This is a genomic window from Embleya sp. NPDC127516 (assembly GCF_044765325.1).
In the GTDB taxonomy this organism is placed as follows: Bacteria; Actinomycetota; Actinomycetes; order Streptomycetales; family Streptomycetaceae; genus Embleya.
In genome coordinates, this window is record NZ_JBIWJT010000031.1 from 1 (window position 1) to 113,880 (window position 113,880).

At 69.1% G+C, this 113,880-nt stretch carries 99 protein-coding genes and 11 pseudogenes; 49 read left to right on the forward strand and 61 right to left on the reverse strand.

Annotation, left to right across the window (positions count from 1 at the left end; all coding sequences use genetic code 11):
• A pseudogene (locus ACIRL2_RS40025) lies at positions 1-522 on the forward strand (IS5 family transposase); the annotation flags it as partial.
• A gap of 12 nt (positions 523-534) precedes the next feature.
• Here the strand turns inward: ACIRL2_RS40025 and ACIRL2_RS40030 are convergent.
• Positions 535-666: pseudogene (locus ACIRL2_RS40030) on the reverse strand (transposase); the annotation flags it as partial.
• A 253-nt stretch (positions 667-919) separates the two neighbouring features.
• Here ACIRL2_RS40030 and ACIRL2_RS40035 point away from each other — a divergent pair.
• A pseudogene (locus ACIRL2_RS40035) lies at positions 920-1,633 on the forward strand (IS701 family transposase); the annotation flags it as partial.
• Positions 1,634-1,990: 357 nt separating this feature from the next.
• On the opposite strand, the gene ACIRL2_RS40040 reads toward ACIRL2_RS40035, so the two are convergent.
• Together ACIRL2_RS40040 and ACIRL2_RS40045 are read right to left on the reverse strand one after the other, a co-directional pair.
• The gene (locus ACIRL2_RS40040; protein WP_402239023.1) at positions 1,991-4,270 is read right to left on the reverse strand and encodes a protein kinase; all 2,280 of its coding nucleotides are present in this window, start codon (positions 4,268-4,270) and stop codon (positions 1,991-1,993) included.
• 30 nt (positions 4,271-4,300) lie between these two features.
• On the reverse strand, positions 4,301-6,880 hold the full coding sequence (locus ACIRL2_RS40045; RefSeq protein WP_402239026.1) for a protein kinase: 2,580 nt from the start codon (positions 6,878-6,880) through the stop codon (positions 4,301-4,303).
• Between the two features lie 8 nt (positions 6,881-6,888).
• Between ACIRL2_RS40045 and ACIRL2_RS40050 the strand changes: the two genes are divergently transcribed.
• Positions 6,889-8,481, forward strand: coding sequence for an ISL3 family transposase (locus ACIRL2_RS40050; RefSeq protein WP_395779205.1), 1,593 nt, complete (start codon positions 6,889-6,891; stop codon positions 8,479-8,481).
• A 121-nt stretch (positions 8,482-8,602) separates the two neighbouring features.
• Here ACIRL2_RS40050 and ACIRL2_RS40055 read toward each other — a convergent pair whose 3' ends face one another.
• Positions 8,603-8,944: a hypothetical protein gene (locus ACIRL2_RS40055; protein ID WP_402239028.1), complete on the reverse strand. Its 342-nt coding sequence runs from the start codon at positions 8,942-8,944 to the stop codon at positions 8,603-8,605.
• A gap of 44 nt (positions 8,945-8,988) precedes the next feature.
• Positions 8,989-9,126 carry a hypothetical protein gene (locus ACIRL2_RS40060; protein WP_402239030.1) on the reverse strand — a complete coding sequence of 46 codons (138 nt, stop codon included), beginning with the start codon at positions 9,124-9,126 and terminating at the stop codon, positions 8,989-8,991.
• Between the two features lie 102 nt (positions 9,127-9,228).
• Between ACIRL2_RS40060 and ACIRL2_RS40065 the strand changes: the two are divergent.
• A pseudogene (locus tag ACIRL2_RS40065) lies at positions 9,229-9,485 on the forward strand (IS5/IS1182 family transposase); the annotation flags it as partial.
• 574 nt (positions 9,486-10,059) lie between these two features.
• On the opposite strand, the gene ACIRL2_RS40070 reads toward ACIRL2_RS40065, so the two are convergent.
• The 12 genes from ACIRL2_RS40070 to ACIRL2_RS40125 all read right to left on the reverse strand — a co-directional run bounded on the left by ACIRL2_RS40070 (position 10,060) and on the right by ACIRL2_RS40125 (position 21,439).
• Positions 10,060-10,872: an IclR family transcriptional regulator gene (locus tag ACIRL2_RS40070; protein ID WP_395872883.1), complete on the reverse strand. Its 813-nt coding sequence runs from the start codon at positions 10,870-10,872 to the stop codon at positions 10,060-10,062.
• Between the two features lie 335 nt (positions 10,873-11,207).
• Positions 11,208-12,215, reverse strand: coding sequence for a 4-hydroxy-2-oxovalerate aldolase (dmpG, locus tag ACIRL2_RS40075; protein WP_395872882.1), 1,008 nt, complete (start codon positions 12,213-12,215; stop codon positions 11,208-11,210).
• The gene (locus ACIRL2_RS40080; protein ID WP_402239033.1) at positions 12,212-13,153 is read right to left on the reverse strand and encodes an acetaldehyde dehydrogenase (acetylating); all 942 of its coding nucleotides are present in this window, start codon (positions 13,151-13,153) and stop codon (positions 12,212-12,214) included. The genes dmpG and ACIRL2_RS40080 overlap by 4 nt, the downstream gene beginning before the upstream one ends.
• 117 nt (positions 13,154-13,270) lie before the next feature.
• Complete coding sequence (locus ACIRL2_RS40085; protein WP_395872880.1) at positions 13,271-13,924, reverse strand: TetR/AcrR family transcriptional regulator; 654 nt, start codon at positions 13,922-13,924, stop codon at positions 13,271-13,273.
• A gap of 121 nt (positions 13,925-14,045) precedes the next feature.
• Entirely contained in the window at positions 14,046-16,289 is a 2,244-nt protein-coding gene (locus ACIRL2_RS40090; RefSeq protein WP_402239036.1) for an LLM class F420-dependent oxidoreductase, read from the reverse strand.
• The gene (gene hcaB, locus ACIRL2_RS40095; RefSeq protein WP_402239039.1) at positions 16,286-17,137 is read right to left on the reverse strand and encodes a 3-(cis-5,6-dihydroxycyclohexa-1,3-dien-1-yl)propanoate dehydrogenase; all 852 of its coding nucleotides are present in this window, start codon (positions 17,135-17,137) and stop codon (positions 16,286-16,288) included. The genes ACIRL2_RS40090 and hcaB overlap by 4 nt, the downstream gene beginning before the upstream one ends.
• 18 nt (positions 17,138-17,155) lie before the next feature.
• Positions 17,156-17,698, reverse strand: a complete 543-nt coding sequence (locus ACIRL2_RS40100; protein ID WP_395872877.1) for a 3-phenylpropionate/cinnamic acid dioxygenase subunit beta — start codon at positions 17,696-17,698, stop codon at positions 17,156-17,158.
• The gene (locus tag ACIRL2_RS40105) at positions 17,695-19,032 is read right to left on the reverse strand and encodes an SRPBCC family protein (protein WP_395872876.1); all 1,338 of its coding nucleotides are present in this window, start codon (positions 19,030-19,032) and stop codon (positions 17,695-17,697) included. Before ACIRL2_RS40105 ends, ACIRL2_RS40100 begins: the two co-directional genes overlap by 4 nt.
• Positions 19,029-19,424, reverse strand: a complete 396-nt coding sequence (locus tag ACIRL2_RS40110) for a non-heme iron oxygenase ferredoxin subunit (RefSeq protein WP_395872875.1) — start codon at positions 19,422-19,424, stop codon at positions 19,029-19,031. The genes ACIRL2_RS40105 and ACIRL2_RS40110 overlap by 4 nt, the downstream gene beginning before the upstream one ends.
• Position 19,425: 1 nt before the next feature.
• On the reverse strand, positions 19,426-20,283 hold the full coding sequence (locus ACIRL2_RS40115) for a hypothetical protein (protein ID WP_402239043.1): 858 nt from the start codon (positions 20,281-20,283) through the stop codon (positions 19,426-19,428).
• Complete coding sequence (locus ACIRL2_RS40120; protein ID WP_402239044.1) at positions 20,271-20,603, reverse strand: hypothetical protein; 333 nt, start codon at positions 20,601-20,603, stop codon at positions 20,271-20,273. Before ACIRL2_RS40120 ends, ACIRL2_RS40115 begins: the two co-directional genes overlap by 13 nt.
• Positions 20,600-21,439: an alpha/beta fold hydrolase gene (locus tag ACIRL2_RS40125; RefSeq protein ID WP_395872872.1), complete on the reverse strand. Its 840-nt coding sequence runs from the start codon at positions 21,437-21,439 to the stop codon at positions 20,600-20,602. The genes ACIRL2_RS40120 and ACIRL2_RS40125 overlap by 4 nt, the downstream gene beginning before the upstream one ends.
• Before the next feature lie 180 nt (positions 21,440-21,619).
• Between ACIRL2_RS40125 and ACIRL2_RS40130 the strand changes: the two genes are divergently transcribed.
• On the forward strand, positions 21,620-23,200 hold the full coding sequence (locus tag ACIRL2_RS40130; protein WP_402239046.1) for a class I adenylate-forming enzyme family protein: 1,581 nt from the start codon (positions 21,620-21,622) through the stop codon (positions 23,198-23,200).
• Positions 23,187-23,978, forward strand: coding sequence for a 2-keto-4-pentenoate hydratase (locus ACIRL2_RS40135; protein WP_402239047.1), 792 nt, complete (start codon positions 23,187-23,189; stop codon positions 23,976-23,978). Before ACIRL2_RS40130 ends, ACIRL2_RS40135 begins: the two co-directional genes overlap by 14 nt.
• 178 nt (positions 23,979-24,156) lie before the next feature.
• On the opposite strand, the gene ACIRL2_RS40140 is transcribed toward ACIRL2_RS40135, so the two are convergent.
• The 8 genes and pseudogenes from ACIRL2_RS40140 to ACIRL2_RS40175 all read right to left on the reverse strand — a co-directional run bounded on the left by ACIRL2_RS40140 (position 24,157) and on the right by ACIRL2_RS40175 (position 32,741).
• Positions 24,157-25,416, reverse strand: coding sequence for an ABC transporter substrate-binding protein (locus ACIRL2_RS40140; protein ID WP_402239048.1), 1,260 nt, complete (start codon positions 25,414-25,416; stop codon positions 24,157-24,159).
• 100 nt (positions 25,417-25,516) lie between these two features.
• The gene (locus ACIRL2_RS40145) at positions 25,517-26,653 is read right to left on the reverse strand and encodes a branched-chain amino acid ABC transporter permease (RefSeq protein ID WP_395872868.1); all 1,137 of its coding nucleotides are present in this window, start codon (positions 26,651-26,653) and stop codon (positions 25,517-25,519) included.
• A complete protein-coding gene (locus tag ACIRL2_RS40150; protein WP_395872867.1) occupies positions 26,646-27,530 on the reverse strand; it encodes a branched-chain amino acid ABC transporter permease in 885 nt (294 codons plus the stop codon). Before ACIRL2_RS40150 ends, ACIRL2_RS40145 begins: the two co-directional genes overlap by 8 nt.
• Positions 27,527-28,345: an ABC transporter ATP-binding protein gene (locus tag ACIRL2_RS40155; RefSeq protein ID WP_402239049.1), complete on the reverse strand. Its 819-nt coding sequence runs from the start codon at positions 28,343-28,345 to the stop codon at positions 27,527-27,529. Before ACIRL2_RS40155 ends, ACIRL2_RS40150 begins: the two co-directional genes overlap by 4 nt.
• Complete coding sequence (locus ACIRL2_RS40160; protein WP_395872865.1) at positions 28,342-29,121, reverse strand: ABC transporter ATP-binding protein; 780 nt, start codon at positions 29,119-29,121, stop codon at positions 28,342-28,344. Before ACIRL2_RS40160 ends, ACIRL2_RS40155 begins: the two co-directional genes overlap by 4 nt.
• 216 nt (positions 29,122-29,337) lie before the next feature.
• Positions 29,338-29,964, reverse strand: a pseudogene (locus ACIRL2_RS40165) (GTP-binding protein).
• Between the two features lie 314 nt (positions 29,965-30,278).
• The gene (locus ACIRL2_RS40170) at positions 30,279-31,103 is read right to left on the reverse strand and encodes an aminotransferase class IV family protein (protein WP_402239051.1); all 825 of its coding nucleotides are present in this window, start codon (positions 31,101-31,103) and stop codon (positions 30,279-30,281) included.
• Positions 31,104-31,235: 132 nt separating this feature from the next.
• The gene (locus ACIRL2_RS40175) at positions 31,236-32,741 is read right to left on the reverse strand and encodes an aldehyde dehydrogenase family protein (RefSeq protein WP_395872863.1); all 1,506 of its coding nucleotides are present in this window, start codon (positions 32,739-32,741) and stop codon (positions 31,236-31,238) included.
• Positions 32,742-33,385: 644 nt separating this feature from the next.
• On the opposite strand from ACIRL2_RS40175, the gene ACIRL2_RS40180 reads away from it, so the two are divergent.
• The 3 genes and pseudogenes from ACIRL2_RS40180 (at position 33,386) to ACIRL2_RS40190 (ending at position 35,299) form a co-directional block, all read left to right on the forward strand.
• Entirely contained in the window at positions 33,386-34,306 is a 921-nt protein-coding gene (locus tag ACIRL2_RS40180; protein ID WP_402239054.1) for an AraC family transcriptional regulator, read from the forward strand.
• 273 nt (positions 34,307-34,579) lie between these two features.
• Positions 34,580-34,903 (forward strand): annotated as a pseudogene (locus ACIRL2_RS40185) (type III effector protein); the annotation flags it as partial.
• Between the two features lie 129 nt (positions 34,904-35,032).
• Positions 35,033-35,299, forward strand: coding sequence for a hypothetical protein (locus ACIRL2_RS40190; RefSeq protein ID WP_402239056.1), 267 nt, complete (start codon positions 35,033-35,035; stop codon positions 35,297-35,299).
• Positions 35,300-35,508: 209 nt separating this feature from the next.
• On the opposite strand, the gene ACIRL2_RS40195 is transcribed toward ACIRL2_RS40190, so the two are convergent.
• Positions 35,509-36,033, reverse strand: coding sequence for a MarR family winged helix-turn-helix transcriptional regulator (locus tag ACIRL2_RS40195; RefSeq protein WP_402239059.1), 525 nt, complete (start codon positions 36,031-36,033; stop codon positions 35,509-35,511).
• A 91-nt stretch (positions 36,034-36,124) separates the two neighbouring features.
• Between ACIRL2_RS40195 and ACIRL2_RS40200 the strand changes: the two genes are divergently transcribed.
• Together ACIRL2_RS40200 and ACIRL2_RS40205 are read left to right on the forward strand one after the other, a co-directional pair.
• On the forward strand, positions 36,125-36,583 hold the full coding sequence (locus ACIRL2_RS40200; protein ID WP_395872859.1) for an SgcJ/EcaC family oxidoreductase: 459 nt from the start codon (positions 36,125-36,127) through the stop codon (positions 36,581-36,583).
• A 451-nt stretch (positions 36,584-37,034) separates the two neighbouring features.
• Positions 37,035-37,331 carry a hypothetical protein gene (locus ACIRL2_RS40205; RefSeq protein ID WP_402239062.1) on the forward strand — a complete coding sequence of 99 codons (297 nt, stop codon included), beginning with the start codon at positions 37,035-37,037 and terminating at the stop codon, positions 37,329-37,331.
• 146 nt (positions 37,332-37,477) lie between these two features.
• Here ACIRL2_RS40205 and ACIRL2_RS40210 read toward each other — a convergent pair whose 3' ends face one another.
• Positions 37,478-38,275 (reverse strand): hypothetical protein, encoded by a 798-nt coding sequence (locus ACIRL2_RS40210; RefSeq protein WP_402239064.1) that lies wholly within the window; start codon positions 38,273-38,275, stop codon positions 37,478-37,480.
• A gap of 551 nt (positions 38,276-38,826) precedes the next feature.
• Between ACIRL2_RS40210 and ACIRL2_RS40215 the strand changes: the two genes are divergently transcribed.
• Entirely contained in the window at positions 38,827-39,678 is an 852-nt protein-coding gene (locus ACIRL2_RS40215) for an NAD(P)H-binding protein (protein WP_402239066.1), read from the forward strand.
• A 975-nt stretch (positions 39,679-40,653) separates the two neighbouring features.
• On the opposite strand, the gene ACIRL2_RS40220 is transcribed toward ACIRL2_RS40215, so the two are convergent.
• Positions 40,654-41,187, reverse strand: a complete 534-nt coding sequence (locus ACIRL2_RS40220; RefSeq protein WP_402239069.1) for a CGNR zinc finger domain-containing protein — start codon at positions 41,185-41,187, stop codon at positions 40,654-40,656.
• A 139-nt stretch (positions 41,188-41,326) separates the two neighbouring features.
• Between ACIRL2_RS40220 and ACIRL2_RS40225 the strand changes: the two genes are divergently transcribed.
• The 3 genes and pseudogenes from ACIRL2_RS40225 to ACIRL2_RS40235 form a co-directional block, all read left to right on the forward strand.
• Positions 41,327-42,547 (forward strand): MFS transporter, encoded by a 1,221-nt coding sequence (locus ACIRL2_RS40225; protein WP_402239071.1) that lies wholly within the window; start codon positions 41,327-41,329, stop codon positions 42,545-42,547.
• 20 nt (positions 42,548-42,567) lie between these two features.
• A complete protein-coding gene (locus tag ACIRL2_RS40230; protein WP_402239073.1) occupies positions 42,568-43,482 on the forward strand; it encodes an alpha/beta fold hydrolase in 915 nt (304 codons plus the stop codon).
• A 134-nt stretch (positions 43,483-43,616) separates the two neighbouring features.
• Positions 43,617-43,835 (forward strand): annotated as a pseudogene (locus ACIRL2_RS40235) (Helicase associated domain protein); the annotation flags it as partial.
• Between the two features lie 211 nt (positions 43,836-44,046).
• Here the strand turns inward: ACIRL2_RS40235 and ACIRL2_RS40240 are convergent.
• Together ACIRL2_RS40240 and ACIRL2_RS40245 are read right to left on the reverse strand one after the other, a co-directional pair.
• Complete coding sequence (locus ACIRL2_RS40240) at positions 44,047-45,225, reverse strand: alpha/beta fold hydrolase (protein WP_395872852.1); 1,179 nt, start codon at positions 45,223-45,225, stop codon at positions 44,047-44,049.
• Between the two features lie 364 nt (positions 45,226-45,589).
• A complete protein-coding gene (locus ACIRL2_RS40245; RefSeq protein WP_402239076.1) occupies positions 45,590-46,153 on the reverse strand; it encodes a TetR/AcrR family transcriptional regulator in 564 nt (187 codons plus the stop codon).
• Between the two features lie 87 nt (positions 46,154-46,240).
• Here ACIRL2_RS40245 and ACIRL2_RS40250 point away from each other — a divergent pair, with 87 nt between their 5' ends.
• Together ACIRL2_RS40250 and ACIRL2_RS40255 are read left to right on the forward strand one after the other, a co-directional pair.
• A complete protein-coding gene (locus tag ACIRL2_RS40250) occupies positions 46,241-47,656 on the forward strand; it encodes an MFS transporter (protein ID WP_402239078.1) in 1,416 nt (471 codons plus the stop codon).
• Between the two features lie 39 nt (positions 47,657-47,695).
• A complete protein-coding gene (locus ACIRL2_RS40255; protein ID WP_395872849.1) occupies positions 47,696-48,064 on the forward strand; it encodes a nuclear transport factor 2 family protein in 369 nt (122 codons plus the stop codon).
• A gap of 612 nt (positions 48,065-48,676) precedes the next feature.
• On the opposite strand, the pseudogene ACIRL2_RS40260 reads toward ACIRL2_RS40255, so the two are convergent.
• The 3 genes and pseudogenes from ACIRL2_RS40260 to ACIRL2_RS40270 all read right to left on the reverse strand — a co-directional run bounded on the left by ACIRL2_RS40260 (position 48,677) and on the right by ACIRL2_RS40270 (position 52,287).
• A pseudogene (locus ACIRL2_RS40260) lies at positions 48,677-49,988 on the reverse strand (GNAT family N-acetyltransferase).
• On the reverse strand, positions 49,985-51,040 hold the full coding sequence (rsgA, locus tag ACIRL2_RS40265; protein ID WP_402239080.1) for a ribosome small subunit-dependent GTPase A: 1,056 nt from the start codon (positions 51,038-51,040) through the stop codon (positions 49,985-49,987). The pseudogene ACIRL2_RS40260 and the gene rsgA overlap by 4 nt, the downstream one beginning before the upstream one ends.
• A gap of 908 nt (positions 51,041-51,948) precedes the next feature.
• Positions 51,949-52,287: a hypothetical protein gene (locus ACIRL2_RS40270; protein WP_402239082.1), complete on the reverse strand. Its 339-nt coding sequence runs from the start codon at positions 52,285-52,287 to the stop codon at positions 51,949-51,951.
• 44 nt (positions 52,288-52,331) lie between these two features.
• On the opposite strand from ACIRL2_RS40270, the pseudogene ACIRL2_RS40275 reads away from it, so the two are divergent.
• Positions 52,332-52,764 (forward strand): annotated as a pseudogene (locus ACIRL2_RS40275) (Tn3 family transposase); the annotation flags it as partial.
• 31 nt (positions 52,765-52,795) lie between these two features.
• Here the strand turns inward: ACIRL2_RS40275 and ACIRL2_RS40280 are convergent.
• Complete coding sequence (locus ACIRL2_RS40280; protein ID WP_402239085.1) at positions 52,796-53,545, reverse strand: AraC family transcriptional regulator; 750 nt, start codon at positions 53,543-53,545, stop codon at positions 52,796-52,798.
• A gap of 62 nt (positions 53,546-53,607) precedes the next feature.
• Here ACIRL2_RS40280 and ACIRL2_RS40285 point away from each other — a divergent pair, with 62 nt between their 5' ends.
• On the forward strand, positions 53,608-54,975 hold the full coding sequence (locus tag ACIRL2_RS40285) for an MFS transporter (protein WP_402239087.1): 1,368 nt from the start codon (positions 53,608-53,610) through the stop codon (positions 54,973-54,975).
• Between the two features lie 643 nt (positions 54,976-55,618).
• Positions 55,619-55,807 (forward strand): annotated as a pseudogene (locus ACIRL2_RS40290) (DUF664 domain-containing protein); the annotation flags it as partial.
• Positions 55,808-55,831: 24 nt separating this feature from the next.
• Here the strand turns inward: ACIRL2_RS40290 and ACIRL2_RS40295 are convergent.
• Positions 55,832-56,341 (reverse strand): NUDIX domain-containing protein, encoded by a 510-nt coding sequence (locus ACIRL2_RS40295; protein ID WP_402239090.1) that lies wholly within the window; start codon positions 56,339-56,341, stop codon positions 55,832-55,834.
• Positions 56,342-56,974: 633 nt separating this feature from the next.
• On the opposite strand from ACIRL2_RS40295, the pseudogene ACIRL2_RS40300 reads away from it, so the two are divergent.
• A pseudogene (locus ACIRL2_RS40300) lies at positions 56,975-57,178 on the forward strand (helix-turn-helix domain-containing protein); the annotation flags it as partial.
• Between the two features lie 161 nt (positions 57,179-57,339).
• On the opposite strand, the gene ACIRL2_RS40305 reads toward ACIRL2_RS40300, so the two are convergent.
• Positions 57,340-58,812 carry a SulP family inorganic anion transporter gene (locus tag ACIRL2_RS40305; RefSeq protein WP_402239091.1) on the reverse strand — a complete coding sequence of 491 codons (1,473 nt, stop codon included), beginning with the start codon at positions 58,810-58,812 and terminating at the stop codon, positions 57,340-57,342.
• Between the two features lie 47 nt (positions 58,813-58,859).
• Positions 58,860-59,453: a carbonic anhydrase gene (locus tag ACIRL2_RS40310; protein WP_402239094.1), complete on the reverse strand. Its 594-nt coding sequence runs from the start codon at positions 59,451-59,453 to the stop codon at positions 58,860-58,862.
• 1,275 nt (positions 59,454-60,728) lie between these two features.
• On the opposite strand from ACIRL2_RS40310, the gene ACIRL2_RS40315 reads away from it, so the two are divergent.
• Positions 60,729-61,304, forward strand: a complete 576-nt coding sequence (locus tag ACIRL2_RS40315; protein ID WP_402239096.1) for a transposase — start codon at positions 60,729-60,731, stop codon at positions 61,302-61,304.
• Between the two features lie 452 nt (positions 61,305-61,756).
• A complete protein-coding gene (locus tag ACIRL2_RS40320; RefSeq protein WP_402239098.1) occupies positions 61,757-62,200 on the forward strand; it encodes a transposase in 444 nt (147 codons plus the stop codon).
• A gap of 539 nt (positions 62,201-62,739) precedes the next feature.
• Here the strand turns inward: ACIRL2_RS40320 and ACIRL2_RS40325 are convergent.
• Entirely contained in the window at positions 62,740-63,309 is a 570-nt protein-coding gene (locus tag ACIRL2_RS40325) for an NADPH-dependent FMN reductase (protein WP_402239100.1), read from the reverse strand.
• Positions 63,310-64,073: 764 nt separating this feature from the next.
• Here ACIRL2_RS40325 and ACIRL2_RS40330 point away from each other — a divergent pair.
• The 6 genes from ACIRL2_RS40330 to ACIRL2_RS40355 all read left to right on the forward strand — a co-directional run bounded on the left by ACIRL2_RS40330 (position 64,074) and on the right by ACIRL2_RS40355 (position 71,281).
• Complete coding sequence (locus ACIRL2_RS40330; protein ID WP_395872839.1) at positions 64,074-64,946, forward strand: fumarylacetoacetate hydrolase family protein; 873 nt, start codon at positions 64,074-64,076, stop codon at positions 64,944-64,946.
• A gap of 4 nt (positions 64,947-64,950) precedes the next feature.
• The gene (locus tag ACIRL2_RS40335; protein WP_402239102.1) at positions 64,951-66,180 is read left to right on the forward strand and encodes a CaiB/BaiF CoA transferase family protein; all 1,230 of its coding nucleotides are present in this window, start codon (positions 64,951-64,953) and stop codon (positions 66,178-66,180) included.
• Complete coding sequence (locus tag ACIRL2_RS40340) at positions 66,177-67,655, forward strand: carboxyl transferase domain-containing protein (RefSeq protein ID WP_402239104.1); 1,479 nt, start codon at positions 66,177-66,179, stop codon at positions 67,653-67,655. The genes ACIRL2_RS40335 and ACIRL2_RS40340 overlap by 4 nt, the downstream gene beginning before the upstream one ends.
• Before the next feature lie 553 nt (positions 67,656-68,208).
• A complete protein-coding gene (locus tag ACIRL2_RS40345) occupies positions 68,209-68,955 on the forward strand; it encodes a hypothetical protein (RefSeq protein WP_395872836.1) in 747 nt (248 codons plus the stop codon).
• A 70-nt stretch (positions 68,956-69,025) separates the two neighbouring features.
• The gene (locus tag ACIRL2_RS40350; protein ID WP_402239106.1) at positions 69,026-69,436 is read left to right on the forward strand and encodes a RidA family protein; all 411 of its coding nucleotides are present in this window, start codon (positions 69,026-69,028) and stop codon (positions 69,434-69,436) included.
• A 375-nt stretch (positions 69,437-69,811) separates the two neighbouring features.
• Positions 69,812-71,281, forward strand: a complete 1,470-nt coding sequence (locus ACIRL2_RS40355) for an amidase (protein ID WP_395872834.1) — start codon at positions 69,812-69,814, stop codon at positions 71,279-71,281.
• An 866-nt stretch (positions 71,282-72,147) separates the two neighbouring features.
• Here ACIRL2_RS40355 and ACIRL2_RS40360 read toward each other — a convergent pair.
• On the reverse strand, positions 72,148-72,876 hold the full coding sequence (locus ACIRL2_RS40360) for a GntR family transcriptional regulator (RefSeq protein WP_395874015.1): 729 nt from the start codon (positions 72,874-72,876) through the stop codon (positions 72,148-72,150).
• A gap of 108 nt (positions 72,877-72,984) precedes the next feature.
• The gene (locus ACIRL2_RS40365) at positions 72,985-74,442 is read right to left on the reverse strand and encodes a purine-cytosine permease family protein (protein ID WP_402239110.1); all 1,458 of its coding nucleotides are present in this window, start codon (positions 74,440-74,442) and stop codon (positions 72,985-72,987) included.
• A gap of 202 nt (positions 74,443-74,644) precedes the next feature.
• Here ACIRL2_RS40365 and ACIRL2_RS40370 point away from each other — a divergent pair, with 202 nt between their 5' ends.
• Complete coding sequence (locus ACIRL2_RS40370) at positions 74,645-75,109, forward strand: cupin domain-containing protein (RefSeq protein ID WP_402239112.1); 465 nt, start codon at positions 74,645-74,647, stop codon at positions 75,107-75,109.
• Between the two features lie 574 nt (positions 75,110-75,683).
• Here the strand turns inward: ACIRL2_RS40370 and ACIRL2_RS40375 are convergent.
• On the reverse strand, positions 75,684-76,733 hold the full coding sequence (locus tag ACIRL2_RS40375) for an integrase core domain-containing protein (protein ID WP_402239114.1): 1,050 nt from the start codon (positions 76,731-76,733) through the stop codon (positions 75,684-75,686).
• Between the two features lie 32 nt (positions 76,734-76,765).
• Here ACIRL2_RS40375 and ACIRL2_RS40380 point away from each other — a divergent pair, with 32 nt between their 5' ends.
• Together ACIRL2_RS40380 and ACIRL2_RS40385 are read left to right on the forward strand one after the other, a co-directional pair.
• Entirely contained in the window at positions 76,766-77,212 is a 447-nt protein-coding gene (locus tag ACIRL2_RS40380; protein WP_402239117.1) for a hypothetical protein, read from the forward strand.
• A gap of 143 nt (positions 77,213-77,355) precedes the next feature.
• Positions 77,356-77,862 (forward strand): hypothetical protein, encoded by a 507-nt coding sequence (locus ACIRL2_RS40385; protein WP_402239119.1) that lies wholly within the window; start codon positions 77,356-77,358, stop codon positions 77,860-77,862.
• A 288-nt stretch (positions 77,863-78,150) separates the two neighbouring features.
• On the opposite strand, the gene ACIRL2_RS40390 is transcribed toward ACIRL2_RS40385, so the two are convergent.
• Positions 78,151-78,408, reverse strand: a complete 258-nt coding sequence (locus tag ACIRL2_RS40390; protein WP_395874026.1) for a hypothetical protein — start codon at positions 78,406-78,408, stop codon at positions 78,151-78,153.
• A gap of 130 nt (positions 78,409-78,538) precedes the next feature.
• Here ACIRL2_RS40390 and ACIRL2_RS40395 point away from each other — a divergent pair, with 130 nt between their 5' ends.
• From ACIRL2_RS40395 to ACIRL2_RS40405, 3 genes are all read left to right on the forward strand, one after another.
• Complete coding sequence (locus ACIRL2_RS40395) at positions 78,539-78,760, forward strand: hypothetical protein (RefSeq protein ID WP_402239122.1); 222 nt, start codon at positions 78,539-78,541, stop codon at positions 78,758-78,760.
• A gap of 271 nt (positions 78,761-79,031) precedes the next feature.
• Complete coding sequence (locus ACIRL2_RS40400) at positions 79,032-80,759, forward strand: SPFH domain-containing protein (RefSeq protein ID WP_402239124.1); 1,728 nt, start codon at positions 79,032-79,034, stop codon at positions 80,757-80,759.
• 6 nt (positions 80,760-80,765) lie between these two features.
• Positions 80,766-81,065, forward strand: a complete 300-nt coding sequence (locus tag ACIRL2_RS40405; RefSeq protein ID WP_402239126.1) for a DUF3040 domain-containing protein — start codon at positions 80,766-80,768, stop codon at positions 81,063-81,065.
• 160 nt (positions 81,066-81,225) lie between these two features.
• On the opposite strand, the gene ACIRL2_RS40410 is transcribed toward ACIRL2_RS40405, so the two are convergent.
• The 4 genes from ACIRL2_RS40410 to ACIRL2_RS40425 all read right to left on the reverse strand — a co-directional run bounded on the left by ACIRL2_RS40410 (position 81,226) and on the right by ACIRL2_RS40425 (position 84,741).
• Positions 81,226-81,363: a hypothetical protein gene (locus ACIRL2_RS40410; protein WP_402239128.1), complete on the reverse strand. Its 138-nt coding sequence runs from the start codon at positions 81,361-81,363 to the stop codon at positions 81,226-81,228.
• Positions 81,364-81,379: 16 nt separating this feature from the next.
• Complete coding sequence (locus ACIRL2_RS40415; RefSeq protein ID WP_402239130.1) at positions 81,380-81,736, reverse strand: hypothetical protein; 357 nt, start codon at positions 81,734-81,736, stop codon at positions 81,380-81,382.
• A 285-nt stretch (positions 81,737-82,021) separates the two neighbouring features.
• Entirely contained in the window at positions 82,022-83,176 is a 1,155-nt protein-coding gene (locus ACIRL2_RS40420; protein WP_395873973.1) for a TerC family protein, read from the reverse strand.
• A 608-nt stretch (positions 83,177-83,784) separates the two neighbouring features.
• Positions 83,785-84,741, reverse strand: a complete 957-nt coding sequence (locus ACIRL2_RS40425; protein ID WP_395873971.1) for a TIGR03557 family F420-dependent LLM class oxidoreductase — start codon at positions 84,739-84,741, stop codon at positions 83,785-83,787.
• 831 nt (positions 84,742-85,572) lie between these two features.
• Here ACIRL2_RS40425 and ACIRL2_RS40430 point away from each other — a divergent pair.
• A complete protein-coding gene (locus ACIRL2_RS40430) occupies positions 85,573-86,982 on the forward strand; it encodes an FAD-dependent oxidoreductase (RefSeq protein WP_402239134.1) in 1,410 nt (469 codons plus the stop codon).
• A gap of 64 nt (positions 86,983-87,046) precedes the next feature.
• Positions 87,047-88,588, forward strand: coding sequence for a pyridoxal phosphate-dependent decarboxylase family protein (locus ACIRL2_RS40435; protein ID WP_402239135.1), 1,542 nt, complete (start codon positions 87,047-87,049; stop codon positions 88,586-88,588).
• Positions 88,589-89,002: 414 nt separating this feature from the next.
• Here ACIRL2_RS40435 and ACIRL2_RS40440 read toward each other — a convergent pair whose 3' ends face one another.
• The 7 genes from ACIRL2_RS40440 to ACIRL2_RS40470 form a co-directional block, all read right to left on the reverse strand.
• Positions 89,003-89,347 (reverse strand): hypothetical protein, encoded by a 345-nt coding sequence (locus tag ACIRL2_RS40440; RefSeq protein ID WP_402239137.1) that lies wholly within the window; start codon positions 89,345-89,347, stop codon positions 89,003-89,005.
• A 177-nt stretch (positions 89,348-89,524) separates the two neighbouring features.
• Entirely contained in the window at positions 89,525-90,781 is a 1,257-nt protein-coding gene (locus tag ACIRL2_RS40445) for a cytochrome P450 (RefSeq protein ID WP_402239140.1), read from the reverse strand.
• Positions 90,778-91,401 (reverse strand): GTP-binding protein, encoded by a 624-nt coding sequence (locus ACIRL2_RS40450; RefSeq protein ID WP_395873961.1) that lies wholly within the window; start codon positions 91,399-91,401, stop codon positions 90,778-90,780. The genes ACIRL2_RS40445 and ACIRL2_RS40450 overlap by 4 nt, the downstream gene beginning before the upstream one ends.
• Positions 91,361-91,726, reverse strand: a complete 366-nt coding sequence (locus ACIRL2_RS40455; protein WP_395873959.1) for a DUF742 domain-containing protein — start codon at positions 91,724-91,726, stop codon at positions 91,361-91,363. Before ACIRL2_RS40455 ends, ACIRL2_RS40450 begins: the two co-directional genes overlap by 41 nt.
• On the reverse strand, positions 91,723-92,157 hold the full coding sequence (locus tag ACIRL2_RS40460) for a roadblock/LC7 domain-containing protein (RefSeq protein ID WP_395873957.1): 435 nt from the start codon (positions 92,155-92,157) through the stop codon (positions 91,723-91,725). Before ACIRL2_RS40460 ends, ACIRL2_RS40455 begins: the two co-directional genes overlap by 4 nt.
• The gene (locus ACIRL2_RS40465) at positions 92,154-93,521 is read right to left on the reverse strand and encodes a sensor histidine kinase (RefSeq protein WP_395873955.1); all 1,368 of its coding nucleotides are present in this window, start codon (positions 93,519-93,521) and stop codon (positions 92,154-92,156) included. The genes ACIRL2_RS40460 and ACIRL2_RS40465 overlap by 4 nt, the downstream gene beginning before the upstream one ends.
• A 501-nt stretch (positions 93,522-94,022) precedes the next feature.
• Positions 94,023-95,171 (reverse strand): helix-turn-helix domain-containing protein, encoded by a 1,149-nt coding sequence (locus ACIRL2_RS40470; protein ID WP_402239144.1) that lies wholly within the window; start codon positions 95,169-95,171, stop codon positions 94,023-94,025.
• 134 nt (positions 95,172-95,305) lie between these two features.
• Between ACIRL2_RS40470 and ACIRL2_RS40475 the strand changes: the two genes are divergently transcribed.
• Positions 95,306-97,300, forward strand: a complete 1,995-nt coding sequence (locus tag ACIRL2_RS40475; RefSeq protein ID WP_402239146.1) for a hypothetical protein — start codon at positions 95,306-95,308, stop codon at positions 97,298-97,300.
• 194 nt (positions 97,301-97,494) lie between these two features.
• A complete protein-coding gene (locus tag ACIRL2_RS40480) occupies positions 97,495-97,803 on the forward strand; it encodes an ANTAR domain-containing protein (RefSeq protein ID WP_402239195.1) in 309 nt (102 codons plus the stop codon).
• A gap of 704 nt (positions 97,804-98,507) precedes the next feature.
• On the opposite strand, the gene ACIRL2_RS40485 is transcribed toward ACIRL2_RS40480, so the two are convergent.
• On the reverse strand, positions 98,508-98,978 hold the full coding sequence (locus ACIRL2_RS40485) for a hypothetical protein (RefSeq protein ID WP_402239149.1): 471 nt from the start codon (positions 98,976-98,978) through the stop codon (positions 98,508-98,510).
• A gap of 436 nt (positions 98,979-99,414) precedes the next feature.
• On the opposite strand from ACIRL2_RS40485, the gene ACIRL2_RS40490 reads away from it, so the two are divergent.
• The gene (locus tag ACIRL2_RS40490) at positions 99,415-99,669 is read left to right on the forward strand and encodes a hypothetical protein (protein ID WP_402239152.1); all 255 of its coding nucleotides are present in this window, start codon (positions 99,415-99,417) and stop codon (positions 99,667-99,669) included.
• Between the two features lie 509 nt (positions 99,670-100,178).
• Positions 100,179-100,625 carry a hypothetical protein gene (locus ACIRL2_RS40495; protein WP_402239154.1) on the forward strand — a complete coding sequence of 149 codons (447 nt, stop codon included), beginning with the start codon at positions 100,179-100,181 and terminating at the stop codon, positions 100,623-100,625.
• A gap of 74 nt (positions 100,626-100,699) precedes the next feature.
• On the opposite strand, the gene ACIRL2_RS40500 is transcribed toward ACIRL2_RS40495, so the two are convergent.
• Together ACIRL2_RS40500 and ACIRL2_RS40505 are read right to left on the reverse strand one after the other, a co-directional pair.
• Complete coding sequence (locus tag ACIRL2_RS40500; protein WP_402239155.1) at positions 100,700-101,266, reverse strand: TetR/AcrR family transcriptional regulator; 567 nt, start codon at positions 101,264-101,266, stop codon at positions 100,700-100,702.
• Positions 101,267-101,309: 43 nt separating this feature from the next.
• On the reverse strand, positions 101,310-102,818 hold the full coding sequence (locus ACIRL2_RS40505) for an MFS transporter (RefSeq protein ID WP_402239158.1): 1,509 nt from the start codon (positions 102,816-102,818) through the stop codon (positions 101,310-101,312).
• A 460-nt stretch (positions 102,819-103,278) separates the two neighbouring features.
• Between ACIRL2_RS40505 and ACIRL2_RS40510 the strand changes: the two genes are divergently transcribed.
• Together ACIRL2_RS40510 and ACIRL2_RS40515 are read left to right on the forward strand one after the other, a co-directional pair.
• Positions 103,279-104,823, forward strand: a complete 1,545-nt coding sequence (locus tag ACIRL2_RS40510) for an FAD-dependent oxidoreductase (protein WP_402239160.1) — start codon at positions 103,279-103,281, stop codon at positions 104,821-104,823.
• A gap of 448 nt (positions 104,824-105,271) precedes the next feature.
• Positions 105,272-106,096: a hypothetical protein gene (locus ACIRL2_RS40515; protein ID WP_402239162.1), complete on the forward strand. Its 825-nt coding sequence runs from the start codon at positions 105,272-105,274 to the stop codon at positions 106,094-106,096.
• 287 nt (positions 106,097-106,383) lie between these two features.
• On the opposite strand, the gene ACIRL2_RS40520 is transcribed toward ACIRL2_RS40515, so the two are convergent.
• Entirely contained in the window at positions 106,384-106,632 is a 249-nt protein-coding gene (locus ACIRL2_RS40520) for a hypothetical protein (RefSeq protein ID WP_402239165.1), read from the reverse strand.
• A gap of 265 nt (positions 106,633-106,897) precedes the next feature.
• On the opposite strand from ACIRL2_RS40520, the gene ACIRL2_RS40525 reads away from it, so the two are divergent.
• The 3 genes from ACIRL2_RS40525 to ACIRL2_RS40535 all read left to right on the forward strand — a co-directional run bounded on the left by ACIRL2_RS40525 (position 106,898) and on the right by ACIRL2_RS40535 (position 109,851).
• Positions 106,898-107,212 carry a hypothetical protein gene (locus ACIRL2_RS40525; RefSeq protein ID WP_402239167.1) on the forward strand — a complete coding sequence of 105 codons (315 nt, stop codon included), beginning with the start codon at positions 106,898-106,900 and terminating at the stop codon, positions 107,210-107,212.
• An 11-nt stretch (positions 107,213-107,223) separates the two neighbouring features.
• A complete protein-coding gene (locus ACIRL2_RS40530) occupies positions 107,224-108,204 on the forward strand; it encodes a hypothetical protein (protein WP_402239169.1) in 981 nt (326 codons plus the stop codon).
• A 1,266-nt stretch (positions 108,205-109,470) separates the two neighbouring features.
• Positions 109,471-109,851, forward strand: coding sequence for a hypothetical protein (locus ACIRL2_RS40535; protein ID WP_402239172.1), 381 nt, complete (start codon positions 109,471-109,473; stop codon positions 109,849-109,851).
• A 303-nt stretch (positions 109,852-110,154) separates the two neighbouring features.
• Here the strand turns inward: ACIRL2_RS40535 and ACIRL2_RS40540 are convergent, their stop codons facing one another.
• Entirely contained in the window at positions 110,155-110,544 is a 390-nt protein-coding gene (locus ACIRL2_RS40540; RefSeq protein WP_402239173.1) for a hypothetical protein, read from the reverse strand.
• Positions 110,541-111,008: a hypothetical protein gene (locus ACIRL2_RS40545; protein WP_402239175.1), complete on the reverse strand. Its 468-nt coding sequence runs from the start codon at positions 111,006-111,008 to the stop codon at positions 110,541-110,543. Before ACIRL2_RS40545 ends, ACIRL2_RS40540 begins: the two co-directional genes overlap by 4 nt.
• A 55-nt stretch (positions 111,009-111,063) precedes the next feature.
• On the opposite strand from ACIRL2_RS40545, the gene ACIRL2_RS40550 reads away from it, so the two are divergent.
• The gene (locus ACIRL2_RS40550) at positions 111,064-111,942 is read left to right on the forward strand and encodes an AAA family ATPase (protein ID WP_402239178.1); all 879 of its coding nucleotides are present in this window, start codon (positions 111,064-111,066) and stop codon (positions 111,940-111,942) included.
• Positions 111,943-112,459: 517 nt separating this feature from the next.
• Here ACIRL2_RS40550 and ACIRL2_RS40555 read toward each other — a convergent pair.
• Entirely contained in the window at positions 112,460-112,891 is a 432-nt protein-coding gene (locus ACIRL2_RS40555) for a hypothetical protein (RefSeq protein ID WP_402239180.1), read from the reverse strand.
• A 73-nt stretch (positions 112,892-112,964) separates the two neighbouring features.
• Entirely contained in the window at positions 112,965-113,180 is a 216-nt protein-coding gene (locus tag ACIRL2_RS40560; protein WP_402239182.1) for a hypothetical protein, read from the reverse strand.
• Between the two features lie 58 nt (positions 113,181-113,238).
• On the opposite strand from ACIRL2_RS40560, the gene ACIRL2_RS40565 reads away from it, so the two are divergent.
• Entirely contained in the window at positions 113,239-113,502 is a 264-nt protein-coding gene (locus tag ACIRL2_RS40565) for a hypothetical protein (RefSeq protein WP_402239183.1), read from the forward strand.
• The gene (locus ACIRL2_RS40570; protein WP_395870977.1) at positions 113,499-113,864 is read left to right on the forward strand and encodes a hypothetical protein; all 366 of its coding nucleotides are present in this window, start codon (positions 113,499-113,501) and stop codon (positions 113,862-113,864) included. Before ACIRL2_RS40565 ends, ACIRL2_RS40570 begins: the two co-directional genes overlap by 4 nt.
• The last annotated feature ends 16 nt before the right edge of the window (positions 113,865-113,880 follow it).

Here is a 113,880-nt window from a genome sequence, read left to right on the forward strand (position 1 = left end):
GCGAGGCGCGCTGGACTGGTCGCGATGCGCGGTGGACTCCGTGAACATGCGGGCCCTCAAAAAGGGGATCTGACGGGTCCGAATCCTGTGGATCGTGGGAAGTACGGGTCGAAGATCCACCTGCTGACCGAACGCACCGGTCTGCCCCTGTCGATCGGGATCTCGGGAGCCAATACTCACGACAGCCAGGCCCTGATACCCCTGGTCGAGGGCATCCCGCCGATCCGCTCCCGCCGCGGACCACGCCGCCGAAGGCCTGCCAAACTCCACGGCGACAAGGCCTACGACCACCGATTCATCCGCGCTTTCCTACGGAAACGACGCATCACCCACCGCATCGCCCGCCGCGGCATCGACTCCTCGACGCGCCTCGGTCGACACCGATGGGTCATAGAGCGAACAGTGTCCTGGCTCAACGCGTTCCGCCGCCTCCACCGCCGATACGAGGTCAAGGCCTCGCACTTTGGAGCGTTCGTCAGCATCGCCGCCGCATTCATCTGCTACCGCCGATACGCCAAATGAAACGACCTCTTAATGCAGCCGCCGCCACAGCCCCGCTTCAGTCCATGGCGCGAACCGGCGGTGCGCGGTCGCCGGCACCCCGAACGTCGGGGGGAGATGCCGCCACGCGCAGCCGCTGGTCAACACGTACACCACGGCGGTGAAGCGTCAGTTGCTCTCTCGTCACAACAGACGATCTACCAGACCAGGACTGCCTTGACGACGAATCCCGCAGATTGATCACGACCCGATACACGCCCAAGTACTGCAACCGCACGGGCCGTGACTGTTGGTCAGGATGTTCGTTGGGCCGTTCGTGGATGGTGTCGTCGGGGTTGGGTTGGCTCGGTCGTGGGCTGCGGGGTTGAACGGGTTGCATGATCGGTTCGTGTCGAGGTTCGCTCATGCGGGGCCGCAGGCGGCGGCGGTCGTGGACGACACCGGGTTCCTGAAGAAGGGCACCGCCTCGGCCGGTGTCCAGCGGCAGTACACCGGCACCGCGGGGAGGATCGAGAACTGCCAGGTCGGCACGTTCCTCGCCTACGCGGCGCCGGCCGGGCACACGTTGATCGACCGCGAGCTGTATCTGCCGAGGTCGTGGACGGACGACCGGGACCGCTGTCGGGCGGCGGCGATCCCCGACGATGTCGCGTTCGCGACGAGGATCGAGCACGCCAAGGCCATGATCACCCGCGCCCTGGCCGCGCGGGTGCCGTTCGCGTGGCTGACCGCCGACGAGGCGTACGGGCAGGTCAAGGGCCTGAGGTACTGGTTGGAGCAACGCGGGGTGTTCCACGTGCTCGCGACCGGGTGCAACGACACCGTGGTGACCGGGATGTTCCTCGAGCGTCCGGTGGACGCGCTGGTCGCCTCTCTGCCCCGGCAGGCGTGGAAGCGCCGCTCGTGCGGCAGGGGCGCGCACGGCGAACGCGTCCACGACTGGGCACGCGCGCCGATCCGTCCGTGGCGGGAGGAAGGTGTCGAGCACTGGGTGCTCGCCCGCCGCAGCCTCGCGGACCGCACCGAGATCGCCAACTACGTGTGCTTCGCGCCCGAGGGCACCACCCTCGACACGTTGATCCGCGTCGCCGGGACCCGTTGGACGGTCGAGGAGTGCTTCCAGACCGCGAAGACGCGTACGACACGTCCCAGAAGCGCTGCATCAGCCTCTACGCCCACGCGTACGCCCCGGACCGCATCCGCGTTTGCCTGACGGCTCGCTACGATCCCGGGACCGGCCCGGCCCGGCCGAGCCCTGGCCCCCGCGCGAGGGGCACTTGGAGATCCGGCTCATGCCGCACGGTGGGCTGGTCCATCGAAATCTCGAGCCGGGCAACATCATCATGGCCGAGGGCGGTCCGCGTGTCCTGGACCTCGGGGTCGCCCGGGCGGTCGCGCCGACCCGGCTCACCTCCACCGGAGCGGCCTTCGGCAGGCGACGCGCGCCGTCGCCGGGCTGCGGCCGCCGAACGGTAGGCGCTTGCCGCGGTCAACCGGGCGTGACGTCGTAGCCCACCAGGCCCGGTCGGCTGCGGCTGTCGATCGCGATCACGAGGGTTCCGGCGGCCACCACCCGCTCGGCCGAGCCGATGACGAATTCCTGCGGGAGTGTGCCGGTCGCGGCGACCGATCCGTCACGGAGTCGACGCTCCTGCACTCGAACGTCCGGCCGGTCGAAAGCGGTCGATGTGCGCTCGATCGTGAATACGGACCCGTCGCGGATCGCCAACACCGCAAATTCCTCTCGGGTGACCAGCGGAAGGTGCCAGCGGACCGTCCCGGAAGCGGCATCCAAGGCCACGATCTCGGTCGCCTCCATGCCGCCGCTCGTGTCGCGCTTGTCGGCCGTTGTGACATAGGTGTCCGCGTCGCCGAAACCCAGCGTGGAAATTGTGCCGAACGGCTGCTTCAAAGGCAGTTCGCGGGTTTTGCCGCCATCGGGCCGCACAAAGACGACACCATCGGGCTCCGTCTCGTAGGCGAATGTCTCCGCCTTCAGGGTGGAATTCGCCGCGGGCAGGTCGATCCGGCCGCGGACCCTGCCGGTGGCCGGGTCGATGTCGAGTACCCGGTAGGCGAGTGTCAGACGGGGATCCTCACAGCGCTCGCGAACGCGCAACGCGGATCGGGAGAGGGTGACGTCCAGCCGTTCGCAGCCCGCCTCGCGCCACGGGAGTCGCCAGCGTTCGACGCCGCCCGAACGATCGAAGCCGCGGATGCCGTCCTCTGCCGCGACGGTGGCCACATCACCGTGCATGGCCGCCAGATTGGGGCCATCCGGTCGGCCGACCGTGTGGTGCCACAACAGGCGACCTGTCGCCATCTCGTAGGCGGCCGCCTCCTCGCACGTGGTCGGGCTCTCGAACGGCTTGCCGAACACGATCACGCCAACCCCATCGCTGGTGGCCGTATTTCCGTCCGACGCGTGGCACGGGACCAGATCGGGTGCCGGCGGTGCGGCGATCCACAACTGCCGTCCGGTCCTCGCCTCGTACCCGCGCACTCCCGCGGCATCGATCCGCACGATCACGTTGTCGTCGCTCCACACTCCCCACAAACGCGTGTCCACGCTCTTGTCGACGTTGTACGCGGTCCAGACCCGGCGCCGGTCGCCCGCCGCAATCACTCCCTCGACGCGCGCGCCGGACGGCTTGCCCGCTTGGGCACCCGTGCGCGGCTGCGACCGCTCCTCGTTGTCCGGCCTGATCAGCCACATGCCGGCCAACACGCACAGGATCAACGCGACCACGCCGAAGGCGAGCACACCGGAACGCGATATCCGGGCGGCCCTCTTCTCGTCCGAACCCTCGCGTACCGCGAGTCGCCGGGTACGCGCAGGCGGGAACGGGGCCGACGTGTCGCGATCGTCCGCAACGGGTGTCACCCGCTCGTCGACCGGGGGCACCGCGTCCGCGCCGCCGTTCGACCGCGGTGGCTTCCCCAACCGCGATTGCGCGGCGCGCGCCGCGGCGATGACCTCCCTCGGCGTCGGACGCCGGCCGGGATCCTTGGCGAGACAGGACGCCACGAGATCCCGCAGGGGTAAGGGAACACCGGTCAGATCAGGTGCCTGATGTACCGTCCGGAACACCACCGCGGCCTGCGGACCGTCCCCGAACGGTTCGCGGCCGGTGGCCGCGAACAGCAACACGCCGCCCAGCGCGAACACGTCACCGGGCGCGCCCACCGGCTCGTCCCCGGTCAACTGCTCGGGCGAGGCATACCCCAGGGTGCCCAACGCGGCGCCGGTGCGCGTGAGTTCGTCGTCGTCGGCCGCGCGCGCGATCCCGAAGTCGATCACCCGTGGACCGTCGTCGGCCATCAGTACATTCGACGGCTTGAGGTCACGGTGCACGATGCCGGCGGCGTGGATGACGATCAACGCCTCGCCGAGCGCGGCGGCCAGGGTACACAGCCTCCCGATCGGCAGCGGTCCGTCTCGGCGCACGGACGCGCCCAGGGCCGGTCCATCGACGAACTGCGTCGCCAACCAGGGTGTTTCGGCTTCGGGACCGGAGTCGACGAGTGGCACGGTGAAGTAACTGAGGACCTGCTCCGCCGCGTTCACCTCGCGCCGAAAGCGGGTGCGGAAATCAGGATCCGCCGCGAACTCGGCGTGCACCACCTTGACCGCGACCCGGTGGCCCTCGTCGTCCTCGGCGAGGAACACGCGCCCCATGCCGCCGTGTCCGAGCCGCGCCACCAGCCGATACCCGCCGATCCTTTCGGGATCGCCGGGCTCCAACGGCTGCGCACCGTCGCGCGTCATGGTCGCTCCTCACATCGCCGCACCAGGCACCTACCCCTGCGGTTTCCACATCGTGACCACTCCCGGGTCCGCTGTCCGGCCGGTGACCAACATCAGATTGTTCCCCGCCAGTCGGGCCGCGGCGTAGTTGTACGAGGCCAGGGAACCGCCTTCGAGCAGCGTGCCCGCAGGGCGGGGCGCGCCGTCTGCCAGGGCGTATCGGGTCAGCCCACGAGGCTCGTCCGCAGCGAGCGCCAGGACACCTTGGTCATCGACACCCAACACGAACGTCATGCCGCCCTCGGGCCTGCTCCGATGCCAGCGCACCCGGCCGGTGTCGGCGTCGACGGCGGCGATCCCCCTCGGCATGTTCCAGCCGCCCTCGGTGACCAGGACCACGACGGTGTTCTTCCAGCCGAAGACGGCCGGGGCGAGTTGGAGGTTGTTGCGCTTGTCGGGCGCCAGCGCGCCGAAGTCCTGGGAGGTCTGCAGGCGCGGACCGGGCCTGCCGTTCGCGTCGAACACGACGAGCGGTCCCGGATCGCCGCCGCCGGGTCCGGGAAGGCTCACGGTCACCGGTTCCGCGATCTCGATCCGATCGATCGGTACCCCGCCGGGCAGCGAACCGGTCCAGCGCACACGGCCGTCCGCGACGTTCACCGAACGGATGGTGCGTGCCCGGGCGGTGTCCTTCTTGTCGCGGGGGTCGCACGTCACACCCTCGGCCACGGTGGACGGCCCCACGACCGCGGTCTGCAGCGAGCAGCCCTCCGCCGCGAGGTCGTGCTCCCATGCGAAAGCGCCGTCGCGCAAGCTCCAGGCCGTCAGCACGTCTCCGGAGCGCAGGACGACCCGGTCGTGGCTGACGCCGACCGGCTGTGCCGAGGCATCGTTTTCGAAGTGGTCCGTGTTGCGGCCCGGGCGGGGCTTGTCCCATAACGCTTCGCCGGTCGAGATGTCCACGGCGACCACGCGATCGCATGTGGGTATCCTGTCCACGATCGCGCCGAAGATCACGATCCCGATGTCGCCGTCGAGGTCGCGCGCCGCCTGGCAGGGGTACATGCCCGCCCTCGGCGGGCGCAGTGTCCACAACCGGCGGCCCGTGTCCGGATCCGTGCCGCGAACATCGGTGCCACCGACACCGACCAGCACCCGATCGGTCAACCACGCGTCGATCGCGTAGGGCCCGTTCGCACTCCCCGGCGGAGTCGTCGTGGAGGCTTCCTGCGGCGCGAACGTCTCGTTCCAGGCGCGCGTCCACGACGCCGGCGACGCCGCCCCGGCGAGCGCGCTCGTGGGGTCAGGGAGCTTGGGAGCCGGCGGGTACGCCGAGGCGGTGGGTTCGGCCGTCTCGATCACGGGCGGCCGAACGGCCGGCGCCGTGGACGTGGTCGACGGGCCACCCACCGCGCCGGGTGCGGCGCCGTCGTCGCCGAGCTTCACCGCAACACCCGCGCCCACCACGACGACCAACGAGGTCACGGCCGCGAGCACGGGTCGCCATCGCCGTACACGCCCGGGTGTCGGTGACGCCGAGGCCCGGTCCCCCTTCGGATCGAGGGACGCGATCACGTCCTCCGGAGTCAACCGCTCGGCAGGGTCCTTCGCGAGACACCCGAGCAGGATCGGAAGAATCCATTCCGCCGCGCCTTCCAGGTCCGGTTCGCACGTGGTGACGCGGTACCCGACGACATGGGCGGGTCCGGCACCGAAGGGGCGACGGCCCGTCGCGGCGAAAGCGAGTACGGCACCGAGCGCGAACACATCGGCGGGCGGGGCCGAGTCCGCGAGGACCAACTGCTCGGGAGCCATGTAGCCGGGAGTGCCGATCAACACGCCGGTGCCGGTCAGCTTCGTCGCGTCCGCGGCGCGCGCGATGCCCAGGTCGATCACCAACGGTCCCTCGTCGGCGTCCATCAACACGTTGGACGGCTTGAGATCGCGGTGCACGAGCCCTGCGGCGTGGATGTCGCGCAGCGCACCCGCGAGGGCAACCCCGAGGCCCCGCAACGCGTAGTCCCCGAACCCACCCCATGCGTCGACCACTTCGCGCAGCGAAGGGCCCTCCACATAGGCCGTGGCCAGCCACTGCTCCTCCGCCTGCGGGTCGGCTGCCACCAACGGCACGAGGTACCGGCTCCGCACCGCCCGCGCGGCAGCCACCTCGCGCGCGAAGCGCGCGCGAAACGACGGGTCGCGGGACAGATGCGGGTGGATGATCTTGACCGCGACCCGTCTGCCCGCCGCATCGTCCGCCGGACGCGCGAGATACACCCGGCCCATGCCTCCCTCACCGAGCGATCGCTCGACGAGATACGGACCTATCCGACGTCCCACACCATGGCGCCGCCCTGTGGGCGGGCTCCCCGTCCCCATCGCAGAGATGCTACAAGAGGGCGTCTGAGAAGGGCCGTTCAGGGATGCGAGGTGGCGAGGAATGCCCTCACGGTCGAGGACCTTGAGGTGGGGCACGCTTGGCCGACGATGGACCACGGCGCAGCGGCGGGTTGGTGGAGCTGCCGGTGGCGACATGGGCGGAGCATCCACCAGCACATGGTGCTTCCGCGCGGAAGGTTCTGGATCAATTTCCGTGCCAGAGCCACGGAGGGTCACCGGAGCCGCGATCATGAACGGTCGTGGCTGACGATCCCCTGCAAGACCTCTGGGTCCACCAGACCGCCGACGTCGCGGTCAACACCTTGACCATCCGCGCCGACCGCGTGACCGTCCACGCCGCCACGACCAACGACGAGGCGGGATGCCCGTCGTGCGGAACTGTCTCGACCCGGGTGCACAGCAGCTACGTACGGCGGTTGGACGACCGCGCGGCGGGCGGGCGCCGGGTGGTGGTCGAGTTACGGGTCCGCAGGTTCCGCTGCCGTGAACGAGCGTGCCCCCGGGCCACATTCGTCGAGCAGGCAGCGGGGCTGACCTTCCGTCACGGACGGCGGAGCCAGGGCCTACAGACCGCGCTCCAACAGCTCGCCCTGGCCCTGGCCGGGCGAGCCGGCTCCCGCCTGGCGGAAACCTTCGCGGTCCCGGTGAGCCGTTCCACGCTCCTGCGGCTGATACGAGCCCTGCCGGATCCGGCGCACGCGGTGCCGCGTGTTCTGGGCGTCGACGAGTTCGCCCTGCGCAAGGGCCACGTCTACGCCACGATCCTGGTCGACATCGAGACCCGCCGCGCAGTCGATCTGCTGCCCGACCGCAAGGTCGAGACCGTCCGCTCCTGGCTCGCCGACCACCCGGGTGTGGAGGTCGTCTGCCGCGACCGGTCGGCCTCCTACGCCGAAGCCGTCCGGCTCGGCGCCCCGGACGCGATCCACGTCGCCGACCGCTTCCACTTGTGGCAGAACCTCGCCGACGCGGTGGAGAAGACCGTCCTCCAGCACCGGACCCTGCTACCTGAGCCCGCCCCTGCGGCCGAGTCGGTTCCGGCTGTCGTCCTGGCGTCCGTCAACTCCGAGCCCCGCCGGACCGGCCGGCTGTCCGACCGGGTCCGCGAACAGCACGCCGCCGTCCACGCGCTCATGGACGACGGGTTCAGCCTGCGCGCCGTCGCTCGCAGACTGGACCTGGCTCGCGGCACAGTCCGCCGACTGGCCCGCGCGAAGGACCCCGACGAACTGCTCGTCGGCCGCTGGACAGGACGCACCAGCATCCTCGACCCCTACAAGCCCTACCTCGACCAGCGGTTCGCCGAGGGCCACACGATCGCCCGGCGTCTCTTCCAGGAGATCCGGCAGCGTGGCTTTCCAGGGCAGGAGCAGATCGTCCGCGAGTATGTCCGCCGACTCCGCGCGTCGTTTCCCAATCAGGACCCGCCCCGACGCAAGCCCTCTGTCAGGGACGTGACCGGCTGGATCACCCGCCGGCCCGACCGCCTGCGCGATGAAGAGGCCCAGCAGCTCAAGGAGATCCTGGCCCGCGTCCCGGCACTCGCCACCGCCGCCGGGCACGTCAGGGCCTTCGCCGAGCTGATGAACGACCGCCGCGGACGAGAACTCAAGGACTGGATCACACGCGTCCGGCAGGACCAGGTCCCGGCCCTTCGCAGCTTCGCCAACGGTCTCCTGCAGGACCTCGATGCGGTCGTCGCCGGCCTGACCCTGAGCTACAGCTCCGGCGCGGTCGAGGGCCACAACAACAAGATCAAGATGATCAAGCGCCAGATGTTCGGCCGCGCCGGCTTCGACCTCCTGCGCAAACGCGTCCTCCTCGCGGCATGACGTCGTTGGTCGTGGCGGCGTGGACGGTCACGCGGTCGGCGCGGATGGTCAAGGTGTTGACCGCGACGTCGGCGGTCTGGTGGACCCAGAGGTCTTGCAGGGGATCGTCAGCCACGACCGTTCATGATCGCGGCTCCGGTGACCCTCCGTGGCTCTGGCACGGAAATTGATCCAGAACCGCCGACACGGGCCCGCCTCGGTCGATTTCGGTTCGCGCGACGTACGCGAGTTTGTGATCCAGCGCGGTGAGTTCGTCGAGGAGGCCCAGCACGCCGTCGGCGTTGATGCCGTAGGCCGTCAGGTCTTGGCCCGGCGTGAGCCGGGGTTCGTCCGTGTCGGGGTCGGTGCGGTAGCGCTCGGTGTCGGTCATGAATCCCGCGTCGCGCAGGTGGTCGCCGAGTTCGGCCGCGGTGTCCGGGGAGCAGTCGATGACGGTGAGGATGGCGTAGTACTCGTCGTCCATTGCCGATTCTCCTTGTCGTCGTGCGGGTGTCGGGGATGTCGGGGCTACGTGTGGCGGAGGTCGCGTCGGGCCCGGTTGAGGTGGTGGTGGTCGGTCGCCGCGATCGGGCCGATGTCGGTGGCGGCGGTTCCGCGCCGGTCGGCGGGCCTGCCCGGCGCCTGCGGTGCTTCGGGGGCGTCCACGGGGTGGTTGAGCCATCCCTCTCGATCAAGGTGCTGCAGATGGCGGGCTGCGACTGACCGCGAGCCGGGCGGCCCCGGCCTGCCGTGCTCGCTCCGGGCCGGGAGTTGGGCTTCACCGGCGAAATCGCCTGCAAAGGCGTCCCCGCCCCGATCCAGGCCGGCACGAGGTGGGTGGTGGAACGGAGCCGCGCGTGGATGAACGGCTTCGGCAACCTACGGCGCTGCACCGACAAGCGCGCCCGCGTCGTGGACTTCTGCCTCTACCTGTCCGCCGCGATCGTCACTGCGAATGCTCATCCGCCGCTCCACCCCCGCGCTACCGCTGGGACAACCGCCCCACCACCAAGCGACTCAAGTGACACCTACTGTCGGGCTCTCTTCGTGGTCGGCGGCAAGGCCGGCCCGGGCAGGAAGTGGCCACCCTTTCGGGGGACTTTGCTCCCCCGATTCCGTGACCGGCATCGTCCGGCGCGCGAGTTCGGCGGAACGCGAGGGAGCGTCGGCCGCGCCGGCGAAAGGTATGTCCGCAGCCGGGGCCGCGTGAGAACAAGATCACGGCGGCGCGGCCCACGAGCACGCGGTGATGCTGCTCGGGATCGCCGGGACTGTACTGCACGCCGTCATCTACGGCGCGTGTTCAAGGTAGCGTCGGACGCTCCGCCCGCGCCGGCACCACCACGGTCTCGGCGTTCCAACTGGGCATGGACCTTGTTCCGGTGCTCGCAGGGATCTCACGCGACGCGGGGGTCGAGGTCACGTCTGCGGCCTGGCTCGGCGCCGGGACGGCGGCAGTCACGGTGTGGGTCGTTCTCCTCGATCAGGCGCCGTTCGCGTGCGAGGCCACGAGCCGGTACGACCCGAGTGAACCCGCGCTCGGTCCGGGCTCCTGGGCCGCTCGGGAACTTGGGATCACCGATTCGAGTGCCGATCGGCTCAGGGGCCACAAGCCCTCATCGCCAACGAGGCCTGGTACGCGATTCGGCGCAGGATCGGGGCGAAGTGGTCTGGTTGGAATCGCAGGTCGGTGCTGGCGACGGAGAGGGCGGCGACGGCGCGGCCGGTGCTTCCCATGATCGGGGCGGCGACGCAGGCAAGGCCGAGTACGGCCTCTTGGCGATCGTGGGCGATGCCCTCCTGCCGGATGCGTTGGAGCTCGGCGCGGAACCGGGCCGGGTCGGCGAGGGTGTGCCGCGTGTGCGCGGGGAGACCCGCCGCGATGGCCAGTTCCGCGGCGTCGTGGTCGAAGGCGAGCAGGGCCTTGCCCACACCTGTGCAGTAGGCGGGCAGTCGCGCGCCGATGCGAGACGGGGAGCGTGCGGCCCGGTGGCCATGGAGTTTGTTCACGTACACGATCTCGCTACCATGCAAAACGGCGAGGTGGACGGTTTCATGCGTCAGTTCGTAGAGCTCCGCGAGGTGGGGCAGCAGGCGTTCGCGAAGCAAGGCCAGGGTAGGGCCGTACACGCGGGAGCCCATTTCGGAAAGCCGCGGACCCAGACGGTACTTGTTGCCCGCGCGCTCCACGAATCCGTTGCGTTGGAGGATGCCCAGCAGCCGGAAGGCCGTCGACTTGCTCAACCGGGTCTGCCGCGCGAGTTCGGTGACCCCGACCTCGCCGTCCTGTCGGGCGAGTGCCCGCAGCAGAGCCAAGGCCTTGTCGACTGCCGTCAGTTGGTCCGGGTCACCGAGAGGTTCGAGCCAACCGTCGTTGTCGATGGGCCGCGGGATGAAGTCGTCGAGGGTCATTGCGGTCTCCTGAAGGCCGACCAAAATGCACATTCGGGATATTTTGCGCATTCTAGGGAGGTGATCCGCCCCTGGGAAGAGCACGACCAAGGAGCGGACTCTCCGCTGTGGCGCCGTTCCGGCCTGCGCGAGCAAGGCGCACTTCGAACACGAACGCAGGAGCGCGATGGCGCACCGAAGCGGATCTGTGCCAGCAGGCGGCAGGCAATCGACGGCCTGACAAGCAGGTGACGGCAGGGGGCGGGGTTGACCCGCGATGGTGTCGCGGGTCAACCCCGAGGGTTCAACGGCATCACGCGATGCCGGGCTGTCCCTGTCCCGGCCGACCCGGGCCGCTACTCGTCGGCCGCGAGGAGATCCAGCGCGATATCGGTGATCATGTCCTCCTGACCGCCCACCAACGAACGTCGGCCGACCTCCACGAGAATGGCCCGGGTGTCCAGGCCGTGGCGTTGCGCCGCGGCCTCGGCGTGGCGAAGGAAGCTGGAGTACACCCCGGCGTACCCGAGAGTCAGGGTCTCGCGGTCCACCCGGACCGGCCGATCCTGGAGGGGCCGCACGATGTCGTCGGCGGCGTCCATGAGCGCGAAGAGATCGCACCCGTGCGTCCATTCCATGAGATCGGCCACCGCGATGAACGCCTCCAGGGGGCAATTCCCGGCGCCGGCGCCCTGGCCGGCCAGCGACGCGTCGATGCGTATGGCACCGTGCTCGGCGGCAACCACGGAGTTCGCGACGCCGAGCCCGAGGTTGTGGTGCGCGTGGATCCCGATCTGCGTCTCGGGAGACAACACGTCACGGTACGCCACGATCCGTTCCCGGACCTGCGTCATGGTGAGCCGGCCACCCGAGTCGGTCACATAGACGCACTCGGCGCCGTAGGACTCCATGAGTGCTGCCTGCCGGGCCAGTTCCGCGGGCTCGGCCATGTGGCTCATCATGAGGAACCCGGCGACGTCCATGTCCAGTTCACGCGCACCGTGAATATGTTGGGCGGAGATGTCGGCTTCGGTGCAGTGGGTCGCGATCCGCACGGATCGAATGCCGAGTCCATGTGCGCGTCGGAGGTCGTCGAGGGTTCCGATACCGGGTAGCAGGAGCGTGGTCGGTACGGCCCTGTCGATCGCGGAGACGACGGCCTCGATCCATTCCCAGTCGGTGTGGGCGCCCACACCGTAGTTCACGCTCGATCCCCCGATGCCGTCGCCGTGCGCGACCTCGATCGCGTGTACACCGGCCCTATCCAGCGTCGCTGCGATCCGGTGAGCCTGCTGCGTGCTGTAGCGGTGGCGGATGGCGTGCATGCCGTCCCGCAGGGTGACATCCTGGATGTACAGGTTCATCGCGTGCTCTCCCCACCCCGGCCGAGGCGCGCCGAGACGATCCGCTCGGCTGTGCGCAGCGCCGCCGAGGTCATGATGTCGAGGTTTCCGGCATACGCCGGGAGGTAGTGGGCCGCGCCCTCCACCTCGAGGAAGACCGACACCTTGAGCGTTCCGCCCAAAGCGCGGACCGGATCGTCCACGGCGAGTTTTTCGAACTGGACCCGCTGCTTGAGGCGATAGCCGGGAACATACGCGTGGACCTGTTCCACCATCGTTTCGACCGCGTCGGCGACGACCCGCTCGTCACAGTCGTCCGTGACGCAGTAGACGGTGTCGCGCATGACCAGTGGTGGCTCCGCGGGGTTGAGCACGATGATCGCCTTGCCGCGGCGCGCCCCTCCCACGCGTTCGATCGCGTGCGCGGTGGTCTCGGTGAACTCGTCGATGTTCGCCCGGGTTCCGGGTCCCGCGGAACGCGACGCGATGGAGGCGACGATCTCGGCGTAGTGCACCGGCGTCACCGACGAGACCGCCGCGACCACGGGAATGGTGGCCTGTCCGCCGCACGTGACCATGTTGACGTTGGGCTCGTCCAGGTGATCCGAAAGGTTCACGGACGGGATCACGTACGGCCCGATCGCCGCCGGCGTGAGATCCACGACCGTGCGACCCAACGGCCGCAGGACCGCGTCGTGGTGCTTGTGCGCGCCGGCCGACGTGGCGTCGAAGACCAGGCCGATGTCGGCGAATTCGTCGAGGGCGGTCAATCCGTCGATTCCGTCGTGGGTCGTCGCGACCCCGAAGCGCCGAGCGCGGGCCAGGCCGTCCGATTCCGGGTCGACGCCCGCCATCGCCGCGACTTCGAGTGAGGAGGACAGCCGAAGGACTTTGATCATGAGGTCGGTCGCGATGTTGCCCGACCCCAGGATCCCGATCTTCGTCTTGACGTGCTGCATGGCGCTCCCATCTGGGCTTTGTCGTCTCGGTATAGACGAGGCGCAGGCCCGCGGGCCAAATGTTGTGCCATGGGATGGAACAGCGGGACCGCGAAGGCCCGGACTGCGACCGCGAGTTCAGTCGTTGGGATCGACGAGGCCGACGAGGTCGCAGAACGCGGCCGAGATCTCCTCCGCGGAGGACTCGCCGGGGCGGAACCACCAGTGCACCCAACTCATCATGCCGAGAATGCCCTCGCTGAGGATGCGGGTCGAGTGCTTGTCGGAGAGGACACCCTGCTTCTGTGCCGCCGACACGACGCGTTCGACGCGTTCGACGAACGCTCGCTCCTGCGCCCTGGCCTCACGGGCGACCGGCGCCGGGATCGCGCGGTATTCCTTCCAATAGACGGCGAAGGTGTGCTGGTTCACGACCAGGGTGGCGACGAAGGCGTGGATCACCCTGCGCAGTTGTTCCCGCGGCTCGTGGTCTCCCGACAACGCCTCGTCCAGGGCCTGGGTGAAGTCTCGATAGACCTGGCGAGCGATCTCGCTCATCAGATCCTCTTTGGAACCCACGTAGTGGTACAACGAGGGCTGGCTCATCCCGACGCGCGCGGCGATCTCCTTGGTCGTGCCACGGTCGAAGCCACTCGTGAAGAAGACCTCGGCGGCCACGTCGAGGATCTCGCGCCGCTTCCTCATCCAATCGTCGGTGGGACGACCCGCCGTCGAACGAGAGCCCTTGCGCGGAGTCGTGGCGGCTCGGCCGGGCGTGCGGTTCGTGGCCATCGATATGACTCCTCAACGTGTCGCTTCGGTCCTCACAGTGTAAGGAGGCGATCGTTCGATCAACCGATCGGGGTCGAGCCGTACACATGGCGCGAAAGGGCGGCGCGGGTGTGCACGCGGCCTACACATGGCCGTCCGACGGATCGCCGCCGGCCTCGGTATCGACGAGCGGGACACGCGAGATTTCCCGGAACGCCTCGCGTGCGCCGCGCGAGTCGTCGACGGTCAGGGCGGCCCGAAGGCGCCCGTCCCGCCGCCACTGTGCGCTCCACGGCCCCTCGCCCGCAGGGTCACCACACCAGCTCAACCTGTCCTGCGCGGTGTGCCGCCCGACGTAGCGCAGTCGCCGCCCGAGTTGGTCCGACCAGAACATCGGGACGGGGTCGTAGGTCTGATCGGCGCCCAGGAGGTTGGCCGCGGCCACGCGGGCCGACGCGCACGCGTGGTCCCAGTGTTCGGTGCGCACACGGGCGCCGAACCGAGCCGACGGCCAGGACACGGCATCACCGATCGCGTACACGGACGGTCCGGCCGCCAGCCGCGCGTCCGCCACGACCTCGCCGAACGGACCCAGGTCCACGGCGCTGTCCGCCAGCCAGGCCGTGGCCGGGCGGGCGCCGATGCCGACCACCACGACGTCGGCCTCGAGGAGTTCGCCGGACCGCAGCAGGACACCGCTCTCGTCGACGCGTTCGATGTCGGCGGCCAACGACAACGCGATCCCGGCACGCTCGTACCAGCGCTCCACGTGCCGACCGATCTCGGGAGGGAGGGCGGAGGCCAGCACGGTCGATGCCGCGTCGACCACCCGGACATCGCACCCGAGCGCCGCGGCGGCCGTGGCGACCTCTGCCCCGAGCCATCCGGCGCCGATCACCACCACGCGCCGCGCGGGTACGAGTGCCGCCTTGAGTCGTCGGGCGTCGTCCAGGGTCCGCAGTTCGAGCAACCGGGGAAGGCGGGACAGGCCGGGCAGTCGGCGTGGAGCGGACCCGGTCGCGATGATCAGGCCGTCGTAGTCCAGCGTTCGCGTCGCGCCTGTGTGGGTGTCCTGCACGTGCAGGCCGGCGTCGTCGAGGCGGAATGCCCGACGCGAGCGCAGGTGTTCGACGTCGAGATCGGCGAGGGCGGGTTTGAGCGCGGGGAAGTCCGCTCCGGGACTCAGGAATTCCTTCGACAGGGGCGGCCTGTCGTACGGCTCGTGCGCCTCCGCGCCGACGAGCGCTATCCGCCCCTCGTAGCCCCGTTCGCGCAGCGCAGCGGCGGCGGCGTGTCCGGCGACGCCGCCGCCCACGATCACCACGTGTCGTGGGCGCACCTTGGAGGCAACGCCCGCTCGCGTGTGCGCGTTCGAACGCGAAGGGGTGTCGGCCACCAGGTCGCGGAGCGCTCCGAGTGTGCCCGAGCCGGCCGGATCGCCGGGCGTGGAGCACGCGAGCACGGCGATCTCGTCGACGTGGGGGCTGAATTCGGCGAGCCGCCGGCGAACGGTCCGGGCGTCGCCGAACACGCCGACGAGTTCCACGAGTGCGCGTGGGATCGCCGCCGCGAGCGACGTCGGGTGCGGTTTCGTGCGGGCGAACTCGACCACCTCCTCGAAGCCGGCCTCCGCGAACATTTCGGCGTACCCGGGGGCACCGAGGTACCCGACGAGCATGCGCCGCACCTGGTCGACGGAATCGGATATGACCCGCTCGTCCGAGGCCACGGCCACCGGCACCCAGGCGGCCACCCTGGGTCGGGCGCGGGCCAGTCGATCGCATTCGCGCCGAAGCACCTCCACGCGCTGCTCGGCCGCGCGAGGCGTCACCAGGCTCATCACGAACCGATCCGCGTGGGCCGCGGCCACCGCGATGGAGGCCGGCCCGAACGCCGCGATCGTCAACGACGAGGAGCGCGAGGGAAGTCTCATGCGGTATCCGCTCGTGCGCACGACCTTGCCCCGAACCTCGGCGGTCCCGGTCCGGGTGAACGCGGTGAGTGCGTGGGCGGACTCCCGCAGGGCGCCGACCGCTCCGCCGGTGGCTCGGCCGTGCCAGGATTCGACCACCGTGGGACTCGACGTACCGATCGCTATGCCCACCTGTCGTCCGGTGAGGTGGGCGACCGATGCCGCGCCCATCGCGACCATCATCGGGTCGCGGACCGCGACGGCGAGCGGCCCGACGGTCAAGGCGATGCGCCGCGTGCCCAGCCCGATCGAGGTGGCCAGGGCGAAGGCGTCGAACGTCGCCATCTCCCCTATCCAAAGCTCGTCGTAACCGAGTTCGTCCGCGTGCCTGGCGGTCTCCAAGGCCTCGGACGGGGGCCGGTCCTGCCAGAGTCCGAGCGAAACGGTCAGTCGGGGAAGCGGGATGCCGTTCACGTTCGCTCCTTGACGGTGTTGTCGCGACGACGTCCACCCCCACGCACGGCCAACCCCCCGTCGCTGGAAAGGGTGACGCCGGTGATGAACCGCGAGTCGGCGGCGTCGGCGAGCAGGACGTACAGTCCCGCGTGGTCTTCCGGGGTGCTGACGAAGCCCAAGGGGAGGGATCGCGCCGTTCTCTCCTGGAATCCCGGGACGCCCTGCAATCGGGTGTCCTGTTGATCGAAGACGTTCAGCCCGGACAGATTCGTCACGGTCGCGCCCGGGGCAATGGCGTTCACCCGGATCTCGGGGGCGAGTTCGAAGGCCAGCTGGCGCATGACACCGATCAGGGCGTGCTTGGAGGCGACGTAGAGGACCCCGCCGCCCCCGGCGTACGAGCTGCTCGACGACGCGGTGATGATCACGGATCCGCGCTGTCTTCGCAGCGCCGGCACCGCAGCACGGATCCCCTGCAGACTCCCCAACACGTTGGTGTCGAAGAGTTCGGCGAACCCGCGGCGCAGGTCCTCCGTGCTCATGTCGTCGAACCGCGCCGAGTAGTCGTAGATACCGGCGTTGGCCACGTAGGTGTCGAGACGGCCGAACGTCCGAAGGGTGCGCAGGACGGTCTCCTCATGGATGGACGGGTCGCGCACGTCCCCGTCCACGCACAGCACCTGGGCGCCGTGGACGCTCGCGAGGTCCTGCACCCGGTCGGCGTCGCGCTCGAGCACCGTCACACAGGCGCCTTCCGCGATGAAGCGGTCGACGACGGCGCGACCGATCCCGGAACCGCCTCCGGTCACCACGGCGACCTGTCCGTGCAGTCGGCCCCGTGCGACGGGGCCGGTGGATGCAACCATGGCAATACTCCGCTCGGGTCAGAAGAAGGTGTTGATGTTCTTCGCGGGCAGCGTCGCGTGGGCCAACACCACCCGCCGCCGCGCAACGCGAAGTGCGCCGTCGACGCGCCGGAGTCGGTCCTCACGGCGCCCGTAGAGCGTGGTCTCGTCACGGGACCATTGGCTGCGGTGGTTCACGAACACCGAACGCACGACCAGCTCGTCCGGGGTCGTTCCCGGGTCGACCTGGATGTTGGTGACGATGTGCAGGTGCCGGGTGGGAGGGTTCTCCGCCCACGCCGTCGGCGATCCGAAGCGGGCGACGCGCAGGGCGAGGTCGGCCTTGGTGTCGTCGAAGTAGGACATGCGCGCGGCGGCGTACGGGCCTTCGGCGTCGGTGCGGTTGCGGTTCTCCACGCCCGGGACCCAGTAGTGCGCGTCCTCGGTGAACAGGTCGAGCCATTCCGGATATCGCTCCTCGTCGAGAAGCAGCGCCTCGTGCGCGAGGAAGGCATGGACCTCCAGGATGGTGGCCGTACTCACGGTCGAGGGGGTGTCGACATCGTCGTGCGTGGCGCTCATCGCCCGTCTCCGATCGTCTCGTCGAGTTCCGCCCAGCTCTCGGCGCGCAGGAGCTGGGACCATCGGCGGTACAGGGCACGCTGATTCGCGTCGTTGACCTGCCCCTTGTACACCGCGCCCGGCAGCTCCGGGTGGTCGATGCGGCTGTCGAGCCCGAGCCCGTAGTAGAGGGGTTGCCGCCGGGTGACGACCCCGGCATTGGAACGTGTGGACAACTCCCAGTTCTCGCCGTCGTCCATCTCGAAGACGCCGGCGGGCGAGAAGGTGAGCATGGCGCCCTTGCGCCACGCGTCCTTGACCTCGGGGGGAGCGTTGCGGTTGACGAGCACCCAGGTATGGAGTTCGGTCTGCCCCGGTCCCTTGGGGATCCAGGTGCGGAACGTGTTCTGCCCGGGCAGGAAGGAGAAGTTCGGGAACACGTTCACCGAGCTGATCGAGCCGATCATCCGAGCGCGCAGCGGCCCGAGCCGATCGCGAAAGCTCGCCGCCTGCTCGTTCAGGTACGCGAGGACGCGCGGATCGTGCAGCGTGGCGGCGTTGCCGAGGCGGTCGAGGTTGAACTCCCAGCAGTGCCCGTTCACATTGACCTGGTAGCTCTCGGCGTCCGGGTGGCCGAGTTCCGGCACGGGGCGGTCGATGGTGACCTGGGCACCGGAGGCGTGCGTCCACCCCGCGTGCAGGGCGTCGCCCGCGAAGTTCTCCGCCGCGACCTTCCAGTTGCAGTCCAGGACGGACTTGATCGAGCCCGGCAGGAACTCCGTACCGCCCTCGTCGTTGTCGAGCATGACGTCCAGGTAGTACGTGAACTCGCCGAGGTAGGAGGCCAACGGCGGAGCCGACGGATCCAGGGTCGCGAAGATCAGCCCCTTGTACGTCTCGGTCCTGGCATGGGTCAGCCCCAGCCGTGAGCGGTCGAATCCCGGGGTCCGCTCGAACGCCTGGGCCTCGTGCATGCCCACCAGGGCGCCGTCGAGGCCGAAGGACCATCCGTGGTAGTTGCAGACGAAGCCGCGCGCGGTGCCCGCGTCGGCCGTACACACACGGTTCCCGCGGTGCGGGCAGCTGTTCAGGTAGGTGTTCACGCGGTTGTCGCGGCCGCGTACCACCAGGACGTTGTCCTCACCCATCCACGTGGTGACGAACGATCCGGGGCCGGGCAGTTGGGACTCGTGGGCCACGAACAGCCAGCATCGGGCGAAGATGCGTTCGAGCTCCAGGCGGTAGATCTGCGGGTCCCAGAACACCCTGCGGTCCAGCAGGCCCTGCTCCAGGTCGGTGAGCTCGAGGAAGTCGTCGACGGATGCCTCGGTCGGTGTGCCGGCAGGGGTGTTCACGATGTGCCTCCGTTGCCGCTCGTCCACTCGCCGTCGCGGGGCGGTACGTAGGCCACGACCACGCCGTCCTCCACCGCGACCGGATAGGTGGCCACGGGTTCGGTCGCCGGAAAACACAGGGCGCGGCCGGTCGGGACGTCGAACTCGGCCCAGTGCACGGGACAGACGACGCGGGTGCCTTCCAGGTCGCCCTCGGTCAGCGAGGCGAGCGAGTGCGTGCACGTGTCGGCGGTGACATGGAAAGTGCCCGCGATGTTGTACACAGCGAACGGGGCATGCTCGGCGACGACGACGCGCACCATCTCCCCGGGCGCGAGATCCCCGGCGGGGAGCAGGACGACTCGGATGTGCTCGGCGATGGGTGTTTCGCCGCGGAATTCACGGATGGACATGTCAGCGGCCTCCTGTCCTGAACGATGGCGTCGACGTCTGCGGCGTCAGCGAGGCGAAACCGAGGCCGGTGATCCATTCGGGCACCGGCTCGTAGGCGATCACGTCGCCGCGGAGCGGGCCGACGGCGGACATCGCGGCGATGAAGGTGCGGATCTCCAAGGCGCCGTTGCCCGCTCGCCGCTCCACGTCCGAGTCGTCGAGCGCGCACAGCGCGTCGATGTCCCCGTCGCAGACGAGCCGAAGCACGTGCCGGTCGAAGTCCGCGTTGATCTCGCCCATCCGGTCGGTCCCGACCCAATGACTGATGCCGCCGCTGCCTATGACGACGACGCGCGCGTCCTGGTCATAGGCCTCCACGGCGGCCCGCAGGGCCGCGCCCGCCGCGGCCGCCCGATGCAGCGGGAGCAACGGATCCACGCCACAGGCCAGATAGACGGGAATCAGCGGGAGTCCCAGCGAACGCCCCACGAGGTGATACGGGATCACCACCGAATGGTCCGCGGTGATCGACGGTGCCACCGCCCAGTCCACGCCGTTGTCGTGGCCGTGGCCGGCGATGTGCCGCGCGAGCCTGCGGTCGTCCGGAAGTTGCGCACGCGACAGGCCGGGGAGACGCTCGACCGGGCCGTCGATGTCGCCGGTCGCGATCAGGAGCTGGGGCAGGCAGCCGGGACCGAAGAGTACGTAGTGGTCGGCCCCGAACACCACGAGTGTGGTCGGTCGAAGGCGTGCCACGTGACGTGCGATCTCCTCGTACGCCTGCAGAACCCGTGCGCGAACCGGGGCCGGCGGCGCGTCGGGGGCGGTGAACATCATCGGGTCGTGCGGCATCACGAAGCCGCCTACTACCGTTCCCATGGTCGGCCTTCCGCGCGTTCGGAGTCGTCTCGCAGTGTGTTGTCGCCTTCGTCGGCCGCGGGGTCCGGGCTCGGGCGGCGCAGTCGTTCGAGGTATTCCGCTGGTGGGAGTCCGGATACGAGCCAGAACCCCCACACGAGCATCGGGTTCACACCGGCGTCAAGCAGGACTCGCACGTCGCGCGTGCGCACCGCCTCGGCCTCGGCTTCGCTCAACCGGTGGCGGCCGAGGAACCCGACCGCGTCCGCGGCGAACGAGGAGCGCCCCGCACGGCTCGTCCCCAACTCGTGCAGCACCTTCTCGAGTCCCTCGCGGCTCATGACAACCGCCGACTCACGAAGTCGCGTACGAGGCCGACGAATGCCCTGGGCCGTTCCAACTGCACCCAGTGACCGCATCCGCCGAAGACGTGCAGCTCGGCGTCCGGTATCGCCTTGGCCGAGCGCAACGCCAGGTCCAGCGGGATCACCGCGTCCTCGCGCCCGTGCACGATCAACGTCGGCTTGTCGATGGTGCGCAGCCGCTCCTCCGGCACGCCCTTGACCGGGGTGTCCACCCCGGCGGGCTCCGGGATCAGGCTTCGAAACGCCTCCTGGGCCCCCGGGACGGCGCTGGCCTCGTAGCGCTCGCGCACCATCTCCTCGGTGACCAGTGATCGGTCGTACGGGAACAGGCGAAGGATCCGCTCCATCTCTTCCAGGCCGGGCTCGTAGTACCAACCCGACCGCAGCCCCTCGGTCATGGTGAACGTGCCGCTGGGCGTGCCGAGCAGGACGAGCCCGTCCACCCGCGACGAGTCGCGAAGCGCCGCCGCCAGTGCCAGTCCCCCGCCGAAGCTGTTGCCGACCAGGAGTGCCGACCCGATGCCCAAGTGGTCCAGGAGGCCGAAGAGTTGAGCGACCCAGAGCTTGATGTCGTAGACCGTTCCGGGCTGGTGGGTCGAGCCTCCGAAGCCCGCGATGTCCGGTGCGATCACCCGGTGGTCCTTGGCGAGTTCGGGCAGCGTCTCGGACCAGTTCGACCACGCCGACACCCCCGGCCCCGAGCCGTGCAGCAGGACCACGGGCTGCCCGTCTCCGGCTTCGTGGAAGAGCGTCCGGTGCTCGGCGGCGACGATGGTGCGGCTTTGCACGGCGCCGCGGGCTTGTCGATTCAAGACCTTCTCCTCGTTCGATTGATCAATCGATAGATTCAAGGTAGCACCGGCGCCGATGATGGCAAGAGGGCAGCTCATATCGACTACATGGGTGAATCATCACGATCACATCACCGATCTTGTCATTCGATTGGTCAATCGATAGACAATGGCGAAAGAGACCGCTCCGAGGAGGATGCGATGTCGCCCCATCAGCAACCGATGCCCATCGGCAAGGGCCGGCGCGACTGCCGCACGATGGTCGACGCCCTGCGCGACGCCGTCGCCGTCGCGCCCGAACGCGTCGCCCTGCGGCACGGCGACCGGACGTTGACCTATGGGCAGTACGGCCGCTGCGTCGCCGGGCTGGCCCGGCTCCTCGGCGGCTTCGACGTGTCCGGCACCCGCGTGGCCCTCGTCCTGCCCAACGGGCCGGAGATGGCCGTGTGCGTCTTCGCCGGGCTCGCCGCGCAGGCGCAGGTCACCTTCATCAATCCCGCGTATCCGGCCCCGGCGATGCGGCCGCTCCTCGACGACGCGGCGCCATCCGTCGTGATCACCACGGCGGAGGTGTCGGACACGGCGCGTGACCTCGCTGGGGAGTACGACATCCCGGTCCTGGAGTTCGGCACCGAAGGCCTCGCCCTGGACCTCTGGGCCGACGACACCACACTGTCGCTCGACGATCTCCGACGACCGTCGCCCGACCGACTCGCCACGCTCATGTACACGGGAGGCACGACCGGCATCCCCAAGGGGGTCGACCACACCCACGCGAACCTCCTGATGACGGTCCAGGCCATGGAAGCGTGCTGGCCGACCGATCCAGGCACCGAGACGTGGCTGACCGTGGCTCCGATGTTCCACATCTGGGGTCTACTGATGGGCGTCCTCAATCCCGTCTACGGTCGCGCCGAGGTGATCTCCTTCGCCCGCTTCGACCCGCCTGCGGTGGTCGAGTCGATGCACCGGTACGGCGTCAGCGTCTTCAGCGGAGGCCCCGCGGCGGTGTACGCGGGCCTGTTGTCCGCACCGCGACTGCGGACGGCCGATCTCTCGCGGCTGCGGGTCTGCCCCGGAGGTGGCTCGCCGTTCCCCCTCGAACTCCTGGCCCGGTGGCACCACGTCACGGGTGTGCCGGTGCGCGAGGCGTTCGGCATGACCGAACTGGCTCCCATCTCGTGCAACCCGTCGGCGTCGGAACCGCGGCCGGGATCGGTGGGCCTGCCCGCGCCGCTCGTGCAGATCCGGATCACCGACGCCCTGGATGCCGACGTGCCCGTCGGCGAGATCGGACAGGTGCTGGCCCGCGCGCCACACATGCTGCGCGGCTACCGGAACCGTCCCGAGGAGACGGCGCAGGCTCTGGCCGGGGGTTGGCTGCACACCGGCGACCTGGGGCGCTTCGACGAGGACGGCTACCTGCACATCGTCGACCGCATCAAGGACATGATCCTCGTCGGAGGCTTCAACGTGTATCCGCGCGAGATCGACGAGGTCCTGATGGCCCACCCGACCGTCGAGGAGTCCGTGACCATCGGCGTGGCGGACGAGCGCAAGGGCGAACGGCCCGTGACGTTTGTGGCGTTCGCCGAAGGCGCAGGTGAGGACATCGAAGAGTTGCATCGCCTGTGTCGGGACCAATTGCCGGCGTACAAGCGCCCGGCGGAGATCCTCGGGGTCGAGGCCATTCCGCACACGGCCGCGAACAAGGTGAATCGGCCACGTCTTCGCGAGATGTGGACGCAATCGCGGGCGGAGGGCCGTCATGAGACTGGCTGAACACGAAGTGCGGGCGCTGGCCGAGCAGTTGTGGTCGCGTGAAAAGGACGGCAGACCCGGTCCGCCGCTGATCCGCGCCTATCCCGGACTCGACGTCGACGACGCCTACCGCGTCCAACGCGAGGGCATCGCGCTGCGGCGCGGGGAGTCCGGCGCACTGGTCGTGGGCCACAAGATCGGCGCCACCAGCCTGGTCGTGCAGGATCTGTTCGGCGTGGAGACCCCCGACTTCGGGCACCTCACGGACGACATGGTCGTGGACGACAACGCGAGGATCGACACCACGCCGTTGATAGCGCCGCGGGTCGAGGCGGAGATCGCCTTCCTCCTCGGCGCGTCCCTGCGCGGGCCCAAGATCTCGGTGCGCGACGTACTCACCGCCACCCATGCCGTGGTGCCGGCCCTGGAGATCATCGACACCCGCATCACCGACTGGGACATCGCCTTCGTCGACACGGTCGCCGACAATGGAAGCGCGGCCAAGGTCGTCCTGGGCGAGCGTTTCGTCCGGCCCGATGCCCTGGATCTGCGCACGGTCGGTGTCTTTCTGGAGATCAACGGCGTGGTCCGCGAGACGGGCGCCGGCGCGGCGTCACTGGGTCACCCGGCACACGCCGTGGCCTGGCTCGCCCGAGCTCTGGCCCGCTATGACGAAGGCCTCGACAAGGGCCACATTATCCTGTCCGGCTCGCTGACCGGCGCACCCCCGGTGGCCCCGGGAGACCGGGTGACCGCCTGCTTCGACCGCCTGGGTCCCGTCCGGTGCTCGTTCGGCTGACGACCGACCGCCCACGCGCCGTCGACGCGGATCGTACGCGAGCCCAGCCGTCCGGCACTGCCAAGCAGTGCCGGACGGCTGCGCGTTGCCCCGAACACCCGGGCCGTCCCGCCCGCCCCGATCCATCCTCCGGCCACGCACGGCGCGGCGGTGAACTTCCACCGCGCCGCGCGGCACCTCAACCGGCGAAACCCGCAGCCGTCTCCGAGCTGAAGGGCTCCTTGACCACGACGAGACCGCCCGGGACCTTGGCGTCGACGCGCGAGATGTAGGAGTTCGTGGTCGGGAACCGGCCGGCGTCGCTGAGGTTCATGACCGGCATGACGCCCGTTTCGACGGCGGTGAGCGAACGCACCGCCTTCATCAGACCTTCACGCGTCAGGTCTCCGTTCTTGCAGGCGGCGTCCATGGCCTGGCCCAGCACGCCGGCGGCGGCGTAGCCATAGTTGACGAACGTCGTGGGCTTGCCGTCCGGGTAACTCTCTCCGTAGGTCCTGGCGATGTCCTGCGCTGCGATGCTCTTGCCCGCGAAGGGCTCGTACGAGGTGGTGACGTACAGGTTCGCGGCGAGCGTGGCGCCCACGGGAGTGCCCAGCAGCGCCGGATCGAAGCCGGGACCGTTCGCCAGGATGGGAACGTTCACCCCCGAACCGCCGGCCAGGCCCGCGATGGACGCCGTCTGGCGCGGACCCGCGCTCACCACGATCGCCTGCACCCCACCACCCGTTCGCAGTTCGTTGAACTGGGCGGTCAGATCGGTCGCGGTCGGGGCCACCTGGATCGGCTTGATCGTCAGACCGAGCTTGCCGGCCGCGTACTGCGCGCCGCGCAGCGCGTTCGAGCCGTACTCGCCCTCGAAGTACACGTGGCCGAGGGTGGCGCCCGGTTTGATCAGCTTCTGGTCGAGCAGGTATTGGATCCCGTTGATGGTGTCGCCCGGGTAGGAGGCCCCGACGATCACCAGGCTGTCCTTGTTCAACCATTCGGTCGAGAAGGTGGCGGGCAGGGTGATCGCCTTGGTGCTCGCCACCCGCGGTGCCAGTGCCGAGACCATCGGCGAACCCAGCAGCTGGACGAAGCCGAGGACCTTGGGTTCGAGCTCGGAGAACTGCGCCACCGAGGTCTGGACGTTGTAGGCGTGGTCGCGCATCTCCAGCTTCACCTGACGCCCGCAGATTCCACCGCCCGCGTTGCGTTGCTTGAAGTACAACTCGTTGCCCTGGACCATCGTTCTGCCGAGCGGTCCGAAGACGTTCGACAGGTCGCTGAGCGCGCCGACGGAAATGGTGGTGTCCGTGACCCCCGGACCGGTCTTCAGGGAACCGGAGGTGTCGGCGGAGGTGGCCTGCGGGCCGCGGGTGGAGCAGGCGGTGGCGAGGAGCACGAGCGTGCTCGCCACGAGGAGGCCGCGCAGGTGCGTGCGGGTACGGAAGAGCATGGGTTCCTGGCCTTTCGGGGGTATGCCGACCGGCGGCCGGCGAAATGCGGCCGCCGGGGCGGGAATGTGCGTGATGTGGCGACGCCCGGATGAACTGGTGTCACCTGCGATGGCCGCGCAGCCGCCTGCCGAGCGCGGCAAGGCCGCCGGGCTGCACGATGAGGACGAGCACGATCGCCGCGCCGAAGACGAAGCGGGAAAACATCGCCGCGTCCAAGCCGCCGGACCCCGCGGCCGCGAGGAACCCCAGCGATTCGCTGAAACGGTCGAGCAACAGCGGGAGACCGGTGACGAAGACCGCGCCGGCGACAGCGCCGCGGACCGACCCGAGACCTCCCAGGACCGCCATCGTGAGATAGGCGATCGACAGCTGAAGGGTGAAGTACTGCGGCACGACGAACTCGACCGCCAGGGCGGTGAGGACGCCGGCGGCCCCGGCGAACATCGACGAGTAGGCGAACACCGCTGCCTTGTAGCGACGCACCGGCACCCCCATCGACGCGGCGGCCGCGGGATTGTCGCGGATCAACTGGAGCGCGCGGCCGGGGCGGCCGCGGGCGACCCGGCTCGCGCACACCACGGCGACGACCAGTGCGGCCAGTGCCAGATACCACAACCTCTCCCGGCCGCCGTACTGCACGCCCAGGACCCAGAAGTGCGGTTCCGCACCGCTCAGTTCGAAGCCGGGCCCGGACAGGACGGGCACCTCGCGCCCGTTGTACCCACCGGTCACGGCCTTGGCGTTCATCAGGACGTGCTCACCGATGAAGACCAGCGCGAGTGAGGCAACTCCCAGGTACAGGCCTTTCAGACGTGCCGACACGGGACTGAAGAACAGGCCCGCCAGCCCGGCGGCGCCGATCGCGACGAGCGCCGCGACCACGGTGGGCAACCCCAGGCCGGACACGCCCGCGGCATCCGGGTCGCCGGCGAGGTAGGCGTACGTGTAGGCACCCACGGCGACGAAGAAGGAGTGGGACAGCGAGAGTTGGCCCGCCGTGCCCACCAGCAAAGTGAGACCGATCGCGCCGATGGCCGCGGCCATGCCCAGGATGCCGATGATCAGCCACGAACCGTCCAGGTACAGCGGTACGGCCGACAGCGGCAACAGCGTCAGCCACGGCGCGATCCGCCGGATCCGCGAATCGGCGGCGCGGGCATGCCCCGGTGCCTGCGGCACGACCGGAACGACGGGCTTCGCGGGAGTGTTCACGAGGTGGGTGCCGGTGTCAGACACGATTCATCTCCCTGGATCCCAGCAGTCCGGACGGGCGCCACAACAAAACGAGGAGCATGACGGCGTAAGGGGCGACGCTGCCGAAGCCGTCGCCGAGGAAGTGCAGCGCGGCCGAATTGCCGTCGACGAGCGTCTGGGTCACGCCGACCACCAGCCCGCCGATCACGGCGCCCTCGAACGAGTCCAAGCCGCCGATGATGATCGCCGGAACGGCGTTCAGGGCGATCACGCCCGACGCGTGGTCAAGGCCCGGATTGGGGAACCCGGCGAGGAACACCCCCGCGACACAGGCCAGGGCGCCGCCGATGGCCCAGGAGGCGACGGCGACCTTGCGCTGGTCGATGCCCATCAGTGCGGCGGTCTGCGGGTCGTTGGCCGAGGCGCGCATCCGGATGCCGAAATCCGTCTTGTGGAAGACGAGGAAGAACACGGTGATGACGACGATTCCGGCGACGGCCGCGGCGATCCGGGCCAGGGGAAGCACCGTGCCCAGGAATTCGACGCGGCGATCGCCCCACGGATCGTGCATGGTGAGGACCCGGGAACCGATGCGTCGGGTGAGCTCGGTGGCCAGCAGGATGTCCGCGCCGATCGTGAGGATCGTCAGGACGAGGTGATCGTGGGTCCGCACCATGCCCGCCAGTTGTTGGACCAGGACGGCGCAGCCGGCGGCCGCGGCGATGCCCAGACCGACCGCGGGCAGGAAGCCGACACGGGGCGAACACTGGGCGACGATGTAGGCGCCGACCAACAGGATCGACCCGTGGGCGAGGTTGATGACCTTGGTGCCCTTGTAGGTCGCCACGAATCCCAGCGCGATCAGGGCGTAGATCGAGCCCATCGACAGCCCGAGGAAGAACAGTTGCAGGAGTTTCATGGTGTCGTTCCCCAGGGGGTTCGCGGGGTGCCGCTCGCACTCCGATTCGATCGGCTGCTGCCGAGGTAGGCGGTGACGACCGCGTCCGATCGCCGGATTTGTGCCGGTGTCCCGTCGGCTATCCGGCGGCCGAAGTCCAAGACCGTGATGCGATCCGCGATGGCCATCACCAACGGCATGTCGTGCTCGACGAGCAGCACTGATATCCCCAGGGCGTCCCTCACGTCGAGCACCAGCCTGGCGATGTCCCATTTCTCGTGGGGCGGCATGCCCGCCGCCGGTTCGTCCAGGAGCAGGATCTCCGGCTCGCTGCACAGCGCCCGGGCGAGTTCGACCCGTTTGCGGTCACCGTACGCAAGTACTTCGGCCGGCATGCCGAGCTTGTCGCCCAGCCCGACGAACCCTGCGATCTCCACGACCCGTTCGCGGTGGGCGCGTTCCTCGCACCGGGCCCGCGGCAGGCCCAGCGACGTTGCGATGAATCCCGACCGCGTGAGCCGGTGCCGCGCGACCATGAGGTTGTCCAGGACCGTCTCGTGGCCGGAGAGGGCGATGTTCTGGAAGGCCCGCCCGACACCGCACCGCGCGATCTCGTGAGCCGGCAGTCGGGTCAGGTCGGTGTCCCCGAACAGGACCGATCCCGCGTCGGGACGATAGTGCCCGCTGATCACGTTGAAGCACGAGGACTTTCCCGCACCGTTGGGGCCGATCACCACGTGCACGGTGCCGGGCTCGACGGTGAGGCTCAGCTCGTCCAACGCCTTGATCCCGCCGAAGCTCAGCGAGATCCCCGCCAACCGCAGCGACGCGCTCATGACGACCACCGGGCCGGCGGCGTGCGGGCGGGACGGGTGCGGAGTTCCTCCGCCGAGCCCGAACCACCGAGGTAGAGCTGCTGGACGGCGTCGGTCGCGCGCAGGTGATCCGAAGTACCCGACAGCACCACGCGGCCCTGCTCCAGGACGTAGCCGCTGTCGGCGATCGCCAGCGCCATGGCGGCGTTCTGTTCGACGATGAGCACGCTGGTGCCGTTGTCCCGGATCGACGAGACGATCTCACCGATCTGCTCGACCGCCTTGGGCGCCAGGCCCAATGTCGGCTCGTCCAGCAGCAACAGGCGCGGCGCGCTCATCAGTCCCCGGGCGATGGCGAGCATTTGCTGCTCACCACCGGAGAGCAGCGCCGCCCGTTGGCGGCGGCGGTCGGACAGGACGCCGAACATCTCGTACGCCTCGTCGAGACGGTCCTGCGCACGCCCCTTGAGCGTGGCCGCGCCGGCCCGAAGGTTCTCCTCCACGGTGAGGTCGGCGAAGACGCGACGGCCCTCGGGTACGTGGGCGACACCGCGGCGGACCACGGCGGTGGGGCCGAGCCGCTGGATCTCGGCTTCCTCGAAGAGGATGCGGCCCTGCACCAGTCGTCCCGAGTCGAAACCCAGGACTCCGGAGACGGCCTTCATCAGAGTGGATTTTCCGGCTCCGTTGCCGCCGACAACCGCGGTGATCCGGCCCTGTTCGACCCGGATGTCGAGCGATCGGAGCGCCGGCGCGCTCTGCCCGTAGCGGACGCTGAGGCCCTGCACCTCAAGCATGATCACTGCCCTGCTTCCCGGCGACGAGTGGCTGTTGGGAACTGGGACATTAAGGTGAAGGCCGCCACGGGTAACCCGGCTGTTCCGCCCTGTGGCACGCGGCCTCGCGAGGCTGATCCGTACCGCCGGGCGCCCTTGCGGTGCGCCGGTGGGTCCGTGGGTGAGTGTCGACGAGAACGGCGGAATCTCGGCTGCGTACCACGGTTTCCCGCCTGGTCACCCCATCGGGTACGGTTGGCCCGTTCGTCTGCCGGCGATGATGTGCTCGACCAGCGTGACAACGGCGCGCTTGCCGAACTCGCGCGTGCGGGCGTCGCCCATCACCAACGGGACACGCGGGTCCAAGTCGAGCGCCTCGCCCACCTGCCGTGCGGTGAAGTCGCACACTCCGCCGAAGCAATTGACCGCGACCACGAACGGCGTGCCGCGGTTCTCGAAGTAGTCGACGGCGGGAGACGAATCCTCGAGTCTGCGGGTATCGGCCGGCACGACCGCGCCGAGTGCGCCGAGTGCGCCGAGTGCGCCGAGCGCCAACTCGTCCCACATGAACCGGAACCGGTCCTGGCCAGGAGCTCCGAAAAGGTAAGAGCACCAGCCCCCGCGCGAGCGTGATCCGACCGAAGTCCAGGGCGACGGTGGTCGTGGTCTTGCCCTCTACTCCGCTGAGGGTGTCCACACCATCGCTCGTGTATGTGATCGTCTCCTCGGTTCGGAGGGGGCGATGTCGCTGATGGCAGTGACCATGGTGATCTTCCCGGCGCCGAATCCGCCGGCGATCAGGATCTTGACCGCCACGGGTAGCCCATCGGCATCGAGATACGACTCAGCGTCTTCGAATTCCATCGAGCACGATAGTTGGTGCGATCGGCTGATGTCAGGCGACGTCGGGCTGGACGCCGACGCCCGTCGCGGGCATGCAACACGCCCCCCGAGCAGCTGCCTCCGGACGACACGGGCAGACCGTGATCTCGGCCACGTGGTGCTGCCTGGCCCGGACAGTCGGCCGGCCGCCCGGGTCAGGCATGTGGCTGCCCACCCGGAGGCCGGTCGGGCTGCGGCGGCCGGTTCGGCGCGAGCTGCACCGAACCCGAAGGGCCCTCACGCGATCGCGAGCAGCCCCAGGTGCCGCCGGACTGCAGCCGCAGGAATAGGAGGGCTCAGGGAGCGGTGAACGGCTCGGCGCTGAAGGCGCGATGCAACACGTCGAGGAAGGCGGGGGCCGCGGGTATCGCAACCGGACCGATGCGATGGACCGCCACGCCCGGCGTCCAGGAGTTCATGACCACCGCTCCGGACAACGACGGCAGATCATTGACCGTGATCTCCCGGTCGTACTGGGGGACTCCGAGTCGTCGCAGTTGCCGACGCAGGATGGCCATGGTGGTGCCGCCGAGCATGTCGGCCCTCGGCCACACCACTGCCGAGCCGTCCCAGAAGGCGAGATTCCAGATTGTGCCTTCGCTGAGCCGGCCCCTGCGGTCCAGGAACGCGGCGTCGTCGAAACCCTGCGCGACCGCTTCTCGAAGGTAATGCGTCTTGGCTACCTCCCCCACGTGTTTCACCGCAGGCAGTACGCGTTCGTACTCCACCGTCGCCAGGGACAGCGGGCCCGTGGGGCCGTTCGACGCCGCGGCGGTACGCACCAGCACCTCGGGCTTCACCTCGGGTCCGGCCACGGTGAACTCACCCGCCGGTGAGTACACCGTGGCCGTCATCGAAAGGTCGGAGGCGCCTGTCTTCAGCGCCGTGCGAAGGTAGGACCGCACCCGCTCTTCCGGAACGGTCTGGCCGAACAGCTTCAGCGAGGCGACGCGCAGGCGCTCCATGTGGAGGTCGAGGCCGCGAATGCGGTCCCCACGCACCTGCATGGCGGTGAAGTGGGCGAAGCCGGCAAAGGCAAGCGGCGTCAGATCCTTCGTACCGGCGGCGCGCCCGTTGCGCTGCGCCACGTACGGCGAGTGGTCGTCGCGGCCTTTGATCAAGGGAACGAGTGTCGCCCCACCGGTGGCAACTCCGGCGCCGATTACGGCGCGACGAGACAATGACATGATCTTGGACCTCCATGACGACAGCGTTTGTGGAGCAGGGAGCACGAGTCGAACGTCTCGGTCGGGTCAGGACGGCGGCAGGAAGAAGGCCGGGGCCGGTTCGGTCAGCAGCGTCACCGACTTGAGATGGGTGTACATGTTCAGCGTCTCGGCGCAGAATTCGCTGCCGATGCCGCTGTCCTTGAACCCACCGAATGGGGAGCCGTCCACGAGGTTGAAGTACTTGTTGACCCAGACGGATCCGGCTTCGAGCGCGTCCGCGGTGCGCAGCGCGTCGCCGAGGTTGTTGGTGTAGAGACCGGCGGCCAAGCCGTAGCGCACGTCGTTTGCCTCGCGGATCATCGTGTCGTAGTCGTTCCACCGGATGACCGACAGGACGGGACCGAAGATCTCCTCTTGGGCGATGCGCGAGCGGTTGTCGGTGGCGAAGATCGTCGGTTCGACGAAGTAGCCGTGTTCGTTGCCGGGGATGTCCGCGCGGCGTCCGCCGGTCAGCAGTTCCGCGCCCTCGTTCTTGCCGATCTCGATGTAGTCCAGGACGCGCTTGCCCTGCTTCTGCGACACCAGGCCGCTGACGAGTGTGGCGGGGTCGGTCGGCGATCCGAGCGTGATCCGCTCGAAGCCGGCAACCAGTTTGGTCATGAACGTGTCGTAGATGTCGTCGTGCACAAACAGTCGGGTTCCGGCCAGGCAGGACTGACCGTTGCAGTACGTCACCGCGAAAGCGGCGTTGTCGACGATGGCGTCGATCTGGTCGACGACATCGGGGAAGACGATGTTGGGGCTCTTGCCGCCCAGTTCCAGGGATACCGGGACCAGGCGGTCGGCGCCCGCCGCGGCGACCAGTCGTCCCACTTCGGAGCTTCCCGTGAACGCCAGCTTCCGCACGTCCGGATGCGCCGTCAACGCGGCCCCGGCTTCCTCTCCGAATCCCGGAACGATGTTGACCACTCCGGGCGGGAAGATGTCCGTGATCAACTTGCCGAGTTCCAGGGTGGACAGCGAGGCGTGCTCGTCCGGCTTGAGGACGATCGTGTTACCTGCGGCCAGAGCCGGGGCGATCTTGAACGCGGTCATGATGGCCGGCACGTTCCACGGGATGATCTGTCCCACGACGCCGATCGGTTCACGTTTCGCTATCGCCATTCCTCCGGCGATCGGACGGTTCCACCCGGCATGGGTAAGTACCGCGGCGGCGAAGAATCGGTACTGCCCGATTGCGAGTCGATGGTCGATCACCGTCTCGCCGATCCGGCGCCCGATGTCGAGCGCGTCGATCAAGGCCAACCGATCGATGTCGGCCTCCACCGCGCGCGCCAATTCGAGCAGCAGCCCGGAACGTTCCTCGAGCGAGGTCCTCGACCACGCCGGGAACGCGGCCTTGGCAGCCGCGACGGCCGCCGCGACGTCCCCCGCCGAGCCACGCGTGACATCGGCCAGATGTTCACCGGTGGCAGCGTTGAGTGCCGGGAAGGTCTGCACCGTAGGTGAGGCGAAGCGGCCCCCGATGAGCGGTCGGTAATGCCGGTCCAGGCCGGCTTGCTCGGACGAACCGATTGTCGCGCCTGTCATGCGAGCCTCCTTGTCGGGGCGCGATGCTCGCCGCCCGGACCGGACGAAACAACCCCGGGAGCGGCGCACTGATCGAGCAACGCTTATTGCGTACTGGCTACGGTCGGCAATTTTTTGCCGATATGTTTCCGTGTCGAATCGGGAACTCTTCGTATCCGAGTGGACCGACACGGCGATCCTCGGCGAGCATGCGGGCCCACGGCCGCCGCGAGGCCCGATCGCGGCGGCCTCTCGGTGATCTCCGTCCGACCGTAGTCCCCGAGGACGCCGCCCTGCCGGGCGACCGCTTCGGCATCCTCGATGCCACCACCGCACGTTCACCGCCCTGCCCACGGACACAGACCGAACCGCACCCCCCGCGTACCTGTCGCCGGATCTCCAGCCACGGGTGGTGCTGCCGCGTGCGCCCCTCGAACGTTCGTCGCCCGAACCCGCCTCCAGCCGGACCGCGCGCCGGTCGGCGACGGCCGCGTTCAGCGAGTCGGAACGCGGTGGGCGACTACGACCAGGGCGGTGCGTGTGTGTTGCGGGCGGTGGTTTTCGGTGGTGCTCTCGTGGTTCATGGATCCAGTACAGCCCGGAGTCGGTGGACAGCCCATGGGCGAAACCCGGAAATACCTTGGTGCGCGTCTACACTCGCGCGCATGGACCCTTTGAGTGACATGCTCGGCGGCATCCGCGCCGAGGGTGCCTCCGTCAGCCAGGCCGTGCTGGAGCCGCCGTGGGCGATCCGCTTCACCGACGGTGCGCCGCTGACCATGCTCACGGTGATCAGCGGCGGCGGCCTGGTGATCCTGGCCGATGGCACCGAATTCAAGGTCGGCGCGGGCGACACCGCGCTGGTGCGCGGCCCGGCACCCTTCCACCTCGCCGACAGTGCCGCCGCGCTCGACCGCCCGCACCGGACGTACGAAATCGCCTGCTTCGATCCCGAGCGCACTCGGGTGGCCGGCACACGCACCGGTGCGGCCCCCGAGGGTCCCACCACCCTGATCGTGGGCGGTTACCGCGCCACCCGCAGCCGCCACGAGCGGCTGTTGCGCACCCTGCCGCCCGCGCTGGTGTTGCACGAGGACGCCGACGGCGTGCTGTGGCTCGACTCGGCCAGGGACGCGCTCGCGCGCAGGCATCAGCCGGGAGGCCAGGCCCTGATCGACCGCGTCCTGGACGCGGGGCTGGTCTGCACGCTGGGTTGCTGGTTCGAGCAGGAGGGCGCCGAAGCCCCGGGCTGGTACCTGGGGGCGATGGACCCGGTCGTGGGCCCCGCGCTCGAGGCCATCCATCGGTGCCCCCGCGCGGCGTGGTCGGTGGGCTCGCTGGCGGCCGAGGCGAACGTGTCGCGGGCGCACTTCGCCAAGCGCTTCACCGAGGTGATGGGCCGGCCGCCACTGAGCTACCTCACCGAGTGGCGCATGCACGTCGCCGAGGAGTTGCTGTCGGACCCGAATCGCAGCGTGGCGGAGGTGGCGGAGGCAGTCGGCTACACCGACCCGTTCGCTTTCACCACGGCCTTCAAACGCCTGCGGGGGATGACCCCGAGGCAGTTCCGCCGCCGGTCGGAGTGAGCGCCACCGCTCCCCCCGCAGATCTTCCGGGTAGAGCAGAGCGGGCCGAAGCCCGGCCCGGTGAAGCGGCCGTCGACGAACCGGTCCAGTCCGAAGATCTCGCCCCGGAGTTGCGTGTCTCGGTGACGCCGTCACCAGGTGCCCCAGTCGCCGGCCGGGAACCCGTCGGTGCCGACCGCGATCTGGTTGCCGACCGAGCCCGACACGTCGTGGCCGCGCAGACCGGACGGCCACCTGATCAGCGGCCTGTTCAGCACGCCGTCGTGGCGATTGCCGGGCCCTGCCGGGACCACCGGCGAACAACGCGTCACCGTCACCCGCGAACGCCGCGCCGCCGACCGCGCCGCCGGCGCCCGAGCCCGCGACAACGCCGCCGACCTGCGACGCCTCGCAGGCCACATCACCGCACCCACCGACCTCCCCGCCGCATCCCACGCGAGCGTGGCAAGACTGGACCAGGCCCTGGGCCGGGACGACCCCGCCGCCCTGATCGACCCCCTCAACGCCACCCGCCCACACCTGACCGCCGCCCACCACGAACTGGCCGCCCGCATCCACACCCTCGTGGACCCACCCGAAGCCGGCGCCACGACGTGAGGACCCGCCCGCTCCATGGCGGGGCTGCCGGCGCAACACTCTCACCGGCCTCCTCTGCCCAAGCCCCGAGGCCGCGTTCGGGCCAGACCTGCCGCAGCGCCGTGCGGCCCGAACGCCGCTGCGGAGCAGGTGCGTTCCACGGATCGGCAGAAAGGTCCCTCAGACGTCCTGGTCGTCCTGCGCCCCCGGCGACGCGAGCCCGCTCGGGGGAACCAGTTCATCGAGATCAAGGATCCCGGGTGGGAGGGCTGCTACGTGCAACTGCTGCCCGCCGACCAGAAGTGGTTCGAGAACGGGAAGACCCTCTACGAGGGCTGGGTGACGACCTGGTGCGTCAGAGGCTACTTCACCTCCTATCTGTGGAGCATCCGAATCATCGCCAGAAAGACGGACTGAACCGCTGCGGCGATCGCCGAACCCCGCGCCACGACGAGGGCCCCGAAACGCCCCCCCGGGGCCCGACGTGGACCACCTCGGGCGGGCGCTCAATGCAGGCGTTGGCCGTTTCGGTGCCGGTCGCGGTGGGAGTCGGCCGGTGTGGGAGCAGGTCCGCGCCAGGCTCTCGGCGCCGGGGCCGGTGATGCGAAAGGCGGAGTAACGGGCGCTCACTCGCTCGCGCCAGGGCTGGGACGGGGGGCATTTTCCTTGGATTTGGGGCCGGGGCGGCGGCTACGTGCGGCGCGGGCGCGGATCTCTTCGGTGGCTGCTCGGTAGGCGGGGGCCGCGTGGGTGAAGTAGTCGAAGAGGACCTCGCGCTGTTCGGGTGTGTAGCGGTCCAGGACCTCGGCGATCAGTCGGCGGGCGGGGGCGACCACGTCCTCGATGTCGGGGAAGGTCTCGGCTGAGGCTTCGACGATGACCCGTCGGCGGTCGGCCGCGTCCGAGGAGCGGCGTACGTAGCCGGCCTTCTCCAGCCGGTCGATGAGCCGGGTCGTTGCCCCGGTGGTCAGACCAGTGCGGGCGGCCAGGTCACCCGAGGTGATGCGTCCGACCATAGTGATCAGGCTGACCGCGTACCACTCGGTGGGCTGGAGTCCGGCGGCTTCCGCACCGGCCATCCCGTGCAGGCCCACCGCATCGAGATATTGGCGGAAGATCACGTGCTGGTCTCCGGGCGTCTCGTTTGCCATCGCTGTGGATGCCCCCTAGGCTAATGGTTGCAATAATGCAGATATTGTTTACAGGCAGATTCTGCTTCATCTTAACGAGCCGGAGGACGGTATGACCACACAGGACGACAAGACGGCCATTACCGCGGCGATGGCCGAGATGAACCGCGCGTGGGCCCGCCACGACGCCGACGCGTACGGGGCACTGTTCACCCAGGACGCCACGTACGTCACGTTCGTCGGGACGTACTACAGCGGCAGGGCCGACATCGTGGAGTGCCACCGCACGCTGTTCGCGAAGTTTCTGAAGAACACCAAGCTCACGGGGGAGATCACCGACATCCGGTTCTACGGTCCGGATACCGCGGTCGTCACCGGCCGCGGCGACACCTACAAGGGCGCCGCCGCGCCCCGGTCGTCGAAACTGTCGAAGGTGCAGACGTGCACGTTCGTGCGGGAGGCGGACGGGCAGTGGCGGGTGGCGGCCTTCCAGAACACCCAGCGCAAGCCGCTGTTGGAGGCCATCTCCTTCAAGACCGCCCCCGGCACCATACCGGCCGCACAGAAGTGACCGGGTCTACCGCCCGGTGCACGGCTCTGGTCACTCGTGGCGGACGGCCGCGAACGCGGTGACGCGCACCGATCGACGCGGCGGCCAGGACGTCACACGAACGGCGTCCGAGGTGCACCTGCCGAACCTCGTGCCGCCGGTGCCATTCCGTGTCCGCGTTGCGCCGGTGCATGTTCTTCTGGAGGTAGGCCCACTTGCGCATGGCGGCGCAGGACGGCGTCGCGTCCGCAGGCCGGGACGTGTTCGTGGTCGGCGTCGCGCCCGCCGCGGACCTTGTCGAACTCGCATATCGGGGTCGTGTCGCGGGCCGGTGTGAACTGGCCCGGCCCTGCAGCCATCCCGTGGCCGAGCGGCCGTCCTCGGCCACGGTGACCGCGAAGTCTCCCAACCGGCCCCACGGGAACACCGGATCCCCGCCCGGGCGCAGCTGTTCGATCCACGGTTGGGGAACGTGGTCGACGGCGTAGGTGGCGATGACGACGCACGCCACCGCGCGGAGGTCCTCGACCACGAGGTCTACCCCGAGCCCCACCACAAAGCCGCCGCGCTCCTGTGCGAACTCGCCCGGAACCCGAGCCTGGAGACGAGGAACCTGCTGTTCGCTGCCACCGTCACCGCGGCCTACCTCGCCGCGTGCGGTCTCCCGGTGAGCCCCGGCCTGGACACCGTCCTCCCCCTGGCCCACGCCGCACGCGAAGGCCTCCCGGTGCGGGAGGTCGCCACCCAACTCAAAACCTGGACGAGTTGAATCCACCCGCCACCCTCCGACGCACACCCAGCCGGACGAAGACCGTCGCCCGGGCCGGATGACGACACGCGGGTGTCGGGAGGGCCTCGAGTTCGGGGTCGGGCCAGGGCCGGGTGACGGCCCAGGTGGGGCCAGTGGCGACGTCCTCACAGGTCGGCGACCGTGACGTCGGCCCCGAGGCTGCGGGTGCCGGCGGGCGTGGCCTCGGTCCGGCCCGGCGAAAGACGTAGCGAGACTGGCCTTCTCCGCAGCGTCGGTGAGTCGCAAGTGCCCTCCGAGAAGGTGGGCCGAACCGCCGACCAGGAGGAAGGGCTTCGGAGGACTCCCGTGTCAGTCTCCGTCCGTCGGCTTCGGGAAGAATCCGGATCTTCCCGACCCCGCCCCGGCGAATTGGTAGACGCGTGCCTGCGCGAGCACGTCGGCGGGCGGGTCGCCGTTTTCGTGCGCTCGCGCAGTGGAGCCGACATCTGCTCCGCCGCCGCGATCTGTTCGTCGGCGCGGTGGGCCCCTCCCACGAGGGATGCCCGTCGGGCGTTGAGCTCGTCGAACTGCGTGCGCAGGTCCGCGATTGTGGGGAGGAGGTCTGCGAGCGGGGCGCTCGTCTTCGCGCTCTCGCTCTGTACCGCGATGTGCAGCCGGGTGCTCTCGGGCTCTCGGTGTCCCGGGTCCTGGTGCTCCGGCTCGGCGCCGCAGAACACGCAGGTGCCCATCCGGAAGTAGCCCAGGACGCTTCCCGCCTCGGTGACCACGTCCAGGCGGGCGAGATCGGATCGGTACTGGACCTCGAGAAGGACGAACCTGGAGACGAGGTCGCCGACCTCGGCCAAGCGCACTTCCAGCGTCGCGCGTTCCTCGGCCATGCGCATGCGTGTCATGACGGCGTCGAGATGGCGGTCGGTCATCACGCGCAGCGTGGCGGAGTGTTCGTCGTTGGAGGCCTGCATGCGCGCCTGGCGCGCGGAGTTCCCTGACGTTTTCCTGGGTGGTCAACTTGCCGTTCAGGTCGAACAACGGATAAGTGCACGAGATCGCTCAGGGCCAGGCTCCGGGTGCCGCCGGCCTCGTTCTTGCGGACCTTCAGTCCTGTCAGGCCGAGTTCGCCGAGCAGGAATTGCGAGAGACTGTCTTGCTGCTTGCCGTGTGAATCGCCGTGACCTTGGCGTCGGCTGGTCGCGTCACCACGCCTCTGAGATCCTCCCGGTGGCACGAAGGTGGCACGGCCGCGTGGTAGGGCGCGACCGACGACGGCCCGGCGCAGCCGCGGTGAAGGGCACCACGCGGGCGGCTGCGTCGAAGGTGCGCGGCAGATGCGCGGCGAAGGTGTCGTCGACGCGGACGCCGTTGCCGAACAGTTCCAGGACGAATGGCGCATCGGGCTGCCGGTCCGCTCCCTCGAACCCTGGCCCTCCGGGTCGAGGGCGAGGATGCCGCTTGACCTCAACCTTTCTTGAAGTGTGAGGGTCATGTCATCGAACGGCGAGACGAGGAGATTCCGATGACACGGCCCGAGATCCTGGTGACCGGCGCGACCGGAAAGGTCGGCGGCGCGCTGGTGTCCCGACTGCACGCGGCGGGCGTGCCCGTGCGGGCGTTGGTGAGAGCGGAGGCGGACTTCCCGGAAGGTGTGCGGGCGGTACGGGGCGATCTCGGTGATCCCGCGTCGCTGGACACGGCCCTGCGGGGCGTCGACGCGGTCTTCCTGGTGTGGCCCTTCATGAGCGCCGAGGGCGCATCGGATGTGATCGACGCGATCGGAAGGCACGCCCGACGGGTGGTGTACCTGTCGTCCGCCGGCGTCGGGGGCAAGGAGGAGAAGCCTGGCGAGGCGATCACCATGTTCCACACGGAGTTGGAGCGGCTGATCGAGGCATCGGGCCTGGAGTGGACGGCGCTGCGGCCCACCGGGTTCGCGAGCAACACGCTGGGCTGGGCGGAGGAGGTCCGCACCACCGGTGCGGTACGGGCGCCGCTGGCCCGGTTGGCCCGCCCGCTGATCCACGAGGCGGACATTGCCGCGGTCGCCGTTCGGGCGCTGACGACCGACGCCCTGCTCGGCGCCCGCCCGCTGATCACCGGCCTCGAACCGGTCACCCAGGAACGCCAGGTGGCGCTGATCGGCGAGGCGATCGGGCGGCCGGTGCGGTTCGAGGAGATCACCCTGGACGAGGCCGGCGCGCAGATGAGGGCCGCGGGCTGGCCGGCGGAGCTGGTGGAGGCCGTGTTGCCGGCCCAGTTGGAGATGCTCGAGCACCCGGAACCGGTCAACGACGAGGTGGAGCGCATCACGGGTACCCCGGCCCGATCCTTCCGGGAGTGGGCGGTGGACCACGCCGCGGACTTCCGCTGACAGGGACATCCATGCGTTGACACGGAAAGGCGGCTCGGGACCAAGGAATTCGCGGACCGCGATGCGGCACGGGCCGGACCGTTCGACGCGCAGGCGAGGCGATACCGATGATTCCTGCGGTCGTTGTTCGCAGGGGCAGGACCGCTCTGGGGAGCGACGGGCCCGCTTCGCGTTGCGCGTGCACGCGGGGCGGGCCGGTCGGGTCGTGAGAGTTGGAAGACCTCCCCGCGTGCGTAGGCCCGGAACCTGAGTACCGGGGTCGCGACTTGTGCGATCTCCTCGATGCGTCGCCGGGGCGCGGATGCCGCCCGCCGGGCTCGGCGGGCATCCACCGCCGCCATCCGACGCGGCGAACGCCGGGTGACCGGCCGGTCCGATGTCCTCGCCGAGGATTTTCGGAATGGGACAGTATTCACTCGCGCCCGCGCTGAGCCCTTCGGCCCGGTGACAACCCGGGATTCCCCGGACCGGTTCGACGTGTGGACCGCTGGACCGCCTGTAGGTTCGCCCGGTCTCGTCCCTATGCCCCGCCACGCCGCTCCCTGCTCACGCCCGCGATCGCGCCGCGCTGCACGGTCCGATCATGGGGGAAGAGGCCCCGGCGCGGGGCGATTCATTGGGCATCTACCATGCCTGTCGAATTGTACTGCGAATCAGTCATTTTCTGTCATTTCGTCAATAATGTTCCTTTGGTAGTGTCCCGGCCGTCGGAGGATGCGGCCGGGGCACCGCCCCGACTCGCGGGCCATCGTGGGGATCCCGACCCGACCCTCGCGACGGCCGGCGCACCCGGACGCACGCCCGGCTCGTTGAGCGTGTACGCACCGACCGCCCCCGTGGGCAGGCCGCCCGCCCGGGGTTCCATCCCCCAGGACGCCGGGCGACGCCCCTCCCCTCTCCGGCCGAACCCGGGGTTGTCTCCGGCCGAACCCGAGGTTGTCCGGGCCGTCTTCGGGTGCCGGGATCGGTCTGCGGTCACCGGCTTCGGGCGTAGTGTGCTCGGGTTTTGGCGCGGTTGCCGCATTCGGCCATCGAGCACCATCGCCGTCGTCCGTTCTTGGACACGTCCGCGAACCAGAGTGTGCACTCCGGGTTCGCGCAGCGTCTGATTCGCTCCGGATCCGTGGTGCGGAGCAACTCCAGGTAGGCGCGCGCCGCTTCCCAGGCCGGTCGCCATGCCGGGTCGGTGACGTCCACCTGCTCGGTGGGGCCCTGCGCGCCGAGTCCGAGGCGGATCGTCCCGCGTGCGAGGACCGCGTCGAGGTCCTGGTAAGCCCCTTCCTCCAGCGCGGCGCGGATCGCCTCCCGGGTGGCGACGAGCGCGTCGCGCACCGCGTCGAGGACCGTCTCGGGCGTGGTGTCGAGGAGTTCGTCCAAGGCGTGTTCGGCCAGCCAGGCCCGCAGCAGGGCCGAGTCGTCCAGGTGGTCGTGCCGGGCGCCGTGCAGCGGCCAGTGCGTGTTCGCGAGGTCCAGCGCCAGGGGTTCGCCGGTCAGCGGTCGGATGTCCATACCGACCAATCTAACCGATGAATGAGTGTTGACAGGTTAGATTCCGGCCATCTAATGTCTGGGCATCGAGCTAGTCGTTAGAAACAGGGGGGTGGCTCTAGTGCCGCGCATCGGCAGTACCGGGGCAGGACTGGCGGCCATGACCGTGTCGTTCGGCCTCAACTTCTCCGCGGGGGTGTTCTTCGCACCGGTCGCGGAGGACTACGGCATCGGCGCCGGGACCCTCGCGGTCGCGGCGGCGCTGTCCACGGCGGTCACCGGCGCCGCCCAGCCGCTGGTCGGCGTCCTGCTCGACCGGATCGGCGCGAAGCGGGTGATCGTCGCGGCGCTCCTGCTGCTGTCGACGAGCTACCTGGCGCTCGGCGCGGCCCGCGGCGCCGGGCAGTTCGTGGCGGCGTACGTGGTGCTCGGCGGCCTGGGCTTCGCGGGTTCCTCCAGCCTCGCCGTCAGCACCCTGATCGCCCGGGCCGAAGGCGACCGCGCGGCACCGGCGCTGGCCCGCGCCACGATCGGCATCAACCTCGGGCAGCTGGTCGTCCCGTGGGCGGCGGCCGGGCTGTTCGGGCCGTTGGGGACGCGCGGCACGTACGCGGCGATCGGCGCGGCGGGGCTCGCCGCCACCGCGGTGCTCGCGGCGGCGGTCCCCACGGACCGTCAGACCGCAGCCGTGCCGGGTGCTTCCGAAGTTTCCAAGGCTTCCGGCGCCGCCCTCGCGACCGAGGGAGCGGGGCCGGGCCTGCCGAAGCGGCAATCGCTGGGCGGCCGCGGGCGCACCCTCGCCGCGTTCGGGCTGCATGCCGCGACCCTGTACGCGATGGTCCTGCTGCTCCCCAAGCACGCCGTCGAACTGGGCTGGTCGGCCGCGGCCGGCGGCAGCCTGGTCGCGGTGGCCGCCGCCGCTGCCGCGGTGTCGTCCGCGGTGACCGCACGCCTCGTCGGTCACACCGCGCCCGAACGCCTGCTACCCGTCATGCACACGCTGCGCGCCGCGTCCCTCGTGCTCGCGGCGGCGGCTCCCGACCCCCGGCTGCTCATCGTCGCCGCCGCGCTGTTCGGCGCCGCGTCGTTCACGGTGATCCCCCTGACCATGGCGATCGTCACCCGCGGCCTCGACCCGGCACGCCTGGGTCGAACGCTCGCCCCGGCCTGGATCGTTCACCAGGGCTCGGCCGGCCTCGGCCTCGCCCTGGCCGCCGCCGGACACGCCGCCACCGGCGGTTACCGCGCCTACTTCGCGGCCGGCGTCGGGCTCAGCCTGCTCGCCGCCGTCCTGACCTCGACCACCGCGAGAGCGACCCGTACCGCCGCACGCAACACCGTGTCGACCGCAGCACTCGCATCCTCCGCATCCACTTCGTGACCCGGAAAGGGACGATCCCCATGAACGCCATCGCCACCCCCGCAACCGCCGCCACCCCCACCGCCGCCGACCGCGCCATCCGCCACGCCACCGTGGAGATCGACGGACTGAACGTCTTCTACCGCGAGGCCGGCGACCCGGCGAACCCCACGCTGCTCCTGCTGCACGGCTTCCCGTCCAGCTCCGCGATGTACCGCGACCTGATCGGCGAACTCGCCGACACCTACCACCTGGTGGCCCCCGACCACATCGGTTTCGGGCAGTCGGACGCACCGGCCGTGGACACCTTCCCGTACAGCTTCGACAAGCTGACCGAGGTCACCCTCAAGCTCGTCGACCACCTCGGCCTGGACCGGTTCGCGTTGTACATCCAGGACTACGGCGCCCCCATCGGCCTGCGGATCGCCGCAACCCACCCCGAGCGCGTCACCGCGTTGATCAGCCAGAGCGGCAACGCCTACCTGGAGGGCTTCACCCCGTTCTGGGACGTCCTGTTCGCGCACGCCAAGGACCGCGAGACGCACGAGCCCGCGGTGCGCGAACTGCTGACCGCCGAGGCCACCAAGTGGCAGCACACGCACGGCATCCCGGCGGACCGCCTGGCCCGGGTGGCCCCCGACGCGTGGGTCCTGGACCAGGCGTATCTGGACCGGCCCGGCAACAAGGAGATCCAGCTCCAGCTTTTCTGGGACTACCAGTTCAACCTGGACGGCTACCCGACCTTCCAGGAGTACTTCCGCACCCACCGGCCGCCGACGCTGGTCGCGTGGGGCGCGGGCGACGAGATCTTCGGCCCGGACGGGGCCCGCGCATTCGCCCGCGACCTGCCCGACGCGGAGATCCACCTGCTCGACGCCGGGCACTTCGCGCTCGCCACCCACACCCCGGAGATCGCGGCGCTGATCCGCGACTTCCTCGGGCGCAACATCTCCTGACCGGCACGCACACGCACATTTCCGCGCACGCGGTGCCGCACTCGCCCACCGGGGCCGAGCGCAGCACCGCGTCGTGCCGGGACGCGCCGGCGGGTGTGGGTGTCGACGTCACCGAGCAGAAGGAGCGGCCCGCGATGTCGGCGGTAGGGGCGGTGCGGGCGGACCGGTGGGCGCTCACCCTCGCCGCGGCGGCCGCGTTCCGGGAACGCGAGGGGCACCTCACCGTCCCGCGCAAGCACGTCGAATCCGTTGAACACGGCGGCGAGGCGCACCAGGTCAGGTTGGGGGCCGCCCTCGCGAACGCGCGACAACGACGCGCCACATACCCGCCCGAGCGGCTCGACGCGCTTTCCGCGCTCGACATGCGATGGACATCCACCGCGGCCGTCGGCGTCGAGGTGACCTGGGACCGCACCGCCACCTGCGGCAAGCGCCACGCCCAGCTGCACGTCCTCGCCGACGAGTCGTGCGACCTGCAGGCAGTGGCACACAGTCGGTACGGCGTTTCCGGTGCCACAACCCACTGGCCCCTCCTGAGCCGTTCGGCCCAGGAGGGGCCTTGTTTCAGGCCTCGAGCAGGGACTCGAGGACGCGGGCGAACTTTGCCGGCTCGGCGCTCGCGCCGAGGTGGTTGCCGGGCATGTCGATCAGAGGCAGCTCCAAAAGTTCAGCGAGTGCGCGGGTCGCCCGGCGTGCCATCTGGTGATGGCTCAGGGAGCCGGCGCACAGCGTCACCGAAACGCGACGGATGGCCTCGATGTCGGGGACGTAGAAGACCGTGGGGCCGGCCATCCGACCCAGGAAGTAGCGGTTCTTGTCGAGTTCCTCGACCGGTAGCCCGGGCAGCGCCGTATGGGCGGGAGGCGTCTGATCGGGTCCCGTGTGGTGGGCAGCGCCGCTGAGGTCGAAGAACTCCTGCACTGCCCGCTGAGGATCGGCCTCCGCAGCCTCGAACGCTGCTGCGGCTCGGTCGGCCAGGTCTGTGTCGTCCAGGAGGGACACCAGGGGCGGTTCATGCAGGACTGCCCGGCCGATCACGTCAGGATGCCGTCTACCCAGTTCCAACAGCGTCACGGCACCACCACTGGTACCGGCGAACAGGGCGGGGCCTCCGGTGAATCCGTCGACGAGTGCGGCAAGGTCCTCGGCGAGGGCCTCGGGCGTGGGCTCTGCCATCCCCGGGACCGCGCGGCTGGCACCGGTACCACGCGGATCGTGGGTGACGACGGTGAACCGGCCTGCGAGCTCATGCGCCAGTGCTGCGAAACCGGCCCGCCCGGCCGGCGCGCCGACGAGGAACAGCAGTGGCCCCTCACCCTGGACACCGAAGGCGATCGTGCAGTCCGGTCGGTCGAGAAGTTCCACCGAACTCGTGATCCGATCGTCGAAGTCCGCGATCTTGCGAGTGATCACATCCAGCGCACGGTCCAGTTCCTCGCGCCTGTCGTAAACACGACGGCGATGAGCCTTCAGCAATCCCACTCGGAGCCCGGCCGGATCGGTCGCCGTGTCGTCGGCGCCTGTGAACTGTGCGATGTCGGCAAGTGGCATCCCCGTCTCACGGAGATGAACCAGCATGCGGATCAGCTCGACGTCGGCCGTCGTGTATCGGCGACGTCCCGCGTTGTCGCGCCCTGGCGACGGTACGACTCCCTGACGTTCGAAGTATCGCAATGTGTCGGGCGCCAGACCGATCAACGCCGAGACCTCCGCGATACCGAACACCTCATCTGCCTCACTCATGCCTCAAGCCTCGCCCCTGGACCTCGGTACAGGTCAAGCGACGGCCGGCCGCGGCTTGGACACAACCAATCGCCCTTTCCGGTTCGAAACGGCCGCCGGCACGTTGCTCCGCCCAGGAAGGGGATGGGGATGCGGCTGATCGACCTCCGCTCTCCAGCCCCGGAACCCGTCGGTGGTGACGGACTTCGTGCGGCCATCGACCCCGATGAACGCGACCGGCCCCGCGGCCACCTCGCCGCTGCACGCTCGGTACGCCCCGGGACCGTACGACGGGCGGCCACGTCGCGCCGTCGCCCGGCCGCCGACGTGAACGGCCCACTCCGCCTCGACAAGCCCAAACGGTCCTCGGTGGCACGGAAAACAGTCAGCGGCCGGCCGCCGCGAGGACGAGTTCGGCCGTCTTCCGGGCCGCAAGGGCGGGGTGAGCGTCGGGACGGGTGACCGCGTGGGCGAGGACGCCGTCGACGAGGACGAGGAGTTGGGTGGCGCCGAGTTCGGGTTCGGGATGGCCGAAGTGGGTCAACTCGTGGGTGAAGAGGGCGTGTAGGCCGTCCTTGTAGCGGCGGATTTCGGCGTGGGCGGGGTGGTCCCGATTCGTGAGGGCCATATCCGCGGAGGTGTAGCGGCAGCCGTTGAAGGCCGGGTCGGTGGTGATCCGCTCCAGTTCGTCGAAGACGGCGAGGATGCGCGCGTGCGGGTCGTCACCGGCGGCGTCCATCACCGCGCGGTAGCGGCCCTTGTCGGCTGCGAGACGCAGCACTTCGGCGATGAGGCCGTCCTTGCCGCCGAAGTGCTGGTAGAGGGAACGGCGTGCGACGTCGGCTTGCCTCAGGATCGCGTCGACTCCGACGTGTACGCCTTCACGGTAGGTCAGGTCGCGGGCGGCTTCCAGCAGGCGTTCGCGGGGTCCGGGGCGCGTCGTGCTCATGGGCGGAAGTATCCCATGGAGTTGACAGGTAGATCAACTGGTCGATCTACTCTGCGTATACCGATCGTTCTACCTCCAGGAGCGGCCATGTCCGGGGCAATGACCCTGCCCACCGTGTTGACCGGTGTCTTCGTGACGATCCTCGACTTCTTCATCGTCAACGTCGCCATTCCTTCCGTCGAAAGCGACCTGCACTCCGGATCCACCGCGACCGAGTGGGTGGTGGCCGGGTACGGTCTCGCCTACGGTTCCGGCCTGATCCTCGGCAGTCGGCTCGGCGACATCCACGGCCGTCGCCGCGTATTCACCATCGGTCTGGCCCTGTTCACCGTGGCCTCGGTCGCCTGCGGGCTCGCTCCCGACGCGAACACGCTCGTCGCCGCCCGCATCGCGCAGGGCCTCGCTGCGGCTGTGCTCTCCCCGCAGGTCCTGGCCATCATCAGGACCGCGTACGTCGGCTCCGCGCAGGCCCGGGCCGTCGGCGCCTACGCCATGACCATGGGTTTGGCCGCGGTGTTCGGCCAACTCATCGGCGGCGCACTCATCCAGGCCGACGTGTTCGGTCTGGGCTGGCGCGCCTGCTTCCTCATCAATGTGCCCATCGGCCTGGTTGTTCTGACGGTCGCCAAGCGCGTGCTGCCGGAAAGCCGCAACGAGTCGGCCGCCCGCCTCGACCCGATCGGCGCCGGGCTGATCACCCTCGCCCTGATCGCCGCCCTGCTCCCGCTGATCGAGGGACGCGAGCAAGGCTGGCCGATGTGGACATGGTTCTCGTTCGCCGCAGCGGCCCTCCTACCCGTCGGCTACGTGCTGCGGCGTCACGAGGCGCCGGTGGTCGACACCGCCTTGTTCCGCGAACGGGCCTTCACCATCGGGATGTTCGCCACCCTGGTGTTCACCATGGGGATGGCCGCGTACTTTCTGGTCTTCGCGCTCTACATGCAACAGGCTCGAGATCTGGACGCGCTCGAGGCCGGACTGATCTTCGCCCCTGTGGGGATGGGCTACCTCACCGCCTCTCTGATCGCGCCTCGCCTCGTCGCGCGCTTCGGCCGACACGTGATCACCGCAGGAGCCGGAGTACGCGCCCTCGCCCTCACCGGCCTCCTCCTCGCGGTTCACCACGACGCCCCGCTCGCCGTCATGGCCCCCGTGCTGGCGGTCGACGGCCTCGGCATGGGCCTTGCCCTCGCCCCGCTCCTGGGTACGGTGCTCGCCGCTGTCCCCCAGCGGCACGCGGGCGCGGCGGCAGGCGTCCTCACCACCGCCCAGCAGGCAGGCGGCGCGCTCGGCGTCGGCATCGTCGGAGTCGTCTTCTACGGAGCCGCCGACAACGGCGACAACATCCCACAGGCATTCGAGCACAGCCTGGTGTACCTGATCGCAGTCGCAGTGGCGCTGGGCATCCTGGTGCGACTGCTGCCCGAACCGCGGGTGACCACCCCCTCACCTCCCCACCGATCCGTGCAGCCGACCCGCCGGCAGCCGACTCCCACGTCCTGAAGCCACTGACCCACGAAATTCCCGAGGAGAACACGAACCATGCGCATCACCGACCCCGACTCCTTCGCCCACCGCTACGTGGCCATGTGGAACGAACCGGAACACGGGGCCCGCCGGTCGGCCATCATCGAATTGTTCGCCCCCGGCGCCGTCCACTACACGCCCACACGCGAGGTCCACGGGCACGCGGAAATGGAATCCCGGGTGCGGGGATCGTACGAGCAATGGGTCAAGCCGGGCGTCCACTTCTTCCGAGCGGCCGGCGCCGACGCCCACCACGACGCGGTACGGCTCACCTGGGAAATGGTTTCTGCGGCCACCGGCGAAATTGCCTCCGTGGGAACGGACTTCATCGTCGTCGACGCGACCGGGCGCATACTCGCCGACTACCAGTTCATCGTGAGCTGACAGATCGGATCGGCCACGCGCGTAGCCGGCCGCATGACTGCCACCAGCGAGTTTCGTATCGCTCGCATGCATCAGGGCACCTACCGCGGCCGCTTCGGAAAGCTCCCTGTCCGTAGCAAGGCGTCCGGGACCAGCTCTGCCCCGGAACGTAGCTCGTAGCCATCGGTCCAGGCGGTTCTTCACTCCCGACAGTGTGACGGGACCGCCTGGACCCGGCCGCCTTTCGAACACGGGATCCTTCGCCGCCGGTGCCCTGACGGGCGCCTGCGGCGAAGGATCCCGGAATCGTCGATTCCGCGTCTGCCGGAGCAGCACAAGAGCCTCGCCAAGACCGTCGTCACCTCCGCCGGGGTGCCGGTCCTGCCCAGGTCGCCATCCCCATCCGGCGACCGCGACCCGCTGCGGAACCCTGGAAGTGGACGGCACACCCATGGCCCTGCCGCCCCCGGAGACCCCTGCCCACCGACGCGGAGTTCCACGACAGCGACCGGGCCCGTGTCGATCCGCGTCACGTGTGGCGGGACGGCTCCGATCGTCGTGCCGGTCCGTTCCTCGATGGAAGGGCCTGTGGTGCCCCGGGGGTTCGAGTCCCCCGGGGCACGATGGGAGGGGTCAGACGCCGAAGGCGGCGGGGTACTCGATGGTTCCGGTGGGGACGGTGCGGGTGGTGTCGAGGGCCATGGCCATCATGGCCTCGTCCGGGACCTCGAAGGGTGCGCGGATACCGAAGCCGGAGGCCGGTGTGAAGCCGAACCGCGGGTAGTAGTCGGCGTGTCCCAGGACGAGGACGAGGTTTTCGCCCATGGCCCGGGCCGCGTCGAGCCCGGCACGGATCGCGGCGGAGCCGGCGCCGGTGCGCTGGGCCGAGGGCACGACCGCGCAGGGTGCCAGGGCGAGGGCGGGTGCGCCGTCCACGTGGCAGCGGGTGATCAGCGCGTACCCGGTCGCGGTGCCGTCGGGGGCCGTGCTGACCATGGACAGTCCGTCGATCCACGCCTTCGGGTCGGCGCGCAGGGCGTCGACGATGTCGGCCTCCAGGCCGGTGGGGAAGGCCGCGAGGAGGATCTCGCGGATGGCTGGGAGGTCCTCGGTGGTCTCGGGGCGGGTGGTCCAGGTCGTCATGGTCTCGTCCTCGGTGGTGTGGGGGGTGTGGTCGTGGGGGCGGAGGATGTAGAGCGCGTAGTCGTAGTCGCCGCCGTGTTCGCGCCGCATGTCGATCTCCGTGCGGTGTGCGGCCAGGGCCTGCGACATGCCGGGGTGCCGCCGGTCGGCTCGGTCCATGCGCTCGGTGAGCGGCGTGTAGTACTCGTCCCACCAGTCGCTTTCGGGCAGCGGGCGGTGCGCGTGGAGGCGGTAGCCGGCGGCCCGGGCGGCGGCGGTGTTCGCGGCGTGGGTGCGCAGCGGGTAGACCGCGTCCCAGTAGGCGCGCACCGGGTCGGCGGGGTGGGGCACGGTCCATTCGATCTCGGTGAGGACGATGACGCCGCCCGGGGCGAGCAGGCGACGCCAGGCGCGCAGGGCGACGTCGAAGCCGATGGTGTAGACGGACCCTTCGGCCCAGATCACGTCGAAGCCGTGGTCGGGGACGGGCGGTCGGTCCATCGAGCGGTTGACGACCGTGATCCGGTCGCCCAGGCCCCGGCGGGCCGCTTCGGCGGCGAGGCTGTCCAGGAACGGCTGGTGCAGGTCGACCGCGGTCACGTGCGCGCCGGCTTCTTCTTTCGGCCAGGAGCAGTGCGGAGCGGCCGGGGCCGCAGCCGGCGTCCAGGATCCGCGGGTGCTCGGGCAGCGGTCCGGCCATCTTCAATGCGTGCCGTGTGGTGGCGTCCGAGCCCGGGCCCTGCCGGGGCAGGCCGTGGTGCAGGGTGAAGAACGCCTGCGTCACCGGGTCTCCGCCGTGGGTGGGGGTGTCGTTGTTGGTCATTTCCGGTTCTCCCGGAACCGGTAGGTGGCGCGCAGGTGGCGGGTGATGTCTTTTTTGGTGGCCTCGCGGTCGGCGCGCAGCCGGGCGTCGGTGCGGGAGGCGGAGTAGGCGTTCTCGCGCAGTAGTCGGTGGTAGCTGTCCAGACGGCGTCGGGGGATCTCGCCGGTCTCGACGGCGGCGAGCACCGCGCAGCCGGGTTCGTTCTCGTGTGCGCAGTCGGTGAACCGGCAGGTCTGTGCGAGGTGTTCGATCTCGGCGAAGGTCTGTTCCAGCCCGCTGTGGGCGTCGTGGAGACCGATGGCGCGCAGGCCGGGGGTGTCCATCAGGACCCCGCCGCCGGGCAGCGGGAGCAACTCCCGCCAGGAGGTGGTGTGTCGGCCCTTGCCGTCCGCCTCGCGGACTGCGCCGGTGGCCAGCCGGTCCTCGCCGAGCAGCCGGTTGCCCAGCGTGGACTTGCCCGCTCCGGAGGGGCCGAGCAACACGACGGTGCCGCTCACGACGGCGGTGAGGGTGTCCAGGCCCTGTCCGGTCACGGCGCTGGTGACGAGGACGTCCACACCGGCGGCCACCCCGGACACCTGCTCCTCCGCGGAGGCCGGGTCCGCGCATGCGTCGGCCTTGGTGAGCACCACGACCGGCCGGGCGCCGCTCTCCCATGCCAGGGCGAGCATGCGTTCGGTCCGACCGTGGTTGAGCGGTGCCGCGAGCGAGACCGTCACCACGACGGTGTCGACGTTGGCGGCCAGGACCTGGCCGTGCGAGGTACGCGAGGAGGACGAGCGCACCAGGGCGGTGCGACGTTCCAGCGTCGCGTGCAGCACCGGGGCACGGCCGTCGGCGGGGCGCAGTGCCGCCCAGTCTCCCGTGCACGGCGCCGACGACGGGTCACCGTGATCGGCGGTGCCGGGAATGTCCGCGCGGAGGATTCCGGCGTCGGTGACCGCCTGGCACGAGCCGCGTTCGGCCCGCGCGATGCGGGCGGGGGTCAGTCCGGCGGCGCGGTGGGGCGCGAAGGCGTGTTCACACGCCTCGTCCCAGCCGTAGTCTGCCAAGGAATGCGGTTGAGGATGCTGTGTAAAGGATTGAGACAACGTAGGGACCCTTGAAAAGGGACCCCGATCGGCACAGTGGATCGCCTACCGCGAGCTGTCGAAGCTCGTGCGGGGGCATCGCCGTCAGGTCAGACCGGGGCCCGGGACGTGAGGATGGTCCGGCGGGCACTGCACACGGCAGCGGCCTTGGCGACAGACATCAACTCACCCCCCTTTTCGGTCCCGCAGCGACCTGGTTGTTGCTGCGCCAGTGAGGTTAGCGCCATTCCCGGTTTCGGACAACACCCGGAACGGAGGTGCGTCGGCGCACGGTTCGGCTCGGGCGGCGCGGTCGCGTGCGGCGACAGGTCGAGCCCAGTGCGTTGGGGCTGGCCGGGCAGGAGCAGGCAGGCGGCCGTCGCCGCGCGGAACGGCTCCGGGTGGCGTCCTTCGCGGGGCTGTAGCCGAATCCCCCAGTCCGGCCACAGGAGTTGGGGGACGAACCTGCTGCGATCTCGCGAGGCTTCGTCGCGTGGCAGACGGGCGGTGGGCAGCGGGGTGCGATGTCGGATGCGGTCGACGAGGTCGAGTCGACGTCGGCGGCACGCAGGAGCGGGCCCCGTGCTTGTTCGGACAACCGGCGCCGGCTCCCAAGGGGCATGCCGTCGGGGACGACCCGGGTGGTGATCCGGCCTCGCCGGCGGATCGCCCGCAACTCCGCGATCGCGGCCGCCTACTCGCCGGCGTCGAGCAGGCGCCGCGCCCAACGGCTTCCGTCTCGTCCAGGGCCAGTGTCCAACCCCGGACCCGCCCACTCGTGGTCAGGACCATGCCGGCCGCCGGCTCGCCCACGCTCATCCTCGACCGGCCCGGATGCCCGAAGAACTCCAGCATCGCCCGGTTGAAATCCCGCATCCCCGTGCTCCCGGTCAATCCGATCCGGGATACCGGCCACCGCTCGTGCCCGGACGCCGTGTACTCGCCCTCCTCCGCAACCGTCCGCCGGTGGAACGCCCGGCCCATCGCCAGCACCGACGTGCTCTTGCCCAGCCGGGGAACACGTCGACCGCCGCCGCGCCCTTGGCCTTGTCACCGTCCTGCGGATTGCTGTCCAGGATGTCCCACAAGTCCTCGTGCTGCGCCTCCAGTTGCGGCGTCCTCAAAGACCCGAGGTTGGCGTGCCAGACGCGGCGGGCCCGGTCGAAGGCGATCCTGGCCGCATCCGGCAGAGCACGCAGCTCGACCGTCGTCAGGGACTCGGGTTGCACCCGGGCGGGCGCGTTGAATGGGGAATCTGGACGGTACCGCCGCGCGGCTGGCGGAGTTGTCGCGGTACGGGGTGGACGGCAAGGCGACGCTGCTGCGGCGGCACGGCGATTCCCAGGGCGGTTGGCGACGTTGCCGGCCACTGCCGTGTATCCGACGACACGGGCCGTGGACGATGCGCTGGATCTGCTTTGCTGATCGCCACGAAGCTGCCGGCGAAAGCCGAGCGGGAGACGGTGAAGGGCAAGATCAAGACGCTGCCGAAGGTGGAACGGGCGTCGGCGAAGCCGGCGACCGCCTTTCAGGTCGTGTTCGACACGACCTCGAAACGGGTCGACACCGACACCGGCGAGATCCACAGGCCCGCCGTGGGGTCGTTCGAGGCGATGTGGCAGCGCATCGAGGCGGTGGTGCCGCGCCGGGAACCGGCCGCCGCGATCGCGGCGCTGTTCGAGTTGGCGCCCCCGCCGGACTCGGACGGGACGAGGCGTGCCTGCCCACCGGAACAGTTCAACGACTGTGCAGGTAGCGCCGGGGCGTGGTGCCGACCGTGCGGCGGAAGGCTGCCAGGAACGCGCTCGCCGTGGCGTATCCCACGGCGTGCGCCACTCGTGAAACCGGCTGCCCCTCGGCCAACAGCGGCAGCGCGGCCTGCAGCCGCACCTGGGTTCGCCAATGCTCGAAGCTCATGCCGGTGTCCTGCACGAACAGCCGCGTCAACGTCCGTCGGCTCACCCCGGCGGCGCGGGCGTGCGCCTCCAAGCTGCGGGGGTCGGCCGGATCCGCCAGTAGCGCGGCCGCCACTGCCCGGACGCGTTCATCGGTAGGTTGCGGTACGTCGATGGGTCGGGTGGGCAGCGGGTGCAGCAGGTCGGGCAGCAGAGCCTCGGCACGCCGCCGCGCTTCGTCGGCGAGGTCGGTGCGGGCGAGGTACCCGATCAGCTCGGCCAGCAGGCCGTCGACGCCGACCGCGGTGGGTTCGGGCCAGTCCAGGGGGCAGCGTTCCGGCGGCAGGTACAGGCTGCACAGCACCGCGCCGCGGGTCGCGCCGGTCGTGTGGGTGACGCCCGCGGGCAGCCACAGCGCCCTGGTGGGCGGCAGGACCCAGTACACCTCGCCCACACCGACGCTCAGTACTCCGCTCCGGGTCCACGCGAGCTGGTGGTGGGTGTGATGATGCGCGGGGATCCACTCGCCCGAGGCCAAGGGGAACCGGCCGACGAGAATCGCGCCCACGTCCTGCATGCGGTTGTCCTCCATGCGACACAGTCTGGCCTCATCGCGGATTGTGGCCAAAATACGGCGGATCCTAGTGTGACCGCATGCCGATGATCATGCTGTGCCTGGTCCAGTTCATGCTCGTGCTCGACGACACCGTCGTCAGTGTGGCCCTGCCCAGCATCCGCGACGAACTCGGCTTCAGTGCCTCGGAGTTGCCCTGGGTGGTCAACGCCTACTTCCTTGCCTTCGGTGGACTGCTGCTCCTGTGCGGACGGATGGCGGACCTGCTGGGCCGACGCCGGGTGTTCCTCACCGGCGTGGCGCTGTTCGGGGCGGCCAGCCTGGCGTGCGGGCTCGCCCAGGAACCCTGGCAACTCGTCCTCGGGCGGTTCGTGCAGGGCGCGGGCGCCGCGATGGCCGGCCCGGCGGCAATGTCGATGATCATGCTCATGTACCCGGAACCGAAGGAGCGGGCCAAAGTCCTGGGCATCTGGGGCGGCGTCGCGGCCCTGGGCGGGACCTCGGGCCTGGTCCTGTCCGGAGCGCTCACCGACCTGGTGTCCTGGCGCGGGATCTTTCTGATCAACCTGCCCGTCGTCGCCGTGGCCCTGGCGCTGCTGCCCCGTCTGGTCCCCGAGTCCCGCGCCCCCGGCCCGCGCCACCTCGACGTTCCCGGCGCCGTCCTGCTCACCGGCGCCGCGGTGTCGCTGGTGTATGGCCTGCTGCGGTCAGGCGAAACCGTCTGGAACGATCCGATCGTCATCGCCGCCCTCACCCTGGCGGCCGTCCTCGCAGTTGCGTTCCAGCTGGCGGAGTCGCGGGCGGCGGCGCCGCTGGTGCCGAGGTCGTTCCTGCTCTCGCGGACGCGCGCAGTCGCCAACGGCGCGACCTTGTTGTTCTCCATGGCGATGTACGCGATGGCGTTCCTCCTGATGATCCAGGTGCAGACCGCCCTGGGGTACAGCCCGCTCCTGGCCGGCATCGCCTACCTGCCCTACGGCGCCGGCATCCTGGCGGGCATGTGGATGTCCTCGCGCATCTGGCTCCGGATCGGGACGCGCTGGGCACTCCTGCTCGCGTTCGCGATCAACGTCGCCGGCCTGCTCCTGCTCTCCGGCGTGGCAGCCGGCGACTCCTACGCGGCCCACGTCCTGCCCGGCATGCTCATCCTGAGCGTCGGCAACGGCCTGAGCCTGCCCGTCCTCGCCGCGGCCGCGGTCGCCGACACCACCGAGGACGACGCCGGCCTCGGCTCGGCCCTGTTCACCTCAGTCCAACAGATCGGCGGCGCCGTCGGGGTGGCCACGCTGGCCGTCATGGGCTACCCACGCGGCCTCACGGTGGGCGCGATCTGCGTGGCGCTCGGCGCCCTGCTCATCGTCGCCCTGCTGCCGCGCTCCGGCGGCCGGCGGCAGCACAGCGGACATGAGGGCGACGACCGAAGCGTCCCGGCAGCCGCTCCACGGTGAGGATCCGGGCCGCCGTGCCGGCCCGCACCGCGATACATCGTCGCGCCGGCACGGTCGACGATCGTGCCGTTCGGACTCACGAAATCGCGCACCACCCGGCCGGTCCGTAGGTCCGCAGGCGAGGCAGTCATCCCACGGTTCCGACAGTTGATCCAATCGACGGCCCCACGCCTGATGGAATTACCGGAGCTCAGCGGGGTCGGGAGCTTGGACCGTGCTTGCCGGAGACCGGGATGCAGATCGGGTGGCCGTGGCGTCGGGTCGCGGGGTGGAAGCCGCTGGACACGGCGTACGGAGAGGTGTCGCCTGCCGGGGGCATCCCGGCGCCGGATCGTCGAGTCGGTGGCGAGCAGTTCCCCGGCGATCCCGTACGTCACGGCCCGGGCGGGGGCGTTTGACGTCACCGGGGTACATTCCACGAACACCCGGGTGTCCCCCCGCTTTCGACGCACCGCCGAAGTACGCACTTCCTGGGCTCGCGAGTGCTGGTCGGTCTTGGATGCTTCGCCTCTACCAAGCATCCCGGAGCACACCATGACGGTGGCGGGCCGGGGTCCACTCCTCGGACCGGGGGTGGCCCGCGAGCACGCGTCCTTGCCATGATCGCCCGGTGACCGACGACCGGCGCATACACCCCTCGAAGGTGGCCGACGACCGTGCGTCGCTCATCTCGTTCCTCGACTACGAGCGGGCGACACTGGCCATGAAGTGCGCGGGCCTGACCGGCGACCGGTTGAAGCGCAAGGTGCTCCCGACCTCGGGGCTCACGCTCCTGGGCCTGGTGCGGCACGCGGCCTCCGTCGAGCGGACCTGGTTTCGCTCCATCGTTTCGGCTACTCGCGCGCGATTGAGCGATTCAAGCAGGGTGTTGAGGGTGCTCGGAGTCCGACTCGCGTGTGAGCCGGGCAAGGTGGGCATCCAGGCGTTGGACACGCTCCGGGAGGGCGTCCCGCAGGTTCCACCAACGGATCGCCGCGATCTCCTCGTTGGCCCGGAACTCCCGAACATCCGCGATGCGGCCCGCGAACAACGCCGCGTACTCGGCTCGCCCGTCGGGCGCCAGGACGAAGCCCGCGTAGCCGACGAACCGCAAAGGACCGTCGGACTCCTGACCGCTCTCCTCCCACAACTCGCGCACCGCCGCCCCGCGCGGAGACTCGCCCACCTCCACCCGGCCACCGGGAAGTTCCCACCCCCGCCGGAACCGATCGAAGACCATCAGGACACGATCGCCGTGCCACAGAGCCACCAACGCCGCCGGCAACGGCGCGTCCGACGGCGGCGCGCCCTCAACGCCGCCCACAAAGCAGACCAGGACGTTGCCCCGATCATCGACCGCGAGCGGCGGGATTCCGAAGACAGGCACCTCGCCATGATTCCCGGCACGTCGTCGGGCAAGCCCGATCCAGCACGATCGCAACGCCACCACGCGTCGAGGGGGTACCGCAACACTGTTTTCCGCAGGGATCCCACCACCGGCGTGAGGAAACCCCGTGCGCGATCGACCGAGCCCGCGAGCAGAGCCACCGGCCCACCGACCCCTCTGCGGTGCCCGGGGCCGGGGTCCGGTCGGGTGTGGGTCGATCCGGCCGGCCCGGCGAGAGGCTCGAAGGCCCGGATCAGCGCGGCCAACGCGGCCGTGACCGCGCCGAGTTCCCGGGCCGGGCGCCGTTCGACCGACACGCCCCCGGTGAGCCGTTCGCTCCTGGAGGCACTGCCGAACCTGTTGGTGATCCGCGCGGACGAGTGGGATTGCCCGCTGATCCCGTTGCTCACGGCCGAGATCGCCGAGGAGATTCGGCCAGGAGGAGCTGCTCGACCGGCTGTTGGACCTCTTGCCGATCGCGACCCTGCGGGCGTGGTTCGGACGTTCCGCGGCGGACGCCCCGGATTGGTACCGGGGGCGTCGCGACCCGATCGTCGGTCGGGAGGCCCCGTGCTTGATCCACAACTGCCCTGAACTCCCGTAAAGCGTCGCCTCGTTGGCGAGTTCGACGGGGTGTCGCGGGCCTCGTTCACGCGGCGGTTCACCGAGCTGATCGGTGAACCGCCGATGGCGTTCCCGAGCCCGTGGCGCCTCGCGCCGGCCGCCGACCTTTTGTGTGATCCGCAGGCGACCGTCGGCGCGGTGGCCGAGAAGGTGGGCTACCGAAGCGCGTTCGCGCTCAGCACGGCGTTCAAGCGGGTCCGGCGGGTGCGCCCGCGCGAGCACCGCATTCGGACCCTGCGGCGCGAGGGGCCGGCCTGGACGGCTGCGAGGGAGAGCCACCGGCCTGGCACGCACCGAGTTCCACCCGGCCGCCGGTGCTTGCATCACGTCGACCGGTGGCCGATCCCCTCGCACTCCCCGCCCTGGCCGGTGGTCTACCCGGCGGGACCCGACTCGGGCCGGGCATTGACCCTGACCGGCTCGACACCCTCGGCGCTGTGGCGGGCGGCCCAGTTCTCCAGGGATGTCCGGCACGCGTGGTCGAGGTGGCGCAGGCCGGACATGTGTACTTCGATGGGCCGGTTCTGCGGCAGGGCTTCCAGCGCGTCGAGGATTTTCGGCAGTCTCAGGAACGTGGCGTTTCCGCTCAGGTGGGCCTGGATGGGACCGGCGCCCTTGTCTATCACGTCCACGCGCACGTGGGAGGTGTCCCAGGCCGTCTTGGCCACGGCCAGGGCGAGCCCGATGAGAACACCCTCGAACATGCTCACCGCGACGATCGCGACGGCGGTGACGACCAGGATCAGGGCCTCGCCGCGGTGTCCGGGCCACAGTTGCCGCAACGCCGCGACGGGGATGAGCTTGCAGCCCGCGTGCACCAGGACACCGGCGAGCGCCGCGAGCGGGATGACACCGAGGGCCGCGGGCAGCAGGGCCGCGAACAGGAGCAGCCACACGCCGTGCAGTACGCGCGACGCCTTGGTCCGTGCGCCGGCCTGGACATTGGCGGCGCTGCGGACGATGACCGCGGTCATCGGCAGTGCGCCGAGTGCGCCGCACAGGGTGTTGCCCGCGCCCTGTGCCATCAACTCCTTGTCGTAGTCGGTGCGTTGTCCGTCGTGCAGTCGGTCCACCGCGGCCGCGCTGAAAAGGCTTTCCGCCGAGGCGATGAGGGTGAACGCGAGGACCGTGCCGATGAGGCCGACGCCCGCCAGCTGCCCGAAGTCGCCGACGTCCGGCGGCTGGATGGCCCCCTGCAGGCCCTGCACCTCGATTTTCGCGACGGGCAGTCGGAAGAGCATCGAGGCGGAGGTCGCCAGAGCGACAGCGGCGAGCGGAGCCGGGACGACCCGTGCGCGCGTGGGAAGCTTCTTCCACAGCACGAGCACCGCGATCGTGCCCGCCCCCAACGCGAAGGCTGCCTGCGCGCTGCCGGAACGCGCCGTGTCGAAGAGCATGTCGGGCAATCCGGCGATCTTCGCCAGTCCTCCGGAGGGGGCTTTCGCGTCGGCCATGGAGTAGAGCTGGCCGGCGATCAGGACCAGCCCGATCCCGGCCAGCATGCCTTCGACGACCGCAACGGAAATGGCCCTGAACCATCGGCCCAGGCGCAGGGCACCCATGAGCAGTTGGAGCAGCCCGGCTGCGAGGACGATGACGCCGAGGAGGGGCAGACCGTACTTCTGTACGGCCTCGTAGACGAGGACGGTGAGCCCGGCGGCCGGGCCGGAGACTTGCAGGCTGCTGCCCGGCAGCAGACCGGTGAGCAGGCCGCCGACGATGCCGGTGACCAGCCCGAGTTCGGCCGGGACGCCGGATGCGACGGCGACGCCCACGCACAGGGGCAGCGCGACGAGGAAGACGACGAGGGAGGCGGTGAAGTCGCGCCGCAGATCGAAGGAATCCACGTTCCTGGGGCCGCGGAGCAGGGTCGGCCACCGCCTTTCGGGCGCGCTCACAGGGGGAGAAAGGTGTCGGCGTGTGCGCGATGGGCGAGCACGGAACCGGTGTGGACCTCGTAGAACCAGCCGTGCAGGCGCAGTCGCCCATCCGCCAGCCGGCGGGCGACGCACGGGTAGGCGCGCAGCCGGTCGAGCTGGTCCAGGACGTGGGACTGCACCGCCTCTGCGATATCCGGGGGTCCGGAGTCGATGCCGTGGGGCAGTGGTGCCGCCTGCCGGAGCCAGTCCCGGACGGCGGGCAGCCCCGTCAGGTCCTCGCTCCGCGCCATCGCGCCGACCGCGCCGCAATGCGAGTGGCCGCACACGATGATGTCGGCGACGTCGAGCACCTCGACCGCGTACTCGATGGTGGCCGTCTCGCCCGCCGGATGCGACTGGTCGTGGCGGGGGACGATGTTACCGGCGGTGCGCAGCTCGAAGAGCTCCCCGGGGCGAGCCCCCGTGATCATGGAGGGAATGATCCGGGAGTCCGAGCAGGTGACGAACAGGGCGTGCGGCGACTGCCCTTCGGCAAGCCGACTTAATTCCTCGTGCCGCTGGGCTGCCCGTCGCGGGAATGCGCGGGCGTGGTCGACGAGATGCTTCATGTGAGGGTGCCTCCTGAGCGCCCTGTGGGCGCGTCGGTGTGACGGATGCGTCGGGGAGCGACGCAGATCGTGACAGGCGTGAGGGAGTGCCGCTGCCGGCGAGTGTCCGGTAGTGGACGTGCAGCGGCACACGGTGGGCGAAAGCGTGTACGGGGCGAGCGGAAGCCCAGGCGGGCAGGAATCCCGGAGGTGGGCAACCGCGCTTCGATTCAGCGGCCGAACACCCGGAGAACGCCGGACGTTCTCTCCCGCGGGGATCTGGGCCCGGCGAGCCGCCGGGCTGCGGAAGCTGCCGGGGCCGGCGTGGCGGGTCCCGAGACCGCCGACACGACGGGCTCCGCCGTTGGACAGGACAGGTCCCGAACACTCGGGTGTCTGCGGTCCCGGCCGTACCCGGCCGTCGCTTCGGGTGGGAAGTGGCCGCACGACGAAACGGTTTGGGGTCGTGCGGCGACGGGTGCGGCCACGCGCGCGCCCGATCCACCGGCTCCGTGGGCGCGCACCCGCCGCTCCGGCTCCATCTTGGCGGGCACGGCCCCGGACATCTGGACCATTCTGGCTCGGGTCACTCCTCGGCTCCTCGTGCAGCAGAGTCGGGCCGGACTCGGGTCGGAAGGTGGGAATGCTGTGGACGATTCGCCCCTGCGATCTCCACAGCTACGAGCATATTAGTGACTCATAGCAAACAGCTCGTAAACGCTGGGCGACCTGTCGGAATCAGGCGGTCACGCAAGGTGGTCGTCAGCGTCGCGTCCGCTGCAGAGTCGCCTCGGTTTGCGCTCGGGAAGCCCGAATGCTTGTACGCATGGACGAGTTCGGCCGGACTGAGCTTGCTCCGCTTTGACGGACACCGTCGTTGTGGTGGTCAGGCCGCGAGTACGGCTTCGTATTCGACGGGTGTGCGGTAGCCGAGTCTGCTGTGCAGCCTGCGGAAGTTGTACCAACCTTCGATGACCCTGTTCCTTAATTGAGTGAACCTGGGTGATCTTGCAGTTACGCGGGCTCTGCGGGATGGAGCCTGAAGTCGCGGCCTGTCAGGGGTGTTCGTCGTGCGGCCGCGGGACGGGGTGGTGTGGTGTCGATGGGTCGGGGTTCGGGTCGAGGGGTTCCCGAGACAACGCGGATGGTCGCGCGCGCGGCGTTCCCGAAGGGATGCCTGGCGATGCGAGTGCGGGATCCGCTCGGCCCGCTGTTCGACGACGAGGACTTCCGATCCGCGTTCGGGGTCCGGGGCCGTCCGGGGGGTTATCGCCCGGGCAACTGGCGCTGGTCTGCATGCTGCAGTTCGCCGAGAACCTGACCGATCGCCAGACCGCTCATGCGGTGCGGACGAGGATCGACTGGAAGTACCTGCTGGGCCTCGAACTGGCGGATCCCGGCTTCGACTTCACCGTGCTGACCGGGTTCCGGGATCGGCTTGTGGCTCACGGCCTGGAGGAGAAGGTCTTTGATCTCCTGCTGGAACGACTGGCGGACCTGAAACTGGTCGCGTCCGGAGGCCGGCAGCGCACGGACTCCACGCATGTGATTGCCGCGGTACGGGATCTGAACCGCCTGGAGTTCGTGGGCGAGACACTGCGTGCGGCGCTGGAGGCGATCGCGGTCTCGGCACCCGGCCGGCTCGTCACGTGGATGGATCCGTCCTGGCAGGGACGGTACGGAGCCCGGGTGGACTCCTATTGCCTGCCGAGCGAGGAGGACAAACGGGTCCGGCTCACGGAGCGCATCGCCGCCGACGGTACCTCCTGCTCGAAGCGGTCGTCTCTCCTGCGGCCCCCGGTTGGCTGCGGGAGGTCCCCGCGGTTGGAATCCTGCGGACGGTGTGGATGCAGCAGTTCAAGCGGACGGTAACCGACGGGGTGCAGGAGGCGGCCTGGCGGGGGCAAGGACGATCTCCCGCCCAGCAGAGACAGGATCACCTCGCCGTATGACCCGGACTCCCGCTGCGCGGTGAAGCGCGGCTCGGCCTGGGACGGCTACAAAGTCCACTTCAGTGAGACCTGCGACAGCCCCGAGTCCGGCCGCCCGCACGTGATCACCCACGTGGTCACCACAGATGCCACGGTCGGCGATGCGGTGGTTGTCGATGCGATCCACGACCGGCTCGACGACAAGGGACTGCTGCCGGCCGAGCGCCTGATGGACGCCGGCTACGTTTCCGCGGAGCTCCTGCTGACCGCGCCGACCGAGCGCGGCGTCCGCGTCACCGGCCCCGTCAGGCCGAACACCACGCGTCAGCCAGTTCGGGCCGCCGGCTTCGGAAAGACGACCTTCGCCATCAACTGGGTCTCACAAAAAGCCACTTGCCCCAACGGTTCCACCAGCCGCTACTGGACCGAGGCCACGACCACAATCACCGGCCGACGATCCGCATCCGCTTCGCCACCGAGACGTGCGCCCCGTGTCCGGTGCGCGACCAATGCACCAGCTCCACACGCTACGGGCGTCAACTCACCGTCCGTCCGCAGGAACGGGACGCCGTCCTCGAACGCGTCCGAGCCGAACAGGCCACAGATGAGCGGAAGGCCCGCTACGCGGTTCGCTCGGGCGTGAAAGCCACGATCCACCAGGCCGTCGCAGCCACCGGCGCCCGCCGGACACGCTATATGGGACTGCCGAAGACGCGCCTCGCCCACATCTTCACGGCCACAGCCATCAACCTCATCCGCCTCGACGCCTGGTGGAACGAAAAGCCACTCGCGCTCACCCGGACATCACACCTCGCAGCCCTCGACCTCGCCGCGTAGAGCTACTGGGCAACAGGGTCATCGAGGGCCACTACAACCGCCGACGCCTGCTCTCCGGACTCGGCTATCGCACGTCCCACGAAGTCCTGTGCCCAGAGCGGGAATTGAACCTCGTGGCATAGAACAACAGCAATCAACCCGTTCGGAAAACGCGGGGCTACTCAGGCGGTTGATCAGGATCCTGTCCTCCGCACCCCGGACGGCGTAGCCGGGGGCCACGTAGGAAGCCATCCGACAGCCCACTGCCGCGGAGACCACCGTGAATCACTCGATCACCTGCCCAATGGCCCGTCCGCTTTCCCGAGCACCCGCCGGGCGGATCCTCCTCCCACCGAGCGCTCGCCCGGGGCGCCGCGCGCCAAGGTCGCGGACGGCGACGTGACGGCGGATCTGACCGTCCCGTCCGATTTCCCCGCGCACGCGTCCGTCCCGTAACGCTCGCCCGAACAACTCGGCTCCCACCCCGAAATCGCCGGCGCGGGGAATGGCCACCGTCGAACACGATGCACGGACCCGGAACGCGCGGTGAACACAGCTGATCAGAGCTCGTCACCCAAGCGCAGTGGTCGCAGGGCCGCGCCCCAGGCAACCACCTGATCGAGCATCGAGCCCGCCGCCGCGTACTGGTGTTCGCGCGGTCGCAACTCGGTCTCGTCGACATAGTCCCCGTGGATCGTGAGCGCCACCTGGGCCGCCACGTCCGCAACCTGGAGTCCGCCCAGGACGAGTCTGAGGTGTTCCACGGCACGCGTGCCTCCGTCGTAGCCGTAGCTCACGAATCCGGCGGCCTTGTTGACCCACTCCGCGTAGAGAAAGTCGATTGCGTTCTTCAGCGCTCCGGAGGTGGAGTGGTTGTATTCCGGTGTCACGAACACGTAGGCGTCGAACGTCGCCATCTTCGCGGCCCATCGCTTCGTGTGTTCGTGCCTGTAGTCGTCGACAGCCGCCGGAATCGGCTCGTCCAGGAGAGGGAGTTCGAAGTCGCCGAGGTCGACGATCTCCCAGGTCGCGTCAGCGCGTCGGGACGCTGTCTCGTGAATCCAGCGGGCCACCGCACCGGCCCGGTTCCCGGGTCGGGTGCTTCCCACGACGATTGCCACGTTCAACATGGAGACTCCAGCTCTCTGTTCGTACACATGATCAATGGATCCGGGCGGCCGTAACCGCATGACCACAGGTCGGCCGCCGTACCTGCCCGCCCGTGTTTGGGAGGTGGCTGTCACCGCCGGGAGAGCGGTTCCAGGAGGTGGCGGAAGGCGTTGGTAAGGCCGAACGGACCTGACCGGCCCGCCCGAGGCCTGACCTACAACACGGAAACGTCCGTGATCCGACGCCGGATCACAGAGTGGTCGACGAGCGTGACGCTGCCGTGGGGCACCGGCCAGACCGTCATCCGCAGCCGTCTCGACGAGTCTGAGACCGGCGACGAGCCGACGTGCCGAGCGCTCGGTCGATCGGCGAGAGGTCGCTTCACGCCGCGCCTCACTGCCGTCCATGAGAATCCGCTTCAGCCCTACATACTTTGTAGGACTTAAACATCCTCTGCTGCGGCGGATCCTCTCGTCAAGTGTTCGCGTGATGCGATCGGGTCCCGGCTGAGACGCCGCGGTCGTCGAACGCGCGGACAGAACCCCGAACCGGCCGCATGACCCCGATCACCCGGGATTCGAGCTTGCTTGCCCTTGTGGCTCGAGGGCCCCGGCCTCGAGGTCTCGACCTCGCCGTTCGGCAGTGACGGCGAACACTGTCGACTCGAAAAGAGCTGGTGCTTTGTCCTACGTATGATGTTAAGGTCTGCGACTGCGACATCCACACAGCCCGCGCGCCCTTCGCGTCAGCGTCCTGGCGCACCATCGGTGAGGAGATCAATCGCATGAGCATCGTTGGAGTCCGGCACCCGAACGGCGCGGTCGACGTCGGCCGACTCGGCGAGGACGGCGCCACGGTCACCGTCCTCGCAAGCCTCGAAGAATTCTGGCGGGCGCCCGGGAGGTATCTGGCGAGCCCGACCCCCGACGACGCGGTCGCGTCGACCGATCTGGAACTGGTCCCCCCGGTACTTCCCGGTGCCCGGGTTTTCTGCGTCGGCCTCAACTATCGAGAACACGTCGAGGAGGGGTCCTACCGCGACGCCGAATCGCCGCGACACCCCACTCTCTTCGGCCGGTGGCCGGACACTCTCTCGGTGTCGGGCAAGGATGTGCCGGTGCCCACGGGAGAAGACGGTCTCGACTGGGAGGGCGAGGTCGTGGCCTGGATCGGATCGACGCTCACGGACAGCACGCCGGACGCTGCGCTGGCGGCCGTCGTCGGCTATTCCACGTTCAACGACATCACCGCCCGGCGCGCCCAAAAACTCACATCCCAATGGACCCTGGGCAAGAACGCCGACGCCTCGGGCCCCCTCGGCCCCCTGGTGCCGGCCGCCGACGTCGGGGACCTGCGCGACGGCTTGCGGGTGCGGACCCGGGTAAACGGCGAAGTCGTCCAGGACGGCAGCACCGACCAAATGATCTTCACCGTCGGAGACACGCTCGCTCACATCTCCAGGACGACGACGCTGCGCCCCGGAGACCTTCTCGCGACCGGCACCCCCTCGGGAGTCGGCTACGCACGAACGCCTGTGTGGCTGCTGCGGCCGGGCGACATCGTGGAGGTCGAAGTCGAGAAGCTGGGCCGCATACGCAACCGGATCGTCGGCAGCGAGGCGCGCCGACACCCGACCGGCCCGTCCGGGACGGTGTGACGCGATGATGCATCGCAGTGGCCCCCTCGACGATCTCCTGGTTCTCGACCTGTCACGCGCGCTCGCAGGTCCGCACGCCACGATGATGCTCGGCGACCTGGGCGCTCGCATCATCAAGGTGGAGACACCCGGGCGCGGTGACGACACCCGCGGCTGGGGTCCTCCCTTTCGGTGGCCCTCCGCGGACGGCCACGCGGGCACGGATACGGACGCCGGACCCGCCGACGAGCAACGGCGCGAATCCACCTACTTCCTGTCCGCCAATCGCAACAAGGAGTCGATCGCCCTGGACCTTCGCGACGAGGAGGACCGGGAGACCTTCCTGGCCCTGGTCGACCGCGCGGACGTCCTCGTCGAGAACTTCCGCACCGGCGTGCTCGAACGGCTCGGCCTGGGCATAGCGTCCCTGCACGACCGCAATCCCCGCCTGATCGCACTGTCGATCACCGGCTTCGGGCACGATGGACCCGAAGGCGGTCGAGCCGGCTACGACCAAATCGCCCAAGGCGAGGCGGGGCTGATGTCGATCACCGGATCCGGCCCGCAGGACCCCCAGAGGGTCGGCACACCGATCAGTGACATCCTCGCCGGCATGTACGGCGCCTACGGCGTGTTGGCGGCGCTCCATGACCGTCGACGAACCGGGATCGGCACCCTCGTGCGCACATCCCTGCTCGCCGCGACCGTCGGGGTCCACGGCTTCCAGGGCACACGCTGGACCGTGGCCGGCGAGGTGGGACGCGCGCAGGGCAACCATCATCCCTCGATCTCGCCCTACGGACTATTTCGATGCGCCGACGGGACCGTGCAGATCGCGGTCGGCAGCGAGGGCCTGTGGCACGACTTCTGCCATGCTTTCGGCCTCGCTCCGAACGAATCCGGTGTCGCGACGAACGCTGAGCGCGCGCGGGACCGGGAGCGAGTCGTCGCCCTCGTGGAGGAGGTGTTCGCGGACAGGAAGGCCGCCGAGCTGTTGGCGAGACTGGCCGAGGTCGGCATTCCCGCAGGCCGGGTCCGAACGCTCGACGAGGTCTACACATGGGAGCAGACCGCGAGCCAAGGGCTGCTGATCGATGTCGAACACGCCACCCTCGGCAGATTGACCCTGCCGGGTCCGCCGCTGCGGTTCTTCGACATCGACGGCGGCGAGACGACCGGGACCACCCACGATTCGCCACCCGTGCTCGATGAGCACGGCGACGAGATCCGCGCATGGTTGGGGGGATCCGCGTGAGCGATCGTATGACGGCCGGGGATCTGCTCGATCTCCTCTTGGATCAGGGTTCGTTCGAGTCGTGGGACGAGCCGGTGGATCACTTCGACCCGGATTCTGCGTATCGCCGGCAATTGGAGTCCGCAGCGGAACGCTCGGGGACGGACGAGTCGGTGGTCACCGGTCGCGGATTCGTTGGCGGTCGGCCCACGGCGGTGGTGGTGAACGAATTCCGCTTCCTGGCAGGATCGATCGGACGCGGCGCGGCCTTGCGCATCGTGTCGGCCGTTCGCCGGGCCACTGCCGAGGGCATTCCGATCATCGCGGCCACGGCCTCGGGCGGTACCCGAATGCAGGAGGGCACGCCCGCGTTCGTCCACATGGTCGACATCAGCCGCGCGCTCATGGAGCACCGCGCGGCCGGACTCCCGTACCTGGCCTACCTCCGCCATCCCACGACAGGCGGCGTGTTCGCGTCATGGGGCTCTCTTGCCCACTTCACCATGGCCGAGCCAGGGGCCCTGATCGGATTCCTCGGGCCCAAGGTCTACGAGTTGTTGGAAGGCAAACCCTTCCCACCCGGCATCCAGACCACCGAAGCCCTCGCCGACCGCGGCATCGTCGATGCCGTCGTCCCACCCGAGGAACTGCCGCAATTCGTGGACCGTGTACTGGGGTTGCTCCTCGACCCACCGACGCCGGCGACCCGAGACCGCCGGACCGGCGGAGTTTGCCGAACGCGGTCGACGTGGGAGTCGATCCGGATCACGCGCGGCCCACATCGTCCCGGCGTACACGAGGTCTTGCGCTATGGCAGCGATACCCTGGTCCGCCTGCGAGCCACCGAAGAGTGCGAGCATGACAGCGCCATCACCCTCGCGCTCGCCCGTATCGACGGACAGCCCTGCGTCGTGATCGGCCAGGACCGCGTCGCCCAATCGGGCCTCGCCCCCTTGGGTCCTACCGCACTGCGCGAGGCCCGGCGCGGGATGCGACTGGCCGACGAACTCGGTCTCCCTCTTGTCTCGTTCATCGACACCCCCGGCGCCGAACTGTCACCCGAGGCCGAACAGGGCGCCCTGTCCGGCGAGATCGCCCGTTGCATCGGGCGCATGTCCACGATGCGCGTTCCAACGGTGTCGGTACTGCTCGGGCAGGGCTGCGGTGGCGGAGCGCTGGCCCTCCTGCCCGCCCATTTCGTGATCGCGGTGGAAAACGCGTGGCTGTCACCGCTTCCGCCCGAGGGCGCCAGTGCGATCGTGCACGGCGACCTCGACCATGCGGCTGAGATGGCCCAAGCGCAGCGAGTCGGCGCGATCGACCTGCTGCGGGACGGCACGGTTCACCACATCGTGCCCGAATACGCCGACGACACCCCCGAAGCGCTCGCCTGCGCGATCGGCGCCGAGATCGGGGCAAGGCTCACCGCGCTGCGTTCGAGTACGGCGGGAACCATGTCTCCGCCACGGTTTCGGCGCCCTGATGAGGCACGTTAGCGATCGGGTCGGAGCACGGTGCCCCGAGCGGGGTGACACCACCCCAGGTCAACTGTTCTACAGGTATGAAAGCCATGCCGGACCCGGAGGCCGAGAGCCCCGGCCACGTTGGGATGTTCCTCGCGCTCCGAACCCCGGGGGGCGCATGTGACGTCGTTCCCGGACAGGGTTCGTGGCGACCTCCGGGCCTTGATCTACGACGGCCGCCCCCACGCCGTGTCGGCTTGTGTTCGACGCAAGAAGATCTCCGAGCCACCTATTGAACTTTGTAATACAAATGCCTAGTATCCTACGTACGTGCCTCCTCGCCGCCGCGCAGGAGAAGAGTGGGGCCACTCGGGGGCTGCTTCCGGAGAATCCGCCGGGAGTTCCGCGATGCGACGCGAGCCCCGGAAATCGCCAATGCACTCCAACCTACGCGAAGCGATCCGGTACGTGCGCAATGATCCGAGGGGCGACTTCCGAGAATTCCGCACCCGGAAGGTTCGAGGCGTGGAACTGCCGAGTCGACCGACTTGGATACCGAGCACGATCACATAGTGAGGAGAAAATGATGAAGGCAGTCGAGTTCGCCGCCGGCGGTTACCGATTCATCCAGGTGGACGGAGTCTTTCAATTCTCGAGCGGCGTCCGTGCGGAATCGGGCCACACCATGGTGCGGGCGCAGTTCGTGAATCCATTGCCACTGGCGGACGGTTTCGCCGCGGTCGAGGCCCACCTGGCCTCGATCGGGCGACCCACCACCGCATTCAGCGCTTGCGAACTGCGCTCGCCCGCCCCGTTCACCGAAAAGGGCTTCATCGAATTCAACCGCCTCTACGTGCAGACCCTCGAACGCTGGGGACTGTACAGCGACGGCGTCAACCCCGTCGCACGGACCAACGTCTGCCCACAGCACAATCCACCCCCGGTTGCCTCGCTGCATGCCTTCTCGTACACCATCCCGTCCGGCACGGCTTCGCCGACCTTCGTGCTGGCCGGCAACGCCGAATGCGCCCAAGGCCCCGGCGAGTACCGCGACAGCATCGTCCGCCGTGGCGAGACGGGCCTCGACGCCATGCGGGAAAAGCTCAGGTTCGTACGGGCCGAGCAGGAACTCCGGTTGCGGGTCCTGGGCCTCGGCTGGTCGGACGTGCTGCACACCGGGGCCTACACCGTCCACGACATCGGTCCGCTGATTCGCGAAGAACTCCTCGACTACGGAACCGGATCGATCACCTGGCACCCGGCTCGTCCGCCGGTCGAGGACTGCGAGTACGAGATGGACGCGCGCACCACATCGCACCAGATACTGCTGTGACCGTCCCGGCGCAGCAGGTCCCTGAAAACTGTCGACTCAAAATCCCCTCCCTTTGAAGTGGAGATTCGTCATGGCAAAGCAGAAAGTGAGCTCCGCCCAGCTCAGCAGGCCCAGCGGGCATTTTTCGCAAGGAATTTCCGTCGATGTACGCGGGCGGTTGGTTTTTCTCTCCGGGATGACCGCACGTGACCTCGACGGAACCGTTATCGGCAAGGGTGACATCGAGGCACAGACGCAAAAGGTCTGCGAGAACCTGCAAGCGGCCATGGCGGCCGCCGGAGGCTCGATGACCGACATCGTCAGCGTCACCGTATTCGTCAGAAACACCGAGCACTTCGCTGCGATCCACCGGATTCGCCGCCAGTTCTTCGCGGACCCCCCGCCGGCCTCCACCCTTGTAGAGGTATCGAAATTGGTCGATCCCGAGATGCTCATCGAGATCAACGCCATCGCTGCCATCGAGGATGGAGCGCAGGTGTGAGGCGCGCTGCATCCAAGACACTTCCGGTGCCGAACTTTGCTCGGATCTCTCGCGTCGGGTTCCATCACGAGGAACACCGCCTCGAGGCGAGCAACGACGTTCGGGACCACCCCGTGATGTTCCTGCGCACGCCCGCATCGCGAGCCACGAACGAATCGCCGAGGCCACAGCCCCTTGCCGTCGTCATCGGCCGACCCGGGCGCCGCATTCTTCGGCAACTGACCTGGAGCCACGTCTCGGCGTACAGTCGCTATGACGACGGGGGCTCCCGCCGAGGCGCCGGTGCGCGTAAGGCGCCGCAAGTGGGTTCGCGCCCCGGGGACACCGTCGAGGTGCGGATCGACCAGGCCGGAATCCCGAGGAACACGATCGCTGATGACTGAAGGACTCGACGGCGCGGCCCGAAATCATCTCGAAGACACAGGAATCGCCGCACTCGGATCGATGCTCGCCGACGGCCTGCTTTCGTCCGAGGAGCTCTGCCGGACGCTGCTCCATCGGGCGCGCCGACTGGATCCGCAGCTCAACGCCTTCATCTCCCTGGCTCCGGCCGCGATCCTGTCCCAAGCCAGGGCAGCAGACGAGGAACTGCGTAGCGGAACCAGACGCGGTCCCCTGCACGGGGTACCGATCGCGGTAAAGGACAATATCGCCGTTCGGGGGGAGGTCACGACTGCGGGCTCCAAAGTCTTGGCCACGAATCGACCCGCCGAGGACGCAGTCGTCGTGGAGCGGCTTCGGGCCGCCGGAGCCATCATTTTCGGGAAGACCAATCTGCCGGAATTGGCCTACGGGCCCCTGGAAACCTATCCCTTCGGCTCCACCAAGAATCCGTGGGATCGCGGGCGATACGCAGGCGGGTCAAGCGTGGGATCGGGTGCCGCGTTGGCAGCCCACCTGGTGCCCGGAGCCCTCGGGACCGACACCACCGGATCGATCCGAAACCCCGCGGCCTGGTGCGGAGTCGTCGGGCTCAAGCCGACGTACGGCAGTGTTCCCCTGGCCGGGGTGTGGCCGCTGGCGCGCTCGCTGGACCACGTCGGGCCGATGGCGCGATCCGCGCGCGACTGTGCCCTGCTTCTCGACGTCATCGCGGATCCCCCGCCTGCGGTCGGGCCGACGGCCCGCAGCGGAGGAGTACCGCCGAGCTACACCGCGGCTTTGGAGCAGCCGGTGCGGGACCTGAGGGTCGGGATCCTCCGCGGCACGCCGTGGGAGCACTGCGACGCCGATGTTGCCGGCGTCCTGGAAGACGCGTTCACCCTCCTCGGCGACCTGGGCATGGAACTGATCGAGGTCGAACTTCCGAGCTGGGAGGCGGCAGCGGCCGCGGTCAGCGTGATCTTGACCTGCGAAGCCTCCGTGGAGTACGCGCCTATGCTCGTCGACAGAGCGGCCGACCTGACCCCGCAGGTACGTGAACGTCTGGAAGCGGGTCTCCTGTTGCGGATGGCCGATTATGCCGCCGCCCGTGAGGCGACTACTCGGTTGGCGAGTGAGCTGAAAGAGGCGTTCTCCGCCATCGATGTCCTCGCGTTGCCCACTCGGGCGCAAACCCCGCCCAGGGTCCACCCCAGTGGCCGCCTCCTCGACCCCCTCGGCTCTCCATTCCACGTCTCGCCGTTCAACGCCGTAGGACTGCCTGCCCTGACCATCCCGTGCGGTTTCGACTCCCAAGGCATCCCGGTAGGTCTTCAGCTCGCGGGTCCGCACTGGAGCGATGGCACCCTTCTCGCCGTGGCTGACACCTACCAAAAGCACACCGACTGGCACACACGAGCGCCGAATATCGTTGCAGCCGACCCCGTGAGCGCGAATCGACGTTGCGACGGAATCGAAGCCTGAGCATCCGACGGGGTCTTTCACCATGATCGCGCGGGTCCCCCAGCCCAGTGAACAGAAAGCTCCGGCGTCGAGCGGTCGACCCCGGTCGACGCCGCGCCGAAAACCCGAACATGATCTCGACCCCGGCAGGATCGCCTCTTGCCGGGGTTTCCGTGTTCGCCGGACAGCGGCGCCGAAAGCTTCGAATCATCGGGTAACGCGGGAGACAGAAATAGCGGCGGTGACGAGCGTCTTCGCTGGATCACGCCGACGTCGAGTCCCCGAACATGTCGTCCCGTCTCAGCGCCTCAGTAGAGGACTTGCGTCGCCGACCGGCCACTCGAACCGACGCGGCGGTCGAACCGACTCGACGGTGCCGCGACGAATCCGGTCCACCTCAGGCTCGCCCACACCGCAACACCACCTGCGGGCCACGGCGCCTTCTACGACGCACTGAGCAGCGGCCGGATCGACGAGGAATACCCGCGGGCCGTCCCGACGGGGCCTGTCGTTGCCCCGATGCGCGGACGACCGGATCTGTCCTCCCCGTGGCTGTGCTCGGACACTCCACCGGCGCGGAGCGGCTGCGCCGCCACCGCCCAGGGCCGGGCGAAAAGCGATCCGAGCCGATACCCGTCCGGCGTCGACCCGGCGCATGATTGCGTTGCGTACATCCTGCGCGGCTCGTCGGTGACGAAGGCGACGCTGTGACACTCGGCGCCGCGCGGCGGCGCAGGTTAAGCGATGTCGGGCCGCGGCCACCCGGCCGGGCGACGGCCCCGTGACGAGGAGGTTGCCGAGTACGGCAGCGATTGCCGGCATGTGCGACCGCGAGGCCGGAGACGGGAGGGCCGGTCGCTTTCACGAGTCTCGCGCGGTGCACCACATCACATGCGGCGAATGATCTCGAAGACGACGAAGTCGTTGTTGACGTCAATGAGGGATACCGCCGCGATCGCACCTTCCCGCGTGTAATGCCGCTCGAGCAGGCGCGTGAACGCTTGGCCGTCGCGCGTCTCCAGGTACGTGCTGTTGGCAGGGCTGACACCCGCTCGAACTTCCACGACCGCGTGATCGATGGGACTGACCAGATAGGGGCGGGTGAAGTCGAAGTGGGTGGCAGGAGCCATCTCCGGCAACCGTGACTGGTCGGTGAGCTTCGACCACGGCACACTGTCGCGGATGAAGATCGCCAGATTTCCGTCAGCGTAGAACCGCGTGTCGGTCAGGAACGCGGGCTCATCTGCCGGGACGTCGTCGCCAAACGCGGCAAGAAGGTCGGAGGGTGGTTGCTCCACCCGCGATCGGTCCGCATCGACATGCACCTCGTAGCCCTTTTCCTTCAGCATGTCCGTGAAGCCCACGAGCCGCTGCAGGGCGAGCGACGAAGGCCGGACATGCTGGTTGATCGTGGTGCCGATGGCCCGGCGTCGCGTGATGATTCCTTCGCGTTCGAGACCGGCCAACGCACCACGAATCGTGGTTCGGCTCACGTTGAGCGTGGTGGCGAGCGTGCCTTCGCTCGGGAGCTTGTCGACCAGCTCTTTGTTGAGGATGGCCTTGAGAATGGCGCCTCGGACCTGTTCTACCAGCAGAGTGCTGTCGAATGGCTGCATGCTCGACCCCCGTTTGGATCCACGCGGCAAGCGTAGGTCATACGTAACTCCAAGCATACCTTCCGAGTGCTGTCGGTGCGTACGCCCGAGTAGGGGACGCGGGCGGTCTCAACTGCCGAGGGGGCGGGAATCCGTCGAGCTCTCCGCTGCGCCCTCTTCGAGATGGATCGTTCGCCGGCGCACCAGGCAGTAGTAGACCGAAGCGCTGACACTCAGCCCTACCGCCCAGGACAAGTCCACCTGTCCGGTCAGCCTGGCGATGGGACCTTGAAACGCGGCGATGGGGCCGTATTGGCAGGACCAGGCCGCGGCCAACCCGAGCGCGAAGGCACCGAGTGCTCGGACGTTCACATCCCCATACCGAGACGTCGTCGGAGGGGCGTAGAGAGATGCGACATCGACCTGCTGCCTGTGGATGACGAACCAGTCCACCAGCGTGACACCCGCCCACGGGCTCATCCAGACCACCAGCGAGGACATGAAGTTGCCGAAGCTGCTGGAGAAGCTGCTGGACTCGAGGAACATCACCAATGGAATGAAGCCGACGATTCCGGCGAGCACGCTGGCCGCCGCGCGCTTGATCTTGATGTCGAGAGCCAGCAGGCCCAAGGAGGCCGTGTAGATGTTCACGACGTTTGCGGCCACCGGACCGTGCAGGATCACGCAGAGTACCGGTATGGTCGCGGCACCGAACAGCGTGGTGACGATGCCCACCGGGTCCGTGGCGTCCGAAGTCGCACCGGCGAGGGCGCCGAGAACCGACAGCCAGGCGAGAGGGGCGAATATGCCCAGTACCGACGACGCGTACAGGCGTCGAGGCGAGACGTCGAGGCTCGTGAACCGGCTGTAGTCGGAGGCCCACGTCATCCACCCCATCGCCCATCCCACGCCCACGGCGGTAAGCAGTTGGGTCATCGCGGTGAACTTGTCCGCTCCGGCCAGGGAGGACTGGGTCCAGGAGACCTCGTCGATCCGGGCCAGCACCAGGACGGTCATCACGACCATTACGGCAGCGACCAGAGGGACCGCGTACTTCTCGATCGTGCGAATGGCGTAGAACCCCCACACCGCGATCAGTATCTGACCGATCATGATCGCTCCGGCCAACAGGTACGTGCTCCCCGTTCCAGGGTTCACGCCCAGCTCACGCAGAATCCCGAGCACGAGATCGACGACGACGTAGGTGTTGACGCCTATCCAGCCGGTAACGACGATCGTTTGCAGGGCTGCGGGCAAATAGGCTCCACGTCGTCCGAACGCGACCCGCGCCAGCACCATCTGGCACACACCTGTCCGATGCCCCATGAGCGCGGACAGTCCGAATATCGCGGCGCCCACCGCCTGCCCGATGACGGTCACCAGGATCGTCTCCAGAAGGCTCAGTCCGAGGGTCATGCCGATCGTGCCGACGATCCAGCTGATGGGCGCCAGGTTCGCGCCCGACCAGATCCAGAACATCTGCAGCGCGGTACCGTCGCGATTACCGTCCGCTACGGGCGTGATGCCAGTGGCATCGACATGCAGCACTTCTTCGAGCTGGTGTCTCTCTGCGGGGTCGATGGTCACGACGCCACCCTTCCGACTTCATCATTTGTCATACATAGTTTGTTTGGCTATCGTGAGGATGGGAGCAGAAGCTCAGTGAGAATGTCAAGAGTCGTCTCGGCCCCGGTGTGGCTCACCAGAGGCCGGCAGACGATCGCTAGGACCAGGTCGTCGCGGCTTGGCGCCTTTTACCATCGACGTTTCGAAGACCCGGGAGGACGCTGTGAAGGGGCTAGTCGTAAGGAAGGGCCAAGGGCAGTCCTACGAGACCGGTCCTGCCTTGTTCAAGGCCGGCGGCGGTCAGACGGGAGGCCGCTACGACTTCATGATCATGGACCTCGAATATCACACCGGTCCGCAGCTTCACGTCCATGAGCAGCAAGAGGACACCTTCTTCGTGCTCGCCGGAGTACTGACGGTTCAGCTGGGAGACGAAGTCCACGAACTGCACCCCGGCGACTTCGCCAGCGCTCCCCCCGGCCTCCCCCACACCTTCGACAACCTGGTCAAGGACCAAGGGGCCGTGAGGGTCATCAATTTGATGACGCCAGGCGGTTACGAAGGCTTGTTCGCAGAGTTCGACAAACTGCAGTCGGACCCGGAATCACCGGAGGCGCTCGCGCTCTACGCCAAGTACAGCGCCGCTTTGGTTGGTCCAACGCTACGGGAGCACCTCGAAAACCGGTGACCCATGCCTGCTCGCTGCATGCGGGCCGGGCGTTGGACCCGCGATGCAGGCCGTGCGGCGGAGGGCGGCGTCGACGGTAGTGCCGGCGGCGTGGGCACTGAGGCCGGTGTCGAGGCGCGAGGTAGCGACTGGCGGTGGCGGGTCCGTCGCCGAAGGCGGTTGCGGGATGGAACCAACCATTTCGCGTATGACGAGTTCGCGGACCCGGTACTCGTCCCACCGCCCAGGCGGCGTACTCGCATCGCCGGCCCGCAACTCATTGCCCGATCGGACGGTTGTGATCGTGTTCGTCGCGCGCAGCGAGTGGAATCGTCACGCGATCCTGTGCGCGGAGATACCGCGGTGCGGCGCGGTTGAACGACCCTGAGCAGCACCTGTCGTCGATCTCCGGCGGCTGTCGCACCTCGCGATGCCGGACGAAGCCGATCGGGCGGGTGGCCCGTCACGAAGCACAGATCGGCGCGACCGGTCGTCGGCATCGGTGCCATTCGCCTCGCGCCTTCGTGGAGCGAGCCGTCCGACATGCGGCCAGGAAAGCGAAAAAGTGCTCCTGACCTGCAACGATGGGACTTCTCTAGGTCCCGTCGGCTGCATGAAGAGAAGCACTTCTCAGGTGGACAAGGATAGCGGGTCGCCCGGTCGAGTCCGGTGGTTGCGGGATTGTTCGCAGGCCGGCGGGGTGTTGCTCACGGGGACGGCTCGCGGGGTCGAGTTGGATCGCAGGACGCCTGACCCCACGCGCCGCTGCCGCCATGCGTCCGGCGATCACGGCCACACGCGCAGCGAAGTCCCCTTCCACGGGCGCGGACTTCACACATCGGGATCCCCCACAGCCCGGCGCTCGCGCCCACGCATGGCCCGGGAGGTCCCACCGGGAGTGGCGCTCAGCGTTCGATCGGGAACCGGTGGACCCCGCGCGCCGCCTGAGCTTAGCCAAGAGCTTGACCCCTTTTCCCAGGATCTCCAGCGCGGCGTCGCGCTTGGCCACCTCCTTCCCCAGGCGCTCGACCTTGCGCCGGAGCTTCTCGCTCTCGGCTTCGGCCGCGGACTGAACCGCTCCGGGTTCGTTAGAGACTCGGGTGTGTGGCGATGACCTGTGGTTTGGCTGTCTCTGGTAGTGCTTGGCTTCGTGTTCGGCGGGTGGGGCGTGGCCGAACTCACCGTGGAGGCGGGTGTGGTTGTACCAGTCGATCCACTCGGCGATGGCGAGTTCGACGGCGGCCAGGGTCTGCCACGGGCCTCGGGGTTTGATCAACTCGGTCTTGTAGAGGCCGATGGTGGATTCCATCAGGGCGTTGTCGAAGGCGTCGCCGACGATGCCGATGGATCCGGCGGTGCCCTCGCGCGCGACGTGGGCGGCGAGGCGGAACGAGGTGTATTGCGAGCCGGCGTCGCTGTGATGTATCAACTCCCCCTGCCGGACGGGGTGTTGCGTGCGGTCGCGCTGCCACACGCCCATTTCGAACGCCGAGAGTACGAGGTCGGTCCGCTTGTTGCCGGCGGCCGACCAGCCGACGACGCGGCGGAAGAAGGTGTCCACGACGAACGCGACGTGGACGGTGAGACCTGAACCCGGCACGTTTCCGCAGGTGGGCTTTCGCAGAAGTCCTCTCGAAACCCGCATGTTGTGCGAGGCACTTCTGAGACACTCCTGCCATGGACCTGACGCTCGATCAGGCCGCGTCCGCAGTGGAACGTCACGACTGCCCGAACTGTGACGCCCCGGCCGGCAGCACCTGCCGCATCCGGGGCGGGAAGACCGCCGTCAAGTACCACACCCCGCGCTTCGTCCTGGTCCCCGCGCGTCGCGAACACCTCGAAGTCCCGCTACCCGCCGACCGATTCCCCGGCCGGACCTGGAAACTGGGCCACGCACTCGCCGTCGTGTCCGCGCCCCGCACCGAGCGACCGGTCCGCATCGGGTACGCAAGGACGTCCACCGCCCGGCAGGAGCTGGGGAGCCAGCTCGAAGCCCTCCGCCGCGCGGAGTGCCACAAGGTCTTCCAGGAGCAGATCAGCACCCGGGTCAAGGTGGGCCCGAGCTGGAGAAGGCGCTTGCGCTGGCCCACCAATTCAACGAAGCCGCACCCCAGACGCCGGTGATCGTCACGTGCACGAGCTCAAACGACTGGCCAGGAACGCGACAGAGCTGATGACGCTGTCGGCGAGCTCCAGGCCGGCGACATCCAGCTCGAACTCCTCAGCGGACCGCTCACCGGGATCTACGATCCCAACGGCATGGCGCGATGTTCTTCGCCGTACTCGCCGTCGCCGGACAGATCGAACGCAACTACATCCGGGAGAAGACCCTCGAAGGGCAAGTCGTCGCCGCGGCCAAGGGCAACCACCGCGGCCGACCGGGAGTCATCGACGACGACATGCTCACCTTCGCCATCGCGCTCAAGGACAAGGGCGTCCCCGTCCCCGAGATCGCGAAGAAGCTCACCATCAAGGTCGGGAAGAACGCGGGCACGTCTCCCTCGGTCGCCTCGCTCTACCGGGCACTGGCCGAAGTCGAGGCCGCGGCAGTGGACGACGGCCTGCCGCTCCAGCCCAAGCCCGCCCGCATCCACCGACCGGAAGACCCGCTCACCGTCGAGGGGATCGACCTGCGCGATCGGCTCCAAGCCCGGCCTCACCCGAACACCGAGATGCGGCAGGGCGTCCTACCAGCCCTCCAAATCGGCCGCGCGTTCGGCAGCATCATCAAGGAACAGCCTCCGACGGCCGAGGGGCCAAGATCAAGTGCTTAGCGCTGACGGCTGTTCCGTTGGCCCCCAAGACCGGGCCTGGGGTCACCGCTCCTGGCGACCGATCAGATCGGTCGACCGTTCGAGTGCTCCTCGATCCGGCGTCGCACGGCATCCAGGTGCCGCCGAAGGGCATCGATCCGTTCCTGCGCCGTGGTAAAGACAACGCCACCGACCGGCAGCGAATCCTGGACGCGTCGCGCACTCCCCTGATCCGCCCGGGCATCAGCATTCGGGTCTTCCCACGAGTAGCGGCCTTGCTTAACCGCCGCAACGGCGTCCCGGTCGGCCTCACCCGGGACGGCACTGTGTGCGCCGGCGAATCTCGGGGATCATGGCCGCCACCGCGGGCAAGAGGGTCACCGCCGCGTCGTCCTGGAGATCGGCACCGGCCTCGGCCGGATCGCGGCCCTCCTCGCCCGATACCTGGGCAACGAGATCGTCGTCTCGGTCGGGATCGGCCCAGCACTCGTGGACGACGCCCGCGCTGCCCACGCCCGGGTTGCGACTCGCGCCCACGGTGATCACCGGCGACGGGACACTCGGCACCCTCGACATCGTGAGGCGTTCGGGCATAGAGGCGTCGCGGGTCTCGGCCGACGGGGTGGTCTTGTCGGTTGAGACATCCCATGACGCTGGGTGTCAAGCCGCGGCGAGGTCGCCAGGGTGAGCCCAGGCGTTGGCCTCGTCGCAGCGGGTGCGGGCGGTCGGTCTCGATCCCGACCACCACCTGCTCGGGTTCCTGATGCTCGCCACCGTGCCGGGCGACCAGGGCGTGCAGCCTGGCGATGCCCTCGACGCCCTCCATCAGCCGGGCTACCGAGCCCGCGATCCGAGGAGTCCTGGACCTCGACATCTGTGGCTCGGGTCGGCCGGACCGCAGCGGGTACGCCTGATGTAGGCGCTTGCGATGTCGGCGGGCATCGGACGGCGAGAGGAAAGGACGATGCCTCGAGGCCGAGTGGCTGTGACGCGGGCTCCGCTGCTCGCGGTGATCGGCGTGTTCGCCGTCGCAGCCCTCTCGCTCGCCACTCCTGCCTCGGGGTCAACGGTGCTGGTCACACGGGTGGACGACACAATCACCCCGGTCATCGCCGACCATCTGGCCGACGGCGTGCGGGTCGCCGAGCGGGACGGGCACCAGGCGTACATCGGACACTCCGGGCGGGCTTTTGGAATCGACACGCGACATCGTGGGCGACTTCCTCGGCGCGCACGTGCCGGTCGTGGTGTACGTGGCTCCGTCGGGCGCGCGGGCGGCCTCGGCGGGGGCATACATCGTGCTGTCCTCGAACGTCGCGGCCATGGCGCCGGGCACCCACATCGGCGCCGGTACGCCCGTCACGGGAAGCGGCGATACGGCGAGCAGTAAAGTCGTCAACGACGCTGCGGCGTTCGCCATCGCCATCGCCATCGCCATCGCCATCGCCATCGCCGAACAGCGTGGCCGCAACACCGCCTTTGCCGAGGACATGGTCCGCGAGGGTACGGCCATCACCGACCGGCAGGCGCTGGACAACGGAGTCGTCGACCTCACCGCCGCCACCCGCGGCGAGCTGCTCGCCGGCCTCGACGGCCGTGAAGTCACCGTGGCACCCGACCGGCAGGTGACGCTGCAGACGGCCCGGGCCAAGGAGGTCGGGCACGACCTCGGCTTCTTCGATGACGTACGCCAGACCCTCGCCAACCCGGAACTGGCCTTCCTCTTCCTGTTCATCGGCACGCTCGCGGTCGTCTACGAACTCGCCGCTCCCGCCGTGGGCCTGGCCGGCGTCGCCGGCGTCGTCTTGTTGGTCCTCGGGCTCACCGCCTTGAGTGTCCTGCCGTTCGACGTCGCGGGCCTGCTTTTGCTGCTGCTCGCGGCGGCGTCGTTCGCCGCCGAGGTCTTCACGGCCGGATTCGGGGTCTTCGCCGTCGGCGGCACCGCCGCCCTGGTCTTCGGCGGTTTCCTGCTGTTCGACGGCGACGTCGGCGTCGACCCCGCGGTGTTGTGGCCGACCGCGGTGGTCACCGGCGCCGGCGCGCTGCTCGCCGGGCGCCTCGCATGGCGAGCCCGCAAGGCCCGACCCACCACCGGCCAGGAAGCACTCGTCGGACACGACGCGGTCGTCCACCACGCCGACGGACCCACCGGCCAGGCCTGGGTCGACATCGGCGCGAAGGGCCCGGGACTGTTCCTCATCATCCCGTTCGTGGACCGCATGGTCCGCGTGTCCCTGCGCACCGTCTCCATGGACATCCCACCGCAGGACGTCATCACCAAGGACAACGTCACCATCCGCGTCAACGCCGTCACCTACTTCAACGTCGTCGACCCCAACCGCTCCGTCGTCGCCGTCGAGAACCGCATCCAGACCACCCTGCGCAGCATCCTCGGCCAGGTCGACCTCGACGAACTCCTCGTCAACCGCGACGAGATCAACCAACGCCCACAGCAGATCATCGACCAGGTCACCGACCCTTGGGGCATCAAGGTCACCCTCGTCGAGGTCAAGGACGTCGAACTGCCCGAGACCATGAGGCGCGCCATGCCCGGCAGGCCGAATCCGAACGCGACCGACGCGCCAAGGTCATCCACGCGCGCGGAGAGTTCGAAGCCGCCGAAACGCTCGGAGCCGCCGCGATCCCCCTCGAGGAACACCCCGCAGCCCTCCACCTGCGCATCCTGTCGACCATGGCCGAAGTCGCCGGGGAACGAAACTCCACCCTCATCTTCCCCCTCCCCATGGAAATCCTGCGCCTCGTCGACCTGCTGCGCCAACCCGCCACCGCAGCGTCCACCGATACGCCACAACCACCCGAGCAAGCCTCCACAGCCGCCAAGACCGGACCCGCGTAACCCGTGCCGGCGGCCTCTCACCGCCCGTCCCCGCAGGCGGCCGTCGGCACAAGGCAGGTGAACCGACATGGATACCTCGAACGGCGACGACCGCGTCCTCGCCGGAATCGAACAGCGCCTCGCCGACGACGATCCCGACCTCGCCGCCCGCCTCGCCGCTCTCAACCGCCGCCTCGAGGAGGCCCAACCACACACGAGCCCCCGGCGCCAGTTCGTGGCGGTGCTGTGTGCCGTGCTGATCACCGCAGTGGTCGTGTTGGCCTCTCTCGCCAAGGTCGAATTGGAGGACAACAACCGGCCACCCCCGGCACCGAGCAGCCCGGCAGTACCGATACCCGCCAACCCCGGACCACCAGGCGCACCGTAGACCGTGACGTTGACGGCCGGGGTCGGCGTGTGGAGGTCGGTGTCCTGGCCGCCGCCCGCTTTCCAGGGCATCAGGGTGAGGATGGCGCCGACGACCAGGGCTCCGATCGCGACGCCCCAAGCGGGCGGCGAGCAGGAAGCCTGTGATCGGTCAGGCCGCGTCATCCGGTCCAGCGCGGCGCGCGCTCGGGTCTCGTCCGGATGTCCTGGTCGGCCTCGCCATGCACCACGACGAGAGGCAGCGCGAGCACGGCGAGCACCCGCCGCAGCCCACCGGCCGCGTCGAGGGCGCGCTGCACCGCCCACGCCGGCGCCTCAGGTCGTGGCCCCCGGATGCAGCTCCGACAGTTTCAGCAGCGCCTCGCGCGCCGCGATCAACGCGAACTCCTCGCCGCAGGCGGCCGCGTCGACCAGGCCCCGCGCAACGTTGCGCGACGTGCGGTCCACGCCGGCCGAGCCGTCTCCGAACATGTCGTGGTCGCGGTCCGTCGGGTCCAGGCGTGCGAGGAGGTCGGCCCAGGCCGCCACGGTCGTACCCCACGCAGCCTCGGCGCTGATGCGTGTGAGCGCCGCTTCCGCGGCGCTTCCGCCACCGGCGGCGTCGTCCGCGTTCAGCCCGTCCAACACCTCGAGCGTCAACCGCCGCACCGCGTCACCCCGCACGAGCAACACGAGGCGAAGTAACGGCCGGTGACGGTGGGTCCTCGCACAGCGGGCCTGGTCCAGGCGCACGAACGGCTCAGCCCCGCCCCCACGCGGACGTGGGGGCGGGGCGCACTGTGTCACTCCGAGCCCACGTTGCTTGCGGCCGGGTTCCAACCGGAAGTCGGGACGGTCTCGGTTTTGACATGCACTGCACCCGGACCCCGCACGGGAACGAATCCCCCGAAGGTCTTGCGGCAGTGGACTGCGGTTGGCACGGGCTGTTTGCAGGTCGGACACACGTACGCGTCGACCTCACTCTTCATCTTGACTATTTCTTCTAGTATGTTCATTTTTGTATGTCGGAAAGTGTTTTTCTTCGTCGCCGACTCGAGGCAGAGGGGATTCCCCGTCTCGACCCGGTGAACCGGCCGGGGACTCGGGGCCATCCACCACGGGTGGGGCGTTGGGCGCCTCGAAGTGCTCGGTGGCTGCGGAGGCGTCCCTCGGTTTGTCAACCTGTTCCGGATCGCCTGTCGGGGTCGGCCTTCTGAGGCTGAGCACCACGGAACCGGTCAGGACGATGACGATGACCGCGAGGCTCACCGGTGAGGGGATTTCCGGGATCCCGGGGCTGACTATCTTGTGGGAAGCCTGAAGGATGAGCTTGACCCCGATGAAGGCGAGAATGATCGCCAGGCCTTTGTTCAGGTAGTGGAAACGGTCCAGGAGGCCCGCCAACATGAAGTAGAGCGCCCGCAGGCCGAGAATGGCAAAGGCGTTGCTGGTATAGACGATGAAGGCGTCGTCGCTGACGGCGAGGACGGCGGGGACGCTGTCGACGGCGAAGATCAGGTCGGCGGCCTCGATGGCGGCGATCACCGCGAGCAGCGGGGTCGCGATTCGCTTGCCGGCCTCCTTGACGAAGAACTTCGTGCCCGCGTATTCGTCGCGGACCGGGATGATCTTGCGGAGCAGCCGGACGGTGAAGCTCTTGCCCGGGTCGAAGCTTTCTTCTTCGTCGTTGAGGAGTTTGTAGGTGCTGTAGAAGAGGATGGCAGCGAAGGCGAACAGCACGGCGGTGAAGCGACTGACGACGGCGACGCCGAGAGACAGGAATATCCCGCGGAAGACGAGGGCGCCCATGACGCCGAAGAACAGCACGCGGTGCTGGTAGGCGCGGGGAACCTTGAAGTAGGCGAAGATCACGGCGAAGACGAAGAGGTTGTCGACCGACAGGCTCTTCTCCAGCAGCCACGCGGTGGTGTACTCCGTGCCCGCAGTGGTGCCGAGGACGAGGAAGACGACCGCGCCGAAGATCAGGGCGAGGCTCACCCACAAGGCACTCCACGCGGCGGCTTCCTTGAAACCGATGACGTGCGCGGTTCGGTGGGCCAGCAGGTCCACCGCCAGCGACACCACCACCGTCGCGGCGAACGCCCCCCACAACCAGAGCGGGACCTCAAGCACGCCGAACACCTCACCATGGCCTGCGCGGAGTGCGCCGGCCCCTATACCGCAGTGTGCTGCATCACGCTCCCTCCGGCATTCTGAGCAGCGCCCGCCAAACGTCCCCGACCGAACACCGGGCGTGATGAGGCGCAGGTCGCCGTATCCCACGGTGCTCCGATGCGTCCGACGACCGCGACGATCACCTGCGAACTCGTGCGGCGGTGGCCTCGCTGACGACGAACCGCGGTCACGGACACCGGGCCAGGACCGCCAGAAAGGGTGTGCTCTTCTTCTCCCAGCGTGCACAGGCTTCCGCCACAACCGGCCCACCTACGCGAATCGGCATCGTAGTCAAGCAGCAATCGACCCCACGGGAAGCCACCGGGCGTGCAGGTCGGTGTCGAAACGCGCTTCCACCACATCGAACGGCGTGAACACCTCCGGACTACCGAATGGTTGACCAACGCCTCCGTCCACGGTCGGAAGCGTCAAGCCGGTCACGGTCACCCATCAGGAGGCACGCATCGAACGCGAGCCGATCACCGACGCCGACCGTCGCGCGGGCGCGTCCGGCGGCCGGATCAGCGAGGGTCATCGCCACGTCGTCTTCGCGGCGACCGCCCATGTCAGTCGCGCAGGGCGGGCAAAACGTGGTGCTGGTAGGCGTCGAAGAAGATCTCGTGCTGCGAACCGATCTGGCCCACGTAGACCTCGTCGAAGCCGGCGTCGGCGTAGGCCCGGACGGTTCGCACGTGCTCGTCGGCATCGTCGCCGCAGGTGACGGCGTCGGCGACCATATCGCGGGTGACGAGTTCGGCGGCCTGCTCGAAGTGAGCGGGTGTGGGCAGGATCTGGGCGAGTTCACCGGGCAGCAGCTCATTGGGCCACAGGCGATGCACCGTGTCGACGGCCTTGTCCCGGTCCGTGCCCCAGCACACCTTGACGCCTCCGATCACCGGCTTGTCGAGCCCGCCGCCGGCCCGGAATGCGCGCACCAGATCGGTGTCGGGGGTCATCGTGACGAAGCCGTCGCCGATCCGCCCGGCGAGTTCGGCCGCGTTCGGCCCGAAGCCGGACACATAGATCGGCAGCGGCGCCTCGGGCGCGGTGTACAGGCGCGCGTTGTCGACCGTGTAGTGCCGACCCCGGTGATTGATCAGGCGGCCGGTGAACAGCTTTCGCATGACTTCGACGGCTTCCTCGAGCATGTCTCCCCGGTCCGCGAAGGCAGGCCAAGGATTGCCGTTCACATGCTCGTTCAACGCCTCTCCCGTGCCCACGCCGAGCACGAATCGCCCACCGAGCAAAACGAAGGATGTGGCGGCGGCCTGCGCCGTGATGGTGGGGTGCAGACGCACGGTGGGACAGGTGACCAACGTAGTGACCGGCAGGTCAGTGGCCTGCGACAGCGCGCCGATCATCGACCAGACGAACGGGCTGCTGCCCTGCGCGTCGTTCCACGGGTGGAAATGGTCGGAGATCGCCAAACGGGTGAAGCCCGCCCGCTCGGCGCGTCTGGCCTGGTCGAGCAATTCCTTGGGGGTGAACTCCTCGCAGGACAGGAAATAGCCGTACTCGGTCATCGTTTCGTGCTCCCTCGCCACTGGTCCGACTCTCGCCACGCCGGTACCCCGTCACGCTCGTCGGATGCCCGCGCATGCCGCGACCGGCGAGCGCTGTTCGCAAGCCGACAAGGACGCCGGCCCGGTGGCGCTCCCAGGCGCGTGGAAGCCCCGCGACAGGGCGCACGAACGGGATGTCGAGTTCGATGAGGGCGTTGCGCCTTCGATGTGTCGGCAGCGTGCTGCCCACCGGTCCACCGAGTGGCGGGAATGTCGAGCGGGCGCGAGCCGTAGCCGCCGGCGCCGTGCGCGGCGCCTGGGAGTTCCGGAGCCGTAATCGTGCGCCGCGATCTCGACCGGCGGGCCCCGCAAGCTATCCGCCACCACCCGGCGATAGCCGAGGGACTTGCCCCACGCCTCGCGGGGGATTCCCGGTGGTGCGCGGCTGGGTTCGATGATTGTCGGGGGTGGCGCGTGGTGGTCCGTCGGATTCCGAGTGGGAGTTGGTCGGGCCGTTCCCGCCGGTTGGGCGAGCGCGGGCCAGCACCGTTGGATGTCGGGTGCTGGGAGTCACAACGTGCGGACGGCGCCCGGCACACCCTCCGCGCAATATGGATAGCGAGTCACGAAGGGCAAGCGGAAGATCGTATTCCTCTTAATGCCGCGATTGCCGGGGAAAGCCCGAGGTCCTGACGTGGTCACGTGTCATCCGCCTTCGAGCCACGCTCAGGGCGCCTACGCCCGCGAGCCCCCTTCCCCACAGGGCCGGCCCGCCGCCGACGCCGAACGCGTCGCGCACCGGACCCCCACCATCGGACTTCTCGCGGGGCCGCTCGTCATCGAGGGAACGCAGTGAAAGCAATAGTCGTCGGCGCGGGTCCTATCGGCTGCCTCATGGCAAAACGGCTCAGAGACCGGGCTTTCGAGGTCGACGTCTACGAGAAGGGGCCGGATCCCAGGCTGCCCGCGTCGGGCTCCCGGCGGACCTATTCCTTCAATCTGACACTCACCCTGCGCGGGACCGGCGTCCTCGAACCCGAACTCCGGACCATGCTCGAGTCCGAGGGTGTGCGGTGCGGGCATCGCATCGTCCATCACACCGACGGGACGTTGTCCGCGCACGCGTACGGCTCCGAGCCCGGGCACCACCTGCTGTCGATCCCCCGTCACCGGGTCCACCACATCATGCTCGACGAGGCCGAGCGCGCCGGGGCGCGACTGCACTTCGGCCACGAGTGCGTCCGCGCCGATGCCCGCGCCGGCCGGGCCGTGTTCATCGCCGGCGGCGACCACCTCGTCCACGGACAGGCCGCTCTTCTCGTGGGATGCGACGGAGCCGGCAGCGTCGTCCGCCACGCGATGTCCCGCGGCGGCAGCCGCCTCGACGTCCATCAGGAGTACATCACGCACGGATACATCGAGCTACGGATGCCCGCCGGCCCGCGCGGCCAGGACATCCTGGTCGAGTCCGCCATGGACCCGGATCTCCCTGCCGGACTGCATGTCTGGCCGCGAGGGGACCACCTGCTGCTCGCCCAGCCGAACCGCGACCACTCCTACTCGGCGTCGCTGTTCCTGCCGATGAGCGTCGACGATCTCGCCGTTCCCAGCTTTCGAGACCTGCCCACGGCAGCGGACACGGAACGATTCTTCCGGACCGAATTCCCCGACATCGCCCGCCTGTTCCCGGGCACGGCTCTCCATTTCCCGCACCGGCCGCCCGCATCGCTCAGGATCATCGAGGCCGGACGCTATCACCACGGCCGAGCCGTCCTGGTCGGCGACGCCGCGCACACGATGGTTCCGTTCTACGGCCAGGGCATCAACTGCGGCTTCGAGGACGCGCACGTCTTCTTCGACATCCTCGACCGCGTTCGCGGACGTCACACGGGGGACTTCGTCCCCGAGACGTTGGCCGAGTTCACGGCGGCACGCGTCGGTCCGTGCCACGCCATCAGTGCCCTCTCACGTGCGCACCTCGACACCTTGGCCGACGACACGACGGACGCGACCTTCGCACACCGCAACCGTGTCGAGCGGTTGGTTCAGGAGGCACACCCGCACGACTTCACCCGGCTCTACGAGAGCGTCGCATTCTCCCGGATCCCCTACGACCGGGTCGTGGAAACGCACGACCGGGGCAGGCGGCTGCTGTACGAGTTGTTCCGCACCTTCGATGCCGAGTCCCAGGCGAAGCGAATCGTCGAGGAATTCGGCCGCCGAGTCGGGTCATCGCGACCCGCCGAACTGTACAGCGCGTAGGCATGGCATACCGCCCCACCTGCAACTCTCCGCCCACACCGCGAACGAGGGACGACGACGATCCATGGCCGAATTCGCCCATGACAAGGCCCCGGAACCGGCCGGCCCCTCGGGGCCGGGACTCAACCTCTCGATCGCGCAGTCGCGACAACTGCTGGAAACCGTGTCCGCGTATGTGCTGAGGTTCCACCAAGACCTCGCGGCCGGCGCCTATCCCGCCTCCTACGTCGACGACTCCCTCGACGTCGCGGCCTACTCCGACGGCCTGCGCGTTTCGAAGGAACTACGCGAAGACGACGTCCCCACGGCACCCACGGACCTCGAACCGCTCCTGGACACGCTCTTCGGGCCGGCGATGACCAACGGCACGATGCATCCCCATCCCGGTTTCATGGCGCACATCCCCTCCGGCGGCCTGCTCCAAAGCGCCGTCGCCGACTTCGTGGCCGCCTCCGTGAACCGGTTCGCCGGTGTCTGGATCGCCGCGCCGGGCTTCCAGCAGATCGAGCGCAACGTCATTCGCTGGTACTGCTCGATGCTCGGATACGACGAGGGGTCCTTCGGCTACCTCACCACCGGCGGCTCCATCGCCAATCTCATGGCCCTCGTCTGCGCCCGCCGACACCACGAGCGCATCTCCCCCGCCCTGCGCACGCCCAGGATGTACGTCTCCGGCGAAGGACACTTCTCGATCTCCAAAGCCGCCCGGACCGTCGGCCTGCCGGCGGCATCGATCACCACCATCACCACCACCGCGAGCCACACTCTGGACGTCGACGAACTCATCGCGACCATCGAGTCCGACCGCGTGGCCGGGCTGAGCCCGATGTGCGTCGTGGCGACCGCCGGCACCACCAACTCGGGCGCCATCGACGACCTGGACCGCATCGGCGCCTACTGCGAAGCCAACGACATCTGGTTCCACGTCGACGCCTGCTTCGGTGGCTTCTTCCGCATCACCACCCGAGGAAAGGCCGCCCTCGCCGGGATCGAACGCGCCGATTCGATCGCGGTGGACGCGCACAAATCCCTTTTCCTCCCGCACGGCAACTCCGCACTCCTGGTCCGGGATCGACGCCGTCTCGCGGACGCCTTCGAAGTCCCCGGTGCCGCCTACCTCCCGGGCCTGACCGAGAACGAGGACGTCGTCGACTTCTGCGGCCTGGGGCCGGAACTCTCCAGGGAGATACGCGGCCTCACCGCGTGGCTCCCGCTGAAGATGCACGGAATCCGGGCCTTCGAGGAACGCCTTGACGCGACCATGGACCTCGCTCACCACCTCGCCGAAGGCATCAGGAAACTGCCCGGCGTCGACCTGGTCCAGGCCCACCCCGCCGTCCTGCCGGTGGTCACCTTCACCGCCGCCGCCGACCCCGCCGACGCCGGACAGGAGAACAAGGACCGGCGGAACGCCCGCTTGTGCGAGCTGATCTGCTCCCGCAAGAACACCTACCTGACCACGACGGAACTCCCCGGCGTCGGTCTGGTCGTACGCGCCTGCATCCTCCACCCGCGCACCGATCGCACGGTCGTCGACCGCCTTCTCGAGGACATACGTTGGTCCGTGACCCGGCTGGCCGCCGGACCGGCGAAGGCATGGTCCTGATCCCGATCGCGTCGAAAGCGAAGACTCGGTCGGACCGGCGTTCCCCGTCCGATCGGCCCGGGCGAGCCGCTCCACACGACCCCACCGGTGCGCGTCTTCACAAGGGCGACAATCGCGCTCCGTTGCGGGAGCCGTTGTCCGCCGCGCTGTCGGCCAGGGTGAGCCCCCGGCTGTCGAACCGCGTGGCGATCACAAGGGCCAGGAGTACCTCCGACACGGCGCCCGGGCTTCCGCCTCGGTGACATCCGGGACCCGTCGGGTCGCGACCGAGCCGGAAGGCGATTTCCCGCCTCCACCGGGGCGCAACGGTTCGTCGCGGATCAGCTCGCTTCCGTTGGGAAGAACCATCCGCTTCAACGCCTCGCGCTGACCGTCAACCATCACCGGAACCGTCGAACATCACGCGAGACACCGTCAGGGATGTCCCAGGACCGAACTGTCAAGCATCTCCCTGGCCCTCCCTTTCGGGCAGATCGAAGGTTCTGTCGCGAGTTCCGCGATCTCCTTCGTGTTGATCTTCATCGGTAGAGAACGACGCGTTTGCGGAGGAGGTCGGGCTTGGCCCGGGTCGGCGCGCATGAACCTGCGGACGGTCTCGGGGTCCCAACCGAACTCGGCGACGATCCCGGTTCCGTAGACGGGGCCCTTCTTCAGAGCGAAGTCGTCGACCCCGAGGGCCCGGACCGTGCGGACCTCCGGGTCGGGCAGGGCCCGGATCAGTCGCAGGAGGGCGTCCTTGCCCAGGCCGATGGCCTGCACCTCGGTGAGACGGGCGGCTGGCCCGGCCGCCGAGCGCGAGGGCGATCGCTTCGCGGATCGTGCGCAGGAGCACGGTGCAACGTCCGTACCGGAAGCGCAGATCGGGTACCTGCTCGGCGAAACGGCCCGCGTTCCGTCTGTCTCGGCGCCGCCTCGCCGGCCGCTCGGCGACGAACGTCAGTTCGTCGTTGTCGGGATCGCCGCCGAGAACGGATTGCCCGGCCACGCCCGACTCCCTGCCCTCCTCGTGCTCCGCAGCGGGGTGAACCGCGCCGGCAGGTGCGCCAGGGCGCTGTGGAAGGGGCCGATACGTGCTTCCAATTCTTCCTCGGGGATGGTGAGTTCGAGGTCGGTGCAGCGCCGGATGAGCTGTTCGATCGCGGTGGTGGCGATCAGGAGAGCGTCGTGACGCACCGGACACGCGTGCGGGCCGGCGGACCAGGCCAGATGCGCGCCGCCCCCGGCGATCCGGTCGGTACCGGGCCCGTTCGGGTCCGTGTTGGCTGCGGCGAAGGACACCATGACGAGGGTGTGCGCCGGAATCGTGGTGCCGTGGAAGTTGACCGTGCGTGTGGGGTAGTGCGGGGCGAAGTTGCTCATCGGCGGTCGCTCCCGCAGGATGCGACCGATCGCGTGCTCGGTACTCAGCGCGCCGTTGGACAGGTCGTTGTAGTACTGGTTGTCGCTGAGCATGAGCGAAAGTGTGTTGGCGATCAGATTGGTGGTCGGTTCCTGCCCGGCGGCGACGGTGAGAACCACAGTGTGCAGCAGTTCCTCCGTGGACAGGTCGGCCGGGTGGTCCAAGAACCAGGACGTCAGGTCGTTGTCGCGCCGCTCGAGCTTGGCACCGACGAGCCGGTTCATGTACTCGTAGAACTCCGCCTCGCCCGCCCCGCTTTCCAGCAGGCTCGCCAGCGCGGAAATCAACTGTGGTGCGGCATCGTCGCGTTGGCCGAAGAGTCGGTTGAAGACGTAGGAGGGAAGCGGACGAGAGAAGTCGGTGATCAGGTCGACCTGCCCGCTGTGGGCGAATCGGTCGATGAGCTGATCGGCGATCTCGCGGACGAGGTCGCGCAGGTGATGCGGCTCGACCAGATCGAAGCAGTCGGTGACCACCCTGCGATACCGTTCGTGTGCGGTGCCGTCGGTGTACAGCGGGTTGGGACGCGGCCCCAACATGCCGAGGATGGGGTGGTCCGACGACAGGCTCGCGGCCCAGGTCGTGGGATCCTTGCTCCACGTCTCGGTGTCGTGCAGCAACTCCAGCGCTGCCCGATAGCCGATCACCAGATGGCCGTACACCCCCGGCGCGATCTCCACCGGAGCGATCACCCCGTGGTTGGCGCGCATGTCGCGGTAGTGGCCTTGCTGGTCCCGGGCGAACTCCCGGCTGTACAGCTGGTAGGCGTTGGGCAAGTACAGCGGTGTGGTCACGAGGCGGCGTCCAGGCGGATTCGGGTGAGGGCGTGGCGGACCAGTTCGATCAACGCGTCCAGCGAGGACGTGAAGTCCAAGGCGTTGCAGGACACCACGGGAGTGTCCGCGTCCAGGTCGAGGTGGTCGCGCAGTACGTCGGGGCTGACATCGGGTGAGGTGGGGAAGCGGTTGACGGCCACGCAGTACGGCAGTCCGCTGCGTTCGACCAGGTCGAGCGCTTCGAAGCTCGCGTCCAGCCGGCGGACGTCGAACAGGACAAGGACGCCCTTGGCTCCGTAGGAGACGTCGTCCCACGCCTCTTTGAAGCGGCCCTGTCCGGGCGCACCGAACAGGTAGAGGATCGTGTCACCGGGGTCGAGCGTGATCCGCCCGAAATCCATGGCGACGGTGGTGGTCGTCTTCTCGGGAGTGAACTCGAGGTTGTCCAGGGATACGCTCGCGGCCGTCATCACCTCCTCGGTGTGCACCGACCTCATCTCGGAGACGGCGCGGATCAACGTCGTCTTGCCGACGCCGAGGCCGCCCGCGACGACGATCTTGACCAGGTACGTCGACGACTCGTCGAGATACGCCGGTTCAACGGGCGAGGTCGTTCTCGCGAGCCTTGACGAGTCCATTGAGCACTCTCTCCAAAAGATCGACGTCGGGAAGGTCGGCCGGCGGCACGGCCTGCACTACGCCCAGGTCCACCAGGTCGCCGACCAACACGCGGATCACGAAGACGGGAAGGCGCAGGAAGGCCGCGGCATCGGCGATGGTGAGCGTCCCGCCGGCCAGTACCTCCAGGAGCCGAAGGTGGGGTGAGTCCAGGCCGTTGGGTACGTACTCCCCGAGCCGTGAGAGCCTGGTGAGTTGGTCGTAGGTGTTCCGGTGCGTCGCGCTGCGTCCGCCGGTGGCCAGGTACGCAGGCACGGTCCGTGGGGCCTGCCTGCGTGCGTTCATTGGGCGACGTCCTCCCGTGTCTCGGCGCCCACGCCCCGCCCGACCAGCGCGATCAGCTTGAGCATCGAGTAGGCGGCCGTGCCCAGTTCCGCGTCGGGCGTGGTGAAGGCCGCGAGGCGGGTGTTCTTCCCGGCGTCCATGACGATCAGGTAGCCCTGATCGGTGTCCACGACCACATTGCGAATCTCCAGTTCGGCGCCGTTACCGGGAGCCATCGCGCGGACCGTCGCCTTCGCGGTGCTGTGCAGGCCCGAGCCCATGCTCGCGACGCTGTCCTGGGTGTCGACGTCCATCGCGTGGGCACCGGCCTTGAGACCGTCCGCGGTGAAGAACAGGGCGCTGGCGATGCCCGGTTCGGACCTCACGAGTCGCTCGGCCCACGCTGAATGGTCCGGCTGCTCGTTCATCGAGTGACGACGGGCCTGGGTCATGTGGGATTCCCTTCGATGTATTTGGGACGATCGGCGTCGACACGGTGCTGCCGGGTGACATCTTGGAAGCCGGCGAAGCGGTGGCGCACCTCGTCCGCGTCCTGCGGTCGTTCGCTCTCCAGCGATACCGGCTTCGGGTCCGGGCGCTGCCGTCGCCGCCGGGGCATGCCGTCGGGCGCGGTGGCGGGCAGCGCCGCAGCCGCGGCTTCGGGCGTCGACGCCCGGGATTGTTGCCGCAGCAGACCCACGGGTACGGCGGCGGCGGCCGAGACCGGCTGAGTGACGGGATCCATCGACACCAGCAAGTCCTTCGCGATGTGTACGGCTGCGTGCACTCCTCCGTACTGGGACACCGAAACGTTCACGTCGATCGGATACTCGCGTACCAAGCGGCCGATGCCCGCGAAGCCCAGCCGCGGCGGTGACCCGAGCTCGGTCAACAGCACACGCCTGCTGCCCGAGGTCATCCGGTCGACGAACTCCCGGTCGTCGGGATGGATTCCGGGGCCCGCGTCGTCGATGACGACCAAGGCTCCGGTGGCCGTTTCGTGGATCGCGACGGAGACGGGCACCGTTCCCGTGGAGAAGTAGGCGGCGTTCGCCATCAACTCCGCGAGGATGACGGCCACCGGTTCGGCCGCGTGCGCGACCACGCCCACGCGTCGCTCGACGCTGAGGTTGTTCACGGGCCTGATCAGTTGGTAGCTCTCGATGCGCGCCTGGGCGCCGGCGACCAGGTCCTCCAAGTGCGAGTCCACGCGCGACAGTCCGGTCGAGTCGCCGCAGGCGACCGCCATGATCTGCCACAGCCGCTTGGTGCGCTCGTTGAGGTGGTCCAGCTTGACCAGGCTGTCCAGGATCTGCGGATCCTCGAATCGGTCCTGGGCCTCGATCAGGATGCGCTGCATCTGCTGCGAGAGGGTTCGTGAACCGGCCGCCGTGCGACGCAGGATGTCCTGCGCCGCCTCGTCCACGCGGATGCGTTCGTCGCGAACGCCCGAGGCCACGACGTCCAGGATCTGTCGTTGCAGTTCGCCCAGTTCGGTCCCCGCCCAGCGTGGATTGTCCAGGGGCGGCACGGGCACGTGGGGATGCGCGAGGTGGGTGATCAGGCCAGGGAGCCGAACCTTGCCCAGGTGACGCAGCTCCTCGTGGACGTCTCGGAGATCGACACGACACGTGTCGGTCTCGATCCGGAGTGCTTGGAGAGCCTGCTCGGCTCGGGCGGTGCCGACCTCGGCCTCGTGCAATGCCCGTCCAAGGCGGCGTGCACGCCGTTCAGTCCGGATCAGCCAGGGCACTGCGATGACGCCGGCGGCGGCGACGACGGTCAGCACCACGGCGAGTGCGTGGGGTATCTGCATCAGGCGATGTCCAGTCGGGCGAGGGCGATTTCCCTGGTCGATATAGGTGTCGTGCGATGAACTGTCGTGTGGATCGCACCCTTTGGTGATCTCGAATACGCAGTCGGGATCCGCCTGTGGGCGGCATCGGAGGTGACGCGATTCACGGTCGTCAGGGAACTTTCGCAACCGGCAGGGTCTCTGCGGCCGATGTGTTCCCGGGTCGGGTCTGGTCTCGGTGTGAACGTGAGGGGTGGCGCGCGACCGGGCTGTCGGAATCGGCCGTCCGTGGGAAGACGAACAAGCCATGGGGCCTGCCGACGATATCCGGCCAACCGTTACGATGCATCTATCAGGAAGGAGGAAACAGCACGAAATCAACGCTGTCGTGGCCGAAAACCCGCAGAACTCCTCGCGAACATCCGTAAAACGCGAGGCGAACGTGCCGGCCTGCGCTGCGTGGCCAAACGTGGCTGGGCCCGCGAGGGCGTGCCGCTCGCTCCTCGTCCATCGGCCCGGGAATCACGCCCACGGTTCATCCATCTGCGCCTTCGGTTCGGTCACGTCGACGAATTCCATGGCGTTGCCCTGCGGTTCCGGCAGGCGCGTACGGCGGTACTCGCCCGGGGTGACTCCGTACCGGCGTCGGAAGCCGCGAATGAGGACCCCGGGGTCGGTGAAGCCGACGGACTGGCCGACCGAGCTGACGGAAAGGTGCCGTTGCCGGGGATCGGCGAGTCTGCGACGGGCTTGGTCGAGGCGGGTCTCGCGGATGAACTCGGCGGGAGAGCTGTCGCCTTCGCGAAAGACCAGGTCGACGTAACGGGTCGAGACGCCGAAAGCGGCGGCGAGCGTTCTCGGGGACAGGTCCGGGTCGGCCAGATGGAGGCGGATGAACTCGCGCATGCGCGTCGACTGTGCACGCCGGGAGAGTTGCACGTCGGAGCTCCACATACCTGGTCCTGCGGCTGTTCGAAGTGTGGACACGAGCAACTCGTACGTGGTGTGCCCGAGTTCGGCCAGGACCTCGGACGGTCGACCGAGCGGGCTGCAGGCGAGTTCGGTGACGACCGCGGTGAGCACGCGCAGCGTCGGGTCGTGGGCCGGGATGACGCGACCGACGGCGGGAGCGGTGCGCAGGTCCCGCCGGAGCGCGGCGCGTGGCACGTGGATGGACAGGTAGTGGGCGAAGGCGTCGGCGGTGAGCGAGTAGGGCTGGGTCGAGTCGACCAGCACGGCGTCGCCCGGGCGCAGCAGAGCGTGGTACGTGCCGGCGGCGGCCCGGCTGGGCCGCACTGCGAGCAGGAGGAGGTACATGTCGACCGGATTGCGCTTGATGAGGCGGGGAGTTCGGGCGACTTGTACCGGATCGGAGGCCACATCGCTGATGCTGACGGCGCCGAAGTCGTGGACGTTGACCCAGCCCGTGTAGCCGCGGGGGTCCGGCGGGTGGAACGGGGTGGCGTCCAACTGGAAGATCGCGTCACGCAGGATCTCGCGCCAGGTGTCGACGTCCGGAGCGGAGCCGGCCGAGGGCGCGGCACCGGGGCGCGGCGTCGACCGCCGGCGACCGTCCGAACCGACGCGGTGGCGTGGGGCGTTCCCGGAGCCCAAACCCGCGAGCGACCGCTTCCGTGAACGCGGCGTGTCGGGCTCTCGTGGACCTGTCATGCGGCCAACTTCTTTCCAATGTGGGCATATCGGGGAGCGTCCGCCCATCGACGAGGGCCCATCGTAGGGGCGGCGCGCCGACGGTGTCCGGCCGAGGACGGCCACCGGGAGGTGCGGGGGTCCTTCCGGTCACCGTGCGCGGATCGCCTGTTCGCTGTGCGCGGACCGCCGATTCCAATGCTGCGCCGCTTGCGAGGGTCTCGGTATACGACGCGAGACGGTTTTCGTCGCCCGGCGCCGCTGTGCCGCGCGACCGGGAACGAGACCCGCCTGCGTCGCAGGTGCTTGGTGACACGGAGGTTTTCAGGATGGCTCGCACAGCACGATCCCGGCTTGTCGGCAGGTGGGCGACCCGCCCGTCCGCCGTGCTGTTCCTCGCAGCGGCTCCGCTGCTCGTTGCGGCGCCCGGCGTTGCGGCGCCAAGCGGTGCGGCGCCAAGCGGTGCGCCGGCGGCAGCGGTCGAGAGCGACGCCTACAGTGCGCGCTACCTCGTGCAGCCCAATCCGCTGCCATCAACCAATGGGTTGGCTTTGGATGGCCGGGGGAACCTGTATGTGGCCCAGGCGCTCTACGACCGCATCACGCGGATCGATCTCACCACGGGTGCCGCCGAGCGCATCGCGGACGACACCGATCCGGTGGCCGATGCCTTGCAATCTCCCGACGATGTGGCCGTCGGCCCGGACGGGAACCTCTACGTCACGAACGCCTTGAAGAAGTCGGTGGTCCGGATGGCGCCGGACGGCTCCGCGCGGACCACCATCGCCTCCGAGGTGACCGACGGGGTCACCGGGCCGAACGGCATCGCCTTCGCCTCCGACGGACGGCTGTTCGTGAGCGATCTGGCGTTCGACCCCGCGCACCCGGGTGGCCTGTGGCAGGTCGATCCCCAAGGAGCAGCCGCTCCGAGGCAGCTCACCCACCGGCTTCGCGTGCCGGAGGGCTTCGGCATGGCGTCCGACGGTCTGGCATACATACCGGAGTACTACGCCGGGCGGATCGCCGTCGTGGACCCCGGCAACCCGGGCTCTGTCGCCGGACTCTCCACCCGGTTCCAGGGTCTGGTGTCGGCGGTGAAGGTGATGCCGAAGACTCTCGACCCGGCCGAGTCGTTGGTCCTGGTAGAGAACCTTCCGGGCCAAGGCAACGTGTGGCGGGTGGACCGGGCCTCGGGGAGCAAGACGCTGCTCGCCGCCGGCCGCGGAGCCTTCGACAACCTGGCAATCGATCCGGGCAGCGGCACGATCTACGTCTCGAACTTCGTGCAGGGCGGGATCCAGCGGGTGAATCCGCGCACGCGCACGCTGACCGGGGTCTTCCCGACCGGGCCGCTGGCCACCCCCACGTCGTTGAGCCTCAACCCCGACGGATCTCTCCTCGTCGCCGGTGCCACGTCGCTCGCCTCGGTGTCGCCCCGCGGCCGGGTGACGACGCTCTCGCAATTCCTGATCAGCCGGAACCAGGGCGTCACCCCCGGAGCCGTGCAGATCGGCACCACGTTGTACTACACCGACTGGCTCGACTCTTCGCGTCCCGGACGCCTGATGAAACTCGACCTCCGCACCGGCACCCGAAGCGTCGTCGCGAGCGGGTTCGTCATCCCCTGGCATGTGCGGCAAGGCCCTGCGGGCACCGTGCTGGTGTCCGACGAGGCACTGGGCAACGTCTACCGCGTGAACGTCGCCGACGGCGCCCGGACGGTAGTCGCCACGGGGCTGAATTCTCCGGCCGGCCTCGCGTACGACGCCCACACGCAGCAGGTCTACATCGCCGAGGCGGGCGCCGGGCGCGTGGTTGCCGTGCCGGTCCAGGGCGGCACCCCCGGCACGGTCGCCGGCGGTCTCGACAAGCCCGAAGGCGTGACGCTGGACGGCCAGGGCCGACTCCTCGTCGTCGATGCCCAGGGCAGTGCCCAGCAGAACCCCGCCGCTCCCGGCAGCCTGCTGCGCGTCGTTCCCGGGACCGCGAGCCGAACCGTTCTGGCGACCGGGCTGCCCACCAAGATCACCGGAATCACGTTGATTCCCGGCTTCACCTTCACGTCGGATGTGGTTGCGCGTGCGGACGGCACAATCGTGGTGAGCGGGGCGGCCAACGGCTCGATCATCGAACTCTCCCCGAACCGCTGACCCACTCGGCACGGGATCCTCGTCCGACGGAACCGGTTCCAGCGTCCGCAGCCCCGCAGCAATGCGGGGCTGCGGGTCCCACTTTGGACGTTCGAGGCCGGGACCTGGCGCTGGGACGCCTGCTGAACGTGCCCTGCACGGACAGGTACGCCAAGGCGACGGTCAACTGGAGTCGGACGGCGCGCGCGGCATGGGTGAGGTCTGGCAAGGCGTCGACCGCGAACTCGACCACACGTGGCCGTGAAGGTGCCGCCCATGGAACCGACGCGTCAGGAGCGGTCCCGCCAACGAGGCGGGCACCTGCGCCGGCCCTGGCATCGCGGGCGGACGTCGACCAGGCCAAGGGCCTGCCGATGGCCCGATACGGCGTGGACGCCAACCGCGCGTTCGCGACCCTCTCGCGGACCTCCCAGGAACGAAGCATCAAACTCCGCACCAGCGCCCGCGAGTTGCCCGCATCGGTCACCCCCACCCGGACCGACCACACGCCCGCGCCACCGTGAACCAGGCGCCACACGGATCGGGAGGTGCACGTTCGCAGTACGCAGGACCGCGGTGAAGTGGTCGGCCGACCACCCGCCCGCGAAGCGGCGCCCGCCGCCCGCAGCACACCGCAGCGCCGATCCGGTGACTCCCGGCACAACGGCCCGAACCGGCGGCGCGGCCCGACACGGCATCGGGCACGGGCGGCACCCGTGCGGTCGGGCGCCTCCTCCCCCGCCGGAAGGAGACGCCCACCCACCACACGCCATCCCTCCCCGGTCGGGAAACAGAGGGGAACGGCGTCCACCACCCCTGCCCCGCCCGCCACGACCCTCACGCGCCCGACCGAGTGAAACCCGACACCACCGCCCGGACCGACGTCAGCCCGGATCCGACCGAACCCTGCACCGAATACCGGCACGTCCACCGGACCCACGTCCTCCCACAGACCAGCAGGCGGATCGGTGGCGCCACCTGCCTCATTATCGACGTCGAACCGAACGCACCGGGCCCTGACCCGCTACTGACAAGACACACCCCCCATCGGGAACCGAGCCCGGAAGTCGTACGGGAAACCAGACAGGAAAACCGAGCGAGAACCACAGGCCACCACCGGCACGGCCCCGTTGGTCACGGTCGTCCACGACAGCAACCACGCCCGTGTTCGGCGCACCGGCTGCCGGACCGCCTGCCGCCCGACCGGCACGGCGGGACGAGGGCCGGGTCAGGAGCGTTCGGGGATCTCGCGATCCGGGCTCGCGTACCAGGGGACCTGGTGGACCTCTCCCGCGCCGACGGTCACGGTGAGACCGAAGTCGAACACCTCCGGGCGACCCACCCGGTCCCACCAACGGTAAGCCTCCTCGACCTCGGTCCACAGCGAACGCGGCCCCGGCTGAAGGACGTTCGGACGACGACCATCGGCAAAGCCCGCCGCGGCCACCGAGGGAACCGCACCGCCGGCCGTCAACCACAGCGTGCCGTCACCGGCACCCTCGCCGGGAACCAACACCGGCACACACCCCGGAACCCGCAGACCGATGACGAAGGCGATCGGATCGTGGGGACCACCGACCACGTCCGCCGGTGCCAGCTCGGTGCCGCCGGCACGCGCCACGCCCGGCCATCCCTCGGGGAGGTCGATCACCGGCGGCACCGCACGTTGGGCGCGCAGCTTCATGAACGACAACGCCATCGTGAACGGCCCACTCGCCCGGCCCAGTCCCGAAACCGCTCCGCGAAGTCGGGATCTTGGCCACCGAGACGGTCCATCGCGGCCCGCACACGAGGTTCCCACCCGGGCATGCCGAAGTGGTCGGAGACATCCCTGCTCGGCGCCGCTGCAAGGAGCATGAATTCCTCGGAGGACAACTCCTCCTGCAGATACACCAGGTAGGCGACGCGTCGCCTCACGTGCCTCTCGATCCCAGCCAGTACGCCGCGTCCGAACTGCGCCGGCGTGCCGGATGTCCCCGGATCATCGCCGCGTAGTCGACCCCGGCCCCTGTCACAAACTCCCCGATGCTCAAAAACCGCCACCAGCCACAGCGAATGGTGGCCTGCGCCGAGCCGGGTCGCGAACGTCAGCCGCGGTCATGGTGGCCTCCGGTTTCACCGATCACGGTTCGATGATGTCGATCCTGATCTGGGGACTCTTCGGCGGTGTTCTGGTCCGCACGGTGGCAGGCGCCCTGCGTGGCGACTGGTACTTCAGGGCTGACGTCGACGGGCCTGCGATCTGCGCCACGACGATCCGCGGCGAGTGCCTCGCCCGTCTGCCCTGGGAGCAGGTGCAGGCCATCGTCGTGTGGAAAGCCCAGCACAACCTGTGGATCGGCGTCGTTCCCCCGGTGTCCCGACCTGCCGCAACTCGTCCTGCTGCTTGATGAGATCGCGCCGCACGTCACCCTCGTCGACCACAGCCGCCGCCGATCGATCGTCCATCGCCGGGGTATCGACCCCAACCCGATCGGCTGACCGCGCGGTTCCGCAGGGGCCACCGGAATCGTGCAGGAAGCTCGCTGAGACGGGCTCCCACACAAGCTGCGGCCGGCCCGTCAAACGGCTTCCCCACCACGCCGGGTGGTCCGCCCACCGGCCATCGAACACGCCCGCCGCGACGCCCCCGGGGAACTCGATCCCGGCCACGCCGTAGGTCTCCGGGTGTGCGCGAGAACGGCAGGCCGACGGGAGAACCCACCCTCCACAGGCCACCACACCACCGCCGGATCCCGGACGGCACGCACTGGGCATCCCTGACCACCGGGCGTGGGACAGGGGCACTCCTGCCGGAGGCATTGGCACCCCTGCCCGACCCCGACCCGGCCGTCCGGGCCGACGCCGCAACCGACGCGCTCGGGGAGGTGAACCACCAGACACCATCTACGAGGCCACCGTGCCCGTGGCCCGCTACGTCGCGGCCATCCTCGACCAACCCCACCTCACAGCAGGCGACTTCGACCCCGACGCCGCAGCGCCGTCACGCCCGACCCTGGTGAGACTGCTGGAATGGCTCGGCGACATCACCTACGACGCGGACGACGAATGCGTCGCCATCGGCGAACGCATGGACGGGGAGCGGTTTCTCCACGAGTACGCGGAGACGCGCGCGTTTCGAGACCTGCGGCCGGTCATCCTCGCCGCCGTCCGGCCCTTCCTCGGCCACGAGAACGCGGACGTCCGCGACGCGGCTCTCGTCGCCACCATCCCCCTTGCCGAACACCCTCTCCTGGGCGGGCATCGCAGCGAACTGGCCGATCACGCCCGCCGCCTCCTGGCCACGAGCACCGATCGCCACAACCGGGACCGCGCCCTGGATCTGGGCGCGCTTGCCGATGGTTGATGGGGGTGGGTCGGTGAGCGCCTCTGCGAATCGATGGGGCTGCCAACGCTCAATGAGCGGCTTGGCCTCGTCGGTCACTTGTCGACGGCTCGGTGGAGAACAGCGCGGAGATGGCCGATGTCGGCGCGGCCGTTGTCGAGGAGGATCGCGGTGCAGAGCCCGTCTGAGGCGGCGACGAGGGCCGCGATGGCCTGGAGGTCGTCGGTGAGGGTGGTGCCCAGTTCGGCGATGTTCTCTCGCCAGCGCCGTGCCACTGGGCGCAAGGCGGGACGGCGGGCGGCAAGAGTCGCCAATTCACGTTCGGCGAGGGCTCGATCCCTTCCGGAGCCGGCGGTCTCGGCGATCAGTTCGGCCAGCCCGGTGAGCTTGTCACCGTCGCCGTCGATGATGGTGCGGACACGGGCGGTATAGGCGTCTGCGACGCTGGTCAGGGCGGCGACCAGCAGGTCATCGAGGGTGGCGAAGTAGTAGGTGCTCAGGGACGTGGTGATGCCGGCCTGTTTGGCGACAGTGCGGTGGGTGACTCCTGCCGCACCGTCGCGGGTGACCACGGCGAGGGTGGCGTCGATGATCCCGGCGCGGCGCTTCTCTCCGCGCGCCCGGCGTCCGTCGGCGTGCTCATCGGGGTCGTTGTCAGCCATGCAGTCCTCCTCGCGCCTACCTCCAGAATAGTCGGACCATTGTTCAAATGTTGGCGTCGATGTCCTGGTCGTGTCCAAGGCGGGGGACGTGGCGCAGCATCGAAAGGCACAGCACGGTAGCGGCGGCGATGGCCACACCGGCGATCAGGGAAGCGACGTTCAGACCCGTGGTGAAGGCCAGTCGGGCAGCTTCCACGGTCACGCCCGGGCGATCCTCGGCGATCGCGACCGTCGCGCTCAGGCTGTCGGTGAGCGCGTTCGACGATTCCGGCGAAAGCTCCTCGGGCACGCGGACCTGAGCGCGGTACACCGCGGTGGTGAGGCTGCCGAGCAGCGCGACTCCCACGGCGATGCCCAGTTCCTGGACGGTCTCGGACATCGAGGCGGCTGAGCCGGACTTCGATGCCGGGGCCGCGCCGACGACGATGTCGGTGCCGAGGGCGGCGATCGCTCCCAGGCCGAGATAGACAAACGCGAACCCGATCGCGACGGAAACCTCGTCGCCGAGCCCGGCGGTCGCCAGCAACGCATAGCCGACGAGGGAGACACCGAGGGTGGTGCCCATGACGTAGCCGGGTCGAATGCGCCGGGCGATCAAGGGTGCGCCGACCGCGGCGGCGAACATCGCCAGCGCCGGCGGGCCCATCCACAATCCCGCCGCGAACGGTGTGAGGCCTTCGACGAGTTGGAGGTACTGGGTGACCAAATACATGGAGCCCCCGACGCCGACGAGTCCGATCAGCAGCACGAGGAGCGCAACGGTGAAGGCCCGATCGGCGAACAGGGATACGTCCAGCAGCGGGTCGGCCAGGCGACGCTGCCGGCGCACGAACACTGCACCGGCCGCGAGGCCCGCGACGGCGAGCACCAACGGCCGGCCGCCGGGCCCGTGGGCGGCGATGTGCTTGACGGCGTAGATGACCGGCAGGGTTGCAGCCAGCGACAGGCCCACGCTGATCAGGTCGAGCCGACCCGCCGAGGGGTCGGCGTACTCGGGCAGCAAGGTGCGCCCGCCGATCAGGACGATGACCGCGATGGGCACCGCCAAGAGGAACACCGCGCCCCACCAGAAGGCGTCGACCAGCAGCCCGCCCACGATGGGTCCGGCTGCCATACCGAGGGCGAACATCGTGGCCCATACGCCGATCGCGACCGCGCGCCGGCGGACATCGGGAAACATGTTCGAGATCAAGGACAGCGTGGAGGGCATGAGCGTGGCGCCGGCTATTCCCAGCAGCGCACGCGCGAGGATCAACAACTCGGCCGTGGGCGCGAACGCGGCGAACACCGAGGCCGCAGCGAAGGCGACCATGCCGATCATCAACAGGCGCCGCCTGCCGATCCGATCGCCCAGGGTTCCCATCGTGATCAACGAACCGGCGATGAAGAATCCGTACGCGTCCATGATCCACAGCAACTGCGCCCCGGAGGGCGACAGATCGGCCGTCATGCTCGGTGCCACGAGATAGAGCGCCGTCACGTCCAATCCCAACAGTGCCGTCGGCAACGCCAACAGCCCCAATCCCGCCCACTCTCTCGCTCCTGCACGCATCGGCTTCTCCCGTCCGTGTGAGACCCCCGGCAAACAAGTTGAACCATAGTACAACTAGTACTGTCGTTCAAATAGTTTCGCGCCGTGCCGCCGCCTCTCGACCCGATCGAGGTGCTGATCCGCAGTCCCTGGATCGGCAAAGAGAACGGGCCTGCCTCACATCCGGTGGCAGCAGCCGAGGGTTACGGGGCGCCCCAACAGACAGGTCGACGAGCTGACATTCCGGAACGGGTGGGCCGCAGGCGGCGCTGCAGCGGGTGGCCGTGATGCCGGCCGCGCCGGCTCTCGCCTTGGCGCACACGCTCGCGGTCCGGGCGAGGTGGTCGACGCACTTGCGGCTGACACGCCTCCTGCCGGAACCCGTCCACGCCGAGAGTGCTCGAGGCAGCAGCCCCCGCGATCGCGGGCGCGGAACGGACCGCGTACGCCTGACGACGGCCCAGCGCAAGCCGGCCCGCCCATGGCAGGGGTCGAAGCGGCATCCGCCGGCCCGGACCCCGAGTTCGCTTCGCTCTTCCCGGCGGCGTCGATCATCCCGCAGACGGTCGACGTCGACGATCTGGGATGGCATGTCGATGTCGCGCGGCAGTTCTTCGGCGCGTTGAACCTGAGCGCGGAAGCGGGCGTCCGGGTGCAGCGGCATTTCGAGCTGTTCGAGGACCGAACGCCGGTCCCTCCCTACGCGCCCCGAATGATGGGCTTCGAGGCCCTGCCCGAGAACGGGACGAACCGGGACGGCGTTCCCCGACGTCACGGCTGTGACCGCGTGTGGGGTTGGAGCTTCGACTGCTTCTTCGCGGAGATGCCGGTGTACCGCCGCTGGCTGACGGCCCAGTTGCGTGACCTCGGCTGTTCCATCGAGACGCGTCGCCTTGATCCCGGCGACGTCGACCACATCGATGCGGACGTCATCGTCAACTGCGCCGGATTCGGATCGGCACGCCTCTTCGGCCTGCAGCACGAGTTGACGCTCGTGAAGGGAGTCCTCCTATACGTCGATCCTCCCAACGCGGCGCTCGTCCGGGGCAAGACGGGGATCGCGAGCTACAACTACACGCCGACACCAGCCCTCCACTGCGCCGACCCCGCATCGGATCCCGCCGGACGAGCCGACGTCTACTTCTATCCGCGTGTGGACAGTTGGGTCCTCGGGGGCACCCGCCTGAGGGGAGCTCTCGATGACGCCGGCGCATGGATAGGCGAGGAAATCGTGGGGCCGACTCGGTGCATCGGCGCCGTCGACGTACCCGCTGCCGTGATCGACCTGAACCGCGAGCTGATCATCGGCCTCACGGGGGTTGATGTCCGCGATCGGTCGATGCGGGCCGTCGTCGGCTACCGCTGCACGCGCGACCCGGGTCGTGGCGGCGTCCGACTCGAGGCCGAATCCCGCAATGATCCGGTAGTCGTGCACAACTACGGACACGGCGGCAGCGGTGTGACGTTGTCGTGGAGCTGTGCCGTGCGAGTCGCGGCGATGCTCGGTGGGCCCCAAACCTCAACGACGCCGGCACCTTTGCGACAGCCTATGCATCGCCTCCTGCGCGAAATGGTCGTCGGCGTCCTTATCAATCATCGTGGCGTTCGCCCTGGTCGCGAGCGACCGGGGCGTCCGAACCGTCGGCGTGGACGGCATGACCGTCACCGACGTCGAAGCACCCTTGTTCCTGAACGGCCCGCGCTCGGGCATGACGTCCGGCACGTTGCGACGCCCGCCGGTGAGGGAACGCGGGATCCCCAAGCCGGGCGGCTCGCGAAGCGTTCGCAGCCTGGGGATTCCTTGCGTGGCGGACCGCGGCGTTCAGGAAGTTCTTGCCGGTATCGGGGTGTCCGTGGCAGCTCGGTCAGTCCGCCGTCCAGCCGCGGAAGGTGCCGACGCAGCCGCGGCCGGACAGTTCCTGGTGATCGAAGTGCCGATTCGAGCTGCGCACGGACGTCGTCCAGGGTGTCGCCGTCGTTGTGGAACGCCACCTGCTTCGTCGTTGTGGAACGCCACCCCTGTTGACACGCCAACGACAGGCTTCTTGGGCGCCAGAGCACGTCGAGGCCCTCACCGCACTCCGGATGCGGCGGGCGTGGCGCCGACCACCAGGCGCCGGCCTCGGGCACAACCCTCCGGCGAGAATCCTCAGCGCTCTTGCGCAGCTCTCTCGCTCCGCGCAACACCGCAGGTCGACCACGCCCGCCCCGCGGTGCGCTGTGGCTTACACAGGTGATGCGGAGGACGTCTTGCAGGACAGCCGTTTGAGGGAAACATCCGTGTCGCCCCGTCATCGACCCCAGAATCGTCCGTTAAGCTCGCGCCGCCATGCAGGTTCCGACTTTTCACGGAGGGCAGGACGGCGAGGATCAATCGCGAGCGTCTCGTCGGAACGCTGACGTTCTGGCTGCGTCCGGCCTTCGCGCTGCGAGTCGTCAATCGGTTTCAGCGGATCCTTGGTTTCGACCGCTCGATGGCCCTGGCGTCCAGCGCTCTCACCGCACTGATTCCGCTGGCGATCCTCGGTAGCGCCGTCCTGGGCGACTTCGTCCGCTACGACTCCGGCGGGCGGATCATCAAGCGCTACCGCCTCACCGGCGCGGGCGCCGAGGCGGTCGAATCCCTCTTCTCCCCTGCCGAAAGCACGAACGCGAGCGTGGGCACCTTCGGAGTGGTGTTCCTGCTGATCTCGCTGCTGAGCTTCGCGCGAGCCGCCCAGCGGCTCTTCGAACAGACGTGGGAACTCAAGCCGCTCAGCGTGCGCAACACGCGCAACGACCTGTGGTGGATCCTTGCTCTCGGTGGCTACACGGTTGTCATCGGGTGGCTTTCCGCCGTCCTCGGGGGGAGTGGGCGAGGTCTGGTGGCCGCCGCCGGCGAGGCACCGGTGACCGCCGTGTTTCTCGTCTGGAGCGGTTGGATCCTGTCGGCGAAGCGGATCATGTGGCCCGACCTGATCCCTTTCGGCGTCACCGCGGCCGTTCTGACAGCGGTCTATTCCGTGGGTGCCGGCCTCTACCTGCCGCGTCTGTTCAACGCCTCCGTCTCGCGCTACGGGGTGGTCGGTGCCGTCTTCGCGATGATCTCGGCTCTCTTCGCGGCCATGCTCGTCCTCGTCGCATCGGCTGCGCTGGGACGAGAAGTACGAGACGAGCTCGGTCGGATCCGTGAAGGCCGACGCCCTTCCGACCACGAGGTCCGCCGGCAGTGGGACAGCGTGGTCGAGCAGACACGGTCACGGTGGCGGGCGGCACGTGAACAGGTCTCCCGTCATCGGACCAACGGTGCGGACCGCTGATGGTGCGACGGCTGACCAGCGCGTGCCACTCCGATGAGACACGCATCGACCCGGGGGGCGTAAACCAGCCTGTCAGCCGGACCGCCTCCTGAAACTTCGCCAGATCTGCGCGCAACACAGTGAGACTCTGAAAAGACCAGTGAGAACGGGCACCGTTGAGTTGCGGTGACCGGTTTTGCTGACGCAGCGTCACACCGAGGGGACGCCGAAGGTCTGTCAGAGGCGCGCATGGGGGACCGGTAGAGTTCCCGGTGGAGTGCCGGGAAGCCTGGTCGGCGAACAAGGGATCAATCTCTTCGCTGATCGGGGCTCACGTCATGGTGCTGGTTGCCGTCCACGGTGTCGCACTCCCTCCTTTTCCCGGTACCGGACTCCGGTCCGACAACCCGGTCCGTACCGTGCACGTCCCTGCCGTTGCCCATCACCCGGGCCGGCGCGACCACCGGCGACGGATTCCCCGGGGCGATCCGCATCACAGCCGACAGCATGGTCGTCCAAATCGCCGCGGCTTCGGCGGTGTTCGCGGTGCTGCTCACCGACAAGACGCACCTCCCGTGCCGGCCCACTCGCGTGGGCGAACGCCCGCGCCGGGCACCGGGAGAACGTCACCGTGCGTACCGACACGCCCGCCACCGCTCGGCCAAAGCACCGGTGCCCACCCACATGGACGAAGCCCCGAACGGCCGACTCGCGGTGTCGCCGCCACCGGCTCGACTTCGCGTCGATCCACCCTCGCGCCACCGCCCGCACCCACCCATCCCATAGGCACCCACCCCGCCCGGACACCCCCAAGGACGGACCATGAACGGCAACCCCGCCTACCACGCGATAGCCCTTGCCGCAGCCACGATGATGCTGCTCCCGCTCGTCTGGGCGACCCACACGGGGCGCCTGCCACGCCGGGCAGGCCCGACGAGCCGGCGGTCGCGGCGACGCAGATCGTGGGGACTGGCAGCCGGGTGGGCGATAGCCCCACTCAACGCCGTGCCCCGGATCGCCGACGCCGCGCCACCGGTGGTGGCCGCCTGCACCATGGCCGGAGGCGCGCTGCTCCTGACCGGTCTCGCCCTGATCGCCACCGCCGCGCGGATCGAGCACGCCGAGGCTGCGCTGTGACCCTCTCCGCGATGGACCGCAGCGCCAAGCGGCTGGCTGCTGCCGCCGCCGTCCTGATCCTGGTCGCGGCCGGCTGCATGATCTGGGCGGCCCAACACACCGGCGGCCTGCCCGACCGCGCGTGCTGGGGTTCGATCAAGGCGCGGGACCTCGAAAACGCCGCACCCCGCAACGGCGCGTGGAAGGTGAAGGAGGGCACCGACCACCGGGGCGATGCGACCTGCACCATCCGCAAGGGCGACTGGACCACCACGGTCACCGTCATGAAGACCCCGCTGCGCACACACCTGTGGTGGCAACTCGGCGCCGTGCCCTTGGGGGGCCGCCTGCCCGGCATGGTCAAACCGGGCGAAAAGCGCACCGATGGGTGGCTGTACCTCGGGCCGTGCGGCAACCGCATCGTCAACGCCGACGTCCCCTCCTCCGGCACCGACGACCGGGCGAGCATCGACCTGACCGCCCGCCTGCTGCTCGCCGTCGGCGACACCCGCATCCGCGACTGCGGCGGGCAAACCCCCTTCCCCGCCGCCCACCTGCAAGAACTCGACCCCCGACCCCGCAACGCCGACCCCACCCCCTGCGGCATCCCCGGACTGCCGCCGTCCCTGGACGGCAACGGCGAAGACCTGGCCCAACTGGGCGCCATCGACATCGCCGACGCCATCAGCCGCTGCGCCGTCATCAAGCGCGAAGACGCCGCCGGCTCCGCCGCGTTCGGCCCCGGCCTGCTCGGCGTCACCGTCGTCCACGACCCCAAGGTCGTGGACGCCCTGTCACCCACCGGCATCCGCGCCACCGTCACCGCAACGCGCGGCGCCCAACTCGTCCTCAACGACGAGGATCTGCGCTACGACCGCGACGGCGTCACCGAAGTCGTCTGCGGCACCGAACGCCGCTACGTCCACCTGATCACCGCAGGCACCGACGCCGACCACGCCCACAGCAAACGAGCCGTCCTCAACCTCGTCGCGGAAGACCTCGGCTGCGGATGAACCCGCGCGTTCTTCCGCGACCGAAATCCGCACGTGCCGACCCGGAAGTCACCCGTCGCAGCCCCTCCTCATCGGCATCGGTGACGGCCCGGGCGAACACCGTCGGGCCCGGACCGCGGCCGATTGGGACAGCACCGTGCTCATCGACGAATGGCCGGCCGGCGCGCCGTGAGGCCGATCTCACCGGACACGAGGTGCGCGGAAACCGGTGGTGGATCCCGACAGTCACGACCCGGACCGGTCGGCTGTTCCTGGTCGCCGACCAGGCACAGCACCTCCGAGTTCCTGGATGTCCGGCCGGGTTCGACCCCGCCACCGGCAGGCTGCCTACGACCGGCCGGACTCTCTCCGGCACGCACAAGTCCGCTCTCCAACACCGAGGGAACCGTCGTCGTGGTCACGACGACGAACATCACCGCCGCCCGGGAGACCGACACGGGGAAGTTGCTGTGGCGGCAGTCCGAGGATGAGGTCCGTTTGGCGCCGGTCACCGTGGTCTTGTACTCCGGCAGAGGCCCCCTCCGCACGAAAGCGGTCCTCCAACACACCGTCACTGACGTTCCCCTACCGGTTGGCACCGGCCACGCCGCGGTCACCCGCAACCCCGGAGCACATACGTCCTCGCCGCCCGGCAAGCCTGAGCACGGCACGAGGGGCAGGCACGCGGCGAATCTGTCGTCGAGATCGTGCCGTCCAGGCACAGGACATCGCCCCCGATGTAGCCGATGAAAAGCAGTCGGTCGGCAAGAGCGCGATGGCTGTCGAGGAAGCCGAATTTCGCCGGGACGGATTTCATCCGACTCGGAATCAAGGTGATGGCCTCCCCCCAACCCCCGCGGCACGCCGATCTCGCAGACGAGACGCCTGGCGTCACGATCGACCAGTGAATCCGGGACCTGGGTGACGGTGTGGAGCCCGTACACCCCATACGCCGCGATGAGTTCGTTCCTTATCGACAACACGTGCAACCTTTCCTGGACGGCCACCGAGAGGCACCGACCTTGGACTCCAAGGCGAAAACGCCGGCGAGTCGAGCCAGGGAGATCTACCGACAGCCCCAAGGGCTCCGAGGACGCCCCCGTCGACCGCAGCGCCGACCTGCGCCGGCCCACCGTGGGTGTTCTTCGCGGGTCTGAAGTGTCTGACTGTGAACCGGTGACTGTGCAGGTGGTCAGCGCCCTTCGCCGACGATGAGGTCCGGGAGTGTCCAGGGCCACCGCGCTGTACGGTCGGGCGAGTACCGCAGCCGTCGACACAGGAGCCGAGATGGGACCGGATCATGTTTCCGATTGGTTCTGGGAGGTCCTGGAAGCGACACGGCCGCGTCTTTCCGCCCTGGAGTCGTGGTTGGAGTCCCACTCGCGGGAGGTGCTTGAAGCGTTCGCGCTCGCATACGAGTCCGCGGCGGAATCGCTGGCCGACTTCTCGGAAGGTGTGAGCGTGGATGGGGACGTCTGGTCCGAAGACGGCACCGAGGATCTGTGCATGTGGGTGGTCGGGCAGGGCTACGGGCTGTGGAGTTCGGTGATTGTGGGAGAACTACGGCTGGAAGAAGTCGCTCGGATGTATCTGGGTCGTGCTCCGCTGCTTCCGGAAGGCGTGGCGCCGTGGGACGGGGATGTCTCGGACCCTGAGCACAGGGGCTAAGTCGGGACAGATCCTGGTCGGGTCCCAGCGTGTTGATGGTGCGGAAGAGGTGGTTGACCCCGTCGACCTCCCGGTTGTCGATCAGATCGGACACCAGCGCGTCCGCGGCCGGGTCGCCGACCCGGTTCGCGGTCTCCAACTCGGTCGCGATGTTCGCCGTCGTCAAAGTCACAGCACAACTCCATCCTCGTCGGGGGCGACCTCGGGTTCGTCCCCGGCAAGGGCGGCGGCGACGGTGCGCCGCGGGACGGCGCGGCGTCGGACGACACTGGTCATGCCGGAAAGGGGCGAGATCGCCGTCCGTCATCCTGTCCAAGCCGACTCGGACTTACATTGCCCCGATCGAGGGACGCGGTGGTACGCCGGGCGCACTCCGCGGCCCTCCCGACCGACCCGCCCGGCCGGGCGTACGCTCACCGGCGACGACGGGACTCCACCTGATGAAGGCCATGGCCCCCACTTCGGCGACCCACCACGCTTCTCGATCTCGGACTCGGCCGGGGTGCGGCCGAGCAGCGCGCGGGCGTCGTCGGCGTCGACGAGCGCGAACAGCTCGTCGCGGACCCCGCACAGCCGCTGCGGTGCCCACCCGCCGGCGCGCACGACGGCGGCGGCCTCGGCGTTCGCGCCCACGGCCGCGCACGCGGCACGCGAGCGCCCGAACTCCTCCTCGTAGGCGTCGAGTACGCTCACGCGTTCGGCGGTGAGCGGCAGCACGAAATCGCCGACGACTGCGCCCCGACCGACGCCGACGCCGAACCGGGCGACGTAGACGACACGACGCCGCTTTCCGGGTCCACCACGAGTTCGTCGTCGGCGTCCGTGTAGCGGCTGGTCGGCAGGCACGAATCGCATCCCGGCGGTCCGGTCGCGGACGGCGAGGCGGCCGTTGAACGGTCGGTCGGGGCGGGCGGGATGTCGAGGCGGTGACGCATGCCGAGCACCCGGTGTCCCTCGCGGCGCAGCGCGTCGGCCGGGGCGTCGTCGGTGTCGGCCACGACCATGTACGCGTGGTCCGGCTGTCCTGGGAGACACGGGCGCGGGACGTCGAGCACGCGCACCACCGTTCCGGGCTCCCACGCGATGCGTCTCGCGGTGCCCCGGCCCTTCACGAACACCGCGCCGGTGACGACGGTGGTGCCGCCGAGGAACCTCACCCGCGCCTGCGACGGAAGCGGAGACCGACACGAATGCACCCGGCAGGATGGGCCCGTGCCGAAGAACCCGCCGGAATCGATGCAGCACCACCTGCGCCGGCGTCTGAACCGACATGCTCGCGCAGGCCGGCCCCACGTGGACGCCATCGCGGTCCGCTTTCGCGCAGGATTCGCCTACGTGGCCGCCGAGTTGCCCGGTGGGGAGAGTCTGCCGCTGTGCAGACTGCGCTTCACCGGTGTGCTGCACACCTGGGGCTTCGCCCTCTATCTGGCCGGCAACGACAGCTACCGGGACAACATCCTGCCCAGCGGACTGCCGGTCGGCTCCCCGGAGGAAGCCCTCGACTGCGCAGGCGACCTCTACCTCGACACTCTCGCACCGACCATCCGGGTGCCGGCAGGACTCGTCGTCCTCGTCGGCCCGCCGGCCTCGGGCAAGACCAGCTTCGGTCGGGCGCTGATCGACAGCGGGCAGATCGACGCGGAAACCGTGGTGTCCAGCGACGGGATCCGCGCGGAGCTTTTCGGCACCTCACCCGCACAAGCGGAATCCGACGCGGCGGACGCACGGATCTTCGAGGAACGTGACCGCAGGATCGTCGCCAGGCTCGCCACCGGACGCAGCGCAGTCGCCGAGTCGACGAACGTCACCCCGCAGGCACGCGCACGACTCATCGCCATCGCCGGCCGCTTCAACGCCCCGGTGACCATGCTGCGATTCAACCCGGACCTCACCGACCTCCTCCAGCAGTACACCGAGCGAGGCCGAACCGACCTCACCCCCGCAGACGTCCACGCCTACGCCGCGGCCATGGCCCGAGACGCCAGTGCCGAGCAGCTCCGCTCCGAGGGCGCAACCACCGTTCACGATGTCCCCGGACGTCGCCAAGCGACCACGCCTGCCGAAGCCGCCGCGCACTTCTCCTTCGCCTGACACACCCGAGGTGTCCAGACCCGCCTTTCGGCACCTCTCCACGAGCTTCTGCGGAGCAGCCCTAGGCTAGGACCCATTCCTGCGGGGCGGGGCCCCGCAGGCCACCAGGTGGTCCAGCGCCCGCCCGGGCGTCCCGACTTCGGCGGCGGCCGGTGGGGCCGGCTCGTCGTCGATAACGAGGCCGGCCGGGTCCTCGACGGCGGCAGGCGGCGGGACCAGGCGAGCGAGCGCAGGCCGGCCAGGGCGCGCAGCGCGGCGGTGGCCGCGGTCGCCTCGCGGTGCGCGACGCGCAGTTGCTCGCCGGTCCGGCCCAGGCCACGCAGATCGGCGGCCAGGCCGCCGTCGCGCCAATCCGCGACACGTCCGCCCGGGACGCGAACCGCCGGTGGACCCGCGCCCGGGCCGGGAATCGACTCCAAACGCTGGTTGTCGACTCCGGTCCAGCCGCGCCGGTCCGGCTACGGCAATGCCCCCGGATGCCACCGCAGGCCGCCCGGCGCCGTTCCCGCGCCTGCGGTCAACCATGGGACTTGGCGAACGCCTCGTTCACGCATCGCACGGCCCGCGCCAACTCGACCGCATCGACCGGCCACACGGGGTCCTCGGCGGCGTCCGGGTCCGTCACGGCCACGATCCGCCTGGCCACGTCCACCTCGGCCGCGACCCGATCGGCGAACCGCCCGACCACGGCGGTGACCTCGGGGCTCGCGCCGGTGGACGAAATCCCGTACCACTCCCCCGGATCCCAGACCACCAGGACCTCGCCCAGATGCACGCCGCACCCGGGCAGGCTGTCCTCCGCTCCGCCGCAGGCCGCCACCCAACCGAGCAGCGGCGCGCCGTCGTCACCGATGGGGCCGCCGCACGGGTGGCTGGACGCGGCGCCGAGCGGGCACCGCCGGCCACCGGGGGGCTTGTCCTTGTCCTGGTGGTGGTTGTTCGTCGTCATGCGTCCCACCTTCGCCGCCTCGACCGGCCGGCCGCCAGTGACCGCCTCGGGCCGCAGGCGGTTTCGGCCACGGCTACGCGGGTTCGACGACGGGGATCCGGTCCGACCTCAACAGCGGGACCTGGGTGGTGTCGAAGCCGTACCAGCCCCTTCCGTAGGCGAGCGAGAGCCGGGGATAGTCCTCGACCCAGGCGGCGAGTTCCTCCCGCTCCTCGTCGTCGACACCGTACGGCGCGGCGGTCAACGCCACCGACCGCCCGCCCCTCGTCCAGGCGCTGACGTGGTCCATCCACCGCCACCGCTCACGCGCTAGTCGCCGGTACCCGCATATAGCTATGCTTGTGGGCATGGGTAAGCAGACGAACATCCGGCTGGACGAGGCCGTCAAGGCCGCCGCCGAGGAGCGGGCGAAGCGCCGTGGGCTGAGCCTGCAGGGATACGTGGCCGATCTGATCGAGCAGGACGTGAACGAGTCGCGCGCCGCGTTCATGGCCGGCGCCGCGACGTTCCTGGCGGCGTACGCCGACCGGTTCGAGGCGGAGTTCGGCGAGGATCGCTACCCGGGCCTTGCGGCGGAGTCGGCGCGGACCGCGCCGCGGGACGCCGCGTGAACCTGCGGATCGACCTCGCCTGGATCCTGGCCGTCGCCCAGCAGATCCCCGGGGACCCCCAGGTCGTCGACTACGGCGTGCCGATCGCGGCCGACGCACGCCACCGCGCGGAGGTCCTCGACCACGAGGTCTACCCCGAGCCCCACCACAAAGCCGCCGCCCTCCTGTGCGAACTCGCCCGGAACCCGAGCCTGGAGACGAGGAACCTGCTGTTCGCTGCCACCGTCACCGCGGCCTACCTCGCCGCGTGCGGTCTCCCGGTGAGCCCCGGCCTGGACACCGTCCTCCCCCTGGCCCACGCCGCACGCGAAGGCCTCCCGGTGCGGGAGGTCGCCACCCAACTCAAAACCTGGACGAGTTGACCCACCGGGTTCCGCC

Bases quoted from the DNA above. Each gene is read 5' to 3' on its own strand.
- ACIRL2_RS40465 (WP_395873955.1), bottom strand. From the start codon at position 93,521: ATGCAGATACCCCACGCACTCGCCGTGGTGCTGACCGTCGTCGCCGCC.
- ACIRL2_RS40285 (WP_402239087.1), top strand. From the start codon at position 53,608: ATGCCGATGATCATGCTGTGCCTGGTCCAGTTCATGCTCGTGCTCGAC.
- ACIRL2_RS40335 (WP_402239102.1), top strand. From the start codon at position 64,951: ATGATGCATCGCAGTGGCCCCCTCGACGATCTCCTGGTTCTCGACCTG.
- ACIRL2_RS40315 (WP_402239096.1), top strand. From the start codon at position 60,729: ATGCTGCAGTTCGCCGAGAACCTGACCGATCGCCAGACCGCTCATGCG.
- ACIRL2_RS40175 (WP_395872863.1), bottom strand. From the start codon at position 32,741: ATGACAGGCGCGACAATCGGTTCGTCCGAGCAAGCCGGCCTGGACCGG.
- ACIRL2_RS40460 (WP_395873957.1), bottom strand. From the start codon at position 92,157: ATGACCCAGGCCCGTCGTCACTCGATGAACGAGCAGCCGGACCATTCA.
- ACIRL2_RS40255 (WP_395872849.1), top strand. From the start codon at position 47,696: ATGCGCATCACCGACCCCGACTCCTTCGCCCACCGCTACGTGGCCATG.
- ACIRL2_RS40455 (WP_395873959.1), bottom strand. From the start codon at position 91,726: ATGAACGCACGCAGGCAGGCCCCACGGACCGTGCCTGCGTACCTGGCC.
- ACIRL2_RS40215 (WP_402239066.1), top strand. From the start codon at position 38,827: ATGACACGGCCCGAGATCCTGGTGACCGGCGCGACCGGAAAGGTCGGC.
- ACIRL2_RS40195 (WP_402239059.1), bottom strand. From the start codon at position 36,033: ATGGCAAACGAGACGCCCGGAGACCAGCACGTGATCTTCCGCCAATAT.
- ACIRL2_RS40160 (WP_395872865.1), bottom strand. From the start codon at position 29,121: ATGCTTGAGGTGCAGGGCCTCAGCGTCCGCTACGGGCAGAGCGCGCCG.
- ACIRL2_RS40500 (WP_402239155.1), bottom strand. From the start codon at position 101,266: ATGGCTGACAACGACCCCGATGAGCACGCCGACGGACGCCGGGCGCGC.
- ACIRL2_RS40070 (WP_395872883.1), bottom strand. From the start codon at position 10,872: ATGACCCTCGACGACTTCATCCCGCGGCCCATCGACAACGACGGTTGG.
- ACIRL2_RS40280 (WP_402239085.1), bottom strand. From the start codon at position 53,545: ATGGAGGACAACCGCATGCAGGACGTGGGCGCGATTCTCGTCGGCCGG.
- ACIRL2_RS40225 (WP_402239071.1), top strand. From the start codon at position 41,327: ATGACCGTGTCGTTCGGCCTCAACTTCTCCGCGGGGGTGTTCTTCGCA.
- ACIRL2_RS40325 (WP_402239100.1), bottom strand. From the start codon at position 63,309: ATGTTGAACGTGGCAATCGTCGTGGGAAGCACCCGACCCGGGAACCGG.
- ACIRL2_RS40330 (WP_395872839.1), top strand. From the start codon at position 64,074: ATGAGCATCGTTGGAGTCCGGCACCCGAACGGCGCGGTCGACGTCGGC.
- ACIRL2_RS40130 (WP_402239046.1), top strand. From the start codon at position 21,620: ATGTCGCCCCATCAGCAACCGATGCCCATCGGCAAGGGCCGGCGCGAC.
- ACIRL2_RS40310 (WP_402239094.1), bottom strand. From the start codon at position 59,453: ATGAAGCATCTCGTCGACCACGCCCGCGCATTCCCGCGACGGGCAGCC.
- ACIRL2_RS40345 (WP_395872836.1), top strand. From the start codon at position 68,209: ATGAAGGCAGTCGAGTTCGCCGCCGGCGGTTACCGATTCATCCAGGTG.
- ACIRL2_RS40450 (WP_395873961.1), bottom strand. From the start codon at position 91,401: ATGGACTCGTCAAGGCTCGCGAGAACGACCTCGCCCGTTGAACCGGCG.
- ACIRL2_RS40150 (WP_395872867.1), bottom strand. From the start codon at position 27,530: ATGAAACTCCTGCAACTGTTCTTCCTCGGGCTGTCGATGGGCTCGATC.
- ACIRL2_RS40135 (WP_402239047.1), top strand. From the start codon at position 23,187: ATGAGACTGGCTGAACACGAAGTGCGGGCGCTGGCCGAGCAGTTGTGG.
- ACIRL2_RS40110 (WP_395872875.1), bottom strand. From the start codon at position 19,424: ATGTCCATCCGTGAATTCCGCGGCGAAACACCCATCGCCGAGCACATC.
- ACIRL2_RS40180 (WP_402239054.1), top strand. From the start codon at position 33,386: ATGGACCCTTTGAGTGACATGCTCGGCGGCATCCGCGCCGAGGGTGCC.
- ACIRL2_RS40085 (WP_395872880.1), bottom strand. From the start codon at position 13,924: ATGGCCACGAACCGCACGCCCGGCCGAGCCGCCACGACTCCGCGCAAG.
- ACIRL2_RS40360 (WP_395874015.1), bottom strand. From the start codon at position 72,876: ATGCAGCCATTCGACAGCACTCTGCTGGTAGAACAGGTCCGAGGCGCC.
- ACIRL2_RS40470 (WP_402239144.1), bottom strand. From the start codon at position 95,171: ATGACAGGTCCACGAGAGCCCGACACGCCGCGTTCACGGAAGCGGTCG.
- ACIRL2_RS40115 (WP_402239043.1), bottom strand. From the start codon at position 20,283: ATGGGAACGGTAGTAGGCGGCTTCGTGATGCCGCACGACCCGATGATG.
- ACIRL2_RS40525 (WP_402239167.1), top strand. From the start codon at position 106,898: ATGAACGGCAACCCCGCCTACCACGCGATAGCCCTTGCCGCAGCCACG.
- ACIRL2_RS40565 (WP_402239183.1), top strand. From the start codon at position 113,239: ATGGGTAAGCAGACGAACATCCGGCTGGACGAGGCCGTCAAGGCCGCC.
- ACIRL2_RS40230 (WP_402239073.1), top strand. From the start codon at position 42,568: ATGAACGCCATCGCCACCCCCGCAACCGCCGCCACCCCCACCGCCGCC.
- ACIRL2_RS40210 (WP_402239064.1), bottom strand. From the start codon at position 38,275: ATGCAGGCCTCCAACGACGAACACTCCGCCACGCTGCGCGTGATGACC.
- ACIRL2_RS40515 (WP_402239162.1), top strand. From the start codon at position 105,272: ATGGCCCTGGCGTCCAGCGCTCTCACCGCACTGATTCCGCTGGCGATC.
- ACIRL2_RS40535 (WP_402239172.1), top strand. From the start codon at position 109,471: ATGGGACCGGATCATGTTTCCGATTGGTTCTGGGAGGTCCTGGAAGCG.
- hcaB (WP_402239039.1), bottom strand. From the start codon at position 17,137: ATGGTTGCATCCACCGGCCCCGTCGCACGGGGCCGACTGCACGGACAG.
- ACIRL2_RS40435 (WP_402239135.1), top strand. From the start codon at position 87,047: ATGGCCGAATTCGCCCATGACAAGGCCCCGGAACCGGCCGGCCCCTCG.
- ACIRL2_RS40510 (WP_402239160.1), top strand. From the start codon at position 103,279: ATGGCAGGGGTCGAAGCGGCATCCGCCGGCCCGGACCCCGAGTTCGCT.
- ACIRL2_RS40040 (WP_402239023.1), bottom strand. From the start codon at position 4,270: ATGACGCGCGACGGTGCGCAGCCGTTGGAGCCCGGCGATCCCGAAAGG.
- ACIRL2_RS40490 (WP_402239152.1), top strand. From the start codon at position 99,415: ATGTCGATCCTGATCTGGGGACTCTTCGGCGGTGTTCTGGTCCGCACG.
- ACIRL2_RS40530 (WP_402239169.1), top strand. From the start codon at position 107,224: ATGGACCGCAGCGCCAAGCGGCTGGCTGCTGCCGCCGCCGTCCTGATC.
- ACIRL2_RS40485 (WP_402239149.1), bottom strand. From the start codon at position 98,978: ATGGCGTTGTCGTTCATGAAGCTGCGCGCCCAACGTGCGGTGCCGCCG.
- ACIRL2_RS40140 (WP_402239048.1), bottom strand. From the start codon at position 25,416: ATGCTCTTCCGTACCCGCACGCACCTGCGCGGCCTCCTCGTGGCGAGC.
- ACIRL2_RS40240 (WP_395872852.1), bottom strand. From the start codon at position 45,225: ATGAGTGAGGCAGATGAGGTGTTCGGTATCGCGGAGGTCTCGGCGTTG.
- ACIRL2_RS40555 (WP_402239180.1), bottom strand. From the start codon at position 112,891: ATGACGACGAACAACCACCACCAGGACAAGGACAAGCCCCCCGGTGGC.
- ACIRL2_RS40250 (WP_402239078.1), top strand. From the start codon at position 46,241: ATGTCCGGGGCAATGACCCTGCCCACCGTGTTGACCGGTGTCTTCGTG.
- ACIRL2_RS40385 (WP_402239119.1), top strand. From the start codon at position 77,356: ATGTTCTTCGCCGTACTCGCCGTCGCCGGACAGATCGAACGCAACTAC.
- ACIRL2_RS40080 (WP_402239033.1), bottom strand. From the start codon at position 13,153: ATGCAGCACGTCAAGACGAAGATCGGGATCCTGGGGTCGGGCAACATC.
- ACIRL2_RS40120 (WP_402239044.1), bottom strand. From the start codon at position 20,603: ATGAGCCGCGAGGGACTCGAGAAGGTGCTGCACGAGTTGGGGACGAGC.
- ACIRL2_RS40045 (WP_402239026.1), bottom strand. From the start codon at position 6,880: ATGATCGCGGCTCCGGTGACCCTCCGTGGCTCTGGCACGGAAATTGAT.
- dmpG (WP_395872882.1), bottom strand. From the start codon at position 12,215: ATGAACCTGTACATCCAGGATGTCACCCTGCGGGACGGCATGCACGCC.
- ACIRL2_RS40220 (WP_402239069.1), bottom strand. From the start codon at position 41,187: ATGGACATCCGACCGCTGACCGGCGAACCCCTGGCGCTGGACCTCGCG.
- ACIRL2_RS40100 (WP_395872877.1), bottom strand. From the start codon at position 17,698: ATGAGCGCCACGCACGACGATGTCGACACCCCCTCGACCGTGAGTACG.
- ACIRL2_RS40055 (WP_402239028.1), bottom strand. From the start codon at position 8,944: ATGGACGACGAGTACTACGCCATCCTCACCGTCATCGACTGCTCCCCG.
- ACIRL2_RS40155 (WP_402239049.1), bottom strand. From the start codon at position 28,345: ATGAGCGCGTCGCTGCGGTTGGCGGGGATCTCGCTGAGCTTCGGCGGG.
- ACIRL2_RS40245 (WP_402239076.1), bottom strand. From the start codon at position 46,153: ATGAGCACGACGCGCCCCGGACCCCGCGAACGCCTGCTGGAAGCCGCC.
- ACIRL2_RS40380 (WP_402239117.1), top strand. From the start codon at position 76,766: ATGGACCTGACGCTCGATCAGGCCGCGTCCGCAGTGGAACGTCACGAC.
- ACIRL2_RS40560 (WP_402239182.1), bottom strand. From the start codon at position 113,180: ATGGACCACGTCAGCGCCTGGACGAGGGGCGGGCGGTCGGTGGCGTTG.
- ACIRL2_RS40355 (WP_395872834.1), top strand. From the start codon at position 69,812: ATGACTGAAGGACTCGACGGCGCGGCCCGAAATCATCTCGAAGACACA.
- ACIRL2_RS40350 (WP_402239106.1), top strand. From the start codon at position 69,026: ATGGCAAAGCAGAAAGTGAGCTCCGCCCAGCTCAGCAGGCCCAGCGGG.
- ACIRL2_RS40505 (WP_402239158.1), bottom strand. From the start codon at position 102,818: ATGCGTGCAGGAGCGAGAGAGTGGGCGGGATTGGGGCTGTTGGCGTTG.
- ACIRL2_RS40200 (WP_395872859.1), top strand. From the start codon at position 36,125: ATGACCACACAGGACGACAAGACGGCCATTACCGCGGCGATGGCCGAG.
- ACIRL2_RS40375 (WP_402239114.1), bottom strand. From the start codon at position 76,733: ATGCGGGTTTCGAGAGGACTTCTGCGAAAGCCCACCTGCGGAAACGTG.
- ACIRL2_RS40405 (WP_402239126.1), top strand. From the start codon at position 80,766: ATGGATACCTCGAACGGCGACGACCGCGTCCTCGCCGGAATCGAACAG.
- ACIRL2_RS40425 (WP_395873971.1), bottom strand. From the start codon at position 84,741: ATGACCGAGTACGGCTATTTCCTGTCCTGCGAGGAGTTCACCCCCAAG.